This window comes from Lentzea sp. NPDC004782, assembly GCF_040609115.1.
Lineage (GTDB): Bacteria > Actinomycetota > Actinomycetes > Mycobacteriales > Pseudonocardiaceae > Lentzea.
On sequence record NZ_JBEXJN010000005.1, the window covers coordinates 1 to 101,507 of the forward strand.

The 101,507-nt window shown below is 67.6% G+C and carries 98 protein-coding genes, 1 tRNA gene and 3 pseudogenes; 37 read left to right on the forward strand and 65 right to left on the reverse strand.

The genetic code is table 11. The features are described 5' to 3' along the window. Window positions 1–158 precede the first annotated feature (158 nt). On the reverse strand, window positions 159–1,085 hold the full coding sequence (locus ABZV40_RS06145; protein ID WP_355436612.1) for a helix-turn-helix domain-containing protein: 927 nt from the start codon (window positions 1,083–1,085) through the stop codon (window positions 159–161). 109 nt (window positions 1,086–1,194) lie between these two features. On the opposite strand from ABZV40_RS06145, the gene ABZV40_RS06150 reads away from it, so the two are divergent. Both ABZV40_RS06150 and ABZV40_RS06155 read left to right on the forward strand, forming a co-directional pair. Further along, a complete protein-coding gene (locus tag ABZV40_RS06150; RefSeq protein WP_355436614.1) occupies window positions 1,195–1,770 on the forward strand; it encodes a DJ-1/PfpI family protein in 576 nt (191 codons plus the stop codon). Continuing rightward, window positions 1,767–2,174: a hypothetical protein gene (locus ABZV40_RS06155; RefSeq protein ID WP_355436617.1), complete on the forward strand. Its 408-nt coding sequence runs from the start codon at window positions 1,767–1,769 to the stop codon at window positions 2,172–2,174. The genes ABZV40_RS06150 and ABZV40_RS06155 overlap by 4 nt, the downstream gene beginning before the upstream one ends. On the opposite strand, the gene ABZV40_RS06160 is transcribed toward ABZV40_RS06155, so the two are convergent. Beyond that, a complete protein-coding gene (locus ABZV40_RS06160; RefSeq protein WP_355436619.1) occupies window positions 2,171–2,869 on the reverse strand; it encodes an SDR family oxidoreductase in 699 nt (232 codons plus the stop codon). The genes ABZV40_RS06155 and ABZV40_RS06160 overlap by 4 nt on opposite strands. Window positions 2,870–2,959: 90 nt before the next feature. Between ABZV40_RS06160 and ABZV40_RS06165 the strand changes: the two genes are divergently transcribed. Further along, window positions 2,960–3,826: a helix-turn-helix transcriptional regulator gene (locus ABZV40_RS06165; protein ID WP_355437135.1), complete on the forward strand. Its 867-nt coding sequence runs from the start codon at window positions 2,960–2,962 to the stop codon at window positions 3,824–3,826. Here the strand turns inward: ABZV40_RS06165 and ABZV40_RS06170 are convergent. Both ABZV40_RS06170 and ABZV40_RS06175 read right to left on the reverse strand, forming a co-directional pair. Next, window positions 3,741–4,499: an enoyl-CoA hydratase-related protein gene (locus ABZV40_RS06170; protein ID WP_355436623.1), complete on the reverse strand. Its 759-nt coding sequence runs from the start codon at window positions 4,497–4,499 to the stop codon at window positions 3,741–3,743. The two genes, ABZV40_RS06165 and ABZV40_RS06170, sit on opposite strands and share 86 nt — an antisense overlap. An 18-nt stretch (window positions 4,500–4,517) precedes the next feature. Then, window positions 4,518–6,512, reverse strand: a complete 1,995-nt coding sequence (locus tag ABZV40_RS06175) for a protein meaA (protein ID WP_355436626.1) — start codon at window positions 6,510–6,512, stop codon at window positions 4,518–4,520. Between the two features lie 103 nt (window positions 6,513–6,615). Between ABZV40_RS06175 and ABZV40_RS06180 the strand changes: the two genes are divergently transcribed. After that, window positions 6,616–6,903, forward strand: a complete 288-nt coding sequence (locus tag ABZV40_RS06180; RefSeq protein ID WP_355436629.1) for a hypothetical protein — start codon at window positions 6,616–6,618, stop codon at window positions 6,901–6,903. Here the strand turns inward: ABZV40_RS06180 and murA are convergent. Continuing rightward, on the reverse strand, window positions 6,900–8,162 hold the full coding sequence (murA, locus tag ABZV40_RS06185; RefSeq protein WP_355436631.1) for a UDP-N-acetylglucosamine 1-carboxyvinyltransferase: 1,263 nt from the start codon (window positions 8,160–8,162) through the stop codon (window positions 6,900–6,902). The genes ABZV40_RS06180 and murA overlap by 4 nt on opposite strands. Window positions 8,163–8,197: 35 nt before the next feature. On the opposite strand from murA, the gene ABZV40_RS06190 reads away from it, so the two are divergent. After that, window positions 8,198–8,770, forward strand: coding sequence for a cob(I)yrinic acid a,c-diamide adenosyltransferase (locus ABZV40_RS06190; protein WP_355436634.1), 573 nt, complete (start codon window positions 8,198–8,200; stop codon window positions 8,768–8,770). A gap of 57 nt (window positions 8,771–8,827) precedes the next feature. Here the strand turns inward: ABZV40_RS06190 and ABZV40_RS06195 are convergent, their stop codons facing one another. From ABZV40_RS06195 to ABZV40_RS06205, 3 genes are read right to left on the reverse strand one after another with little or no spacing between them, the layout of a single operon-like run. Then, complete coding sequence (locus ABZV40_RS06195) at window positions 8,828–9,259, reverse strand: DUF2550 domain-containing protein (protein ID WP_355436637.1); 432 nt, start codon at window positions 9,257–9,259, stop codon at window positions 8,828–8,830. A 22-nt stretch (window positions 9,260–9,281) separates the two neighbouring features. After that, the gene (locus ABZV40_RS06200) at window positions 9,282–9,647 is read right to left on the reverse strand and encodes a F0F1 ATP synthase subunit epsilon (RefSeq protein ID WP_189256391.1); all 366 of its coding nucleotides are present in this window, start codon (window positions 9,645–9,647) and stop codon (window positions 9,282–9,284) included. Window positions 9,648–9,682: 35 nt separating this feature from the next. Further along, on the reverse strand, window positions 9,683–11,215 hold the full coding sequence (locus tag ABZV40_RS06205; protein WP_355436640.1) for an FAD-dependent monooxygenase: 1,533 nt from the start codon (window positions 11,213–11,215) through the stop codon (window positions 9,683–9,685). Window positions 11,216–11,263: 48 nt separating this feature from the next. On the opposite strand from ABZV40_RS06205, the gene ABZV40_RS06210 reads away from it, so the two are divergent. Further along, window positions 11,264–11,866: a TetR/AcrR family transcriptional regulator gene (locus tag ABZV40_RS06210; RefSeq protein WP_355436643.1), complete on the forward strand. Its 603-nt coding sequence runs from the start codon at window positions 11,264–11,266 to the stop codon at window positions 11,864–11,866. 140 nt (window positions 11,867–12,006) lie between these two features. On the opposite strand, the gene ABZV40_RS06215 is transcribed toward ABZV40_RS06210, so the two are convergent. From ABZV40_RS06215 to ABZV40_RS06270, 12 genes are all read right to left on the reverse strand, one after another. Further along, window positions 12,007–13,737 (reverse strand): ABC transporter ATP-binding protein, encoded by a 1,731-nt coding sequence (locus ABZV40_RS06215; protein ID WP_355436646.1) that lies wholly within the window; start codon window positions 13,735–13,737, stop codon window positions 12,007–12,009. Continuing rightward, the gene (locus tag ABZV40_RS06220) at window positions 13,734–15,260 is read right to left on the reverse strand and encodes an ABC transporter ATP-binding protein (RefSeq protein WP_355436649.1); all 1,527 of its coding nucleotides are present in this window, start codon (window positions 15,258–15,260) and stop codon (window positions 13,734–13,736) included. Before ABZV40_RS06220 ends, ABZV40_RS06215 begins: the two co-directional genes overlap by 4 nt. 101 nt (window positions 15,261–15,361) lie before the next feature. Beyond that, window positions 15,362–16,798: a F0F1 ATP synthase subunit beta gene (gene atpD / locus ABZV40_RS06225; protein WP_204763927.1), complete on the reverse strand. Its 1,437-nt coding sequence runs from the start codon at window positions 16,796–16,798 to the stop codon at window positions 15,362–15,364. Then, window positions 16,791–17,705, reverse strand: coding sequence for a F0F1 ATP synthase subunit gamma (locus ABZV40_RS06230; protein ID WP_355436653.1), 915 nt, complete (start codon window positions 17,703–17,705; stop codon window positions 16,791–16,793). Before ABZV40_RS06230 ends, atpD begins: the two co-directional genes overlap by 8 nt. An 8-nt stretch (window positions 17,706–17,713) precedes the next feature. Continuing rightward, entirely contained in the window at window positions 17,714–19,360 is a 1,647-nt protein-coding gene (gene atpA, locus ABZV40_RS06235) for a F0F1 ATP synthase subunit alpha (protein WP_355436656.1), read from the reverse strand. A gap of 45 nt (window positions 19,361–19,405) precedes the next feature. Next, window positions 19,406–20,239 carry a F0F1 ATP synthase subunit delta gene (locus ABZV40_RS06240; protein WP_355437137.1) on the reverse strand — a complete coding sequence of 278 codons (834 nt, stop codon included), beginning with the start codon at window positions 20,237–20,239 and terminating at the stop codon, window positions 19,406–19,408. Between the two features lie 3 nt (window positions 20,240–20,242). Beyond that, complete coding sequence (locus ABZV40_RS06245; protein ID WP_355436659.1) at window positions 20,243–20,791, reverse strand: F0F1 ATP synthase subunit B; 549 nt, start codon at window positions 20,789–20,791, stop codon at window positions 20,243–20,245. Between the two features lie 29 nt (window positions 20,792–20,820). Beyond that, a complete protein-coding gene (locus ABZV40_RS06250; RefSeq protein ID WP_355436661.1) occupies window positions 20,821–21,072 on the reverse strand; it encodes an ATP F0F1 synthase subunit C in 252 nt (83 codons plus the stop codon). Between the two features lie 64 nt (window positions 21,073–21,136). Further along, complete coding sequence (gene atpB, locus ABZV40_RS06255; RefSeq protein ID WP_355436664.1) at window positions 21,137–21,916, reverse strand: F0F1 ATP synthase subunit A; 780 nt, start codon at window positions 21,914–21,916, stop codon at window positions 21,137–21,139. A gap of 150 nt (window positions 21,917–22,066) precedes the next feature. Next, window positions 22,067–22,513, reverse strand: a complete 447-nt coding sequence (locus ABZV40_RS06260) for a hypothetical protein (protein WP_355436667.1) — start codon at window positions 22,511–22,513, stop codon at window positions 22,067–22,069. A gap of 88 nt (window positions 22,514–22,601) precedes the next feature. After that, entirely contained in the window at window positions 22,602–23,741 is a 1,140-nt protein-coding gene (locus ABZV40_RS06265; RefSeq protein ID WP_355436670.1) for an MraY family glycosyltransferase, read from the reverse strand. Between the two features lie 80 nt (window positions 23,742–23,821). Continuing rightward, a complete protein-coding gene (locus ABZV40_RS06270; protein WP_355436673.1) occupies window positions 23,822–24,472 on the reverse strand; it encodes an L-threonylcarbamoyladenylate synthase in 651 nt (216 codons plus the stop codon). Between the two features lie 372 nt (window positions 24,473–24,844). Here ABZV40_RS06270 and ABZV40_RS06275 point away from each other — a divergent pair, with 372 nt between their 5' ends. The 9 genes from ABZV40_RS06275 (at window position 24,845) to ABZV40_RS06315 (ending at window position 30,754) form a co-directional block, all read left to right on the forward strand. Then, entirely contained in the window at window positions 24,845–26,116 is a 1,272-nt protein-coding gene (locus ABZV40_RS06275) for a hypothetical protein (RefSeq protein ID WP_355436675.1), read from the forward strand. Between the two features lie 99 nt (window positions 26,117–26,215). Next, window positions 26,216–26,362, forward strand: a complete 147-nt coding sequence (locus ABZV40_RS06280) for a hypothetical protein (RefSeq protein WP_355436677.1) — start codon at window positions 26,216–26,218, stop codon at window positions 26,360–26,362. A gap of 22 nt (window positions 26,363–26,384) precedes the next feature. After that, window positions 26,385–26,525 (forward strand): hypothetical protein, encoded by a 141-nt coding sequence (locus ABZV40_RS06285; protein WP_355436680.1) that lies wholly within the window; start codon window positions 26,385–26,387, stop codon window positions 26,523–26,525. A 134-nt stretch (window positions 26,526–26,659) separates the two neighbouring features. Next, window positions 26,660–27,508 carry a helix-turn-helix transcriptional regulator gene (locus ABZV40_RS06290; RefSeq protein WP_355436683.1) on the forward strand — a complete coding sequence of 283 codons (849 nt, stop codon included), beginning with the start codon at window positions 26,660–26,662 and terminating at the stop codon, window positions 27,506–27,508. Then, the gene (locus ABZV40_RS06295) at window positions 27,495–27,659 is read left to right on the forward strand and encodes a DUF397 domain-containing protein (protein ID WP_355436685.1); all 165 of its coding nucleotides are present in this window, start codon (window positions 27,495–27,497) and stop codon (window positions 27,657–27,659) included. Before ABZV40_RS06290 ends, ABZV40_RS06295 begins: the two co-directional genes overlap by 14 nt. A 100-nt stretch (window positions 27,660–27,759) precedes the next feature. Beyond that, window positions 27,760–28,197 carry a hypothetical protein gene (locus ABZV40_RS06300; RefSeq protein WP_355436688.1) on the forward strand — a complete coding sequence of 146 codons (438 nt, stop codon included), beginning with the start codon at window positions 27,760–27,762 and terminating at the stop codon, window positions 28,195–28,197. After that, entirely contained in the window at window positions 28,194–28,727 is a 534-nt protein-coding gene (locus ABZV40_RS06305; RefSeq protein ID WP_355436691.1) for a DUF3558 family protein, read from the forward strand. The genes ABZV40_RS06300 and ABZV40_RS06305 overlap by 4 nt, the downstream gene beginning before the upstream one ends. Window positions 28,728–28,748: 21 nt before the next feature. Continuing rightward, window positions 28,749–30,005, forward strand: a complete 1,257-nt coding sequence (locus ABZV40_RS06310) for a hypothetical protein (protein WP_355436694.1) — start codon at window positions 28,749–28,751, stop codon at window positions 30,003–30,005. Continuing rightward, entirely contained in the window at window positions 30,002–30,754 is a 753-nt protein-coding gene (locus ABZV40_RS06315; RefSeq protein ID WP_355436696.1) for an ESX secretion-associated protein EspG, read from the forward strand. The genes ABZV40_RS06310 and ABZV40_RS06315 overlap by 4 nt, the downstream gene beginning before the upstream one ends. Window positions 30,755–30,835: 81 nt before the next feature. Here ABZV40_RS06315 and ABZV40_RS06320 read toward each other — a convergent pair whose 3' ends face one another. Together ABZV40_RS06320 and ABZV40_RS06325 are read right to left on the reverse strand one after the other, a co-directional pair. Further along, entirely contained in the window at window positions 30,836–31,207 is a 372-nt protein-coding gene (locus ABZV40_RS06320; RefSeq protein ID WP_355436699.1) for a hypothetical protein, read from the reverse strand. A 67-nt stretch (window positions 31,208–31,274) separates the two neighbouring features. Beyond that, the gene (locus ABZV40_RS06325) at window positions 31,275–32,237 is read right to left on the reverse strand and encodes a toll/interleukin-1 receptor domain-containing protein (RefSeq protein WP_355436702.1); all 963 of its coding nucleotides are present in this window, start codon (window positions 32,235–32,237) and stop codon (window positions 31,275–31,277) included. A gap of 191 nt (window positions 32,238–32,428) precedes the next feature. Here ABZV40_RS06325 and ABZV40_RS06330 point away from each other — a divergent pair, with 191 nt between their 5' ends. Both ABZV40_RS06330 and ABZV40_RS06335 read left to right on the forward strand, forming a co-directional pair. Beyond that, window positions 32,429–34,138, forward strand: coding sequence for a hypothetical protein (locus tag ABZV40_RS06330; RefSeq protein WP_355436705.1), 1,710 nt, complete (start codon window positions 32,429–32,431; stop codon window positions 34,136–34,138). Beyond that, on the forward strand, window positions 34,135–34,458 hold the full coding sequence (locus tag ABZV40_RS06335; protein ID WP_355436708.1) for a hypothetical protein: 324 nt from the start codon (window positions 34,135–34,137) through the stop codon (window positions 34,456–34,458). The genes ABZV40_RS06330 and ABZV40_RS06335 overlap by 4 nt, the downstream gene beginning before the upstream one ends. A gap of 160 nt (window positions 34,459–34,618) precedes the next feature. Here the strand turns inward: ABZV40_RS06335 and prmC are convergent, their stop codons facing one another. The 5 genes from prmC to rpmE all read right to left on the reverse strand — a co-directional run bounded on the left by prmC (window position 34,619) and on the right by rpmE (window position 39,495). Further along, on the reverse strand, window positions 34,619–35,485 hold the full coding sequence (prmC, locus tag ABZV40_RS06340; RefSeq protein ID WP_355437139.1) for a peptide chain release factor N(5)-glutamine methyltransferase: 867 nt from the start codon (window positions 35,483–35,485) through the stop codon (window positions 34,619–34,621). A gap of 18 nt (window positions 35,486–35,503) precedes the next feature. Further along, the gene (gene lpdA, locus ABZV40_RS06345; protein WP_355436710.1) at window positions 35,504–36,889 is read right to left on the reverse strand and encodes a dihydrolipoyl dehydrogenase; all 1,386 of its coding nucleotides are present in this window, start codon (window positions 36,887–36,889) and stop codon (window positions 35,504–35,506) included. An 11-nt stretch (window positions 36,890–36,900) separates the two neighbouring features. Further along, window positions 36,901–38,109: an acyl-CoA thioesterase/bile acid-CoA:amino acid N-acyltransferase family protein gene (locus ABZV40_RS06350; protein ID WP_355436713.1), complete on the reverse strand. Its 1,209-nt coding sequence runs from the start codon at window positions 38,107–38,109 to the stop codon at window positions 36,901–36,903. 22 nt (window positions 38,110–38,131) lie between these two features. After that, window positions 38,132–39,196, reverse strand: a complete 1,065-nt coding sequence (gene prfA, locus ABZV40_RS06355) for a peptide chain release factor 1 (RefSeq protein ID WP_355436716.1) — start codon at window positions 39,194–39,196, stop codon at window positions 38,132–38,134. An 86-nt stretch (window positions 39,197–39,282) separates the two neighbouring features. Further along, window positions 39,283–39,495, reverse strand: coding sequence for a 50S ribosomal protein L31 (rpmE, locus tag ABZV40_RS06360; protein ID WP_355436719.1), 213 nt, complete (start codon window positions 39,493–39,495; stop codon window positions 39,283–39,285). 254 nt (window positions 39,496–39,749) lie between these two features. On the opposite strand from rpmE, the gene ABZV40_RS06365 reads away from it, so the two are divergent. Continuing rightward, window positions 39,750–40,136 (forward strand): hypothetical protein, encoded by a 387-nt coding sequence (locus tag ABZV40_RS06365; RefSeq protein WP_355436721.1) that lies wholly within the window; start codon window positions 39,750–39,752, stop codon window positions 40,134–40,136. Between the two features lie 171 nt (window positions 40,137–40,307). Here ABZV40_RS06365 and rho read toward each other — a convergent pair whose 3' ends face one another. From rho to argS, 6 genes are all read right to left on the reverse strand, one after another. Beyond that, window positions 40,308–42,230 (reverse strand): transcription termination factor Rho, encoded by a 1,923-nt coding sequence (rho, locus tag ABZV40_RS06370; protein WP_355436724.1) that lies wholly within the window; start codon window positions 42,228–42,230, stop codon window positions 40,308–40,310. Window positions 42,231–42,552: 322 nt separating this feature from the next. Continuing rightward, a complete protein-coding gene (gene thrB / locus ABZV40_RS06375) occupies window positions 42,553–43,398 on the reverse strand; it encodes a homoserine kinase (protein WP_355436727.1) in 846 nt (281 codons plus the stop codon). Then, a complete protein-coding gene (thrC, locus tag ABZV40_RS06380; RefSeq protein ID WP_355436729.1) occupies window positions 43,395–44,450 on the reverse strand; it encodes a threonine synthase in 1,056 nt (351 codons plus the stop codon). Before thrC ends, thrB begins: the two co-directional genes overlap by 4 nt. Next, window positions 44,447–45,748 carry a homoserine dehydrogenase gene (locus tag ABZV40_RS06385; protein ID WP_355436732.1) on the reverse strand — a complete coding sequence of 434 codons (1,302 nt, stop codon included), beginning with the start codon at window positions 45,746–45,748 and terminating at the stop codon, window positions 44,447–44,449. The genes thrC and ABZV40_RS06385 overlap by 4 nt, the downstream gene beginning before the upstream one ends. Beyond that, window positions 45,745–47,163: a diaminopimelate decarboxylase gene (gene lysA / locus ABZV40_RS06390; RefSeq protein WP_355436734.1), complete on the reverse strand. Its 1,419-nt coding sequence runs from the start codon at window positions 47,161–47,163 to the stop codon at window positions 45,745–45,747. The genes ABZV40_RS06385 and lysA overlap by 4 nt, the downstream gene beginning before the upstream one ends. Next, on the reverse strand, window positions 47,163–48,791 hold the full coding sequence (argS, locus tag ABZV40_RS06395) for an arginine--tRNA ligase (RefSeq protein ID WP_355436737.1): 1,629 nt from the start codon (window positions 48,789–48,791) through the stop codon (window positions 47,163–47,165). Before argS ends, lysA begins: the two co-directional genes overlap by 1 nt. 170 nt (window positions 48,792–48,961) lie before the next feature. On the opposite strand from argS, the gene ABZV40_RS06400 reads away from it, so the two are divergent. The 3 genes from ABZV40_RS06400 (at window position 48,962) to ABZV40_RS06410 (ending at window position 52,491) form a co-directional block, all read left to right on the forward strand. Then, entirely contained in the window at window positions 48,962–49,786 is an 825-nt protein-coding gene (locus ABZV40_RS06400; protein WP_355436740.1) for a DUF3105 domain-containing protein, read from the forward strand. Then, complete coding sequence (locus ABZV40_RS06405; RefSeq protein ID WP_355436743.1) at window positions 49,786–50,478, forward strand: DUF305 domain-containing protein; 693 nt, start codon at window positions 49,786–49,788, stop codon at window positions 50,476–50,478. The genes ABZV40_RS06400 and ABZV40_RS06405 overlap by 1 nt, the downstream gene beginning before the upstream one ends. Window positions 50,479–50,616: 138 nt before the next feature. Then, a complete protein-coding gene (locus tag ABZV40_RS06410; protein WP_355436746.1) occupies window positions 50,617–52,491 on the forward strand; it encodes an acyl-CoA dehydrogenase family protein in 1,875 nt (624 codons plus the stop codon). Between the two features lie 220 nt (window positions 52,492–52,711). Here the strand turns inward: ABZV40_RS06410 and ABZV40_RS06415 are convergent, their stop codons facing one another. Then, on the reverse strand, window positions 52,712–53,881 hold the full coding sequence (locus ABZV40_RS06415) for an ROK family transcriptional regulator (RefSeq protein ID WP_355436748.1): 1,170 nt from the start codon (window positions 53,879–53,881) through the stop codon (window positions 52,712–52,714). 151 nt (window positions 53,882–54,032) lie between these two features. Between ABZV40_RS06415 and ABZV40_RS06420 the strand changes: the two genes are divergently transcribed. Continuing rightward, window positions 54,033–58,262 carry a GH92 family glycosyl hydrolase gene (locus tag ABZV40_RS06420; protein WP_355436751.1) on the forward strand — a complete coding sequence of 1,410 codons (4,230 nt, stop codon included), beginning with the start codon at window positions 54,033–54,035 and terminating at the stop codon, window positions 58,260–58,262. A gap of 259 nt (window positions 58,263–58,521) precedes the next feature. On the opposite strand, the gene ABZV40_RS06425 is transcribed toward ABZV40_RS06420, so the two are convergent. Next, a complete protein-coding gene (locus tag ABZV40_RS06425) occupies window positions 58,522–59,430 on the reverse strand; it encodes a cation diffusion facilitator family transporter (RefSeq protein ID WP_355436754.1) in 909 nt (302 codons plus the stop codon). Window positions 59,431–59,580: 150 nt separating this feature from the next. On the opposite strand from ABZV40_RS06425, the gene ABZV40_RS06430 reads away from it, so the two are divergent. Next, a tRNA-Arg gene (locus ABZV40_RS06430) sits at window positions 59,581–59,652 on the forward strand. Window positions 59,653–59,844: 192 nt separating this feature from the next. Continuing rightward, window positions 59,845–60,273 carry a hypothetical protein gene (locus ABZV40_RS06435; RefSeq protein WP_355436757.1) on the forward strand — a complete coding sequence of 143 codons (429 nt, stop codon included), beginning with the start codon at window positions 59,845–59,847 and terminating at the stop codon, window positions 60,271–60,273. A gap of 267 nt (window positions 60,274–60,540) precedes the next feature. Here ABZV40_RS06435 and ABZV40_RS06440 read toward each other — a convergent pair. From ABZV40_RS06440 to ABZV40_RS06450, 3 genes and pseudogenes are all read right to left on the reverse strand, one after another. Next, window positions 60,541–61,629, reverse strand: a pseudogene (locus ABZV40_RS06440) (recombinase family protein); the annotation flags it as partial. Then, the gene (locus ABZV40_RS06445) at window positions 61,578–61,778 is read right to left on the reverse strand and encodes a hypothetical protein (RefSeq protein WP_355436760.1); all 201 of its coding nucleotides are present in this window, start codon (window positions 61,776–61,778) and stop codon (window positions 61,578–61,580) included. The gene ABZV40_RS06445 and the pseudogene ABZV40_RS06440, both read right to left, overlap by 52 nt. Continuing rightward, window positions 61,760–62,245: a hypothetical protein gene (locus ABZV40_RS06450; protein WP_355436763.1), complete on the reverse strand. Its 486-nt coding sequence runs from the start codon at window positions 62,243–62,245 to the stop codon at window positions 61,760–61,762. Before ABZV40_RS06450 ends, ABZV40_RS06445 begins: the two co-directional genes overlap by 19 nt. A 294-nt stretch (window positions 62,246–62,539) precedes the next feature. Here ABZV40_RS06450 and ABZV40_RS06455 point away from each other — a divergent pair, with 294 nt between their 5' ends. Then, a complete protein-coding gene (locus ABZV40_RS06455) occupies window positions 62,540–62,827 on the forward strand; it encodes a helix-turn-helix transcriptional regulator (RefSeq protein ID WP_355436765.1) in 288 nt (95 codons plus the stop codon). A 28-nt stretch (window positions 62,828–62,855) separates the two neighbouring features. Here the strand turns inward: ABZV40_RS06455 and dcm are convergent, their stop codons facing one another. From dcm to ABZV40_RS06475, 4 genes are read right to left on the reverse strand one after another with little or no spacing between them, the layout of a single operon-like run. Then, on the reverse strand, window positions 62,856–64,175 hold the full coding sequence (gene dcm, locus ABZV40_RS06460) for a DNA (cytosine-5-)-methyltransferase (protein WP_355436768.1): 1,320 nt from the start codon (window positions 64,173–64,175) through the stop codon (window positions 62,856–62,858). Beyond that, window positions 64,159–64,917, reverse strand: coding sequence for a recombinase family protein (locus ABZV40_RS06465; protein ID WP_355436771.1), 759 nt, complete (start codon window positions 64,915–64,917; stop codon window positions 64,159–64,161). The genes dcm and ABZV40_RS06465 overlap by 17 nt, the downstream gene beginning before the upstream one ends. Beyond that, on the reverse strand, window positions 64,914–65,852 hold the full coding sequence (locus ABZV40_RS06470) for a DNA methyltransferase (RefSeq protein WP_355436774.1): 939 nt from the start codon (window positions 65,850–65,852) through the stop codon (window positions 64,914–64,916). Before ABZV40_RS06470 ends, ABZV40_RS06465 begins: the two co-directional genes overlap by 4 nt. Continuing rightward, complete coding sequence (locus tag ABZV40_RS06475; protein WP_355436777.1) at window positions 65,845–66,825, reverse strand: hypothetical protein; 981 nt, start codon at window positions 66,823–66,825, stop codon at window positions 65,845–65,847. The genes ABZV40_RS06470 and ABZV40_RS06475 overlap by 8 nt, the downstream gene beginning before the upstream one ends. A 631-nt stretch (window positions 66,826–67,456) precedes the next feature. Between ABZV40_RS06475 and ABZV40_RS06480 the strand changes: the two genes are divergently transcribed. The 10 genes and pseudogenes from ABZV40_RS06480 (at window position 67,457) to ABZV40_RS06525 (ending at window position 80,306) form a co-directional block, all read left to right on the forward strand. Beyond that, entirely contained in the window at window positions 67,457–68,347 is an 891-nt protein-coding gene (locus tag ABZV40_RS06480) for a hypothetical protein (protein ID WP_355436780.1), read from the forward strand. Window positions 68,348–68,547: 200 nt separating this feature from the next. Beyond that, window positions 68,548–68,847 carry a pilin gene (locus ABZV40_RS06485; RefSeq protein WP_156094317.1) on the forward strand — a complete coding sequence of 100 codons (300 nt, stop codon included), beginning with the start codon at window positions 68,548–68,550 and terminating at the stop codon, window positions 68,845–68,847. A 2-nt stretch (window positions 68,848–68,849) separates the two neighbouring features. Continuing rightward, complete coding sequence (locus ABZV40_RS06490; protein ID WP_355436782.1) at window positions 68,850–70,760, forward strand: hypothetical protein; 1,911 nt, start codon at window positions 68,850–68,852, stop codon at window positions 70,758–70,760. Then, window positions 70,757–71,992, forward strand: a complete 1,236-nt coding sequence (locus tag ABZV40_RS06495) for a PrgI family protein (protein ID WP_355436785.1) — start codon at window positions 70,757–70,759, stop codon at window positions 71,990–71,992. Before ABZV40_RS06490 ends, ABZV40_RS06495 begins: the two co-directional genes overlap by 4 nt. Next, window positions 71,989–73,893 carry a DUF87 domain-containing protein gene (locus tag ABZV40_RS06500; protein WP_355436788.1) on the forward strand — a complete coding sequence of 635 codons (1,905 nt, stop codon included), beginning with the start codon at window positions 71,989–71,991 and terminating at the stop codon, window positions 73,891–73,893. The genes ABZV40_RS06495 and ABZV40_RS06500 overlap by 4 nt, the downstream gene beginning before the upstream one ends. Before the next feature lie 56 nt (window positions 73,894–73,949). Continuing rightward, window positions 73,950–74,795, forward strand: a complete 846-nt coding sequence (locus tag ABZV40_RS06505; protein ID WP_355436791.1) for a hypothetical protein — start codon at window positions 73,950–73,952, stop codon at window positions 74,793–74,795. Between the two features lie 49 nt (window positions 74,796–74,844). Next, window positions 74,845–77,388 carry a DUF87 domain-containing protein gene (locus tag ABZV40_RS06510; protein ID WP_355436795.1) on the forward strand — a complete coding sequence of 848 codons (2,544 nt, stop codon included), beginning with the start codon at window positions 74,845–74,847 and terminating at the stop codon, window positions 77,386–77,388. 129 nt (window positions 77,389–77,517) lie between these two features. Next, complete coding sequence (locus tag ABZV40_RS06515) at window positions 77,518–78,561, forward strand: replication-relaxation family protein (RefSeq protein WP_355436798.1); 1,044 nt, start codon at window positions 77,518–77,520, stop codon at window positions 78,559–78,561. A 4-nt stretch (window positions 78,562–78,565) separates the two neighbouring features. Further along, window positions 78,566–78,850, forward strand: a pseudogene (locus ABZV40_RS06520) (hydrolase Nlp/P60); the annotation flags it as partial. Window positions 78,851–79,367: 517 nt separating this feature from the next. Then, window positions 79,368–80,306 (forward strand): M23 family metallopeptidase, encoded by a 939-nt coding sequence (locus ABZV40_RS06525; RefSeq protein WP_355436800.1) that lies wholly within the window; start codon window positions 79,368–79,370, stop codon window positions 80,304–80,306. Between the two features lie 193 nt (window positions 80,307–80,499). Here ABZV40_RS06525 and ABZV40_RS06530 read toward each other — a convergent pair whose 3' ends face one another. Both ABZV40_RS06530 and ABZV40_RS06535 read right to left on the reverse strand, forming a co-directional pair. Then, on the reverse strand, window positions 80,500–81,006 hold the full coding sequence (locus ABZV40_RS06530) for a hypothetical protein (RefSeq protein WP_355436802.1): 507 nt from the start codon (window positions 81,004–81,006) through the stop codon (window positions 80,500–80,502). Between the two features lie 9 nt (window positions 81,007–81,015). Beyond that, entirely contained in the window at window positions 81,016–82,242 is a 1,227-nt protein-coding gene (locus ABZV40_RS06535; protein ID WP_355436805.1) for a NucA/NucB deoxyribonuclease domain-containing protein, read from the reverse strand. 974 nt (window positions 82,243–83,216) lie between these two features. Between ABZV40_RS06535 and ABZV40_RS06540 the strand changes: the two are divergent. Together ABZV40_RS06540 and ABZV40_RS06545 are read left to right on the forward strand one after the other, a co-directional pair. Then, window positions 83,217–83,873 (forward strand): annotated as a pseudogene (locus tag ABZV40_RS06540) (C40 family peptidase); the annotation flags it as partial. Window positions 83,874–84,252: 379 nt separating this feature from the next. After that, window positions 84,253–86,901 carry a helix-turn-helix domain-containing protein gene (locus ABZV40_RS06545; RefSeq protein ID WP_355436808.1) on the forward strand — a complete coding sequence of 883 codons (2,649 nt, stop codon included), beginning with the start codon at window positions 84,253–84,255 and terminating at the stop codon, window positions 86,899–86,901. 33 nt (window positions 86,902–86,934) lie between these two features. Here the strand turns inward: ABZV40_RS06545 and ABZV40_RS06550 are convergent, their stop codons facing one another. The 21 genes from ABZV40_RS06550 to ABZV40_RS06650 form a co-directional block, all read right to left on the reverse strand. Further along, window positions 86,935–87,213 carry a hypothetical protein gene (locus tag ABZV40_RS06550; protein ID WP_030472504.1) on the reverse strand — a complete coding sequence of 93 codons (279 nt, stop codon included), beginning with the start codon at window positions 87,211–87,213 and terminating at the stop codon, window positions 86,935–86,937. 196 nt (window positions 87,214–87,409) lie between these two features. Continuing rightward, window positions 87,410–88,195, reverse strand: coding sequence for a YgjP-like metallopeptidase domain-containing protein (locus tag ABZV40_RS06555; RefSeq protein ID WP_355436811.1), 786 nt, complete (start codon window positions 88,193–88,195; stop codon window positions 87,410–87,412). Continuing rightward, complete coding sequence (gene dprA, locus ABZV40_RS06560; RefSeq protein ID WP_355436814.1) at window positions 88,192–89,070, reverse strand: DNA-processing protein DprA; 879 nt, start codon at window positions 89,068–89,070, stop codon at window positions 88,192–88,194. Before dprA ends, ABZV40_RS06555 begins: the two co-directional genes overlap by 4 nt. Window positions 89,071–89,135: 65 nt before the next feature. Further along, a complete protein-coding gene (locus ABZV40_RS06565; RefSeq protein WP_355436817.1) occupies window positions 89,136–89,936 on the reverse strand; it encodes a hypothetical protein in 801 nt (266 codons plus the stop codon). Window positions 89,937–89,979: 43 nt separating this feature from the next. Beyond that, a complete protein-coding gene (locus ABZV40_RS06570; RefSeq protein WP_355436820.1) occupies window positions 89,980–91,299 on the reverse strand; it encodes a hypothetical protein in 1,320 nt (439 codons plus the stop codon). 48 nt (window positions 91,300–91,347) lie between these two features. Next, entirely contained in the window at window positions 91,348–91,875 is a 528-nt protein-coding gene (locus tag ABZV40_RS06575) for a hypothetical protein (RefSeq protein WP_355436822.1), read from the reverse strand. A 124-nt stretch (window positions 91,876–91,999) separates the two neighbouring features. Continuing rightward, a complete protein-coding gene (locus ABZV40_RS06580; protein WP_355436826.1) occupies window positions 92,000–92,191 on the reverse strand; it encodes a hypothetical protein in 192 nt (63 codons plus the stop codon). Window positions 92,192–92,319: 128 nt separating this feature from the next. Beyond that, window positions 92,320–93,120 (reverse strand): DUF2399 domain-containing protein, encoded by an 801-nt coding sequence (locus tag ABZV40_RS06585; protein WP_355437142.1) that lies wholly within the window; start codon window positions 93,118–93,120, stop codon window positions 92,320–92,322. Beyond that, on the reverse strand, window positions 93,096–93,347 hold the full coding sequence (locus ABZV40_RS06590) for a DUF4365 domain-containing protein (RefSeq protein ID WP_355436829.1): 252 nt from the start codon (window positions 93,345–93,347) through the stop codon (window positions 93,096–93,098). Before ABZV40_RS06590 ends, ABZV40_RS06585 begins: the two co-directional genes overlap by 25 nt. 240 nt (window positions 93,348–93,587) lie before the next feature. Beyond that, a complete protein-coding gene (locus tag ABZV40_RS06595; RefSeq protein ID WP_030472512.1) occupies window positions 93,588–94,019 on the reverse strand; it encodes a hypothetical protein in 432 nt (143 codons plus the stop codon). Between the two features lie 116 nt (window positions 94,020–94,135). Next, entirely contained in the window at window positions 94,136–94,519 is a 384-nt protein-coding gene (locus ABZV40_RS06600; RefSeq protein ID WP_030472513.1) for a hypothetical protein, read from the reverse strand. Between the two features lie 77 nt (window positions 94,520–94,596). Beyond that, window positions 94,597–95,397, reverse strand: a complete 801-nt coding sequence (locus ABZV40_RS06605; RefSeq protein WP_355436832.1) for a hypothetical protein — start codon at window positions 95,395–95,397, stop codon at window positions 94,597–94,599. 5 nt (window positions 95,398–95,402) lie between these two features. Beyond that, on the reverse strand, window positions 95,403–95,960 hold the full coding sequence (locus tag ABZV40_RS06610; protein ID WP_355436836.1) for a hypothetical protein: 558 nt from the start codon (window positions 95,958–95,960) through the stop codon (window positions 95,403–95,405). Between the two features lie 31 nt (window positions 95,961–95,991). Next, window positions 95,992–96,579 carry a hypothetical protein gene (locus tag ABZV40_RS06615; RefSeq protein ID WP_355436839.1) on the reverse strand — a complete coding sequence of 196 codons (588 nt, stop codon included), beginning with the start codon at window positions 96,577–96,579 and terminating at the stop codon, window positions 95,992–95,994. 158 nt (window positions 96,580–96,737) lie between these two features. Beyond that, complete coding sequence (locus tag ABZV40_RS06620; protein WP_355436842.1) at window positions 96,738–97,613, reverse strand: hypothetical protein; 876 nt, start codon at window positions 97,611–97,613, stop codon at window positions 96,738–96,740. Window positions 97,614–97,670: 57 nt separating this feature from the next. Then, window positions 97,671–98,240 carry a hypothetical protein gene (locus tag ABZV40_RS06625; RefSeq protein WP_355436845.1) on the reverse strand — a complete coding sequence of 190 codons (570 nt, stop codon included), beginning with the start codon at window positions 98,238–98,240 and terminating at the stop codon, window positions 97,671–97,673. A gap of 195 nt (window positions 98,241–98,435) precedes the next feature. Further along, window positions 98,436–98,744: a hypothetical protein gene (locus tag ABZV40_RS06630; protein ID WP_355436848.1), complete on the reverse strand. Its 309-nt coding sequence runs from the start codon at window positions 98,742–98,744 to the stop codon at window positions 98,436–98,438. A gap of 47 nt (window positions 98,745–98,791) precedes the next feature. After that, window positions 98,792–99,091: a hypothetical protein gene (locus ABZV40_RS06635; protein ID WP_355436851.1), complete on the reverse strand. Its 300-nt coding sequence runs from the start codon at window positions 99,089–99,091 to the stop codon at window positions 98,792–98,794. 23 nt (window positions 99,092–99,114) lie between these two features. Beyond that, a complete protein-coding gene (locus ABZV40_RS06640; protein WP_355436854.1) occupies window positions 99,115–99,930 on the reverse strand; it encodes a hypothetical protein in 816 nt (271 codons plus the stop codon). 15 nt (window positions 99,931–99,945) lie between these two features. Continuing rightward, window positions 99,946–100,233, reverse strand: coding sequence for a hypothetical protein (locus tag ABZV40_RS06645; RefSeq protein WP_355436857.1), 288 nt, complete (start codon window positions 100,231–100,233; stop codon window positions 99,946–99,948). Between the two features lie 16 nt (window positions 100,234–100,249). Next, the gene (locus ABZV40_RS06650; RefSeq protein WP_156094312.1) at window positions 100,250–100,639 is read right to left on the reverse strand and encodes a hypothetical protein; all 390 of its coding nucleotides are present in this window, start codon (window positions 100,637–100,639) and stop codon (window positions 100,250–100,252) included. Between the last annotated feature and the right edge of the window lie 868 nt (window positions 100,640–101,507).

The window sequence follows — 101,507 nt, forward strand, 5'->3', positions numbered from 1 at the left end:
CGTTCCTGCTGCGCTGAACGGGCAGCCGGACGTCGCGTTCGCAACTCGCCGTCCGGTGAGGTGGATGAAGGGCGCCTTCCTCCACCTGGCGTGGAGGAAGGCGCCCTTCATCCACCTCACCAGCCGGCGAGTTGCGGACACGGCTTCCGGCTACCTGCTCAGTTGTGACAGCCCCGAAAGGCCGCGCGGTAGCTCTGCGGCGAGGTGCCGGCGATCCGCTTGAACCGGTCGCGGAACGCCGTGGCCGACCCGAACCCGACCTTGCTCGCGATCAGCTCCACCGGCTGGTTCGTGGTCTCCAGCAGGTGCTGCGCCTGACGCACCCGCGCCCGGTGCAGCCACTGCAACGGCGTCGTGCCGGTCTGCTCGCGGAACCGCCGGTTCAACGTCCGCGTGCTCATCCCCGCCCGACTGGCCACGTCCTGCAGCGTCAGGTCGTCCGCCGCGTTGGCCTCCATCCACCGCAGCACCGGTTCGAGCTCCGCACCCTGCGGCGCCACCGGTGGCGTGACGATGAACTGCGCCTGCCCGCCTTCTCTCTCAAGGGGCATCACAGCCAACCGTGCCGCATCGGCCGCCACGGCGGACCCGTGATCGCGCCGGATCATGTGCAGGCACAGGTCCAGCCCCGCCGCCGCGCCGGCCGAGGTCAGGAACTGCCCGTTGTCGACATAGAGCACGTCCGGGTCGACCCGGATCGCCGGATGCCGCGCCTGCAGCTCCGCGGCCGCGAGCCAGTGCGTGGTCACCCGCAGCCCGTCCAGCAGTCCGGTCGCCGCGAACACGAACGCCCCCGAGCAGATCGACGCGATCCGCACGCCCCTCGCGGCGGCCTGCCGCAGCGCCTCGATCACCCGCTTCGGGATCACCAGGCCGGGGGCGTGCCCCGGCAGCAGAATCGTGTCCACTTCGGACAACGACTCCAAGCCGTGCGGCACTTTCAGCTCGAACAGCTCGGACTTGACGGTCCTCTTCGGACCGCAGAGCCGGACCCGGTACCGCCCGGTCCAGTTGAACGCGTCGACCCCGACAGCGAAGTCGAACGGGACCACGCTGTCCATCACCACCACCGCGACCTCGTGCACGTCCACCACGGTAGCTGGCGAGAATCCGTTGGAACATGGCATTCCAGCCAGTTCCCGGCACGGCCTCGCACTCCTACCGTCGTGATCACCGACAAGCGAGGAGGAGCGGATGCTCGCGCAGGTGGTGTTGTTCGACGGGTTCGACCCGCTGGACGTGATCGGCCCGTACGAAACGCTGGCGGCGGGCGGGATCAGGGCCGAGCTGGTGACGGTGGAAGGGCCGCGGGAGGTCCCGGCGGGCCTGAACCTGCTGTCGCTCAAGGCGACCGGCCGGCTCGACCCGGACGCGGACCTCGTCGTTCTCCCCGGCGCGGCCGCTCTCGCGGAGGAGGAAACGTTTGCGCTGCTCAGCAAGGCCGCGGCTGCTCTCGCTCCCGCGCTGATCCACAAGAACACCATCGCCACGGTGTGCGGCGGATCGTTGCTGCTGGCCATGACCGGCCTGATCAAGGGCAGGAACGCGACCACCAACCACCTCGGCCTGCCCGCGCTGGAGTCCCTGGGCGTCAACGCCGTCCGTGCCAGGATCGTCGACGACGGCGACCTGGTCACCGCCGCCGGCGTCAGCTCGGGCATCGACCTCGGCCTCTACCTGGTGGAACGCGAGATCGGCGCCCAGAAGGCGGTGGAAGTGGAAACCCTCTTCGCCCACGAACGCCGCGGCACCGCCTGGAGGGCCGCGTGAGCAAGCTGTTCCTCTCGCTGCACGTCCTGGCGGCGATCATCGCCATCGGCCCGGTCACCGTGGCCGCCAGCATGTTCCCCAGAGCCGTCCGCGACAACAGCAACCCCGAACTGCTGCACCGCATCTGCCGCGTCTACGCCCTCATCGGCATCTCGGTGCCGGTCTTCGGGTTCGCGACGGCCGGCGTGATGGGCGTGACCGGCCACCCGTGGGTGATCGTGTCGATCGCGCTCACCACCGCCGCCGCGTTCGTGCTGGCGTTGAAGATCCTCCCCGGTCAGGAGAAGGCCCTCGAGACCAGGGACCTCAAGAACCTGGCCGTGTACACGGGGATCTTCAACGTGCTCTGGGCCGCGGTCACCGTCCTGATGATCATCCGGCCCGGCTCGACCACGGGCGCCTAGCGCTGGGCCACCGGGCGCACCACGATCTCGTTCACGTCAACCGAATCAGGCTGCGAGATCGCGTAGGCGATCGCCTCTCCGATGGCGGAGGCGGGCAGCGCGATCTTGCGGAAGTCCTCCATCATCGAGGCCGCGAAGTCCTCGGTGATGGTGTCCGCCAGCTCGGATTCCGTGACGCCGGGCGAAATGACGGTGACGCGCAGGTCGTCGCGCTCCTGCCGCAAGCCCTCGGACAGCGCCCACACCGCGTACTTCGTCGCGCAGTACACGGCCGCGGTGGGCATGACCATGTGCGCGGCGATCGAGGCGACGTTCACGACGTGCCCGCCGCCGGTGAACCTCGGCAGCACAGCGGCGATGCCGTTCAGCACGCCGCGGATGTTCACGTCCACCATGCGGTCCCACTCGTCCACCTTCAACGAGTCCAGCAACGACAACGGCATCACGCCCGCGTTGTTCACCAGCACGTCGACGCGGCCGTAACGCGTCACGGCCGCGTCCACAAAGGACTGGAACGACTCGCGCGAGGTCACGTCCAGCCGTGCGAAACCACCACCGATCTCCTCGGCCAACGCCTCCAGCCGGTCCTCCCGGCGCGCCCCGAGGAACACCTGGTGCCCGGCCTTGGCCAGGACACGGGCCGTCGCCTCGCCGATACCGCTGGAAGCTCCACTGATCACCACAACTTTGCTCATGGCCACAACGATCGGCGCGAAACCGACGCCCAACCAGGACACCTTCTCCCTAGGTGTGACACACCCAGTCAAACGCGGCCGACGATGAATATCCTCAAAGGCGTGCTCGGAGAGTTCCTGAAAGCCCACCGCGCCCGCGTCAACCCGGAGGACGCCGGTCTGCCGAGCCACACCCAGCGCAAGGTCAAGGGCCTGCGACGGGAAGAGGTCGCGGTGCTGGCCGGCGTCAGCGCCGACTACTACGCCCGGCTGGAGCAGGGTCGCGAGACCAACCCGTCCGCGCAGGTGCTCGACGCGCTGAGCCGGGCGCTGCGGCTCGACACCGACGCGCGCGCCCACCTGCACCGCCTCGCCGGGGTCGTCGCCGACGAAGGCCATGCGCCGGACGTCGTCAGTCCCGAGCTGCGGCGGCTCATGGACGGCCTGCACGACATGCCGGCGTTCGTGATGAACTCGCTGCTCGACATCCTCGCCACGAACGCGCTGGCGGACGCCCTGTACGAGCCGTTCAGCCCTGCCGACAACGCCGCCAGGATGACGTTCCTCGACCCCGCCGCGACCAGCTTCTACCCGCGCTGGCAGTGGGTCGCCCAGAGCACCGTCGCCCACCTGCGGCGGACGGCGGACCCGAAGTCCCAGCGGCTGGAGCGGATGGTGGCCGAGCTCAACCATCATCCGACGTTCGCGGAACTCTGGCAGCAGCACGACGTGCGCGGGAAGACCCAGGACATCAAGGATTTCATGCATCCGGCGGTCGGCCCGCTCACCCTGAACTTCCACTCGTTCGACGTCCGCGAGGCGCCCGGCCAGTTCCTGGTGATCTACCAGGCCGAGCCCGGCCCGAACACCGATGCGCTGAAGCTGCTCGCGACTAGTCGGGCCACACGGGCGGCCGCTTCTCCAGGAACGACGCCCGTCCCTCTTTGGCTGACGGGGTCTGCGAAGTCTCGGCCATGACAGCCAGCGCGATCTCGTAGCCGTCGATCTCCGGCCGGTCCAGCTGCGCGTACAGCGCGACCTTGCCGGCGGCCTTCGACGCCCGGCTGCCGCGCGTCGCCCGTGCGAGCAGGTCGTCGACCTCGGCGTCCAGCTCCTCGGCGGGTACGGCCTTGTTGATCAGGCCCCACTCCACCGCCGTCGCCGCGTCCACGACGTCGCCGGTGAGCGCCATCTCCATCAACCGCTTGCGCCCGATCGAGCGCGCCACGGGCACCGCGGGCGTGTGGCAGAACCACCCGCCTTTCCCACCGGGCAAAGCGAAACCGGCGTCCAGCGACGCCACGGCGAGATCGCAGGAGGCCACCAGCTGGCACCCGGCCGCCGTGGCCAGCCCCTGGACGCGTGCGATCACCACCTGCGGCACGGACTGGATGGTCTTCATCAGCATCGTGCACAGCTCCAGCAGCAGCCGCACGCCCTCCTTGTCACGGGCGTGCACGTCCGCGAAGTCGTGCCCCGCGGAGAAAACCGGACCTTCGGCGGCGAGCACGATGCCCGCCGCGTCGGAGGTGCCGGCCTCCCGGAACGCCTCCAGCAGCTCGGTCAGGTGCTCGGCGGACAGCGCATTGCGCTTGGCCGCGCGGGTCATCGTGATGCGAACGACCGAGCCTTCACGCGCAACATCGACCATCCCAGAGACCCTAGAGCCCTACGACAGCGAGTGCACCTCCCGGATCACGGTGACGATCTCGTCCATGATCTCGGTCAGCTCGTAGTCCTTCGGCGTGAACACCCGCGCCACGCCACGTTCGCGCAGCTTGGCCGCGTCGTCCGGCGGGATGATGCCGCCGACGATCACCGGGATGTCCCCGGCACCGGCCGCGCGCAGCCCGTCGACCACCGCGGGCACCACCTCGAGGTGTGAACCGGACAGGATCGAGAGGCCGACGACGTGCACGTCCTCCTGCACGGCCGCGGACACGATCTGCGACGGCGTGAGGCGAATTCCCTGGTAGACGACCTCGAAACCGACGTCGCGCGCCCGCACGGCGACCTGCTCGGCACCGTTGGAGTGCCCGTCCAGGCCCGGCTTGCCGACCAGCATGCGCAACCGCTCGCCGATCTCCTCACCGGTTCCGCGCACCCGGTCGCGCACGCGTGCGATCTCCGAACCCGCCTCGCCCGAAGCCGAAGCACCGGAAACACCAGTGGGCGCACGGTATTCGCCGAACGTCTCCCGCAGCGCCTGCGACCACTCCCCGGTCGTCACCCCGGCCTTCGCGCAGGCGATGGTGACCTCGACGAGGTTCTGGTCGGTCTTCGCGGCCTCGCGCAACGCGTCCAAAGCCTCTGCCACAGCGGCGTTGTCGCGGTTGGCACGCCACTGCCGGATCGCCTCGACCGCCTGCATCTCGACGATCGGGTCGATGGTCTCGATCGCGTTCGCGCCCTCGGCCTGCAGCGGCGACGGTTCGGTGGTGTCGAACTTGTTGACGCCGACGACGATCTCCTCGCCCGACTCGACGCGGCGACGCCGGTCCGCGAGCGAGGACACGAGCTGCGACTTCATGTAGCCGGACTCGACGGCCGCGACGGCACCACCCATCGCCTGCACGCGGTCGATCTCCTCGCGCGCACCGGCCAGGATGTCGTTGACCTTGGCCTCGATCACCGGCGAGCCGTCGAAGATGTCCTCGTACTCCAGCAGATCCGTCTCGTACGCGAGCACCTGCTGCATGCGCAACGCCCACTGCTGGTCCCACGGACGCGGCAGGCCCAAGGCCTCGTTCCACGCCGGCAACTGGATCGCGCGCGCACGGGCGTTGCGGGACAGGGAAACCGCGAGCATCTCCAGCACGATGCGCTGGACGTTGTTCTCCGGCTGCGCTTCCGTGAGCCCCAGCGAGTTGACCTGCACGCCGTAGCGGAACCGGCGGTGCTTCGGGTTCTGGACGCCGTAGCGCTCCAGCGTGATCTCGTCCCACAGCTGGGCGAACGCGCGCATCTTGCACATCTCCTCGATGAACCGCACACCGGCGTTCACGAAGAAGGAGATGCGGGCGACGACCTCACCGAACTTCTCCTGCGGAACCTGACCGGAGTCGCGCACCGAGTCGAGGACGGCGATCGCCGTGCACATCGCGTACGCGACCTCCTGCGCCGGCGTCGCGCCGACCTCCTGGAGGTGGTAGCTGCAGATGTTGATCGGGTTCCACTTCGGCACGTTCGACACGGTCCACGCGACCATGTCGGTGATCAGCCGCAGCGACGGTCCCGGCGGGAACACGTAGGTGCCGCGGGACAGGTACTCCTTGATGATGTCGTTCTGCGTGGTGCCCGCGAGCGAAGCGACGTCCGCGCCCTGCTCCTCCGCCACGGAGACGTACAGCGCGAGCAGCCACATGGCCGTCGCGTTGATCGTCATCGACGTGTTGGCCTCGCCGAGCGGGATCTGGTCGAAGAGCTGGCGCATGTCGCCGATGTGGCTGATCGGCACACCGACCTTGCCGACCTCGCCCTTCGCGAGCTCGTCGTCGGGGTCGTAACCGGTCTGCGTCGGCAGGTCGAACGCCACGGACAGGCCGGTCTGGCCCTTGGCGAGGTTCCGGCGGTAGAGCGCGTTGGAAGCCGCGGCCGAGGAGTGACCCGCGTACGTGCGCATCACCCAGGGGCGGTCGCGTTCGCGGTCAGCTGGATACGGCACAGCAACCTCCCACATCGTCGTTCATCGGAGCGTACTGGCCAGTAACCACTGCTGCGCGTGCGATTGCTCACTGAATCGAGACCACTGAGAGCATGATGAGGGGGTGACGGGCTTCTACCAGACCCTGGTCGTCTTCGGCGTGATCGGCCTGCTGGTGCTGGTGTTGCGGTACTTCGCGGGCAACGACAAGCGGCCCGTGCCGGATCTGGACGGCACGGACTTCGGGTTGCTGAGCGAGGTCGCGCTCGTGCCCACGGAGGAGGCCGCGAACGTCCTCGTGCGGAAGCTGAAGGCGAACGGGGTGCGTGCCACGCGTTCGCGGAACGCGCCGTACCGGGTGATGGTGTTCCCGGCGGACGTCGCGAACGCGCGGCTGGTGCTGAAGAGCTAGGAAACGCGCTCGACGTCGGCACCGAGTTTGCGGAGGTTTTCCACGAACCCAGGGTAACCGCGCTCGATGTGGAAGATCTCGTAGACCTCGGTGGCGCCGTCCGCGCACAGACCGGCCAGAACCAGCCCCGCACCAGCGCGGATGTCCGAAGCCCACACCGGCGCGCTGGACAGCTGCTCGACGCCGCGGATCACCGCGTGGTGACCGTCCGTGCGCGCGTCGGCCCCGAGCCTGATCATCTCGTCGATGAACCGGAACCGCGCTTCGAACAGGTTCTCGGTGATCATCGAGGTGCCCTCGGACACCGCGGACAGCGCGATCGCGAACGGCTGGTTGTCCGTGGCGAAACCGGGATACGGCAGCGTCACGAAGTCGACCGCCTTCGGCCGGCCCTCCATGACCACCCGGAAGCCCTCGTCCTCGCCCTCGTAGACGGTCACCTCGGCGCCCGCCATCCGCAGCTTCTCCAGCACCAGGTCGAGGTGGTGCGGGTTCACCCCGCGCACCCGCACGTCGCCGCGCGTCATGGCGGCGGCGAAGCCCCACGTGGCACCGACGATCCGGTCGCCGATCACGCGGTGCTCGGTCGGCGTGAGCTCCTTGACGCCGTGCACCGTGAGCGTGGACGTGCCGGCACCCTCGATCTTCGCGCCCATCTGCGTGAGCATCAGGCAGAGGTCGACGATCTCCGGCTCGCGCGCCGCGTTGTCGATGACCGTCGTGCCGTTCGCGAGCACCGCCGCCATCAGGATGTTCTCGGTGGCGCCCATGCTGGGGAAGTCGAGCCAGATCTGCGCGCCGTGCAGCCCCTCGGCCTCGGCGACGATGCAGCCGTGCTCGATCCACGTCTTGGCGCCGAGCTTCTCCAGGCCGCTCTGGTGCATGTCGAGCGGCCGCGACCCGATCGCGTCCCCGCCCGGCAACGCCACGACCGCGCGCTTGCACCGCCCGACCAACGGTCCCAGCACGCAGATCGACGCCCGCAGCTTGCCCATCGCCTCGGAGTCGGCGTGGTAGCTCAGCTCCTGCGGCGTCGTGATCCTCGCCACGTCACCTTCGAGCTCGACCTCGCACCCGAGGCTGCGCAGGGCGTCCGCCATCAGCGGGACGTCGAGGATGTCCGGGCAGTTGGTGAGGGTCGTTGTGCCCTCGGCGAGCAGAGCTGCGGCCATCAGCTTGAGGACGCTGTTCTTGGCGCCGACGACATCGACCTCGCCGACCAGACGTGCGCCACCGTGTACCCGGAAATGCTCGCTCACGCGGCAATCCTACGTATGGCCATAGAGTGCCGTTTATGGCGGTGCATCTCACCAAGATCTACACGCGGGTCGGCGACGACGGCACGACCGGGCTCGGCGACTTCTCCCGCGTCCCGAAGACCTCGCCTCGCATCGAGGCGTACGCGGACGTCGACGAGACCAACGCGGCCCTGGGCGTGGCCCTGGCGTTGGGCTCGTTGGCTCCGGACGTGCACGACGTCGTGCGCAAGGTGCAGAACGACCTCTTCGACGTCGGAGCGGACCTCTGCACGCCGATCGTGCCGGACCCGAAGTACCCGCCGTTGCGCATCACCGAGGCGTACGTGGACCGCCTGGAGGGCTACTGCGACACGTTCAACGAACGGCTGGGCAAGCTCGACTCGTTCATCCTCAACGGCGGCACTCCCGGCGCGGCGTTGCTGCACCAGGCCCGCACGATCGCCCGCCGCGCGGAACGGCGGGCGTGGGCGTTGATCGAGGACGACGCCGAGCACACGAACGTGCTCACGGCGAAGTACCTGAACCGGCTGTCGGACTTGCTGTTCATCCTGGCCCGCGTGGCGAACCCGGACGGCGACGTCCTGTGGCAGCCCGGAGGCAACGCCTAACAAACGATGAACGGCGCTTTTGTCCACCTGAGATGGACAAAAGCGCCGTTCATCGTGTCAAGAAGCCCAGGGAATTGAGCGGCCGGGTGGGGCCGACTCCAGCCAGGACAGGAAGCCGGTCAGCGCGTCCGGGCCCATCGCGATCTCGACCTCACCACCGGGGACGCGGCACCGCAGCACCGTGGCGCCGACCGGCATGGCGTACGCCTCCGGCCCGGTCGGTTCGCGGCGCGCATCGATCTCCAGCCCGTCGCGGGAGATCAGCTGGTTCGGGCCGGACCCGAGCGAGAGCACCCGGAACCAGGCGAACGAGTCGCCCCGGTAGTGCCCCACGCCCAGGTGCCAGCCACGTCCACGATCATCGAACTGACTGCGCAGCGCGACGTGCACGCCACCCTCACGCAGCAGCCGGATGCGACGCCAGGCGAAGTAGGCGATGACGACCGCCACCCCAAGAAGGATCAGTCCGGCAATCTCGGTGATCCCCACGGCTGCGCCCTCGCGCCCGGTCTCAGGCCGACTGTTCCACGGCCCGCACGCGCGCTGCCGCACGTGCGCGCTCGGCGTCGTCCGCGTCCTGCAGCGCCGACCGCGCCGCGTCCACGTCGATCTCGCCCGCGAGCTCGGCGTCCTCGGCGAGAATGGAAACGCCGGTGCCGGTCACCGAAAGGAAGCCACCGTGCACGGCGGCGGTGACGAGGCCACCGTCCGTCGTGCGGATGCGCACCACACCACCCTCGACGAGCTGACCGAGAACGGGCTCGTGACCGGGCAGGATGCCGATCTCGCCCTCGGTCGTCTGCGCCGATACAGAGGTGGCCTTGCCGGACCACAGGCGGCGTTCAACGGCGACCAGTTCAACGGTCATCTCGGCCACGCGCATCTCCCTCGTCGTCTGGAGTCGATCTGAGTCTAAACGGTCGCCCGGCCACCTCGCCGCCCGCCCGGTCCTGAGCCACCGCCGAACCACGTCCTGATCGCCTCGTCGAGCCCGTCCCCACCGGCCCACGCCACGACACCGTCCGGCCGGACGAGCAGTCCGGGCAGTTCAGGCTCGTCCTGGCAACGACTGCTGACCGTGCGCACGCGGTCCCGTGAGACGTCCGGCACGCCACCGAGGTCCAGCAGCAGGCCCCTGCCGTCGTGCAGGTGCTCGGCCAGGGTCGTGCCGTCGGCCAGCACGAGGTCCGGTGCGCTGCGGCCGATGAGCGGGTGGTCACCGGGCAGGTCGTAGCGGTGCCACACACCGGAGATCTTCTTGGCGAAGTAGGTCGTGACCGCCGTCGTCTCGATCAGCTCACCGACGATGTGGCGCAGGGCGCGAGCGTGCGAGTCGGGCCGCATCAGCGCGATCTGGGCGCGAGTCCACTCCAGCACCCAGGCACCGACGGGGTGGCGTTCGGCGGTGTAGGAGTCGAGCAGGTTCTCCTCCGCCCGGCCCAGCACCACCTCGGCGAGCTTCCAGCCGAGGTTCACCGCGTCGCCGATCCCGAGGTTCAGCCCCTGCCCGCCGAACGGCGAGTGGACGTGCGCGGCGTCTCCCGCCAGCAGCACGCGGCCGAGCCGGTACGTGCTCGCCTGCCGGGCGTTGTCGGTGAACCTGGTGGCGGAGAGGACCTTGGTGACCGTGACGTCGACCCCGGACACCGCGCGCAGGCTCTTCTCCAGCTCGTCGCGGGTGATCTCGGCGTCGCGGTCGGCCGGCGGTCCGTCGAACTCGACGGTGAGGATGCGGCCCGGCACGGGCCCGTGGGCGTAGATGCCGGTCGGCGTGGTCTGCCAGCCGCGGCCGAGCCGCTCGTGCCCCTCCATCTCCACGATCGCCTGATGCCCGGTGATCTCCGGTGCCGTGCCGGGGAACTCGAACCCGGCCAGCTTGCGCACCTGGCTGCGGCCGCCGTCGCAGCCGACCAGCCAGCCGGCCTGCCACGTCCGGTCGCCCGCGTGCACGGTCACGCCGGTGTCACCCGCCTCGGAGCCGGTCAGCTCGACGCCCCGCAGCACCTCCACGCCGAGCTCGGCGGCCCAGTCGCCCAGGATCGCCTCGATCTGCTGCTGCGAGACGAAACCGACCTCACCGGCCGGGCCGCGCCCCTGGAAGGCCGGGTCGCCGTCGTCGAAGTTCTCGGCGGACAGCCAGAGGCCGCCGAAGTGGCCGGCGAACTTCGGCGGTGCCACGTCTTGCGGAGCCTTCTGCCCGCCCGCCTTGGCGAGGAAGGAGCGGAAGTGCCCGAAGGACTCCTCCTGCGCGGCGACGAGCCGGGGCAGCAGGCCGCGCCGGTGGAACGCCTCCGCGGTCGGCACGTTGATCGAACCGGCCTTGATCGTCAGGTCGGGTTCGGTCAGGCGCTCCAGCACGGCCACGGAGACGCCGCGCAGCCGCAGTTCACAGGCGAGCATCAGGCCGGCCGGACCGGCGCCCGCGATGATCACGTCATGGGTCATGCGAAAAACTGTACTCGACTCAAAATTCAGTCGGGTATGGTTTTACGCATGACGTCGTTGCGCGAACGGAAGAAAGCCGAGACCCGGCAGCGGATCGCCGACGTGGCAACGCTGATGTTCGTGACGCGCGGCTTCGACAACGTGACCATCGCCGAGATCGCCGAGGCCGCGGACGTGTCGAAGGTGACGGTGTTCAACTACTTCGCGCGCAAGGAAGACATCTTCTTCGACCGCTACCCGCAGGCCGAAGAGCTGCTCACCGCAGCCGTGCGCGACCGCTCCGCGGACGAGTCACCGCTGCAGGCGTTGCGGCGGCTGTTCGTGGAGCTGGCCGAGCAGCAACACCCGCTGGGCGGGTTCCACGAGCGGTTCCCGCCTTTCTGGCGCACGGTCGTGGCGTCACCAGCCCTGCGCGCACGGGCGCGCGAGGCGGCCGACGAGCTGCAGGCCGTCCTGGCCCGGTTGATCGCCGAGACCAGCGACGACCCCACGCCCGCCATCACCGCCGCGGTGATCATGGGCGCCTATCGCGCCGTGTTCACCGACAGCGTCGCCCGCATGCTCGCGGGCGACCCGGCCGCCGAGGTGACCGCCGACCACATCGCCGCCGTCAACCGCGCCTTCGACCGGATCGCGGCCGGACTGTCCTGAGCACCTGGTCAGAAGTTCTGCCCCTTGCGCGCCCGACCGCTGCGTGCCAGGTGCTCGATGATGGGCTCCTTCATCCACGTCAGGTGGATGAAGGAGCCCATCATCGACAGCGAACGCGCGCAGGACTTGTGGCCAAACGCCTAGTCCCCGTGCCAAGACCGCCAGAGCGCCGCGTACGTGCCGCCCCTGGCGACCAGGTCGTCGTGAGACCCCAGCTCGACGATCCGGCCCGCGTCCACCACGGCGATCCGGTCGGCGTCACGCGCGGTCTGCAACCGGTGCGCGATCGCGATCACCGTGCGACTCTCCCGCACAGCCGCGATGGCGCGCTCCGCGTGTCTGGCCGTGGCCGGGTCCAACGACGACGTCGCCTCGTCCAGCACCAGCGTGTGCGGATCGGCGACCTCCACCCGTGCCAGCGAAAGTTGTTGTGCCTGCGCGGGGTCCAGCTCCACGCCGCCCGCCCCGAGCCTGGTGTCCAACCCTTCCGGCAGCTCGTCGAACCAGCGGGCGCCGACTGTCCGCAACGCCTCCAGGAGCCGTTCGTCCGGCGCGTCCGGAGCGGCCATCGCCAGGTTCTCCCTGAGCGTCCCGATGAACACGTGGTGCTCCTGCGTCACCAGCACGATCCGTTGCTCGCCCGCGGCCACGAGATCGGCGACGGGCACTCCGCCGACGAGCACCGAACCCGCCGCCGGCCGGTCGACGCCCGCGACCAACCTGCCCAGCGTCGACTTGCCCGCACCGGAGACGCCCACGACCGCGAGCCGTTCTCCCGGCCGCACCACGAGATCAACGCCGTGCAACACCTCATGTCCGTCCACATAGGAGTAACGGACGTCGCGCACCTCGATGCGGTCGTCCTCGGGTTGCCCGACCGGCGCCACGGGTTCGGCACTGGCCCCGATCCCCTCGATCCGCGCGAACGACGCGGCACCACGCTGCAGGAACTCGACCCACATCAGGATGCGGTCCATCGGCTCCACCAGCCGCCACGTCCACAACGCCCCCGTGACGACGACCTCGATGCCGGCACCGTCCGCCGCGTAAGCCAAACCGCCCACCAGCAGCACCAGCACGGTCGGCAAGGCGTTGACGAAGGAGCCGACCGGGAAGAGCACGTTCCGCAGCCGCAACGTCCGCAGCCGTGCCCGGTACAGGCGCGCGATGGTGTCCTCGGCGGCGGTCACCATCCGATCGCGCAGCCCGTAGGTCTCGATCGTCCGGCTGCCTTCGCCGACCGCCGCGGAGATCTCCGCCACGTCACCGTTGGCCACGCTCTCCGCGAGGTACGCGCCACGCGCACGTGCCAGGTACCAGCGAAGCACCCACACGACCAGGGGTGTCCCGGCGAACGCCACCAGTCCGAGCACCGGATCCAGCAGGAACATCGCCACGAACACCACGACGATGTGCACGACCCCGGTGAACACCTCGGGCACGCTGTCCCGCAACGCCTGCCCGACCGTGCCGACGTCGCTCGTCACGCGCGTGAGCAGATCGCCCGTGCTCAACCGGTCCACGACCCGTGCCGGCAGTGCCAGCGACCGCGTCACCGCCTCCTCGCGCAACGAGGCCAGGAACCGTTCGCCGAGACGTGCGGTCTGCAAGGCGCTGTACCGCACCAGCAACAGGTGCGCGACCGCCGCGCCGAGCACGCCCAGCGCCATCGGGTCCACAGTGGACACGGTCAGACCGCCGCGCTCCACGCCGCCCACGATCTTGCCGAGCAGGTACGGCCCGACGAGCCCGACCAGCGCCGTCAGCACCGTGAGCACGAGAACCGCGGCCGACGTCCGCCATTCGCCCCGCATCAGCCGCACGGCCGCCCGCCGCACCGCACGCCGGTCCGCGACCGGCAACCGGTTCATCGGCTCTCCTCCAGTTCTTCCTGCACACCGGAGGAGTCCAGGTGCACCACGCGGTCCGCCTGCCCCACCCACAACGGTGACGACGACACGACGACGGTGGTCCGCCCGAACCGCGCTTCCTTCACGCGCCTGGCCACCGCCGCCTCAGTCACCGCGTCCAGTGCCGACGTCGGCTCCACCAGCACCAGCACGTCCGGTTCGCTCAGCAACGCCCGCACGAGCCTGAGCCGTTGCCGCTGACCGCCGGAAACGTTGCGGCCCTTCGACTCCAGCTGCGAGTCGAGCCCGTCCGGCAGCGCCTCCACCACATCCACCGCGGCCGCCGCCCAGATCGCCTGCTCCAGCTCGATGTCGTCGTGCTCGCCCACCGACACCGCCTCGCGCACGGTCCCGCGGAACAGGTAGTCGTCGTTGTCCGCCACCACACCGGGCAACCGTTCGACGGCGTCGCGGGCCAACGCCGAGTTCGCCGACACGACAACGGTCAGCACGCCGCGCTGCACGTCCAACGGCTCGCGGGTGTCATCTGCGTTCCGCCGCAGGGTGAGCAGGTCGACCACCCGCCGCGCCGACACCAGGGCCCGCGGTATGGCGTCCGCGCCTTCCATGAAGAAGCTGACCGGCACGATCAACGTCGTTACGTACAGGTACACCGCCAGCATCTCGGGAACCGTGATCGTCCCGCTGACGGCCATCCGCGCCACGATCCACGTGACCACCGCGAGGAACAGCGCCGGCAACCCCCACGTCAGCGCCTGCACCCAGCTCAACCAGGCGGAGACCCGGTAACCGTCCTTCAGCACCTCCCGCGACATGGCCCGGAAGCGCTCCTCGAACGCCGGCTTGCCGCCGATCCCGGACAACACCCGGAGGCCGGCCACGATGTCCCCCGCCCGCGACGTCAGCTCTCCCTGACTGTGCCGATACCCGGCCTCCACCGCGTGCAGCCGGCGCATCACCGGCCCGGTCACCACCGCCAGCACCGGTACGCCCAGCAACACGACCACGGCGAGGAGCACCGAGATCCGCAGCAGCAGCACGGCCGTGACGGCGTACGCGATCACCGCACCCACCCCGGGGCCTGTGCTGGTGAGCGCGTGCGCGATCCGCATCGTGTCGCCGTTCTGCAGGTACGTCAGCTCACCAGTGGACAGCTTCCGCCGCACCACGCCGCCAAGACTCGTGACGTGCCGGACGACGACCTGCGCGGTCCTGAGCGCCGCATCGGTGCGCACCAACGTCATCGTGCGGTGCCTCGCCACCCCGACAAGGGCCAGCAACGCCGCCACCACGAGCAGCGCCGCACTCCACCACACCAACGCCGTGCGGTCGTTCGCCCTGAGCGCTTCGATCGCCTGCGAGATGAGGTACGGCGGCAAGATCAGCCCGCACATCCACAGCGACCCCCACCACGCCCCCGCGAGCACCCGCCGGCGCTGCATCCGCACCAGCCACCACAGGTACCGCCAGGCCGACCGGGTGTCAGGGGTGCCAGGATCGTCGTAGGGCGCGTGTCGGGACATGCCCCGACTGTGCCACCACCTCGCATCGCGACACGACCGCTTTAACGCCCGAAGGGCCGTCCCTCCACAAAGGAGGAACGGCCCTTCGGCAAAGCCCTGGCTCAGTTGCCGGCGAGCTTCTTCGCGTTGGCCTCGACGTCGTCCAACCCGCCGCAGGAGAAGAACGCCTGCTCCGGGTAGTGGTCGAACTCGCCCTTGCAGACGCGGTCGAACGCCTCGACGGTCTCCTTGATCGGCACGAAGGAGCCCTTCTGACCGGTGAACTTCTCCGCGACGAAGAAGTTCTGGCCGAGGAAGCGCTCGAGACGACGCGCACGACCGACGAGGACCTTGTCCTCCTCGGACAGCTCGTCCATGCCGAGGATGGCGATGATGTCCTGCAGCTCCTTGTACTTCTGCAGGATCCGCTTCACCTCCTGGGCCACCCGGTAGTGCTCGTCGCCCACGATCGACGGCTCGAGGATTCGAGACGACGACGACAGCGGGTCGACGGCCGGGTAGATGCCCTTCTGGGAGATCGGACGGGAGAGCTCCGTCGTCGCGTCCAGGTGGGCGAAGGTGGTCGCCGGGGCGGGGTCGGTGTAGTCGTCCGCGGGCACGTAAATGGCCTGCAGCGAGGTGATCGACTTACCGCGCGTCGAGGTGATGCGCTCCTGGAGCTCACCCATCTCGTCGGCCAGCGTCGGCTGGTAACCCACGGCGGAAGGCATGCGGCCCAGCAGGGTCGACACCTCGGAACCGGCCTGGGTGAAGCGGAAGATGTTGTCGATGAAGAGCAGCACGTCCTGGTTCTGCACGTCGCGGAAGTACTCCGCCATCGTGAGAGCGGACAGGGCAACGCGCATACGCGTGCCCGGCGGCTCGTCCATCTGACCGAACACCAGCGCGGTGTCCTGGAGGACCTCCATCTCCTCCATCTCCAGGAGGAGGTCGGTGCCCTCACGGGTGCGCTCACCGACGCCGGCGAAGACCGAGGTGCCGGAGAACTCACGCGCGATACGCGTGATCATCTCCTGGATGAGCACGGTCTTGCCGACACCCGCGCCGCCGAACAGGCCGATCTTGCCGCCCTTGACGTACGGGGTGAGGAGGTCGATGACCTTGATGCCGGTCTCGAGGATCTCGGTCTTGCCCTCGAGCTGGTCGAACGACGGGGCCTTGCGGTGGATGCCCCACTGCTCGCCGTCGCGGCCGAGGCCCGGCTGGTCGAGGCAGTCGCCGAGGGCGTTGAACACGTGGCCCTTGACGACGTCACCGACGGGAACCGAGATGGCAGCGCCGGTGTCGGTCACGGTGGCACCGCGGACCAGACCGTCGGTCGGCTGCATCGAGATGGTGCGGACGAGGTTGTCGCCGAGGTGCTGCGCGACCTCGAGGGTCAGCGTCTTGGCGACGGCCTCGAACGTGATCTCCACGTTCAGGGCGTTGAACAGCTCCGGCACGGCGTCGCGCGGGAACTCCACGTCGACGACCGCACCGATCACCCGGACCACACGGCCGGTGCGGGTGGTGGTGGCAGTAGCACTCATGTCACTCATCACTTCCTGCGCCACCGGTAAGCGCGGCAGCGCCACCGACGATCTCGCTGATCTCCTGGGTGATCTGGGCCTGACGGGCCGAGTTCGCCGCCCGGCTGAGGTTCCGGACCAGCTCCGTCGCGTTGTCCGTCGCGGCCTTCATGGCCGTACGACGAGCCGCCGACTCCGAAGCCGCGGCCTCCAGCATGGCGGAGAACAGGCGCGTCTTCACGTACTTGGGCAGCATCGCACCGAGCAGCGCCTCCGCGCTGGGCTCGAAGTCGTACACCGCGCGCGGGCCCGTGGGGGCCTCGCCCGTGTACTCGACCTCCATCGGCGCGATCCGCCTGGCGGCCGGCGTCTGGCTGAGCATGGACTTGAACTCGGTGTACACGACGTGGATCTCGTCCACGCCCTGCGCGCCGTTCTCCGTGCCCTCCAGGAACGCCGACACCAGCGCGTCACCGGCCTCGACGGCGTTGACGTAGTGCGGGGTCTGCGAGAACCCGCTCCACGCGGCCGTGACCTCGCGGCGGCGGAACTGGTAGTAGCCCTGGCCCTTGCGGCCGGTCACGTACAGCACCGGCTCCTTGCCCTCGGACCGGAGCAGCTGCAGCAGCTGCTCGGCGGCCTTGAGGACGTTGGCGTTGTAACCGCCGCACATGCCCTTGTCACTCGTGATCACCAGCACCGCGGCGCGCTTCGGGTTCTGGCGCTCCGTCAGCAGCGGGTGGTCGAGGTTCGCCGAGGCCTCGGCCAACGCGGAGAGCACGTTCGTGATCTCGTCCGCGTACGGCCGGGAGGCCGCGACCCTGGTCTGCGCCTTCGCGAGGCGAGACGTCGCGATGAGCTCGTAGGCCTTCGTGATCTTCTTGGTCGAGTTGACCGTTCGGATCCGCTGGCGGAGCTCCCGAATCTGTGCGCCCATGGCTCAGATCACTTCTTGGCCGGCTCGGGCTTGTGCAGCTTCACCGACTCCTGCGCGACCTTGTCGGCGTCCATCGCCTTCTCCGGCGCCTCGTTCACGATCGTCGTGCCGTCCGAAGCGGTGAACTGCTTCTTGAACTCGGCGATGGCGGCGACCACGCGGGCCTGGGCGTCGTCGGAGAAGACCTTGGTCTCGACGATGCCGCCGAGCACGTCCGCGTGGTTGCGGCGCAGCGAGTCCTTGAACTCGGCGACGAACCGGCGGATGTCGCCGACGGGGACGTCGTCCAGGTGGCCCTTGGTCGCGGCGAAGATCTCGACGACCTGCTCCTCGACGGGCACCGGGGAGTACTGGCCCTGCTTGAGCAGCTCGACCAGACGGGCACCGCGGTCCAGCTGGGCGCGCGAGGCGGCGTCGAGGTCGGACGCGAACGCGGAGAAGGCCTCCAGCTCGCGGAACTGCGACAGGTCGAGACGCAGCGAACCCGCGACCGCCTTCATCGCCTTGATCTGCGCGGCACCACCGACGCGGGAGACGGAGATACCCACGTTGACGGCCGGGCGGACACCGGCGTTGAACAGGTCGGACTCGAGGAAGCACTGACCGTCGGTGATCGAGATGACGTTGGTCGGGATGTACGCCGACACGTCGTTCGCCTTGGTCTCGATGATCGGGAGACCCGTCATCGAGCCGCCGCCCATCTCGTCCGACAGCTTCGCGCAACGCTCGAGCAGACGCGAGTGCAAGTAGAAGACGTCGCCGGGGTACGCCTCACGGCCCGGCGGACGGCGCAGCAGCAGCGAGATCGCGCGGTACGCCTCGGCCTGCTTGGTCAGGTCGTCGAAGATGATCAGGACGTGCTTGCCCTGGTACATCCAGTGCTGGCCGATGGCGGAGCCGGTGTACGGCGCCAGCCACTTGAAGCCGGCGGAGTCGGAAGCCGGGGCGGCGACGATCGTCGTGTACTCGAGCGCGCCCGCCTCCTCCAGCGCGGCCTTGACGCCCGCGATGGTGGAGCCCTTCTGGCCGATGGCGACGTAGACGCAGCGGACCTGCTGCTTGGGGTCGCCCGACTCCCAGGCCTTCTTCTGGTTGATGATCGTGTCGATGCAGACCGCGGTCTTGCCGGTCTTGCGGTCACCGATGATCAGCTGACGCTGACCGCGACCGATCGGGGTCATCGCGTCGATGGCCTTGATGCCGGTCTGCATCGGCTCGGACACCGGCTGACGCTGCAGCACGGTGGCGGCCTGCAGCTCCAGGGCGCGGTTGTCGTCCGCGACGATGTCGCCGAGACCGTCGATCGGCTGGCCCAGCGGGTTGACGACGCGGCCGAGGAAGCCGTCGCCGACCGGCACGGACAGGACCTTGCCCGTCCGGCGGACCTCCTGGCCTTCTTCGATCTTGTCGAAGTCGCCGAGGATGACCGCACCGATCTCGCGGACCTCGAGGTTCAGGGCGACGCCGAGGACGCCACCGGGGAACTCGAGCAGCTCGTTGGTCATCGTGCCCGGAAGGCCCTCGACGATGGCGATGCCGTCGTAGGTCTCGGAGACGACACCAACCTCTTCCCGGCTGACCTCCGGGGAGTAGCTCGAGACGTACTTCTCGATCGCACTGCGGATCTCGTCCGACGAGATCGTCAGCTCCGCCATGTCGTTCCTGCTCTCACTTCTTCGTTCTGGGAAAGGGCTCGGGGGCTAGCTGGCGAGATTGCGGCGCAGTGCCGCCAACCGGCCGGCGATGCTTCCGTCGATGATCTCGTCGCCGATCTTGATCGTGAGGCCGCCGGCCAGGGCCGGGTCGACCTCGACGTGCAGCGCGATCGGGCGCGAGTAGATCGTGGTCAGCGTCGCGGTCAAGCGGTCGATCTGCTCCGCGGTCAGCTCCACCGCGGACCGGACGTGCGCGACAGAGCGCTGACGGCGCTTGGCCGCCAGGTCGGCGAGCTCGGAGAGCCCGTCCGCGACGCGCATCCCGCGCGGGTGGCGAACCAGCTGGTCCACCAGCGTCTTGGTGACCGGGCTGACCTTTCCCTCGATCAGGGAGTCGACCAGCGCGACCTTGCCGTCCACGGCCCCGGCCGGGTCGGCGAGCAGCAGCTCGAGCTCGTGCGAACCGGCGACGATGCGGCCGAGCCGGAACAGCTCGTCCTCCGTCGAGTCGAGCTGGCCGTCGCGCTCGGCACGCACCAGCAGCGCCGTGCGGGCGAGCGACTCGACACCGTCGACGAGCTCACGCGGGCTGGACCAGCGCGCGGTCACGACGGCGACCAGCACCTGCAGGGTCCCGTCACTCACCTTGCCCGCGAACAGGCCGCGGACGAGCTGCTCGCGACCGGCGGGCTCCGACGAGGCGTCCGCGAGCGCACGACGCAGCGCCGGCTGCTCGATGAGCAGGCCGAGCACGGCGAAGAGCTCCTCGCCCAGCTTGGCGAGGTCATCCGTGGACGTGGTGGCGTCGGCCAGCTCCAGCAGCCGCAGTTCCGCGGCTGCCAGAGCTTCACGACTTGCGGCATGCAACGTCATCGGCAGCCTCTACTTGTTGGCCGGCGCCGCGACGGCGTCCAGCTCGTTGAGGAAGCGGTCGACGGTGCCGCGGCGACGGGCCTCGTCCTCGAGGGACTCGCCCACGACCTTGCTCGCCAGCTCGACGGCGGTGCGGCCGAGGTCGGCGCGCAGCTCGGCGACGATCTGGGCGCGCTGCGCGTCCAGCTGGTGCTGGCCCTGCGCGACGATGCGCGCGGACTCGGCCTGCGCCTGCTCACGCAGCTCCTCGATGATCTGCAGGCCCTCGGCCCGCGCGTCGTCGCGGATGCGGGCGGCCTCGGCGCGAGCCTCGGCCAGCTGCTCCTTGTACTGCTCGAGCGTGCGCTGAGCCTCGGCCTGGGCCTGCTCCGCCTTCTCGATGCCACCCTCGATCTTGGCCGTCCGCTCCGCGTACAGCGCTTCGAACCTCGGCGACACGAACTTCTTGATGACGAAGAAGAGAAGCAGGAACGCGACCAGACCGAGAATGACCTCGGCGAGCTGCGGAACGACGGGGTTGTGTCCCCCCTCCGCGGCCACGATCAGGGTGCGGTGCACGACGTCTCCTAACGCGTTGAAGGGTTAGGTCAGGCGGTCGCGATGAAGTACACGACGAAGCCGATCAGCGCGAGGACCTCGACGATGGCGAAGGTGGTCCACGCAAGACCGAGCAGGACGCCGCGGGCCTCGGGCTGACGGGCGGTGCCGCTGATGACCGAGGAGAAGATCAGACCCACGCCGATGCCGGGGCCGATGGCCGCGAGGCCGTAACCAATGGCCGCGAGGCCCTGGTTGATGTTCCCGTTGGCGGCTTCCTGGGCGATCATGAGAGCGCTCACTGTTGCTGTTCCCTTTCCAACTCGGTCCGCGAGTGTTCGCGGATCGGAGGCTTTGTGCTGTTACTCAGTGCTCTTCTGCCAACGCCATGCCGATGTAGCTGGCAGACAGCAGCGCGAAGATGTAGGCCTGCAGGCACATGATCAGTGCCTCCAGGAAGGTCAGCGCGAGGGCGAAGGCGAAGGACACCGGCGCCACGATGACGGTCAGACCGCCGTTGAGCAGCAGGAACTCACCGGCCAGGGTGAACACCAGCAGCAACAGGTGACCCGCGAACATGGCGGCGAAAACTCGGATCGCCAACGTGATCGGGTTCAGGACGAACTTCTGGAAGAACTCGATCGGGATCAGCAGCGGGAGCACGAACCACGGCGCGCCCGGCGGAACCGTCTGGTGCTTCAAGTAGCCCACGAAGCCGTGCCGCTTGAACCCGACGAAGTGGTACACCGGGTAAACGACGAGCAACGAAACGGCGAGCGGGAAACCGATGTGCGACATCGTCGGGAACTGGACGAGCGGGATGAGCCCGAACAGGTTGTTCACCAGGACGAAGCAGAAGATCGTGAGGATCAGCGGGATGAACGGCTTGAAGTCCTTCGCGCCGATCTGCTCCCTGGCGATGTTGTTGCGCCCGAAGTCGTAAAGCGACTCGGCGGCGAACTGGAACTTGCCGGGGATGAGCTTCAGGTTGCGGCTCGCCGCGATGAAGAAGGCGCCGATGATCAAGATCGACAGCACCAGCAGGACCATCGGCTTGGTGACCGAGCCGAAGATCGGCGGGAGGAAGAAGTCCGCAACTCCGGGGGCGACGAACTTGTCACCCTCAGCCAGCACCATCGTGGTCACTGTGTTCCTTCCGGTTCTCCCGGCCGGCGTTCACTCCGCCGGGGGAATCGTCACGATCTGGACTTAACGTACCTTACGGTTCGCAAGCGACTACCAGAGGCACCCCTGCTATCGGGTGTCCCTGGTCTGCGCGGACCATATCAGCAGGTCTCAGGCGCCTTCCGAGGCGGGCACCACCATCTGACTACGGCTGCGCCTGGAAGCTCTCGCTTCCAGGAACGACGTCACCAGCACGGTCGCCACCAGGGTGATTCCCAGTGCCTTGGGCTCAAGCCACGGCTGGTTGCGCAACAAGATCACCGCAGCCAGCAGCACGATCAGCTTGCCCATGAATCCGCCGAGTGCGGCGACCATCACGAACATGGGATCGAGCGCCGCGGTCTTGCGCATCAACAACAGCGTCACGAGGCTCGAAGCGATGGCGATCGCACCACCGATCAATGATCCGTTGAGACCAGCGGTCCCCCAGATCACGGTTGACACGACGACGCCGAGGACAAACGTGCCGAGCGCGGCCCAGGCGGCCGCGCGGAACATTTCCCCGGCGAGCCGCTGGATCGTCAGCTCGTGCGTGACGGCCTTGTCCGCGTCGCTCATGTCCCGAAGTGTAGGAACTCCCATTTGGCGTGCCGCAAGCAGCCCCGGTTAACGGCGGTTAAGCGGGGCCAAACAAGATGAACGCCGTTTACGGCTTGCGGGTGTCCCTGAGCCTGGGGATCACCGAAACCACGAACGTCACGATCAGCCCGATCACGAAGCACGTGGCCACGATGACCGGGTCGAACAGCGTGAGCGCCACCGCGCCGAACGCCAGCACACCCGCCCACAGGTAGATGAGCAGCACCGCGCGCCGCTGCGAGTGCCCGATCTCCAGCAACCGGTGGTGCAGGTGCATCTTGTCCGGCGAGAACGGGCTTTCGCCGCGGCGGGTGCGGCGGATGATCGCCATCAGCAGGTCGAGCACCGGCACGAACAGCACGGCGGCGACGACGATCAGCGGCGACAGCAGACCGAGCAGGTCCACGGCGCTGCCGGTGGCCTGGTTGAACTTGCCGGACGCGCTCGTGGTGGCGGCGGCGAGCATGAGGCCGATGAGCATCGAGCCCGAGTCGCCCATGAAGATGCGCGCGGGGTTGAAGTTGTGCGGCAGGAACCCCAGGCACGCGCCGGCGAGCGCGGCGGCGATCAGCGCGGGCGGGTAGGCCTCGACCGCGCCCTGCCGCTCGATGAGCAGACCGATCGAGAACGCACACGTCGCCGCGGCGGCGATGAGCCCGATGCCGGCGGCCAGGCCGTCGAGTCCGTCGACGAAGTTCATCGCGTTGATCATGGTGACCGCGAGCAGCACCGTCAGCAGCGCGCCCTGGTTCTGGTCGAGGCTGATGGTCGCGCCGCCGTCCCACGGCACCCACGCGATCATCCACTGCAGACCGAACAACACCAGGATGCCCGCCGCCGTCACCTGCCCGGCGAGCTTGGTGAGCGAGTCGAGCTCGAACCTGTCGTCGATCGCACCCACGAGCACGATGACACCGCCCGCGACGATGACTCCCCACGGGTCGTTGGAGAAGTCGAACGCCGCCCGCAGCACCGGCAACTGGTGCGCCACGAACATGCCGCACAGCACGCCGCCATAGATGGCAACACCACCCATGCGCGGCATCGGTTGCACGTGCACGTCACGCTGCCGCGGGTAAGCGACCGCCCCGACCCGGAACGCCAGCGCGCGCACCAGGCCGACGAGCAGAAACGTCACGACAGCAGCGATCAACGCGACGAGCAGGTACTCGCGCACGGGAAGGACGAACGAGGATGCGGGCCCCACGGGCCTACCAATCAATCGGGAGTGTTCGGGGTGCTCGCCACGGTACCCGCGGCGACATGATCAATTCTGGCAGCAGCGCCTCAGCGCGCCACTTCGACCTCGACACCGAGCACCTCGTTGACCGCTTCCCTGCTCACCGCACCCTCACGGAGGATCAGCGCGTCCGGCCCGGTGAGGTCGACGATGGTGGAGGCGATGTTCTCCCCGCTCAACCCACCGTCGAGGTACACGGGCACCGCGTCCCCGAGCTGGTCACGCGCCTCCTGCGCACTGGCGGCCGGCGCGTGCCCGGTCTTGTTGGCGCTGGAGACCGCCATCGGCCCGACATCGCGCAACAGCTCCAGCGCCACCGGGTGCAACGGCATGCGCAGCATCACCGTGCCGCGCGTCTGCCCCAGATCCCAGGCAAGGCTCGGCGCGTGCGGCAACACGATGCTGAGCCCGCCGGGCCAGAACGCCTCGATGAGCGCCCGCGCCTGCCGCGGCACGCTGAGGACCAACCCGTCGATCGTCGTCCAGGACCCGACCAGCACCGGCACGGGCATGTCAGGCCCACGCCCCTTGGCGTCGAGAAGACCCCGGACCGCTTCAGCGTCGAACGCGTCGCAGCCGATCCCGTAAACGGTGTCGGTGGGCAGGACGACAAGTCGCCCGCTCCGCACCGCACCGGCCGCGGCGGCGAGACCCGCCGCGCGGTTGCTCGGTTCGCTGCAGTCGTAGACCGTGCTCACCTCGGTGAGCCTAGCCAGCCCTGCCGGTCGTCCCGCATTCGGCCTGGTGCTACCGACTCATCCGATCGGTTTTGCCCGCGGAGCAACCCCTTCCAGCCCGTGTTCGACGCTGGCTTCCTGGACGCGTGCTCTGCCCTCACCCGTCCGAATGATGACGAGGCCACCTGAGCCGAATTCCGCACGGCATTCAGTCACCAGACCGGCGAACCCGCCACACCGGATGGCCACAGTTCACTTAGATTCACTTCGTCTCATCTATTCGGGGGAGTCATGCAGCAGCACCCACCACGGCATCCGGGTCAGCCTTACCCGCAGCCCTTCCCAGGGCAGCAGCCGTTCCCACAACCTGCGTATCCGCAACACGGCCCACCTATGCCGCCACCACCCAAGTCCCGCACAGGCCTGTTCGCCGGGCTCGCCGTGGTCCTGGTACTGCTTCTGGCGGGCGGAGGCACCGGCGCGTTCCTCTTGCTGAAGCGCGCCGACAACACTGCCGGCTCCACGTCGGAGGCGTCGCCGTCCTCATCGGATCCTTCGACCAGCTCTTCCGGGCTCTTGCAGCAGCAGCCCGGCGAGGGCCCACCGCGCAGGTACGGCAACACAGCCGTCTACGACGCCTGCTCGCTGCTCACCATGGCGGACCTGGCAAATCTCGGCATAACGCTGACCGACCAGAGCCCGGTCGGTCATGACTACGTGGACATCGACGTCCCGGCGGACAAGGCGATCCCCCAAAGCATGCTGGACTCGCTCACCCACTGCTCCTACACGATGAAGAGCCTTGAGTGGGTACAGGTCTTCGTGTATCAGCCACCATTCACCGCTGAGAAGGACATGGACTCCCGGAAGGGGAGACCAGAGCGCAGCGGTGCGACGGTCCGCCAAGCGGATGGCTTCTCCGTTGCCAACTACCAGGACCGCAAGAACGAAACCTGGGACATCTCCCTCTGGCAGCAGGACCTGATCGTCGAAGTCGCCTTCCAGACCGGGAAGAGGCAGCCGTACGGCTCGTTGGACGCCAAGGCGTTCGCAGACAAGCTGGAGTCGCTGGTGAAGGCCGCGATCCAGAAGGGCCCGACGGCACCGATGCGTCACATCTACCCCGAGCCGTTCGCCAACAAGTTCAAGGACCCGTGCGACGTCGCAAGCGCCGAGGCGTACCGGAAGTCCTACCCGAACGCGGGTCTGCCTGCGTTGGTAAAGACGCAGTTCCACGTCATGGCAGCCGACACCCCCATGGAACGCCACCCCGAGTCTGCATTGCAGGGCGGCGCACTGTGCCAGCGGCACAACATCGCTCCCGAAGCCAGCTCGGACAAGGAGAACTACCGCATGCTCGAAGCATCACTGAAGATGTGGGACAAGCCGCAGGCGGCGATCGACCGTAACGCTTACCAATGCGACCCGGCGGACAAGCACCCGTTCGGCCCGCCGGTGGCGATCACCCCGTCCGTGGGCACGGGGCAGTCCTGCATGAGCAACATCCGGATCGACTGGGTACTCGACTTCCAACTGGGCGACGTGAACGTCAGTGTGCAGAGCTACCACGGAGGGGTCTCGTCCACCCAGCCTCCCGTGGAAGGGCTGCGCGACGAGCTGCTGCCGGCGGCGAAGCACATCGCCGAGCAGGGCGTGAAGAAGTAGCCGTCGTCCGATCGGCTTTGCCGGTGGGGCAACACGTTTCCTTGCAGACGTGCTGCTGGCTTCCTTGAACTCATGCTCTGCCCACATCCCGTGACCGCCGTGTTCGGCACATTCGAGCCACCTGATCGGTTGGACGCCATCTGCCGGTTGTGCCTCAACGCGTGGTCCACCGACACCATGCCGATCGAGCTGTTGGAACGGCTGGTCGTGCACATCAGTGCCGGGAACTTCCACCGCGTGGGCTGAGCCTTCGACCACAGGAGGCCTCATGCCGGAGAAAGACCTCGTCAAACTCGGTGAAGAGATCATCGAACTCTCGACCGCCTGGCCAGGTACCGGCCTGGAGAAGGTCGGCGAGTTCGCCCGTGACCTCGGCAACGTTCTTCCAGGGTCCGATGAGGACTGCTGATGCGGTGATCTCACACACCTTGCGTTGGCCGTCTGCACAGGAGGGCTGTTCCTGTTGGTGTCGACTGACCCGATCGGGTTTGCCGGTGTGGCAAACCACCTTTTGTGTCGGTACGACCCGGCACCATGCGGTGCATGAACCTCACCGTCCGCGCCGAGGAACTGGGAGACGAACTACGCCGCCTCCGCGAGGCCGCGGGCTTCTCACTGGAACGCGCCGGGGAACTCATCGACGCCTCCGCCACCAAGATGAGCCGCATCGAGAACGGCCTCCGCGAAGGCTCCACAGAGGACATCGCCGCCCTCCTCGCCATCTATGGCTGCGTCGGCCCACGCCGAACCGAGTTGTTGAGGCTCGCCCACGAGGTTGACCGCCGCGGCTGGTGGCAACGCACCAAGCCCACGTTCGACGAACGCGTCCGCACCCTCCTCAACCTGGAGAAGAAGGCGGATCTCATCGTGAACTACGAGTGCATGAACGTCCCCGGCCTGATTCAGTTCCCCGACTACACCCGCGCCCTGATGATCGAATGCGAGATGGTCCCCGCTGACGAGGTCGAGGCACGCATGACAACCCGCATGCAGAGCCACTCCGTCCTGGACCGACCGAAACCACCCCGGCTGCTCGCGCTGATCGACGAGTGGGTGCTCTGTCGGCTGATCGGCAGCCCAGCGATCATGGCCGCACAACTCCGCCACCTCGCCCAGTCCGCAGAACGCTCGAACATCAGCGTCCGCGTGATCCCCAACCAAGGAGCACACGCAGGGCTGAACGGAGCGTTCTGGCTGCTCAAGCGGGATAACGGCCACAAGGTGGTGTACCTGGAGAACTTGACCTCCAGCCTGTTCCTCGAAGAGCCCGAAGAGATCGAGATCTACGAAACCGCCATTCGGCATCTGGTCCGGCGTGCGTTGCCTGCGGAAGAATCGGTGCGGATGATCACCGAACTGGCGCGCAGGTGGGAAACAGGTGGAGTGGCGTAAGAGCAGCTACAGCGGCAGCCAGGAGGGTTGCGTCGAGGTGGCGTTGACCACCACCCACGCAGGTGTACGCGACTCCAAGTACCCCTCTGGACCTGCGCTTACGTTCTCACTCAGCGCGTTCAAAGCGTTCCTGACCAGGGCCAAGTTTTAGCCCAAACAGGGCTAAGTAGTTCAACGCATCCCCCGAACGGGCGCACCACTGTAAGGTCATAGGTCGACCACAGAGCGCTATCGGGGAGGGTCGAGCTTCTGTGTCAGAGGAACTACAGACAAGCGGCAAGGTCGGGGCGCTGTCGAGCGGCTCGTGGAGTGGCATCTTCGGCGGCGGTCTCGCCGCCATCGTCAGCGCGGCCAAGGCTGTCTCGGTCGCCGCAGAGACCCAGCAGCTGTCCGTCGACCCGCACCTGGTCGACACCATGATCAAAAAGCTGGGTGAAATGCAGTCAGCGCTCCAAGAGGTCCAGTTTCGTTCTCTGGATCTCAGCGCCGACACAAAGCTAGGCGGCGGGTACGCCGAGAAGATCAGCCAGAACAACAGGACGTTCGGCCAAGACGCCCAGAACACGCTCAAGAGTGTCCACGACGCAATCGAAGCCCTGAAGACTCAGATCGAGAAGAGCCGCGCCTCCTACGAGGCCGTCGACCAGGCAGGCGCCGACTCGCTCAAGAAACTCAACGGGAAGTCATGAAGCGCATCGCAGTCGCCAGCATGCTCTGTATCGCTCTGCTGAGCGCTGGCTGCACCGGTACCACTGGTGAGGCCAAGCCGACGCCCACCACCGGTGGAGGTACGTCAACCAGCACGCCCGCCGCGTCTCCTCTCGACTCCATGAAGCCGTGCAACCTCCTCACCGCGGCCGAGGTGACGACCGCAGGCCTAAACAACCCTGGCAAGGAAGCTCAGGTGGCCACCTCCGCCGGCTGCGAGTGGCGCGCCGCCGACGGCGGCGGGGTGCGTGCAGGCATACGCACGAAGTCGGGGGTCAAGGACCTCAATCTGAGCGGTGACAAGGTCTCCGAGATCAAGGTCGGCGGGTTGAACGCAACTAAGGTCGAGGCACAGGACGGTGCCAAGAACGCCTGCACGATCGCACTCTCGGTGAGCGAGTCGTCATCGGTCTTGGTGATCGCAACCCTGAACCTCAGCTCAAGCGACACGGCGGCAGCATGCGACCGGGCGTCGAAGGCCGCCGACCTGATCGCACCGAAGCTGTCGTAGCAATGCCCGAGGGGGATTCTCATGGCGCCCGTCAAGCCCGTCGTTCCGCACCCGGACGCGAACTACCCAGGCCAGCCGCATGAGGAGATGAAGAAGCTCGTCACCGAGAAGTACGACCCTGGTGCCGCAACCAACGTTGCAGGGGCATGGAGTGAACTCGGCGGCAAGTTCAAGGAGTTGGCCGAGGATTTCAGGATTCTGGTCAACGGTTCTCAAGACGCGTGGAAAGGTCGCGCGGCGGAAGGGGTTCGCGCGGCTCTGACCAAGGTGGGGACCTTCGCGGACCAAACCGGCGACGGCTTCGTACGCACTTCCGGCGCCATCGCGCAGCAGCGGGACGCGGCGGTGCAGGCGAACAAGGCGATGCCCGAGCCAGTTGAGTTCAACCCGTTGAAGATCGCCGGCGACTGGCTGACGAACAAGGGTGGGTTCATCGCCCCAGCCATGATGGTGGGCGCTCCCATCGAGATGATCTCCACCTACAACAAGCAGCAGGGCGCCAAAGAAGAAGCCGTGCAGGTCATGCAGACGCGTGACAACACGATGATGTCGGCCGCGATGTCCATGCCTGCCATGGAGTCCACCCCGCAGGTCACGCAGGACCAGGGCGTCACGCAGCCCAGCAGCACCAACAACAGCTCCCACAACCTCGGCAACGTCAACGCCAACCAGCGGTTCAGCAACACCGGGATGCCGAACGCGCCCACGATGCCATCCGGGAGCAACAACAACGGCACGACCAACACGTCGTGGGTGGCACCGCAGGTGAACGACCCGTCGCTGCAGAACCCCGGCAACAACCCGAACAACCCGCCCGGCGGCCAGAACCGGCCCCCGGTCACGCCTCCCGGCATGCTGCCGCCCGGCATGAGGCCTCCCGGTGGCGGTCAGGCCATGCGTCCCGGCGGCGGACCGGGCATGCGGCCTGGAATGCGGCCAGGCGGGCCCGGCGGCGGCCTCGGCGGCGGTGCGGGCCGTGGCATGGGTGCGGGTGGCCTGGGCGGGCCCGGTGCGGCCGGGCGTGGCGCGGGCAGCTTCGGTCCGTCCAACCCCGGTGGTGGCGCCGGCGTCATGGGCACCGGCCCAGGGGGAACCGGTGCGGGTGCGGCGGGCCGTGGGGGTGCGGCCGGAGCGGCAGGTGCCGCGGGTGCCGGTGGTGCCGGCCACGGCGGCAAGGGTGGCGAGGAGGACAAGGAGCACAAGTCGAACTACCTCGTGCCCACGGACGAGTTCTTCGACGACGATCGCATGGTCGCGCCGCCGGTGATCGGCGGATGAGGCAGATCGCTCAGCTCTCCCTGCCCGCGTTCGAGGTTCTCTGGGAGGACCTGCGGGCGGGGAGTGTTCCCTATCCCTTCGACGTGAGCCAGCACGGGGACACGCTCGACGAGCGCGCCCGCATCAAGGCGGCCGTGCACCAGGACCTCGAACGCAAGGGGCTCGCCCGGCGCGGCAGGCCGGAGCCGGACCTCGAAGATGCGCTGAACCTGTTGGCACGCCCCGAACTCCGTGTCATCGCCATGTGCATTCCTGACATGAACCAGCAGAGGTTCATCCGCGCCAGCGTCGTAGCCCGCGGCGGTTACGCCGTGCTGGTGACCCAGGAGGACACCGGCATCACGCTGAACCTGGTGCAGCCCAACGAGATCGCGACCAGCCTGGCCAACGCCATGCCGCCGGGACGACCAGGTCCGGGCAAGCTCGTGACGGTGCCGGCCGAAGCCTTCGAGAACCAGCCGCAGCAACAAGAAGGTTTCCGGCAGGCCGTCCGCACGATGGAGAACGACGACGTCCGCCTCGCCAAGCAGATGCTCACCGGCCCGGCCATCGGCAACGGCCACTTCCTCGTCCAACACGGACAGGGCCGCGCCAAACGCGACTTCCCGCCCGTCACCTGGATCGACACCCACCAGGGCCGCTACTCGAACGTCCAGACCCGCGCTGGCTGGTTCACCATCAGCCCCGCCGACAACATGGGTCTGGCCCGCCACCTCGGACAGGTGCTGGCCATGACGAGCGCGCGATGAACCTGGAACAGATGATCGCGAAGAAGCGGCCGGACCTGTCCGAGCTTCAGGACGGATTCCTCTGAGCAGGCACCCACGCGGTCACGCGCGAGGCGGCGGATCCTCAAGCGCGTGACCGCGTGCCCTCCCCAACGTGAGAACATAGGTCCGTTTGGCCCTAACGTGACTGAACGTCGCCTTATTGGCCAGGAATTGTCCACTCAACGGCGGGCTCGGCGGGTGGTGACTGAGGCACATCGGCACCGTGGTGAGATGAAATCCAGTGGCATCGGTCGCCACGAAGAACTCACCTCTGCTCAACCTGGCGATGTCCGGCACGGCACTACCCCTGGCACGGGCCAGGTCCTCGGCCGCGCGGATCTGCGCCGGGCTGCCCAGCTTGCCGAAGATCTGCGTGGTCGTGTTGCCGGTGATCCGGTTGTCGAGTCCTTTGGGCGCCCCCGGCTCGGACACGCGTCCGAAACTAGGACCGGACGGCCAGGACACCCACCTGACGGCTGGTTATTTGACCAGGATTTGGCTACTCCTGCCACGCGCTGACCATGTTCACCGCGCTCCGCAGCGTGACGAGCCCTTCCCGGAATGCGATCATCGGGCGCCGCATCGGCACGCTCATCAGCTCCGCCCTCGCCGTGCTGGTGAGCAGCTCCTCGACCGCATCGAGGAGTTCCCGCAACGCAGCGGTACCGGGTCCGATCCGGACCGGGCTCATCCGCACCAGGCGATCGACCTCGGACACCCTGCGTTCGTACGCGCGGGCGGTGTCCCGCAGCCGCAACGCACCCGGCAGCAGCGCCGCAGCCCTCGACGCGTCGTCGGACGCCTGGCTGACGACGCGCTGGAACTCCTGCAGGACCTCGGAGGTCGTCTGCACGACGTGCGCGGTGTCGTATCCGAAGCGCTCGATGTCGGCGGTGACTTCGGCGGGGTCTGCCAAGTGCGGCTCGACGCCGGCGTCGAGGCGTCGCTCTGCCTCCTCGACCCGATCCACGAGTTCACCGGCGAGGGCGAGCACCGTGCGGCGCCAGGCAGGCGAGGAAGGTCCGTCGAGCCACGCCTCGCGAACGCTGCGGTGCTGGCGTTCCACGATGATCTGCACGGCCAGGTCGGGGTTGTCGTCGGTCAAGTAGCCGTGCCCCAGCAGGACCACGGGCAGCAGGAGGCTGCGCACACCCTCGACCGAGGCCTGGTTGTAGAAGACGTGGAGCTCCTCGCGACAGTACGGCCGGTCGAAGTAGAGGCGGGTCAGCACCGGCAGGAAGACGGTGGCACCCCGCACGGCGGCCCGGATGGTCGGCTGGGCGAGATCGCCCCAGCCGATGGCTTCGCGATCCAGGAAGATCTCCAGCTCGCGGCCCCGGTCGGCGTAGGCGTAGTGGCGCAGTGAGGACGCGAACGGGTCGACGAACTCCATGACGACGTCGTCCTGGTGGGCGTAGCTCAGGAAGCAGCGGATCGGCGGGGCGTCCGGGACGGGCGTCATTTGCCCTCGTTCGGCGCATTGACAATGTGCAATTCGTCCACCTTCGGCTCATTTCGACCTTGACCGACTATTGTGCCAGCAACAGCGGAAAATACGCGTTCCCGACCGTCCGATCATGCCCCTGACCAGCACAGACAACCGGTGCTTGAATTCAATGACAGAAAGTGGACAGGATAATGTCAACTCCTGCGGTGACGAAGGGAAGCGATTCTCCGGCGTTGCGCGACGACACGACCCGCTTCCTCTGCGGAGCCGCACACCGCGACGAGGAGTTCGCGGACGCGGCCATTCGCGAGTACCTCGTGGAGGCCACTCGGTCCGTGCCGCGGTCGCCGGGGGTCAACGCCGGCGCGGTGTTGCGGGAGGCGGTGGCGGCGCGGGCGCGGCGCAAGGTGCGCGACGGCGTGCTGGTGGTGCTGGCGGTCGTGGTGCTGTTCGCCGCGAGCGGGTGGCTGCTCGGGTCGTGGCTGCTGGTCGCCGTGTCCGCCGGGCTCGTGACCGAGGCGCGGATCGGGCTCGGGCGGCGCGTGCGGCAGGGCTTGCCGCACGAGCGCGGGCCGCTCGCGCTGGGCATGGCGGTGGGGATGCTCGCGCTGTTGTACGTGCTCTACAAGATCACCACGACGCTCTCCGAGGGCGGCGGCAGGTCCTTGGACGAGTACGAGCAGGAGAGCGGCGACGGCGGGCTCGCGATCACGATCATCGCGATCGTGCTGATCTTCGCGGTGCTGCTGGCGGACCGGGACATCACGTGGCGGCTCGTGACGAAGAGCTTCCGCCGCGCCCACTTCCGCACCAGCAGGCCGGCGGAGGAGCTGTGGCGCAACGAGTGGACGATCCGGCGGCTTGGGCAGTCGAACTACGCCGAAGCGCTCGCGCGGTATCCGGTCGACGACGACGTGACTGACGACCCCGACCAGGCGCAGGTGACCGTCTACCACGGCTATCGGCCGTTCGTCGGGTCCGGCACGATGTTCGAACCGTGGTCGATGGCGCTGCCGCTCAAACCCGCTCCTGAAAAGACGGCACCGGAGAAGAAGACGGCGCTGCCCGGGTTCACCCTGCCCGAGCTGTACCAGCACGTCACGGACGAACTGGTCAAGACCGGCCGGTCTCCGTCGCTGTCCCCCGGCCACCGGTTGCGCGACCTCAGGACGGGCGACCGCGTCGTCATCTCCTCGATCGAGCTGATCGACCACGTCGACGACGCGGAAGCGCGGATCGTCCTGCCGGACAAGGACCATTCGCCGCGCAGCAGCGTCGGCAGGTCCGTTGTGGACGAACTGATCGCCAGGCCGATGGAGTGGATGCGGTACTTCCGCTCGTTCGAGGTCGAGACGTGGGACCGCGACGTCGTCGTGTCCGCGTACCTGACGTTCGGCCTCGACGAGGAGATGCTCTACGTCGAGTGGACACCCTGCATCCTGCACCCGATCCAGGCGCGGTACCGCGAGATCGACGTGCTGCCCGAGCAGTCGATGCGCCCGTTCAGCGAGGCGCTGGTCGACCTGCTCAGGTTCCCCGCCACGCTGCCGAGGCGGGTCGCGACGGCGGTGGGCTGGATGAACCCGATCCGCCAAGCGGAGGGCACGTTCGTCGCGGCGAGGTACGGCGCGAGCGTCAGCCTGCGGGAGCTCGCCGGCGGGCAGCAGGTCGACAACTACTTCCAGCTCACCGACGTCGAGCGCTACGTCAAGGTCCTGGAGTCACGGTTGCTGCGCACGCTGGGCGAGTTCCTGCAGGGCAAGGGCATCTCGGTCACCGAGTTCATGGAACAGGCCATGCAGGTGACGAACAACAACGTGCACATCACCGGCCCGGTGATCTCCAGCAACATCGCCACGGCCGGCAAGGCCCGCACGGGCACCGCGAAGATCAGCACCACCGGGGAAAAATCATGAACGAGCGGAAGTTCGAGATCAAGGGGCCGGTGATCGGCAGCAACCTCGGCACCAGTGGACGTGCCAGAGCCGGAGACGTCCACATCGGACACATCAAGGACGTCGCGGCCGTGCTGCGGCTTCTCGACGAGCTGCGCGAGGACCTCAACGACGCCAAGGCACCGACGGCGACCATCGAAGCGCTCGACGACCTGCGCGTCGAGGCGCGCAAACCCAAGCCCAGCAAGGACGTCACCGAACACCTGATGGAGAGGCTGGCCGACCGCGGCCTCGGCGAGCAGATGAAGGAACTGGCGAAGGCCTTCGACGCCCTGTTCTAGGGAGTGCTGCGCCAAGCGCCTTGCCGGAGGTCTTGTCCGCAACCCGCCTACCGGGCAGTTACGTGGATGAAGGGCGCCTTCATCCACGTCAGGTGGAGGAAGGAGCCCTTCATCCACCGCACCGGACGGCGAGTTGCGAACACGACTTCCGGCTACCTGCTCAGGAGACCTTGCGGGCGGTCGCGAACCGTGGCCGTCCCGCCAGATCGGTGTGGTCCGCGACGTCCGTGAGCACCCGGCGGGCCGAGAGCAACGCCGGCACGGACTCGCCCTGCGTGTCGTCGTGCTCGATCCCGACCGCGCCACCCGGCTTCAGCCACCGCGCGGCCGCGGACACGACGTGCCGGATCACGTCCAGCCCGTCCGCGCCGGAGAACACGGCGTGGTGCGGGTCGTGCACGCCGACCTCGGGCTGCACGGGAGTTCCTTCTGGCACGTAAGGCGGATTGCACACCACGAGGTCCACCAGACCGTCCAGATCGGACAGCAGCGAAGGGTCCGTCGCGTCACCGGAGTGCAGCCGGATCGGCGTGTCCCCCAACGCCACCCGCGCGTCGGCGTTGCGGCGCGTCCACGCCAGCGCCTGCGGATCGATCTCGACCGCGTGCACCACCGCGTCGGGGCGAGCATGAGCGATCGACAACGCCAACGCTCCCGTTCCCGTGCACAGGTCCACGACCACGGGCGAGGAAACGCCGACCAGGGCCTTGAGGCCCCATTCCATCAGCAGCTCGGTCTCCGGCCGCGGCACGAACACCCCCGGCCCGACCTCGACCGTGATGGCACCCATCGGTGCCCAGCCGAGGATGTGCTGCAACGGGATGCGCGACGCCCGCGTGCGGACGAGCCGGTGCAGCTGGTCGATCACCGGCGGATCGACCAGCGGGATGAGCGGCAGCCGCCCGCGTTCGACCCCGAGCACGTGCGCGGCCAGGTACTCCGCGTCGACGCGAGGGCTGTCCACGCCCGCTTCGGCGAGGATCTTGGCCGCCTCGGAGATCGCGAGGCGCAGCGGCTGCCGGTTCATCATCAGCGAGAAGGTATCTCAGAAGTTGATCATGTGCCCGGCGAGGCCGTGCACGGCTTCCTTGACGGCCTCCGACAGCGTCGGGTGCGCGTGGACGTTCCGCGCGACCTCGTGGACGGTGAGGTCCCACTGCTGCGCCAAAGTCAGCTCGGGCAGCAGCTCGGTGGCCTCGGGGCCGATGATGTGGCCGCCGAGCAGCTCGCCGTGCTTGGCGTCGCTGATCAGCTTCACGAACCCGCCGGGCTCGGCGAGGCCGTGCGCCTTGCCGTTCGCGGTGAACGGGAACTTCGCGACCTGGACGTCGAAGCCCTTCTCGCGGGCCTGCTCCTCGGTGTAGCCGAACGACGCGATCTGCGGCTGGCAGAACGTCGCCCGCGGGATCATCACGTAGTCGAGCTCCATCGTCTCGGCACCCGCGATGGTCTCCGCGGCGATGATGCCCATCGACTCGGCGGTGTGCGCGAGCATCAGCTTCGCGGTCACGTCACCGATCGCGAAGATGTGCGGCACGGAGGTGCGGCCGCGGCCGTCGATGTCGATGGCACCGCGGTCGGTCAGCTTCACGCCGGTGTTCTCCAGGCCGTAGCCCTCGACGCGCGGCACGAAACCGATGGCCTGCATGACCTTGTCGGCTTCGAGGACCTCGGTCGCGCCGTTCTTCGTCACCGTGACGCGAACCTTGGGGCCGGACTCGTCGATCGACTCGACGCGGGTGCCGACGCGCACGTCGACGCCCATCTTCTTGTAGCGCTTGAGCAGCTCCGCGGACACCTCGGCGTCCTCGAGCGGCACCATCCGGTCGAGGAACTCGACGATGGTGACCTTCACGCCGTAGTTGTGCATCACGTACGCGAACTCGACACCGATCGCGCCCGCACCGGCGATGATGATCGACTCGGGCAGGTCCTCGGTCATGATCTGCTCTTCGTAGGTCACGACGCGGTCGGACTTCTGCGTGTTCGGCAGCATCCGGGTCGTGGCGCCCACGGCGATGATCGCGTGGCCGAAGGTGATCGTCTCGTCCCCGACGGTCAGCGTGTGGTCGTCGGTGAAGTTGGCCCACCCGTTGTACTCGGTGATGCCGTTCTTCTTCATGAGGAAGTGCACGCCCTTGACGCGCCCGTCCGCGACCTTGCGGCTGCGCTGCCACGCCGCGCTGTAGTCGAAGCTGACGGTGCCGTCGACCTTGATGCCGAACGTCTTCTGCTCGTGCGTGAAGATGTGCGCGAGCTCAGCGTTGCGCAGGAGAGCCTTCGACGGGATGCAGCCGACGTTCAGGCAGACGCCGCCCCAGTACTTCTCCTCGACGATGGCGGTCTTCAGCCCCAGCTGAGCCGCCCGGATCGCGGCCACGTACCCGCCGGGACCCGCACCCACGACGACGACATCAAAGTGTGCGCTCATAAGCACACACCCTAGGTCCCGAGCTGCTCCTGCAAGAACTCAACCGTCCGTTTCCAGGCGTTCGCCCGAGCGTGCGCTGTGGCCTGCGGAACACCACCACCCGAGAAGGTGACACCGGGCCCCGGATAGGTCACGTCGGTCGCCGGACGGTGCGGCGGGCCCGCTATCAGGTGTCCTGCCTCGGGATACACGACGTGTTCGAACGGGAACGGGTGCTCGTGGTCCTTCAGCCGGCGCAGCGCGACCTCGCTCAGCTCCGCGGAAGGCCACCCGTCGTCGTGCCCGGACGAGATGAGCAACACACCCCCGACGATGTTCTCGACCCGGATCTCGGCGTCCTCGGGAATGCCGTCGGAGGTGTCGAACGCGAGCCGCAACGGCACCGGTTCACCGTTGACGATCTTCGACCGCAGCTCGTCGCCCACGTGGTACGGCAGGTACGGCAGCGGCTCGCCCTTGAGCGTCCACGACGCCGCCTCGTACGACAGCTTCTGCAGCAGGTTCGCGCCAGGCCCGATGCCCTGCGTCACCACACCGCTGCCCACCACGCTGACCACAGCCCTGACCTGCGGATACGTCGCGCCGATCAGCAACGCCAGCTCACCGCCGCGAGACCCGCCGACCACACCGATCTCGCCGGAGCGTTCCGCCAGGTACTCGATCGCGGTGCCGAAGTACTCGAGTGGAACGTCCACGAGGTGCTCGGGCAAGCCCTTCAGCCCGAAGTAGCCGAGCGCGAACGTGACGAACCCGTGCGCGGCCAGCAGAGCCGCGTCCGTCTCGTGCAGACCGCCTTCGGACCCGCCGAGCACGATCACGCCCGGCAGCTCGCCTCCGTCGTCCCCAGGAGCGAACAGCGTGCCGACCAGACCGTTCTCCCGCACCTCGACGCGCTCGACGCCCTCGGGCACGGTGAGACGTTCGAGAAGACGGTCACCCACACCGTCGACGGACAGGCACATCGGGCTCGGCTTGCCACCGGTGCGTTCCAGCGACCAGAACAACCCCATCGGGTCAACGCCGCGGTAGCTGCCCTCCAGCGGGGCGTGCCTGGTCAGGTCTACGACCCCGCGGTCATCGGCCTCGAACGACGCGTGCGAGGCGCGATCGCCGGTGGACAGCTGGACCGTGAGGGGCTGGCCGGGCTTCAGGCCGACGACGATGATGTCGACCGGCCGGTCGAGAGGCGCGGACTGCGGATTCACCAGGATCTCGGCCACAACGCGCCCCTCTCACGTCGGATTACCCGCCTGCGAGCCGTTCTGCCCGGTCGGCGGCGGCCAGCGCGTCCACCACCGCGTCCAGGTCACCGTCGAGCACCTGGTCCAGGTTATGCGCTTTGTACCCAACCCGGTGATCAGAAATTCGTGATTCGGGGAAGTTGTAGGTCCTCACCCGTTCACTGCGGTCGACGGTCCGGATCTGCGTGCGCCGCGCGTCCGACTGCTCCTGCGCCTTCTGCTCCTCGGCCAGCGCCGCGAGCCGCGACTGCAGCACCTGCATCGCGCGCGCCTTGTTCTGCAGCTGGCTCCGCTCGTTCTGACACGAGACCACGATCCCGGTCGGCAGGTGCGTGATGCGCACCGCGGAGTCGGTGGTGTTGACCGACTGCCCGCCCTTGCCGGACGACCGGTAGACGTCGATGCGCAGGTCCTTCTCGTCGATCTCGACCTCCCCGACCTCCTCGGCCTCGGGGAACACGAGAACACCGGCCGCGGACGTGTGAATGCGCCCCTGCGACTCCGTGACGGGCACCCGCTGCACGCGGTGCACGCCGCCCTCCCACTTCAACCGGCTCCAGACACCCTCGGGCGTCGGGCTCTTGGCCTTGATGGCGACCGTGACGTCCTTGAACCCGCCGAGGTCGGAGTCGGTCCCGTCGAGCATCTCGACCTTCCACCCCTGCCGCTCGGCGTACCGCGTGTACATCCGCAGCAGATCCCCGGCGAACAGCGCGGACTCCTCGCCACCCTCACCGGACTTGATCTCCAGCAGCACGTCGTCACCGTCGTGCGGATCGCGCGGCAACAGCAGTTCGGTGAGCTTCTCCTCCAGCTTGGGAAGCTGCTCCTGGAGCTGGTCGACCTCTTCCTGGAACGCCCTGTCCTCGGCCGCGAGCTCCTTGGCCGCCTCGAGGTCGCTCCTGACCTGCTCGATCTCCCGCGCGGTCTTCACGATGGGCCCGAGCTCGGCGTACCTCTTGCCCAGCTTGCGCGCCCCGGCCTGGTCAGCGTGCACGCTGGGGTCGGCGAGCTTCTTCTCGAGCTCGTCGTACTCGGCGAGCAGGCTGTCCAGCGACTGCGACACGGTGAGGACTCCCTAGTGATGACCTGCAAGACGGCAAACGGCGCCTGCCCCGGCACGTTTGCCGAGGTCAGGCGCCGTTGAAGCAGCTACTTGTTGCGCTTGCCGTAACGCGCCTCGAAGCGCGCGACGCGACCGCCGGTGTCCAGGATGCGCTGCTTGCCCGTGTAGAACGGGTGGCAGTTCGAGCACATCTCGACGCGAACCTCGGACGCCGAGGTGGTGCTGCGGGTGGTGAAGCTGTTGCCGCAGCTGCACGTCACCTCGGTGGCGGTGTACTCCGGGTGGATTCCAGCCTTCAAGATCTTGTCCCTTTCAGACGATGGCCGCCGGGTCCCAGTGGTGACGGGTGAACCGGAGCCGGACTCGACCGTTTAGTTTGCCAGACCCTTCAACACGTGCAAAAACGCGGTTGTTCCCACCCCTCTCCACCGCCGTTCGAGGTGTTCGAAGTCACAACCGCTCAACGCCCCCAATACGCCGTTCGGCGCAAGGTTCAGCCGTTCGGCCACATACGGCTCCGTGTTGTTGGTGGCCGTCCATCAGACTGTGTGCCGTGTTCTGCACCGCCGAACGGCCCATGAACCAGCGCCTGTGGCTGGCCGTGCCGTTCCTGTTCTCCGCCGCCGTGTTCGGTCTGCTGGGCTCAGCAGGCCTGATCACCGCGTCCTGGACAACGGTCCCGCTGTACCCGGTGGTCACCGGTGCAGGCGTGGCGGTGGCCGCAGCCGTGTCGGGCGGAGTCCGCTGGCGCCGCCCGTGGCAACGCACCTGGCTGAGGTGGCCCTACCTCGCCGCCGTACTGGTGTTCGGCGTCCTGATGGGCGCCGTGGAGGTACCGGCCCTGGTCACGACCGTGGTCGGGCTTCCAGTCCTGCTCGGCTTGGTGTTCCAGTGCCTGGTGCAGAACGACGAGAGCCAACCAGCCTCGAACTGCCGCTAACTCCCTCGCTTTGCCGCACGCGGGGCCCTTTCGTGCACGAGGAGCGAACGAAAGCTCCCCGCGTGCACCCAGGAGCAGCGGGGGTGGGCGCTGGCGTTCGAGTGAACGAGTAGAAAAAGACCCCCGGTGACCTGCACCGGGGGTCTTTTCACGTGAAACTTGCGCGGGCGATCAGTCCTGCTCGGCGCCCGGCGTCGTCTTCGCGACCTGCATCAGGAACTCGATGTTGGTGCGCGACTTGCGGAGCCGGTCGAGCAGCAGGTCGATGGCCTGCTGGCCGTCCAACGCGTGCAGCACCCGACGCAGCTTGTGCGTGACCGCCATCTCATCCGGCGACAGCAGCAGCTCTTCCTTGCGGGTACCGGACGAGTCGACGTCCACAGCCGGGAACGTCCGCTTGTCCGCGATCTTCCGGTCCAGCTTGAGCTCGGCGTTGCCCGTGCCCTTGAACTCCTCGAAGATCACCGAGTCACCGGCGGAACCGGTCTCCACCAGCGCGGTGGCGATGACGGTCAGCGAGCCGCCGCCCTCGATGTTGCGAGCAGCACCCAGGAACCGCTTCGGCGGGTACAGCGCGGTCGAGTCGACACCACCGGACAGGATGCGGCCGGAAGCCGGCGCCGCCAGGTTGTACGCACGGCCCAGACGCGTGATCGAGTCGAGCAGCACGACCACGTCGTGGCCCATCTCGACCAGGCGCTTGGCCCGCTCGATCGCGAGCTCCGAGATGGTGGTGTGGTCCGACGGCGGCCGGTCGAAGGTCGAGGCGATGACCTCGCCCTTCACCGAACGCTGCATGTCGGTGACCTCTTCCGGACGCTCGTCGACCAGGACGACCATCAGGTGGCACTCGGGGTTGTTCTTGGTGATCGCGTTGGCGATCGCCTGCAGCACCGAGGTCTTGCCGGCCTTCGGCGGCGACACGATCAGGGCGCGCTGGCCCTTGCCGATCGGCATCACCAGGTCGATGACGCGGGTGGTGAGGATGTGCGGCTCGGTCTCCAGGCGCAGGCGCTCGTTCGGGTAGAGCGGCGTCAGCTTGGTGAAGTCCGGGCGGTTGCGCGCCTCTTCCGGGTCCAGGCCGTTGATCTTGTCGACGCGGACCAGCGGGTTGAACTTCTGGCGCTGCTGCTCGCCCTCGCGCGGCTGGCGGACGGCGCCGGTGATGGCGTCACCGCGGCGCAGGCCGTACTTGCGGACCAGCGACAACGAGACGTAGACGTCGTTCGAGCCGGCCAGGTAGCCCGACGTGCGGACGAACGCGTAGTTCTCCAGCACGTCGAGGATGCCCGCGACGGGGAGCAGGACGTCGTCCTCGCGCACCTCGGTCTCGCGGTCCTGACGCTCGCCGCCCTCGCCACGGCCACCGCGGCGGCGACGGTCGCGGAACCGGCCACGACGGCCGCCTTCCTCGTCGTCACCCTGCTGCTGGCCGCCCTGGCGGTCGCGGTCGCGGTTGCGGTCACGGCCGCCCCGGTCACCGCGGTCCTGGCGCTCGCCCCGGTCCTGACGGTCGCCACGCTCCTGGCGCTCGCCGCGGTCCGAACGCTCCTGGCGCTCGCCGGAACGCTCGGGACGCTCAGCGCGCTCCTGCCGCTCGGCGCGCTGCTCGGACTGCTGGCCCTCGCCGGCCTCGGCGTTCCCGCCACCACGGCCGGAACGACGACGGCGGTTGCCTCGGCGGCCGCCCTCCTCGGACGAGCCGGCCTCGGCGGGAGCTGCGACGACGGCGGGCTTCTCCGCCACGTCGAGCTGCTGCTGAACAGGCTTTTCGGCAGCTGCGGGCTTCTCGGCGGCCGGAGCCGAAGCCTTGGCGGCGACCTTCTCGGTCTTCGCCGGCTTCTCGGCTTTCGCGGGGGCGCCGGAGCCCTGCTTCTCCTTGATGGCCGCGATCAGGTCGCCCTTGCGCAGGCCTGCGGTTCCGGTGATGCCCAGTTGGCCGGCGAGCTCGCGCAACTCAGCGAGCACCATGCCGGACAGACCCGCGCGGCGGCGCGGCGTCGTGCCGTTCGAAGGGGTGGACAGAGCGTTCTCCTCGGCTCCAGAACCAGAAGCAGCTGCGACATCGCTGCTCAGCAAATCGGTGTTGCTCACACATGTCCTTCCTGACCAGGCCCCGCCTCCTACGCGGCCCAGCGGACCCGCCTTCCCGCGTCAACTGGGGAACGACGGTCAAGTCCGATGCAGACGGAAGCACACACCGCTTCCGGCAGGCACGGGACTTTTCTCAGGTCACACGGCGATCGGGTGCCTCTCTTGCGTCCGCCCCGCCCGCACGGCACAGGGCCGGAACACAAAAGGATTGCGACCCGGAACGAGTGTCCGGGCGCGACACCGGCGCCCGTGCGCGCGGTGACTGATCGCCCCCGAGGGTAGACGCCGGTCTCCCGCTGTGCAACAACCGGGGTCGGGCGTGTCAGTCCAATGGACGAACACGCACGCCGGCGGTGTCGACGTCGAGTCTCCGCACGTCGAAGCCGTGGACGTCGACCTCGTCCGGCAGGTCGCCGAACGCGATCACGGTGGGTCCCGCTCCGGACACGCACGCGGGAACACCGAGCTTGCGAAGATCGTTGATCACCCGAACGGTGTCGGGCCACGCGGGCTCGCGGTAGTTCTGGTGGAGGCGATCCTCAGTAGCGGCAAGGAGAACCGACGGATCCGACGTCAGCGCGTGCACCGCCAGGGCAGCCCGTCCCGCGGCGTGCGCGGCGTCCGCGTGCGGCACTTCGGCCGGAAGCAGACCGCGCGTGGTCTTGGTGGACGACTCCTGGGACGGGATCAGCACGACCGGGCGCACCCGTGCGTCGGGCTCCATCCGGACCGCCCGATACCGCTCTCCTTCGGACCACGCAACGACAACGCCGCCGAACAAAGACGCCGCCGCGTTGTCCGCGTGACCTTCGAATTCAGCAGCGATTTGCAACGCGTCCGTGTCCAACTCGCGACCCGTCAGGGTGAATCCGGCTGCGACACCCGCCACGATCGCGGCGGCCGACGAGCCCAGTCCACGTGCGTGCGGAATGACGTTGCGGCATTTCAGGGCGAGCCCACCGGTGTACCCGGCGGCGCGGACGGCCCGCACGACGAGATGGCTCTCGTCGAGCGGGACATCACCCGATCCGGCGCCGTCCACAGTGATCGAAAGACCGTCCGCAACGGCGACCTCGATCTCGTCGTACAGGCCGAGCGCCATGCCCAGCGCGTCGAACCCGGAACCGAGGTTCGCGGTCGACGCGGGAACGGAGACCAGGAACCTCACGCGAGCTCCAACGCGTGCGCGACCGCGCCGGGGTCGACCGGGACCGGCTCGACCTCGGTGACGCCGAGCAACGCGGTGTCGGGGTCCTTCAGACCGTGGCCCGTGACGGTGCACACAACCGTGGACCCGCGAGGCAGCCGCCCGTCCTCGGCGGTCATCAGCAGACCGGCGATGGACGCGGCCGACGCGGGCTCCACGAAGATGCCCTCGCTGCCCGCGAGCAACCGGTACGCCGCCAGGATCTGGTCGTCGGTGACCGCGTCGATCAGGCCACCGGACTCGTCGCGGGCGGTGATGGCACCGGTCCACGACGCCGGGCTGCCGACCCGGATCGCGGTCGCGATGGTCTCCGGGTTCGCCACCGGCACGCCGGACACCAGCGGCGCCGCGCCCGCGGCCTGGAAGCCGTACATCTTCGGCAGGCCCTGCTCGTACGCCTGGTAGCCCTGCCAGTACGCGGTGATGTTGCCAGCGTTGCCGACCGGCAGGCAGTGGAAGTCCGGCGCCTGGCCGAGCACGTCGCAGATCTCCCACGCCGCGGTCCGCTGGCCGATCAGCCGCACCGGGTTGACCGAGTTCACCAAGGTCACCGGGTACTCGGCGGCGGTCTTCGACGCCAGCTCCAGGCAGTCGTCGAAGTTGCCGTCGATCTGCAGGATCTTCGCGCCGTGCATGACGGCCTGCGCGAGCTTGCCCATGGCGATCTTGCCGCTGGGCACCAGCACGGCGGCGGTCAGACCGGCCTTGGCCGCGTAGGCCGCGGCGGACGCGGAGGTGTTGCCGGTGGAGGCGCAGATGACCGCCTTGATGCCGGACGCGAGCGCGTACGTCATGGCGACCGTCATGCCGCGGTCCTTGAACGAACCGGTCGGGTTCGCGCCCTCGACCTTCACGTACACGTCGGAACCGGTCATCGCGGAGATCCGCTTGGCGTGCACCAGGGGCGTGCCACCCTCGTGCAGCGTCACGATCTCCGCGCCCTCCGGGATCTCGATCCGGTCGCGGTACGCGCGGATGAGCCCGGGCCAGCCCGGCTTCACAGCGCCGCTCATTCTTCGCCCTCCACCCTCATCACGCTGACGACGTCCCGCACCACGGGGAGGCCACCGATTTTGTCCACAGTGGACCGCAGCGCGGCGTCCGTCGCCGCGTGCGTGACGATCACCAAGCTGGCGTCCTCGGTGCGGCCTTCCTGGCGCACCGCGGCGATGCTCACGTCGTGCTCGGCGAACACCGCGGCGACCTGCGAGAGGACACCGGCCTTGTCCGCCACGTCGAGGCTGATGTGGTAGCGCGTCGGCGTGTTCCCCATGGGCTGCACGGGAAGCGCGGCGTAGGCCGACTCGCGCGGACCACGTCCGCTCACGACCTTGTTGCGCGCCACGGCGACCAGGTCGCCGAGCACCGCGCTCGCCGTCGGCGCGCCACCGGCACCCTGCCCGTAGAACATCATCTCCCCCGCCGCGTCGGCCTCGACGAACACCGCGTTGAACGCGCCGTTGACCGAAGCCAGCGGATGCGTCCTGGGGATCATGGCCGGGTGCACTCGAACGGTGACTGACTCCTGGCCGGACGGCGAGACGACCCGCTCGCAGATCGCGAGCAGCTTCACCGTGCGGCCGAGGCCCTTGGCCGCCGCGATGTCCGCCGCGCTGACCTGGCGGATGCCCTCGCGGTACACGTCCGCGGCCGTCACCCGCGTGTGGAACGCGAGGGAGGCGAGGATCGCGGCCTTCGACGCGGCGTCGAACCCGTCGACGTCGGCGGTCGGGTCGGCCTCGGCGTAACCGAGCCGCGAGGCTTCCTCGAGCGTCTCGCCGTAGCCCGCGCCGGTGGCGTCCATCGCGGACAGGATGAAGTTCGTCGTGCCGTTGACGATGCCCATGACGCGCGTGATCCGGTCTCCCGCAAGGGATTCCCGCAACGGGCGCAGCAACGGGATCGCACCGGCGACGGCCGCCTCGAAGTAGAGGTCGGCGCCGGACGAGTCGGCGGCCTCGAACAGGTCGGAGCCGTGCTCGGCGAGCAGCGCCTTGTTCGCGGTGACGACGGACTTGCCGGCCTTCAGCCCGTCCAGCAGCAGCCCGCGCGTCGGCTCGATGCCGCCGATGACCTCGACGACCACGTCCACGTCGTCGGACGCGACGAGTGCGGCGGCGTCCGTGGTGAGCAGGTGTTCCGGCACCTCGCGATGTTTGTTCGGCCTGCGCACGGCGATGCCCGCGAGCTCAACCGGCGCGCCGATGCGCTGGGTGAGGTCCTCGGCCTGGTCCGTCAGCAGCCGGACTACCTCCGTGCCCACCGTGCCGCAACCCAGCAAGGCGACCCGAATCGGTTTCACGGCTCTCATACCTCCAGACGGAACAGATCGTCCTCGGTCTCCCGGCGCAGCAGCAGCCGCGCCTCTCCACCGGTCACCGCGGCGAGCGCGGGCCGTGGAAGTCGGTTGTACCCGCTCGCCATCGAGTAGCAGTAGGCCCCGGTCGCAGCGATCGCCACCAGGTCTCCCGGCGCGAGGTCGTCGGGCAGCCAGCAGTCGCGAACCACGATGTCACCGGCCTCGCAGTGCTTGCCCACCACGCGGCACAGCACGGCCCGCGACTCGGGCTCGGCGGCGCGTGAGACGAGCTTGCAGTCGTAGACCGCGTCGTAGAGCGCCGTGCGGATGTTGTCGCTCATGCCGCCGTCGACGCTGACGTACCGGCGGCGCGCACCACCGTCCAGCTCGACGTCCTTGATGGTGCCGACCTCGTACACCGTGACCGTGCCGGGGCCGACGATCGCCCGGCCCGGCTCGACCGCGATGCGAGGCATCTCCAGCCCGTTGTGCTCGCACTCCTTCTGCACGATGTTGTGCAGCTGCCGCGCCAGCTCGGCGGGCGGGGGCGGGTCGTCGTCCGGCGTGTACGCGATGCCGAGACCACCACCGAGGTCGACGACGGTCAGCGAGTCGATCTCGCCGTGCTCGGAGCGGATGTCCGCGAGCAGGCCGATGACGCGGCGCGCGGCGACCTCGAAGCCGGACGCGTCGAAGATCTGCGAACCGATGTGGCTGTGCAGGCCGACGAGCTTGAGCCCGGACGCCTTGAGCACGCGCCGCACGGCCTCGGCCGCGTCGCCGGAGGACAGCGAGAAGCCGAACTTCTGGTCCTCGTGGGCGGTCGCGATGAACTCGTGGGTGTGCGCCTCGACGCCGACCGTCACGCGGATCAGCACCGCCTGCACCACACCGCGTTCACGCGCGATCGCGTCCAGGCGCGCGATCTCGTGGAACGAGTCGACCACGATCCCGCCGACACCCGCCTCCACGGCCGCGATCAGTTCGGGCACGCTCTTGTTGTTGCCGTGCAACGCGATGCGCTCGGCGGGGAAGTCCGCCCGCAGCGCGATGGCGAGCTCGCCGCCGCTGCAGACGTCGATCGAGAGGCCCTCTTCGGCCACCCACTTCGCGATCTGGACGCTCAGGAACGCCTTGGAGGCGTAGTGCACGAGCGTCGGGTCGCCGAACGCCTCGGCGTGCTCACGGCAGCGCGCGCGGAAGTCCTGCTCGTCCATGACGAACAACGGGGTGCCGTACTGCTCGGCGAGCCCGCGCACGTCCACACCCGCGAACTCCACGACGCCGTCGGCGTTGCGCTTGGCGTTGCGGGGCCACACGTGCGCGTCCAGGTGGTCGAGCTGCTCGGCGCTCGAAGGGCGGTCACCGGCGGTGTTGCCGGGAACGAGAACGTCGGCGTGCCGGGGTCCGGCCGGGTGCGCGCGCATCACATGCGCTCCGGGGCGGCCACGCCGAGCAGGCCGAGACCTGCGGCGAAGACACGCCTCGTGGCGTTCACGAGCTGAAGCCTGACCTGGTGCAACGGAGTCGTCTCCTCGTCACCGCGTGGCAGCACGCGGCAGTCCTGCTGGAAGCGGTGGTACGTGCCCGCGAGCTCTTCCAGATAGCGAGCCACGCGGTGCGGTTCCCTCAGTTCGGCGGCGGTGGCCACCACGCGCGGGAACTCGCCGATGGTGCGGATGAGGTCGCCCTCGCGCTCGTGGGTGAGCAGCGCGAAGTCCTCTCCTGGGGTGATGCCGAGGTCGGCGGCGTTGCGCAGGATCGACGACGTGCGCGCGTGCGCGTACTGCACGTAGTAGACCGGGTTGTCGTTGCTGTGCTTGCGCAGCAGGTCGAGGTCGATGTCCAGGGACGAGTCGACGGACGAGCGGATCATGGCGTAACGCGCCGCGTCCACCCCGACCGCGTCGACCAGGTCCTCCATCGTGATGACGGCGCCGGCGCGCTTGCTCATCCGCACCGGCTGACCGCCGCTGACGAGGTTCACGAGCTGGCCGATCAGCACCTCGACGGTCGCCGGGTCGTCGCCCAGGGCCGCCGCGGCGGCCTTGAGCCGGCTGACGTAGCCGTGGTGGTCCGCGCCGAGCATGTAGATGCAGAGGTCGGCCCCGCGGGCCCGCTTGTCGAGGAAGTACGCGATGTCACCGGCGATGTAGGCCGGGGCGCCGTCGCTCTTGATGACGACTCGGTCCTTGTCGTCGCCGTAGTCGGTGGACCGCAGCCACCAGGCGCCGTCCTTCTCGTACAGCGCCCCGTTGGCCTTGATCCGCTCGACGGCCTCGGCGACGCGGCCGTCCTGGTGCAGCGAGTCCTCGTGGAAGTAGACGTCGAAGTCGGTGCCGAACTCGTGCAGGCTGCGCTTGATCTCGTCGAACATGAGCCCGACGCCGACCTTGCGCACCGTTTCGGGGTCGGAGAGCGCACCCGGCTCGCGGCGCAGCACCTCGGCCGCGATGTCGCTCACGTAGGTGCCCGCGTAGCCGTCCTCGGGAGCCGGTTCGCCCTTCGCGGCGGCGATCAGCGACCGGACGAACCTGTCGATCTGCGCGCCCGCGTCGTTGAAGTAGTACTCCCGCGTGACCTCGGCACCACGGGCTTCGAGGACTCGGCCGAGCGCGTCGCCGACGGCCGCCCAGCGCGCGCCGCCCAGGTGGATGGGGCCGGTCGGGTTCGCGGAGACGAACTCCAGGTTGATCTTCTTGCCGGCCAGCTCGGTGCCCGTGCCGTAGCCGTCCTCCAGCGCGTCCTCGACGATCGCGCCCCGCGCTTCGGTGGCGATGGTCAGGTTGATGAAGCCCGGTCCCGCGACGTCGGCCTTCGCGATGGCTTTCTGGCTCCGCAGGACCTCGGCGAGCCACGTGGCGAGGTCGCGCGGCGCGACGCCGGCCTTCTTGGCGAGCTGGAGCGCGATGTTCGTGGCGTAGTCGCCGTGCTCGGGGTTCCTGGGTCGCTCGACCGTCACCTGCGCGGGCAGCGAGGTGGCGTCCAGGCCCCGGTCGGCCAGCAACTGGGCAACCGCGGTCCGAACGAGATCGGCGAGCGCTTCGGGGGTCACGACGCATGAGTCTAGAGAAGCGTTGTCGCAGGTCTCGACCGGGTTACCGGGTCTCGGAGGGTGAGACGGCAAGTGTTAACGACCACGTGGTATCGCTACGCGCTGACAGCGACCAGACACGAAGTCCCTACACTGACGCCCGGTTGACCAGGACGACATCTGAGGCGGACATGGTAAGCGGCAAGAAGACGAAGGCCACACGCAGCAGCGTGGCGGCCGCCCGTTCCTCGGTGGTGGCGAGCAAGCCGAAGCCGTGGGGAACGATCATCGCGGTGATCGCCGTTCTCGGCCTGGCCGGCGGCGTGTTCGGATACGCGTACTCGCAGATCCACGCGAACAACGTCAAAGAGGCCGCCCTGGCCAAGTGGAAGCCCTCCGACACGAACAAGGACCCGTCGACGCAGCTCGCGGGCATCGTGATCAAGGAGTACAAGGGCTCCCGCCACGTCGAGCCGACCCAGCGCGTCGCCTACGACCAGAGCCCGCCCTTCGGCGGTCCGCACGACGGCCAGTGGGCCGACTGCACCGGCGTCGTCTACGACAAGGCCGTCCGCACCGAGAACATGGTCCACGGCCTCGAGCACGGCGCCATCTGGATCGCCTACAACCCCGACCAGGTCAAGGACGACGCGCTCGCGAAGCTCAAGACCAAGGTCGAGGGCGTCCCGTACACGATGATGTCGCCGTACCCCGGCCTCGACAAGCCGATCTCGCTGCAGTCCTGGGGCCACCAGCTGAAGGTCGAGAAGGCCGACGACGAGCGCATCGACCAGTTCATCTCGTCGCTGCTGCGCAACCCGAACACCTACCCCGAGGTCGGCGCGTCCTGCGAGAACCCGCAGTTCCAGTCGAACCCGGCGCCGTTCGTGGCCGAGAAGCCGGGCCCCGACGCCGTGCCGATGACCGGCGGCAAGGACGAGTCGAACACCGAGAACAAGCCGAACATGAGCACGCCTCCGTCGTCGGGCGCGCCCTCGACGCCGCCGTCGAGCTGATGACCGCTCCCGCCGAAGAGACCGAGGTGTCCGGGCGTCCCTCCGGGGTCGCCCGCGCCCTCGTGATCGGTGCCGCCGTGCTCGCCGTGCTCCTGCTGGGCGCGGCGGTGGGCCTGCTCGTGAAGCTGCCGGGTTCGTCGTCCTCCGCGGTGCCGGCGTCCGGTTCCGTGGACGTCGGCTTCTGCCAGGACATGGCCCAGCACCACCTGCAGGGCATCCAGATGGCCAACATCGCCCGCGATCGCTCCACCGATCCGGAGGTCAGGCAGCTGGCGTTCGACATCGCCTCCACCCAGCTCGAACAGGTCGGGCGGATGAAGGGGTGGCTGATGATGTGGAACGAGCACGAGCAGAACGTGTCGGGCGTCTACATGGCGTGGATGAACGACGCGGGCGTGCACGGCCACGGCGCCACCACGCCGGAGGCCGGCAAGCCGCTGATGCCCGGCATGGCCGTGACCGACGAGCTGGCCAAGCTGCGGACGCTGACCGGACGCGAGCTCGACGTCTACTTCCTGCAGCTGATGCTCCGCCACCACCTGGGCGGAGCGCCGATGGCCGAGTACGCGGCCACGCACGCCGGCCAGCCGTTCGTCCGGACGCTGGCGGACAACATGCTGAAGTCGCAGGCCGCCGAGACCGAGCTGATGAAGGACTACCTGGCCAAGCGCGGAGCCGCCCCGCTGCCGTAGCCCGGTACTTCCTCGATGAACGGCGCATTTGTCCACCTGAGGTGAACGAATGCGCCGTTCATCTGTTTCACCCCCCGAGCCGGTGGACATCCGCCTACCGCTGAGTAACGTGGGTCACACCCCTACTCGGAGGTAACCATGACCGTCGACGAGCGCGCGGCCAGGCAGGTCGCCGAACAAGCACGGGAAACCCGCTGGCAGCGACCGAGCTTCGGCAAGGAGCTCTTCCTCGGTCACTTCCGCATCGACCTCATCCACCCGCATCCGAGTGGCACGGCCGAGGACCGGGAGCGCGGCGAGGCCTTCCTCGCGAAGCTGCGCGAGTTCACCGAGTCCCACATCGACAACACCGTCATCGAACGGGACGCCCAGATCCCCGACGACGTGCTGAAGGGCCTGAAGGACCTCGGCGCGTTCGGCATGAAGATCAAGCCGGAGTACGGCGGCATCGGCCTGACGCAGGTCTACTACAACAAGGCGCTGATGCTGGTCGGCTCGGCCAGTCCCGCGATCGGCGCGATGCTGAGCGCGCACCAGTCGATCGGCGTGCCGCAGCCGATCGCGATGTTCGGCAGTCCCGAGCAGAAGCAGGAGTTCCTGCCCCGGTGCGCCAAGGGCGAGATCACCGCGTTCCTGCTCACCGAACCGGACGTCGGATCGGACCCGGCCCGCCTCGGCACCGTCGCCATCCCCGACGGCGACGACTACGTGCTCAACGGCGTGAAGTTGTGGACCACCAACGGTGTCGTGGCCGACCTTCTGGTCGTCATGGCGCAGGTGCCGAACAAGGGCATCACCGCGTTCGTGGTCGAAGCGGACGCCGAGGGCATCACCGTCGAGAACCGCAACGCGTTCATGGGCCTGCGGGGCCTCGAAAACGGCGTAACGAGGTTCCACAACGTCCGCGTGCCGAAGAAGAACGTGATCGGCAAGGAGGGCGCGGGGCTCAAGATCGCGCTGGCCACCCTGAACACCGGTCGGCTGAGCCTGCCCGCACTGTGCGCGGGCTCGGCCAAGTGGTGTTTGAAGATCGCCCGCGAGTGGTCGAACGAGCGCATCCAGTGGGGTCTTCCGGTCGGCAAGCACGAGGCCATCGCCGGCAAGATCGCCTACATCGCGGCGACGGCGTACGCGCTGGAAGCCGTGCTGGACCTCAGTTCCGAGCTCGCGGACGCCGGCAGCCACGACATCCGCATCGAGGCCGCGCTGGCCAAGCTCTACGCGTCCGAGAAGGCGTGGCTGGTGGCCGACGAGCTGGTCCAGATCCGCGGCGGCCGCGGCTACGAGACGGCAGAGTCGCAGGCGGCGCGCGGCGAACGCGGCATCGCGGCCGAGCAGATGCTGCGCGACCTGCGCATCAACCGCATCTTCGAGGGCTCCACCGAGATCATGCACCTGCTGATCGCCCGCGAGGCCGTCGACGCGCACCTCAGCGTCGCCGGCGACATCATCGACCCCGACGCCGACCGGCAGGCGAAGATGAAGGCGGCGGCCAAGGCGGGCGGGTTCTACGCGAAGTGGCTGCCCACGCTGGTGGTCGGCAAGGGCCAGAGCCCGGCCGGGTACACGGAGTTCGGGCCGCTCGCGAGGCACCTGCGGTTCGTCGAACGGTCGGCGCGCAAGCTCGCGCGGCAGACGTTCTACGCCATGTCGCGGTGGCAGGGGAAGATGGAGCGCAAGCAGCGGTTCCTCAGCCGGATCGTCGACATCGGCGCCGAGCTGTTCGCGATCAGCGCCGCGTGCGTGCGGGCCGCGCAGGACCCCAACCCCAACGCCGAGCTGCTCGCGGACGCGTTCGCCAAGCAGGCGCGGATCCGGGTCGACGAGCTGTTCGAGAAGCTGTGGAAGAACACCGACGACAGCGACGTGCTGCTGGCCAAGCAGGTGCTGGACGGCAACTACACGTGGCTGGAGGAGGGCGTGCTGGACGCGTCCATCCCCGGTCGGTGGATCGCGGACTCGACGCATCGGGAGTCGACGGCGACGAACGTGCACCGGCCGACGCCGCGGTAAGAGCCGTTACTGCACTGGGCAGGCTGATGGTGCGGGCGCGGCACCTGCCCAGTGCACGGCCGGTAGGGGGCTACGTCCCCCGCATCCCCCTACCGACTCCCCTTGCAACGGAAGGACACAACACCCTCCAGGTGGAGGTTCCGGTAACGCTAAGCCACAGAACGCCGTTAACAGCTACGACAATTGAGTGAATTACCAGGTGAGGGCCACTCGACTACTCTCAGAGAGTAACTTCAAAGACCAATTCACGCGCGGCTTCGAGGCCCATCGCGATGGCCCCGGAGAGCACCGCACCGTCACCGAGCGACCCCGCCACGATCCGGGGCGCCAGCGGCGTCATCGTGCGCAGCGCGGCTTCCACCGGCGCGAGCAGCAAGTCGACGTTCGAGCCGACGCCACCGCCCAGCACGACCAGCTCGGGGTCGATCACCGCGGCCACGGACGCGACGAGGAACGCCAGCCGTTCGGCCTCCAGCCCGACGACCTCGACGGCCTGCGCGTCACCGGACCGCGCGGCGCTGAACACCTCGCGGGCCGTGCGCGCCGCCAGCCCGCGTTCACGAGCCAGCGCCACCACGGACTCCGCGGCCGCGGCCTGTTCGAACTGTCCACGTTGGACGTCCGAAGAGGACTTCCCGAACGGCAGGAACCCGACCTCGCCCGCCGCCCCGTGCGCACCGCGGAACAGCACGCCGTCCACGCAGATCCCCATGCCGACACCGGTTCCGACGGTCACGCACACGAACACCCGCGCGTCCTTCGCCGCCCCGTAGACGTGTTCGCCGAACGCGGCCAGGTTGGCGTCGTTCTCCACGACCACCACGGGACCGAGCGACGACTCCAGCCCGTCGAGCACACCGGCGGACTCCCAGCCCGGCAGGTTGGGCGCGTGCCGCACGACCCGCGAGCGCTGGTCGATCACCCCGGGACTGCCGATCACCTTCACCACGACGTCGGTCAACGCGATCCCGGCGTCGGCAACGGTGCGCGACGCCAGCTCCGTCACGGTGCGGACCAGGGAAGACACCGACCGGCTGCGGTTGCGCTCGTCCACCCGAGCCACCACGGACCCGCCCAGATCGGCCACCGCGGCCCGGATCCGTTCCCGCCCGATGTCGACACCCAGCACGTACCCCGCGAGCGGATTCGGTTCGTAGACCACGGCCGAGCGGCCGGGCCCGGCGGTCGTGCGGCCGATCGGGCGCACCAGGCCGTGCCGTTCGAGATCGACGAGCGCCTGCCCGACCGTCGGCTTGGACAGCCCGGTGTCCTTCGCGATCTGCGGCCGGGTGGCGGCACCCAGACGGCGCAACCGACCCAACACAGCGCGTTGGTTGAGCACGCGCATGCCCGCTGGTGTACCCACCTCTGGCGGCTTGCGGTCGGTCACCGACCGAGTCTAGATCTTGAACTGCGGTCTCTGCGCGCAACTGTTGAGAGGACAGGTTCGCAGACAAGTTCTGCCCGGTCCCTTGACAACGATGTCACGTGCAGAAACGCTCCCTCGCGAACGGGGCAGGCAAGGCGGCGGAAGGGTTGCAATGAGGCAACTGGGGAAGAGACGAACCACGACTCTGTTGAGCGTTGCGATCACTGCGACACTGGTGTGCGGCGTTACCGGCGGCAACGCGGCCGCGGCACCGGAGGAGTCAGGCGTGGGCTTTTCGTCGTCCTTTGAGGACGGTCAACCGCAACCGTCGTGGGTGAGCACGGTCGAGACCGACGCGACCGGCAAGCCGAAGTCGGCCGGCGTGATCGGGTCGAGCGGTCCTGGCCTTCCGGGCAACGTCGCCGACAAGGCGGTGGTCGCGGCCAACGGGGACAACGACGCCTCCGGCGAGGGCGTCGACAAGATCAACGACGGCAACGTCAACACCAAGTGGCTGGTCTTCGCCTCCACCGGCTGGATCACGTTCGACTTCCAGAGCAGCCCTCAGACGATCAAGAAGTACTCGCTCTCGTCGGCGAACGACGAGCCGGAGCGCGACCCGAAGGACTGGACGCTGCAGGGCTCGAACGACGGCACGAACTGGACCGTCGTCGACACCCGCACGGGCGAGAGCTTCGCCGAGCGGTTCCAGACCAAGGTCTACGACGTCGCCTCGCCGGCGTCGTACCGGTACTACAAGCTCGACGTCACGGCGAACCACGGCACGGACATCGTGCAGATCTCCGAGGTCGAGCTCTCCGACGGCTCTGCGAACCAGCCGACGCCGAACATGCGCAGCCTCGTCGGCAGCGGACCTTCCGGCGGCTACACCGCCAAGTCGAAGGTCGGCTGGACCGGCGTGAAGTCGTTCCGCGCCCAGGGCAAGCACACGACCGAGGGCCGGGCGTACAGCTACAACAAGGTTTTCGACGTCGACGTCAAGGTCGAACCGCAGACCGAGCTGTCGTACATGATCTTCCCGGACTGGGTCAACGACAACCTCGACTACCCGAGCACGTACTCCGCGGTGGACCTCGCGTTCTCCGACGGCACCTACCTGAGCGACCTCAACGCGGTCGACCAGCACGGCGCGGTGCTGTCCCCGCAGGGCCAGGGCGCGGGCAAGTTCCTGTACGCCAACCAGTGGAACAAGGTGGCGTCCACGATCGGCGCGGTCGCGGCCGGCAAGACGATCAAGCGGATCCTGGTCGCGTACGACGGTCCCAAGGGCCCCACGGAGTTCGGTGCCTGGTACGACGACATCCGCATCGGTGACGTCGTGAAGAAGCAGTACTCGAAGCCTTCCGACTACGTGCTGACCACGCGCGGCACGAACTCGAACGGCTCGTTCTCGCGCGGCAACAACTTCCCGGCGACCGCGGTGCCGCACGGCTTCAACTTCTGGACCCCGATGACCAACGCGGGTTCGCAGAGCTGGCTGTACGAGTACCAGCAGCGCAACAACGCGCAGAACCTGCCGGCGCTGCAGGCGTTCACCGCCTCCCACGAGCCCAGCCCGTGGATGGGTGACCGCCAGACCTTCCAGGTCATGCCGTCGGACAAGGCACCGACGCAGGACCGCGCCGCGCGTGCGCTCGCGTTCAAGCACGACAACGAGATCGCGAAGGCGCACTACTACGGCGTGACCTTCGAGAACGGCATGAAGACCGAGATCGCGCCGACCGACCACGCGGCGGTGTTCCGGTTCACGTTCACCGACCAGGGGCAGAAGAACCTGGTGTTCGACAACGTGAACAACTCCGGCGGTCTCACGCTGGACGCCGCGAACGGTGTCGTCACCGGCTTCTCGGACGTGCGGCTCGGGTCGGCGGGCACGACCCGGTTGTTCGTCTACGGCAAGGTCGACAAGCCGGTGACGGCGAGCGGCAAGCTCACCGGGGCGGGCCGGGACAACGTCGGCGGTTACTTCTCGTTCGGCGACAAGACCGTCGAGCTGCGGATCGCCACCTCGTTGATCTCGGTCGACCAGGCGAAGTCGAACCTCGACCAGGAGATCAAGCCGGCGGACTCCTTCGACGCGGTGCGCGACCGCGCGCAGGCCGCCTGGGACAAGATCTTCGGCATCATCACCGTCGAGGGCGCGTCCGAAGAGCAGCTGATCACGTTGTACTCCAACATGTACCGGCTCTACCTGTACCCGAACTCGGGCTTCGAGAAGGTAGGCGACAAGACGAAGTACGCGTCCCCGGTGTCGCCGCCGGCCGGTCAGAACACGCCGACGCAGACCGGTGCGAAGGTCGTGGACGGCAAGATCTACGTCAACAACGGCTTCTGGGACACCTACCGGACCACCTGGCCCGCGTACTCGCTGTTCACGCCGTCGCAGGCGGGCGAGATGGCTGACGGCTTCGTCGAGCAGTACCGGCAGGGCGGCTGGGTGTCGCGGTGGTCCTCCCCCGGCTACGCCGACCTGATGACCGGCACGAGCTCCGACGTGGCGTTCGCGGACGCGTACCTCAAGGGCGTCAGCAACTTCGACATCAAGTCCGCCTACGACGCCGCCGTGAAGAACGCCTCCGTGGTGCCGCCGAACAGCGCGGTCGGCCGCAAGGGCATGGAACGGTCGGTGTTCCTCGGCTACACCGGGCACGACCAGATGGACTCCGAGGCCTGGTCGTGGGCGATCGAGGGCTACCTCAACGACTTCGGCATCGCGTCGATGGCGAAGGCGCTGCACGAGAGGACGGGCGAGCAGCGCTACGCCGAGGAGTACGAGTACTTCCTCAACCGCGCCCAGAACTACGTGCTGACGTTCGACCAGCGGATCGGCTTCTTCCAGGGCCGCAACACCGATGGTTCGTGGCGCGTCGCCGACCCCGCGAAGTACAACCCGCAGGAATGGCGTTACGACTACACCGAGACGAACGGCTGGAACATGGCGTTCACGGTGCCGCACGACGGACAGGGTCTCGCGAACCTGTACGGCGGGCGGGACAAGCTCGCCCAGAAGCTCGACCAGTTCTTCTCGTTGCCGGAGACCACCAAGTTCCCCGGCGGCTACGGCGGCGTGATCCACGAGATGGTCGAGGCGCGGGACGTGCGGATGGGCCAGTACGGCCACTCCAACCAGCCGTCGCACCACATCGCCTACATGTACAACTACGCGGGCAAGCCGTCCGGCACCGCGGAGAAGGTGCGGGAGATCCTGTCGCGCCTGTACATCGGTTCCGAGCAGGGCCAGGGCTACGCCGGTGACGAGGACAACGGCGAGATGTCGGCGTGGTACCTGTTCTCGTCGCTGGGCTTCTACCCGCTGCAGATGGGCAAGCCGGCCTACGCGATCGGTTCGCCGCTGTTCAAGAAGGCGACCGTGGCGCTGGAGAACGGCAAGAAGCTGGTGATCAACGCGCCGAAGAACAGCGCGAAGAACATCTACGTGCAGGGCGTGAAGGTCAACGGCAAGGCGTGGAACAAGACGTCGCTGCCGCACGACGTGCTCGCGGCCGGCGCGACGATCGACTTCGACATGGGCCCTACGCCTTCCGCGTGGGGCACGGGCGCTTCGGACGTGCCGGACTCGATCACCACCGGTGACGCGGTTCCGACGCCGCTGCGGGACGTTTCGGCTGGTGTGGGCACGGCTGCTTTGGTGGACAACAACTCCGCGACCTCCGCGGTGGTCCGTTCGTTCGACTTCAAGGCGGCCGACGCGAAGGAGAAGGCGGAGTTCTACACGCTGACCAACGCGAAGACCGGCAAGTCGCCCTCGTCGTGGGAGCTGAAGGCCTCCTACGACGGCAAGACCTGGGCGACGGTCGACAAGCGTTCCGGCGAGAACTTCCAGTGGCAGCAGTACACCCGGTCGTTCAAGATCGCTTCGCCGGGCCGCTACAACTTCTACCGCCTGGAGTTCTCCGAGGACGTCGCGCTGGCGGAGTTCGAGCTGCTGTCGAAGCCGCTGCCGGTCCCCACCACCACGGTGACCGGTACCGTCAACGGCCCGCTGCAGGTCAAGGGCGTGACTTATGTGGACGGTGCCACGATCAACGGCCCGGTCACGGTCACCCGAGGTGCCACGCTGTACGTCTTCGGCGGCGAGATCAAGGGCCCGCTGTCGGCCTCCGACGCGGCTTCCGTGGTGCTCGTGGGCACCACCGTGGGCGGCCCGGTGACGGTCAACGGTTCGGCCACCGAGGTCGCCGTCGAGAACACCTCTGTCGGTGGCCCTGTGTCACTGACGTCGAACAAGACCAGGTCGGTGGTGGCGTTCTCGACCGTCGGCGGCCCGCTCTCCTGCACCGGCAACACCCCGGAGCCGTCGAACAACGGCTTCCCGAACGAAGTGAAGGGTCCGAAGGCAGGACAGTGCACTGGTCTGTAGCGACCAACTGATCTCGTTTGACCCGGAAAGGCCGCGTTCCGTCACGGAGCGCGGCCTTTCCCGTTCACCTGAAAGGATCTTTCCCTTTCAGACATACTCCGATGAGATCTTGGCAATTCATGCGGTGCAGACTGGGGAGGCCGTTGTGGTGCCGTTCGAACGAGGCCGCGTCCGGGTCATCGTGCCACAACCCCGCGATCCCCTTCCGTCACGAACAGGCGCCCCGTCCACCAAGGACGGCTTCCGCGACCTGCCCGCCTCACCACGACAGCTCCCGGCACCGCTGCGCTGACGAGCCGCCCTCGACCTGCAGCGTGGCGTGCTCGATGTGGTACCTGGTCGCCAGCAACGACTGCGCCGCCTTGAGCACGGCTTCGTGATCGGCGTCCTTCGAGGTCGCGAGGTGGGCCGAAGCCACCTCCATCCCGCTGGTCAACGTCCACACGTGCAGGTCGTGCGCCTCGGTCACCCCGGGCAGCTCCGTCAAAGCCTTCTGCATCTCGGTGACGTCCAACCGCTCCGGCGCGTGCTGGAACAGGATGTGCAACGCGTTCCTGGCGAGCCCGTACGTCCGCGGCAACACCCACACGCCGATCAGCACACCCATGATCGGGTCCGCGTACTTCCAGCCCGTCGTGAGCGTGATCAGGGCCGAGATGAGCACCCCGACCGACCCGACGAGGTCCGCCAGCACCTCCAGGTACGCACCCTTGACGTTGATGCTGTCCTTCGCGCCCTCCCTGAGCACGGCGAAGCTCACGAGGTTGGCCACCAGCCCCAGCCCGGCCGCGATCAACACCGGCCACCCCGGCACCGCGGGCGGATCCTGGAACCGGCCAACCGCCTCGTAGATCACGTAACCGGCAACCCCGAACAGCAACACCGCGTTGGCGAGCGCCGCCAGCACCTCGGCCCGGTAGAACCCGAACGTCCGGTTCCGCCCGGCCCTGGCCCGCCTGGCAACCATGATCGCCGCCAACGCCATGCCCACACCCAGCACGTCCGTGAGCATGTGCGCGGCATCCGAGATCAGCGCGAGCGAGGACGTCGCGAACCCCACGACGAACTCGACCACCATGAAGACCGCGCCGATGCCGAACGCGACCCACAGCTTGCCGGCATGCCGCCCGCCCGCTGACGCCGATCCGTGCCCGTGCCCGTGACCCATGCTCGGAACATATAGCGATATGCGCATGAGTGCAATTCGGGCTATTCCCGGCGCCCGCGTGGAGGTGACGGAGACCACGCTTCACCGGTTCGAGGGGGTGGGTGTGAAACCAGCTCGCCAGAGTGCGCTAGGATCTTCCGTGTTGGTAGCGCCCCCGTAGCTCAGGGGATAGAGCACCGCCCTCCGGAGGCGGGTGCGCAGGTTCGAATCCTGCCGGGGGCACACAGCAGATGGGAACAGTGAGGACGAGCCGTTTGACGGCTCGTCCTTTTTGTTTGAGCTGGTCTTGGCTTCGCGCGTCGGCTTCTTGAACGGGATCACTACCCCGCTCGCCTGCACAGCCTGCTGGACCGCCGGGAGGGTCTCGCCGCTCAGCGTGATCCTGCAAACAGCAGTGTTGTCGATCTTGTTGTAGTGCACCTCCAGCCGGAGCGCCTCGAACAACTTGCGAGCGAGTGCCTCCGGCAGTTCTTCGAGATCGCTCCTGCCGACCGGCAGGAGACGAAGCAGATCGGGGTTCTGCTGGTCGTTGGCCTGCTCCTCAAGCGTCGTCAACTCGGCGGCGAGTTCGGCACGTTCGGCCTTGATCTCGGCACGCCGGTTCTTGATGTCCTGGATGAGTTCCTGGTCGGGCTCACCGTCGTCGTCACCGGTGACCTCAAGGGTGCGGACCAGTCGCTTCTTCCTCGCATCCAGATCCGCGATGGATTTCTTGATGGCCGCGATTCGATCGTTTCGTTCTTGCTCCGATCGCGCGTCAAGGTCTCGCATGGCGGACGCCAGCAACTCTTGCCTGTACAGCCCGAACACGTGGTGGCTGAGGAAGTCATTCAGGCCGCATAGCAGCGCGTCTTCACGAACCCAGAGACTGTTCGGATGCCCCTCGGGGACGTAGCCCCTTTTCGCCGCGCAGGCGTAGTAGGCGGTCTCGTGCCGACTCTTGCCGAACATCCGGCGGTGGCACAGTTCACAGAACAGGTAGGACCGCAGCCGGTACGTGCGCTTCGTCTGCGGATGGGGGTTCGCGCCCGCCTGAGTGCGGGACCGCTCGCGTCGCTGGACGACCTGCTGGGCCGCGATGAAGTCCTCCAGTTCGATGATCTTTTCGTGGGTGGGCGCCTCGGACCAGACCCACTTCTCCATCGGGTTGGGGCTGCCGTTGCGCGTCTTCATCGCCCGCCGGTTCCAGACCATGTAGCCGGTGTACTTGGGCTGGTTCAGGAGCTCCCGGACGCTGCTCCCCGTCCATCGACCTACCGCTCGTTCGGGATCCGGCGGCGTGGGCGGCGGGTTGGTCGAGAGGTCGAGGTTGAGCCGGTCCGCAATCGCCTCGTAGCCGAGCCGTTCAGTGATCCGCCAGTCGTAGATCCTGCGGACGACAGCAGCCTCGATCGGCTCGACGACCAGCTTGCTCTTCGTCCGCGGGCCGTTTCGCCCTTTACCCCGGTTGCCCTGACGGTTCCGAACCGCATGGTCGACGGCCCCGTTGCCGGGGTCCGGCTTGTCGAGGCGCACCTGGACGTTGCGGTAGCCGTAGCACGCTTTGCCGACGTTGTAGCCCTGGTCGGTGTGGGTCTCGAACCCGTCGCGAGCGCGCTTGATCATGTCCAGCGCGTACCACTCAGCGATGCCCTGCTTCACCCGCCGGGTGAGAACCGTGGTCGGGTCGATGAGCATGTCGGTGTCGAGCCGGATGGGTTCGTCGGCTGCCCACAGTCCGACGTTGGCTGACTGGAGTTGGTGCTCGATCTGTGTGCCGTAGTACGTCCGGCGGGCGATGCGGTCGATCTGTTCGCAGATGACTGCTTGGAAGCGCCGGTCAGGACTGGCCGCCTCAGTGAGCAGATCGTGGATGCCGCCGTCGCGCGGAATGGGGATGGCGAGCCGTTCATGACGGTCGCCCCGGCCCCGTGCGTTGAGATCCTTGCGACCTGACTCGACGTCGTAGAAGTGCGCGACGATGACGCAGCCCTCAGGCAGCGCTTCCTGCGAGATGCGCAGCTGGCGTAGCAATGATCCGACGGGGTCCTGCTGGTCGTCGGTGGAGGTGCGTCCGAGAAACGCTACGGGGATCAGGGCGGGCGCGGCTGTGACCAAAGCCGACTCGAAGCCGCGCCAGCCGGGGCGGTACGGGCCCGCGTGGGCACTCAGGCTGCCCTGTTGGTTGAGCCAGTCTCGGATCGCCTCCGGGCCAGCCATTGCGTCACCTCCATCAGTACCTGGGCCTGTTCGAGCCGGAGCCGTTCGGCTTCGGCGCCTTCGGCAATGCGAATGTCCAGCCGCATCTCCGGGTCAGCAACTGGTTCGGGAAAGCGGTCGTTCGTGGGGGTCATCGAAGCGCCGGCCATTCGGGACAGCTGAGCCCGAGTCGATAGAAGACCAGGGCGTTGGACGCAAGTTGCCGAGCCAGAGACAGATCGTCGTCAGCGAACACGAAGGGCACGTTGGTCATGCTCGCCGCGCGCAGAAGTGGATCCCGCATGCGCGGCTGCCGTGGAAGTCGATCGGGCGCAGCACAGACGACCGCGTCGAACTCGCGCTCCGGATCGGCAACGCTGACAGCGAGCGCCCGGCAGTCGCCGCGTGCTGCGCCGAGCCGGGACTCGACGTCGCGGACGCTGAGACAGAAGCTGCCGTCGAGGGCATGTGGGGCGTCGTAGAACCACTGGGTCATCGCGCCGAGCTCGGCCGCTATTGCATTGCAGGCGAGGTACTGGCGGGACATGTCCGCCCCGGCTTTCTCACCGGTGTGGTTGGTACGTCCGTAGAAGGCGAGCCGCACACGTGTCGGCCCAGAACTGACGGTTCGGCTCATGGCTTTGCTCCCTTCGGCGACGCAGGCCACGGCGGCTCCGGGCCGTACCGAGGACTGCACGGCTGCGAGTGTCGACCGCGCCGGCTCGGAGTGGCGGCAATCGTCTGCCATCAAACTAAGGTAATGCCTAATTTTCACACATGCAACTTAAGAAGATGAGGCGCTTCCCGTGTTGACTAGTCGCAGTGGCCGGAACACTCCGCGAGGTCCGTCGGATTCCTGGCACCCATACGGGAGACTGAGCGGCGACCAGGCGCTCAGACAGGCGCCGGTGACGGGCGAGCGCGGGAAGGCATGGCGGTGCAGCTTCGGTGGCGGCTTAGGCAGGTAATGGCCTCCCGCGACGTGTGGAAAGGCACGGAGCTGCAGGAACTTCTCGCCCGACACGCCAACTTCGCCCTGTCCCTGCCGTCGATCTCCGCGCTGATGAACAACCAGCCGGTCCAGATGAAGACCGAGACCCTGCAAGCGCTATGTACCGCGCTGAAGTGCACGCCGGACGAGCTGTACGGGGTCGTACCTCCGCGTGAGATCTCGCTCACCGACGAGCCGGGGGCGAGCGATTCTCCGGCGAGCCGGTGACGTCCGAATTCAGGGTTTGGTGGACGTCTCATGCAGCTTGAGCCTCGTCATCGTGCATGTCGAGACGCAGGAGGTCGGACAGCATGAGTCGGACGGCGAACTCGGCCTGTTGAGGAACGACGCCGTTGCCTAGTGCTCTCAGCTGTGCGGCCCGAGGTATTTCGACGGCGGTCACCCAGCCTGGGTCGAGGCCCATGATCCATTCGACGAATCGCGGTGACAGGCGGGGACGGCCCCTGGTGCCAGGTTCCGTCGGATGCGGGACCGCTATGCCACGGGCGAGTTCCCACCGCCGGATCGCTGGCGCATACGGGCCCCAGTTGACGTGCTCAGTCTCGGACTTGGCCTGATGAGCGTCTACGGTTCGAGCGGCGTGGGGAACAACGGGAGAACCTCCTGGGACAAGGGCGGACGGAAACCTGCTCCGGCTCTCCTGCCGGATGTGCCCGTGTCGCTCGCTCGTGGCGTCGGCAGCAGCCTTACTGCGATCGACAGGGGCATGCCCATTCCGTTGCCGTTGATGCCCCGCGCACGGTGGCGAGCCTGCCGCTGCAACCAACCGGAGGGGTCCTCGCCGTCGTTGGGGTTGCTGCTCGCCGGTGTCGGCAGGAAGGTCGTCACGGTGTCGGTGAGGTTCACCTGGTGTCCGCCTGCCAGACGGGACTCCGGCGAGGATCCGCCGCGTGTGTCGTCCCGTGCTTGCGGTGTCGGGAGCAGCCTGACGGACTCGCACAGATTCCGGCTCGGCCGGGCTGCCGTCGGGGTTGCCTTCTTCCGTGACCGGTTGCGTGGAGAAGACGGTCCCGGCTGGGTAGGCGAGCAGAAACACCCGCTCGCGTCGGTGGGGAGCGCCGATGTCGGACGCTCGAACGCTTGACCACCGCGCGTCATACCCGACTTCGGCCAAGTCGCCGAGAACGATGTCGAGGCCGCCGCGGCGCCAGCGGAGGGCAGCGACGTTCTCCACGACGAGGAGCCTCGGTCGTAGACGGCGAACGGCTGTGACGACCTGGTGCCAGATTCCACTTCGGGTTCCTTTCCTGATGCCGACTCGACGGCCGGCGGCGCTGATGTCCTGGCATGGGAATCCGGCGGTGAGAACATCAACGGGCTCAACCTGTTCCCAGTCGATGGTGGTGATGTCGCCGAGGTTGGGAACGTCCGGCATACGAGTGGAAAGGACCTTGCTCACGTGTGGGTCCGGATCTGCCACCCACAGCAGTCGACCGCCGCCAAGCGCGGCCGCCACGCCGAGGTCCAGGCCGCCGTATCCCGTGCAGAGCGAGCCAAATGTGAGGTCGGCCTTCTCTCCGAGATGTGAGGGGAAGCAGTCACACACCACTGTCATGGCCACCTCCCCCGGCCACGCGCTTGGGCTGCGCTTGGTGGAAGGTGCGTTCGTCGACCAGTGGCTCGTGCGCCTTCGGCGCCGAGGTGACCCATTGCTCCACCGGTGCTGGGCGGCCGGCGATGGTGCGCGCCCAGACCTGGCGCCCGGTGTACTTGACGTTGGCGACGATCCGCCGGACGGCCTGGGCGGTCCACCGCGTGTTGGGCACGGGAGCCGGGTATTGCCCAGGGTCGCTGTTGAGTCGCGCGGCGATGACGGCGAACTTCAGGCCGTGGTCGGCGCGCCAGATGAAGATCTGCTTGACGACCGCGGCGGTATGCCAGTCCGGGACGAGGACCGCCCGCAGCTTGCTATGGCCGGTCGGGTCGGTGACCCGGATGCGCAGGGCGCGGTAGCCGTAGGGCGGCGGCCCGATCTGGTAGCCGGCTCGGACGATGTCGACCATCGCGGCGCGGGCGCGGCGAGTGGTCTCGGCGTGATGCGCGGCGAGCGCAGCCCACTGGATCCGGTTGCCGCAAGCGTCGACCAGTTCGCCGTCACCGGTCCGGTCGCCCACGCCGACTTCGGTGTCGCCAGCGGAGTCGCCCGACCGCGTTGTCCACAGACTTGTCCACATGCGGGACCACCACGGTGGACGGATCTCGGCCACCGGTGCGCCGAGGCATTGATGGCGGGAGGCGCGCTTGCGGCGGAACTCGGGGTGCCAGCCGCACTCGCGGCAGTGCAGGCGGGTGGTCATGCCGCTCGCCTCCAGCCGGGGTAGGTGACGCCGTTGACGGCGGGCCGGATGACGTCGTCCTCGTTCGGCCACGGGATGCCGGCTGCCGTCGCGGCGGCAAGTTCGGCGTCGTGGGCGAGTTGGAAAACGAGCACCTCGTGATGCGCGGTGAGCGCGGTCGGCGCACCGGCTGCGCGTGCTTGGGCGGCGGCGCGGCGTTCGGCGAGTGAGGCTCGGGTGACCAGTCGGCTGCCGCGCAGGCCGGCGGTCAGTGCGATGCACCGTTCGACCGGCGCCAGCCCTGCAGCGGTGGCGGCGGCGATGAGCGGGGTGGTCAGATCAGCCAGCGAGCCGTCCGGGTGCCGGAGAGGTCGCGCGATGACGGCGACGTGACCGCCGGAGCGCAGCAGCGGCTCGCAGTAGAGCAGGGTCGTGGCGAGGTCGGTGAGGGCGGACTCGACCGGGTCGCGGTCCGGACTGCTCGCGCGGTCCGCGGTGCGCGGGGTGGTCAGGACGAGTCCGACTCGTCCGATCAGTCCGGCCGCCCGGACGGTCGCGAGTACTTTCGGCCGGGCGTCGAGGACCGAGCCGTCGCGCCAGGCGCCCGCGGTCTTGGCGGCGGTGACGTTGGCGCGAGCGAGCGTCCACCACCGGTTGCGCACGGTCAGTCCGAGCGCATGGCGGCCGGCGCGCAGCGCCTCGACGAGGGCGGTGCCCGCGCCGCAGTCGGGGTCGAGGACGAGGTCGCCGGGACGGGTGTAGAGGGCGATCGCGTGGGCGGCGACGGCGGGCGGAATCCGCTCGGTGTCGGTCTCGGTGCCGGGCACGCAGCCGGCGTCGCGCAGTTGCGCGAGCGGGTCACGCTGGCCGGTCGGCCAGACCGACAGCGGCGGCATCGGCGGCTCCTCCCCCGGCGGCTGGGGCAGCGGCCAGGGCGACGTGGGACGGTCAGTCATCGGAGGTCTCCTCACCGTCGGCGGCGTCGGTCAGGGCCGGCTGGCGGGCGAACACCAGGAGGTCGTCATGCACCTGGGTGTGCCGAGCGGGCGTCGCGAACGGTCGCGCGGGTCCCTGCGGTCGGGGGTGTGGGGCCGGGGTCGCGGCAGCGAGCGCTCCGTCGCGAACGGGGACGCGCAGCAGTGCGATGCGATCGAGGTAGCGCAGTCCGGTGCGGTGCGCGGCGCGCACCAGCGAGCCGGCGGGGTCGGTGAGCCGGTCACAGGAACGGTCACCGTGAGTGATGACTGCGAGGGTGCCGGTCGGGGTCAGCAGGCCGGCCCAGTCGGCGGGGCGGAACCAGTCGAGGGTGCGCGGGTCGGCCGCGGTGACGACGAGGTCGTAGCGGTCCGGACCGACGCCGGTTGCAGTCGGACCGGATCCGGTCCGGCAGTGCGTCGACGGCCCGGCGGGCTGGTCGGCGGTCGGACTGTCGGCGTTCGGTCGGGGTCCAGACTCGGACTCGGCTGCCGCGGTGCCGACGGGTTCGTCGAGCGGGTCGGGGTGTGCGACAGCGGTCTGGGTGTGGACGCCGCGGCCGAGTCGGACCACGGTCCAGCCCGCTTCGTGCAGTCCGGCATACGGCCCGGGCCGGAACTGGTTGCGGCTCTCTGTTGGTGACCACGACGCGGGCGGCGCGAGGTAGGGCGCGGGGTCGAGCAGGAGCACCCGTTGGCCGGGCTGGGTATAGGTGGTGACGATCTTGATGATCGCCGTCAGCAGCCAGTTGGCGAGCAGTCCGGTGCCTTCACGGAGGTCGTCCTGAGCGCACGGCCAGACGGTGCTCGGCCGGGCCGGACGCGGATGGCGCAGCGTGAGGCGCAGGGCGCGCAGACGTGATGTTCGCCGCCTCTGGTGGAGCGGGATCGGGACGGTTGGGCCGTGCTCCTGGGAGCTGTCTCCCGGTGAGCCGTTGCCGTATGTCGGGGTCATCGCGGGTCTCCTCTGACGAGGTGGGTGCCGTACGTTCTGACGCCTCTTAACTCCGTATTTCGACCCCGCTTTGGACACGCCTCGTCAAATTTCTTTGCATCACGACAGCCCGCGTTGCTCCCACCTCGAAAGAGCTCAGAGAGTTCACCAAACCTGCGACCCGCAGTAGCTGGTTCGGCGACTCCTGGCCGCGCCCAGAACCGCCCACTGGACCGGCCTTGGTAAGATTTTTCAAGATTTTTTCGCCGTAGCCCATGTTGATCTTTACAGGCGACCGTGTTGACGCACGGACTGGCTACTAGCGTCGTACTAGCGAGCAACCATTGCCGCAGCCAATCGGCTACTAGTGTCGATCAATTCACGCAGTCCGCAGGGCCGATTAGTTGATCTTTTTGAAGCTCGCCTGTGGGGCGAAATAGTAGTTCGCTAGTAGCCTCAGCGCGGGTTGCTAGTTGGCGCCTAGTAGTTCCGTGGTATTTCCGTGGTATCGGTTGTGGCTTCCTAACGTCGTTGTTGTTCGCATCGACGCCGTGGGAGTCACGACATGGCAGCACAATCCGTCTTTCGTCGCGGTGGCGGCGAGGCTGTTCCGAACTCATTGGATATCGCGCGGGACACGTTTACCTGGCTGGTGACCGGGCCGCATCCGGTGTCGCTGAACGGCCGGCTCTTCCCCGGTCTGCCGGACCGGCACATCCCGTTGGACGAGGTCCGCGACCGTCTGCTGGCGCGCCGGTGCCCGCAGACGACACGGGACGCGGTGTGGGCGCATCTGGTGCTGCGCTCCCGAACTGAAGGAGCGACCTGGACGGTCGCCGCGGTCGGTGTCGCACTGCCCGCGCTGACCTCCGTCGCGGCCACCCTGTCCGATCGGTTCGCCGGTGATCCGGCCGATGTCCACGCCGAGGTCTTGCGCGGCTTCCTAGCCGCGTTGTCGACCATCGACCTGCGTGCACCGCGGATCATGCTGCGGCTGCGATGGGCCGCCTACCGGTCCGGATACGACGCGCTCGCCGAGGCGCTGGCTGGTCCGACTCCGGTCGCGCCGGGCTTTCGATCCACCCCACCGCACACACCGTGGGGACACCCAGATCTGGTCCTCGCCCGCGCAGTCGCGGACGGAGTCCTGACCCAAACTGAGGCAGCGCTGATCGGTGCGACTCGGTTGGAAGATGTGCCCGTCGCGGACTGGGCCGCGGCGCACCAGACCGGCGAGTGGGCGGTCTACAAGACGCGCAAACGCGCCGAGCTCCGGCTCGCCGCGTATCTGCGCGACGGTGCTGCCGAGACCGATCCGACCGACCCGTTGACCGACCAGGTGGCCACTGCGGTGGCCCTAACGCGCCCAGTCACGCCGGTCGGCGACCTACCCAGGTCGTCACTTTCCGTGTCGGTCTCCGAGGGCGAATCGAGGCAGAAAGTTCGGGGTCACGTGTCCAAAACGGACGCGAAATCCGGAGTTCAGGGCTGCGGGACAAACCCGCGCTCGGCCCGACCTTCGGAGGTGCCCCAATGTGCCTGATCGATCCTTTCGTCCCCGCCGCGAGCGGGACAAGTTGCACCCGCATCGACAGCAATCCGCAGCCGACGGCCGACCCCGCGACGTCGAGCAAGCCCGACGGATTCATCGACCGCCAGCAGTTCAGTGCTCCGATCACTGTGCAGGCTTCCTGGGCGCAGGTCCGCCACAGTCGCTTGTCACGCGTGACAGTGACAGCCGGGCTGGTGGTCCTGGTGCTGCTGGCCTCAGTTCTCCCGGCGCACGCAGATACAGCGGTCCTGGCTCTTGCCGGCTCAGTCACCGATGTTCTGAACAACATCCGTAACTGGATCATGGGCATCCTCGCGGGGCTCGCGACCGTGTTCCTGACCATCGGCGGCGTCCGACGAGTGATGGCCGGCGGTGATCCCGGCGAGCACGAGAAGGCCAAGGAGTGCTTCAAGTCCGCCGGGTGGGGCTATGGCCTGGCCGCGCTCGCACCGTTGGTCGTGGAGATCCTCAAAGGGATCGTGGGGGCCTGATCATGGCGGTCAGCGTCCTGCCCACGGTTCACCCGTACCGCGGTGGTGGCGGTCCGGTTGCCTCCACCGCGGACGACCGGGCGTTGCTGTCCCCGGTTCTCGCCACCACGACCGGTCGGCGGTCTGGTGGTCGGCCACGCCGTGTGGGCTGGCTGCTGGTGCTCGGCATCGTCGTCGTACTGGTGGGCATCCTCGGTGCGACTGCCGTTGCGCAACCCAGCGCGCCAGCTCCCGTCTCCCCCTGTTCCGGGCCTGAACCGCGGCCGATTCCGTGCGCCCCGGCACCGCCCTCCACCACGTCAGCGGCACCAGCGACGTCACTTCCGACTACTCCGCCGCCGAGCATCAGTGCGCCGCGGCCCGGCACCGGTGGCTCGGAATGCGGCATCACGGATCTGACCGCCTGTGTCAGTGAAGGGTTCGGCTCCTTCATCAACCTGTTGGTTGGCGAGTCGCTGAACTGGTTGCTCCGGATGCTCGGCAGCACCCTCCTCTCCACGCCAACGCTGGACCAGCTGCCGCGCGTTGGTGAGATCTGGGAGCAGTCTCGGCTGTTGGTCGTCGCGGTGTACTCGCTGCTGGTGCTGTTCGCCGGGATCCTGGTGATGAGCCACCAGAGCGTGCAGACCCGCTACTCAATCCGCGAGATCGCACCCCGCCTCGTGGTCGGATTCCTCGCCGCGAACCTCAGCCTGTTGTTCGGTGACCAGGCCATCCGGCTCGCCAACGCGGCGTCGCTGGCCGTCCTCGGTGACGGCCTGGATCCGCAGTCCGCCGGCCAGGCGATCTCCGAGTTGTTCGTGGCGTTGGTGAGCAGGTCGATGCTCGACGGCGGTCTGTCCGCCGGATTGTTGTCACTCGCGCTGACCATTCTGTTGATCGGGTTACTGATTGGCTATGTCGTGCGGGTCGCGCTCACCGTCATCTGGCTGGGCGGTGCGCCACTGGCGCTGATGTGTCACGGCCTGCCGCAGACCGAGGGCGTGGCGCAGTGGTACTGGCGCGTCGGAGGGGGTGTGCTCGGCATCCAGGTCGGGCAGAGCCTGGCGCTGATCTGTGCGCTGAAAGTGTTCCTGCAGCCAGGTGGTTTCAGCTTCTTCGGTACGCCAACGCCGGACGGGATCGTCAACCTCATCGTTCTGATCGCGTTGGTGTGGATTCTGGTGAAGATCCCGACGTGGGTGCTGCACCAGGTCCGGATCGGCGGTGGCCGTCGCTCGTTTCTCGGCAGCCTGGCCTACGCCTTCGCCTTCGGCAAAGCCATGGCTCTGGTATCCGGAGGCCGTCTCGGCTTCGCGGGTGCTCGGGCAGCACATGCGCCCGGTGGAGCACGCCGCACACCGCCCGGCGCGGGCGAACCACCGTGGCCCGCACAGCCACGTTTGGCTCCTACACCGGAGATGGTCAGCAGGCGGCTCAAAGAGGCGTACGACGCGGAACGCACTCGTGCCGCGCGTCGGCCACGAGTGCCCTCCCAGGCACCCCGGTTCCTCCAGCCCCAGCCACAACAGACCATCCACGATCCCGCCGTCGTGCCCGCGACCCTCGGACCGGCTCAGCCCGAGTTCAGCTCCGCGTCGGCACCCGACACGCCGATGACTCGGCCTCGACGTGGACCACGTCCCGGCACCTCGCCCCAGTTCCAAGCCGCCGGAGGTCCTCGTCGACGCGGCACCCCACCACCGGCCCGTGCGATCCGCACCGCCTCGGTGCCTCCGCAGTTGCAGTTCCAGCCCGCCAGGCCACCAGTGCCGCAGCCGACGCCGCCGACGCCGAAGTCAGCTCCTGCGGCACCGGTGTTCCGGCAGGCGCAGCCCGAGCCGCGCATCGGTGACGCCTACCGGCGCACCCACTCTGTTCCGCCGCCGGTGTTCCGCGCACCGAAACCCGCTTCAGGAGGTGAAGGGAAATGAGTCAGCCAGTAAGGATTCCCGCCGACGTCGATCGCGAGGACCGGGTGATCGGTCCGCTGACCGCTCGGCAGCTGCTCATCCTCGCCGTCGCAGGAATCGTGTTGTACGGGTCGTACACGCTCACTCGCGAGTTCGTACCGCTGGTGGCGTTCCTCGTCGTCGCCATCCCGATCGGGGTGATCGCCGCGTTCCTCGCGCTCGGTCAGCGCGACGGCATTCCCCTTGACCAGTTGGTGCTGGCGGCACTGCGGCAGCGGATGAGCCCGCAGCATCGGGTGGCCGCGCCGGAAGGCATCCGGCCCGTCCCCGAGTGGCTGGAAAGCCAAGTCGCTAACACCAGTGGCGACGGCCGCGCCAAGCGCAAGGACAGCGCGGGCAGCACGGATGCCGCGGCATCGACGGTCTCGCCGGCGGCGTTACGGCTGCCTGCCGAGGCGGTCTCCGACACCGGTGTCATCGATCTCGGGAAGGACGGCGTCGCGGTGGTCGCGGTCTGTTCCACGATCAACTTCGGGCTGCGCACCCCGGCCGAGCAGGAGTCCCTCGTCACCTCCTTCGGCAGGTATCTGCACAGCTTGACGGCGCCGGTGCAGGTGTTGGTGCGGGCGGAACGGCTGGACCTGTCCGGGCAGATCGCCGAGCTTCGCGAACAAGCCGGTGGTCTGCCGCACCCGGCGCTGGAACGAGCGGCGCGCGAGCATGCCGAGTATCTCGACCAGCTCGGCCGCGCCACCGATCTGCTGCGCCGCCAGGTGCTGCTGGTCCTGCGCGAACCGCTGCTGGCCACGGGGCCGGTCGACGGACTGGGCGGCGCCTCGCCGCTGGCCGCGCTGACCGTGAAACGCCGGACCGCCAAGCAGGCCAGCCTTGTCGACGACGCCATCCGGCGGGCCGCCGAAGCGCGGCTGGTGCGCCGGCTCGGTGAGGCGGTCGAGCTGCTGTCCCCGTCGGGGATCGTGGTGACCCCGCTGGACGCCGGACAGGCCACCGCGGTGCTCGCCGCGGCCTGCAACCCCGACAGCGTGATCCCGCCGAACTCCGGTCTCGCAGGCTCCGACGAGGTCATCACCACCGCCCCAGACGAAAGCTGGGACGCGGGCGCGTTCGGCCGCGCCGCGTTCTCCGCCGACGACGGGTTCGGCGAGGCCGAGGACGCCTGGGACGACGGCTTCGACGACACCGCCGAGGACCCCGACGACTACGCCAACTCCGCGAGGAGGTACCGCCGATGAAGACCAAGGCCAAGCGCCGCGGTCGAAAGACCCAGGCCGTGCAGCCGCCGCTCGGGCGGGCCAGCGCGTTCACCCCCGACGCCATCTCAGTGCGTCCCCGCGCGCTGGAAGTCGGCGGCGAATGGGTCGCCTCCTTCGCCGTCGTCGGCTACCCGCGCGAGGTCCACCCCGGTTGGTTGCAGCCGCTGCTGACCTACCCCGGACGGGTCGACGTCTCGCTGCACATCGAGCCGATCGACCCCGTCACCGCGGCCAACCGGCTCAAGAAACAGCTGGCGAAGCTCGAAAGCGGTCGCCGGCATACCAGCGAGAAAGGACGGCTGATCGACCCGCACGTCGAGGCCGCCACCGAGGACGCCTACGACCTGTCCGCACGGGTCGCTCGCGGTGAGGGCAAGCTCTACCGGCTCGGGCTGTATCTGACCGTGCACGCCCCCACCGAGGAAGCCCTCGGTGACGAGGTCTCGGCCATCCGGTCGCTGGCGGCGTCGCTGCTGCTGGACTGCAAACCGACCACCTACCGCAGCCTGCAGGGCTGGATCACCAGCCTGCCCATGGGCCTCGATCTGGTAGGCATGCGCCGAACCTTCGACACCTCGGCGCTGTCCGCGGCGTTCCCGTTCACCTCACCCGACCTGCCACCGCCGGACCCGACCTCGGTCGGCGCGCCGAGCGGCGTGCTCTACGGCTTCAACGTCGGCAGCCAGGGCCTTGTGCACCACGACCGGTTCGCCCTGGACAACCACAACAGCGTCATCCTCGGCCGCTCCGGCGCGGGCAAGAGCTACCTGGTGAAGCTGGAGTTGCTGCGGTCGCTGTACCGCGGGATCGAGATCCACGTGATCGACCCCGAGGACGAGTACGCCCGGCTGGCCGCCGCGGTCGGCGGGACGTATGTGCACCTCGGCGCCGAGCAGGTTCGCCTCAACCCGATGGACCTGCCGATCCACACTCGCCCGGATGGGCGCCGCACCGCGCCGCGCGACGCGCTGATCCGCCGGTCACTGTTCCTCCACACCGTGATCTCCGTGCTGTTGGGCGGCGAGCTCGAAGCGGCCGAACGGGCGGCGCTCGACCGGGCGATCACCTCCACCTACCAGCGCGCAGGGATCACCTCCGATCCGCGGACCTGGACCCGCCCGGCGCCACTGCTGGCTGACCTCGCCGAGGTCCTCGCCGACACCGGAGATCACGCCGGGGTCGAGCTCGCGGCCCGGCTGCACCCGTACGTCACCGGCGCGTTCTCCGGGCTGTTCTCCGGTCCGACCTCGACCCGCCCGGAGGGACACCTGGTGGTGTTCTCGCTGCGCGATCTCGCCGACGAGCTCAAGCCGATCGGCACGCTCCTGACGCTCGACGCGGTCTGGCGCCAGGTCTCCAACCCGGCCATCCGCAAGCCGAGGCTGGTCGTGGTCGACGAGGCATGGCTGCTGATGAAGGAGCCCGCCGGTGCCGAATTCCTGTTCCGCATGGCCAAGGCGAGCCGCAAACGGTGGGCGGGCCTCACGGTTGCCACCCAGGACACCGCGGACGTGCTGGGTTCCGACCTCGGCAAAGCCGTCGTGGCCAACGCAGCAACGCAGATCCTGCTACGGCAAGCCTCCCAGGCGATCGACGAGATCACCCGCACCTTCGACCTGTCCATGGGTGAGCGCCAGTTCCTGCTCTCCGCCGACCGCGGCCAGGGACTCCTGTCGACCGGAACGCAGCGCGTGGCGTTCCAGTCCATCGCCTCGCCAGTCGAGCACGAACTGGTCACGACTTCCCCGGAGTTCCTCGCAACTCTTCAGGATTCCGAAACGAACTCAGGCTTCGTCGAACTCGGCGCAGACGACACCGCAGGAATCCCGGACTCGTTCGACGACGGCGACGCGTCACACATCGAACTCGACGCCGCCTAACCACCCTAATCGCAAGAACTAATCCGTTCACACCGAATCACTCCCAGGGGATACCCATGTCTACGTCACTGCCCATTTCCGCCACAGTCAGCCGACCCGCTCGGCTCCTGACGCAAAACAGCGAGATGCGCCAGATCGGCGTGTGGAACTGGTCGCTGCCCGCCTGGGCCGGCCGCTTGGCCGACGGCCGCACCTACAACACCTGTCCCAGCGCCGGAATCTGCGCCCAAGCGTGCTATGCCCGGCACGGCACCTACACCTGGCCGGTCGTCCGCGCCAAGCACCAGGCGAACCTGGCGTACGTCCTCGACGACCTGCCCGGCTGGAAGTCAGCGATGCTCGCGGAACTCGGCGCACTCAAGTTCCACGGCAGCTGGATCCGGATCCACGACTCCGGCGACTTCTTCTCCGACGCATACCTGCAAGCATGGCTGGATATCTGCCGGGCACGCCCCGACACGAACTTCTATGCCTACACCAAAGAGGTGTCCCGATTCCGGACATTCGTCGAGCCTGACCCGCCGCCGAATTTTCTGTGGGTCTACTCCTACGGCGGGGCACAGGATGCCGCACTGAATCCCGCCGTCGATCGGGTCGCGGATGTGTTTCCCGACGAGGCCGCCATCACCGAGGCGGGCTGGGCCTCGCAGGAAGCCAGCGACCTGCTCGCGGTCCTGGGCCCGCGGCTGGTCGGGGTACCGGCCAACCGCATTCCCGCCTACCTCAAGCGGCTGGCCGGACGCCGGTTCTCCGAGTGGCAAGCCGAGGTCGACGCCGAACGCGCCGCCCGCCGAGGCCGCCGGCACCTGCGGCTCGTCGTCGACAACACCCACCCCGACCACAGCCAACCGCCCACGGTCGAGCCCCGCCATGTGTGGAGCGACCAGCCACGAGCGGCCTGACCACAGCTCGCACCCGTCCTATCGACCGCTTTTGCATGGGAGGTACCCGATGTCCTGGCCAATCACCACCACACCGCTGTCCACCGCTCCGTCCCCGCACGTCGAGCGAACCGCGGAGGTCCTCGCCTCACCGATCAGCGACTACCTGCGTGACCCGCTCGGCGCATTCCACAACGTCCTGGCGCACCTGCGCGACCTCGCCCTCACGTGGGGCCCGATCGTCGGGCCGGTGCTCGCGGTCGCCGTCACCGCCGCAGCCATCGCGCGGCGCCGGTGGCGCAGCCGCTACCACCAGCGCCTGATGACCAACGCCCGCCTGATCACCGTCCTCGCGCCACCCACGGTCGACCCCTCCGGCGCGATCACCATGTGGTCCAACCTCGTCGGCCTGCTGCGGCCCGGCTGGCTGCGCCACTTCGGCGGGCAGCCACACCTGGCCTTCGAGCTGACCTTCACCGACGACGGCGTGCAGATCCGCCTATGGGTACCCGGCCTGGTGCCACCCGGCATGGTCGAACGCGCCGTCGAGGCCGCCTGGCCTGGCGCGCACACCCGCACCACCCCCGCCAAGCCCCCGATCCCGACCAAGGCAACAGCGGGCCGGCGCGTCGAAGCGGTCGGCGGCGAGCTGCGCCTGGCGCGCTCGGAGGCCCTGCCGATCCGCACCGACCACCCAGCAGACCCGATCCGGGCGATGCTCGGCGCACCGGTCGGCCTCGGTCCCCACGAGCGCGCCTGCGTGCAGATCCTCGCCCGCCCCGTCGCCGGCCACCGCGTGACCAAGGCGCGCCGCGCCGCACGGCGAGTGCACGCGGGCGGCTCGGTCCACCTGGTTGGCCGGCTGCTCGACGCCATCACACCGGGCAAGACCCCGAAGCCGTCAACCAGTACGCGAACACCAGGCCTGGATCGGCAAACCAGCCTGGAGTACGCCGCCCAGGACCGCGCGGTCGTGGAGAAGCTGCGAGCGAACCAGTTCGAGACCCGCATCCGCTACACCGTGGCCACCACGGTCCCCGAGGACGCCACCTCGGGCGAGGTCCAGGCGGTGCGGGAGGTGCTGCGGGGCCGCGGGCACGCGATCGCCTCGGCGTTCGCCGCCTACTCCGAGCACAACTACTACCGCCGGGTCCGGCTGCGCCGCGATCCGGTCGCCGTGCTGGCCGAACGCCGACTCGGCAAGGGCGACCTGCTCTCAATCCCCGAGCTGGCCGCGATCGCGCACCTGCCGATCGACGAATCCACCCCTGGCCTGCAGCGGGCCGGCGCGAAAGCCGTGCCGCCCCCGCCAGGCATCGCCACGACCGGCGAGCAGATCAAACCGCTCGGGCTGTCGGACTCCGGGCACTCCCGCCCGGTCGGCCTGCACGTCGCCGACGCCCGCCACCACCTGCACATCCTCGGCGCCACCGGCTCCGGCAAGTCCGAGCTGATGGCCCGGATGATCCTGGCCGACACCGAGGCTGGCCGCGGCGTCGTCGTGGTCGACCCCAAGGGAGACCTCGTCTCCGACATCCTCATGCGCCTGCCCGAGGAGCTCGGCGAGAAAGTGGTGCTCTTCGACGCAGACTCCCGAGCCCGACCGCCAGTGCTCAACCCTCTGGAAGGTGCTGACAAGGCCCGCGCGGTCGACAACCTCGTGAGCATCTTCTCCCGGATCTACGCCTCCTCCTGGGGGCCGCGCACTGACGACATCCTCCGCGCAGGGCTGCTCACGCTGACCGCGATGCCCGGCACGCCGACCCTGGTCGACCTGCCCAAGCTGCTCACCGTGCCGGCGTTCCGGCAACGAGCCTGCGACCAGATCGACGACGAGGTCCTCAAGGGCTTCTGGTCCTGGTACGACGACCTGTCCGAAGCCAGCCGGGCGCAAGTAATCGCGCCGCTGATGAACAAGGTCCGTGGATTCCTCTTGCGTCCCTTCGTCCGCGCCGCCATCGCCGGTGGCCAGTCCACAGTGGACATGGACGAGGTGCTCAACACCGGTGGCATCTGCCTGGTGCGCATCGCTCGCGACGCACTGGGGATGGAAACCGCGCGGCTGGTCGGCTCCATCGTCGTGGCTCGCACTTGGCAGGCGGCCACTCGCCGCGCCCGCATTCCTCAGCGCCAGCGCCGCGATTGCGGCTTGTACATCGACGAGTGCCACAACTTCTTGAACTTGGCCTATCCATTGGAAGACATGCTCGCCGAGGCTCGTGGTTATCGGCTCTCGATGGCGTTGGCGCACCAGTACCTCGGGCAGCTCCCGAAGGAGCTCGAAGAGGGCATCAGCACCAACGCCCGGTCGAAGATCTTTTTCAACGCCAGCCCCGAGGACGCCAAACGCCTGGCACGGCACACCATGCCACGGCTTTCTGATCACGACCTGTCCAACCTTGGCGTCTACCACGTCGCCGCCCGGCTCGTCCTGGGCGGCGAGGAAGCGCCACCCTTCACTGCGGTGACCGAGAAGCTTCCGCCCGCGATTCCCGGACGCGCCAAGGCAATCCGCAAAGCGGCCAGGTTCAACACACGCCCACCCGTCGCCGATGCTGACACCGCAACACGCCGCGCGGATCAGCCCACTGTGGACCCGCGCCGCGCCGCCTGACCGACGTTATCTCGTTCTCCCGCAACGCATGCGGACTCACCCATTGCGCACACGTCCGCTCCGGTGATCCCCGCATGCGTTGCCCTTCACCTTCCCCCATTCCGGCCAACGCCTGGGAGGTGCCTACCCATGATCTCGAATCCCACGCCTCAAAGGGCATTGCGCGGGCACATGCCCCAGCGCCCCACACCGCGGGCGGCCACCACCGGGGAGCACCACACCCAGCTCGCCGGGCGGCTCACCCTTCGGGACCGGTGGCTGGCCCGGATGCTGCACGAGCACAAGGTCTTCACCACCCAGCAGATCGTCGAGCTCTGCTACCCGACCATGCGCGCGGCCAACCACCGCCTGCTCGACCTGTTCAAGTGGCGCGTCGTCGACCGCTTTCAGCCGTTCGTCAGCTCCGGCACTGCGCCGATGCACTACGTGCTCGATATCGCCGGCTCCGTGGCGCTCGCCTACGAGGACGGTCTCGACCCGAAACAACTCGGCTATCGCCACGAAGACGCCATCGGCATCGCCCACTCCCTGCGCCTCGCGCACACCGTAGGCGTCAACGGCTTCTTCACCAGCCTCGTCGCACTGAGCCGGAAGCCCAGTGCCCGCGGCCGACTGACCGCGTGGTGGTCCGAGCTACGCTGCGGCCGGCTCTTCGGCGACATGGTCCGCCCCGACGCCTACGGCCGCTGGCGCGAAGACGGCCACCAGATCGAGTTCTTCCTCGAATTCGACTTCGGCACCGAGGACCTCGGCAAGCTCGGCCGCAAGCTGCACAGCTACGAAAAGCTCGCCACCGCAACAGGAATCACCACACCCGTCCTGATGTGGCTGCCCACCAGCCGCCGCGAAACCACAGCACGTCGAGCACTCGCCGACGCCCTGTCCCAGTTGGACCGCCCAGCGCTCGTACCTGTGGCCACCAGCGCTGCGGACGTCACGGGCGTGGACGGCGAGAACAACCCCGCCGTCGCGCGGTGGCTGCCGATCTCCGGTCCAGCATCGCAACGGCCCGGCCGACTGCGCCTCGTCGAGCTCGCGCAGCTGTGGCCCCACGCCGACCCACTCACCGCGACGCCATCCTCGACCTCCGCCCAGGCCCAGCAGACGCCTGCGGAACTGGCCGCGCCGGACCCGCTTCCACCACCGCTTCCCACCAGCCGCTTCCGGAGGTGACCCCATGAAGATCGCCGTTGCCGCTGTCGCGGCCATCATCGCCGTCCCCGTCCTCATCGGCGGTGTCGGCCAAGCCGTCGTCAAGGCCCTCTTCGGCAGCAGCACCCAACCCAGCCAGGCAGCACTCGCCGACATCCCCGCTGACTATCTCAGCCTCTACCGGCAAGCCACGAGCGTGTGCCCCGGCCTGGACTGGTCGATCCTCGCCGCCATAGGCAAGGTCGAAACCAACCACGGCCGGTCACCGCTGCCGGGGGTCTCCAGCGGAGAAAACTACGCCGGTGCCGGTGTTATCTCAGGGTCGGTTTCGCTGTGAGGCACGTAAGGATTCTTGGCGACACGCCACGTTCCGGTGACGTATCAGCTGGGTGTGAGGCACGTCGGCCTAGCGTGCCCGGTTCATGGCGGTGTACCGCGCTGAACGTGCCGAGTCCCCGGGGCAGTGTCCTGGGTGGTCGTCGATGGCGACTACGAGTTACACCTCGAACTGACCGCGGCACGCACCAGCCTGCGCCGCATGATCCGCGCCGAGAACCGGGCAGCGACCGACCCCTCGTGAGCACATAGCCGCGCTGGCACAACCGAAGCCGCACGAGTCGGCCGGCTTCTCTGCCAACGCTCGTGGCGCGCTCGAACATCGTCAGAACCAACGGCTGTGTCGTTGGCGATCACTTTGCAGGCCCACGTGGCGCGCATCAGAAGACCGCCACTCACCCGCCGCACTACATCTATCGCGCCCTGCGCCCCGCTCTGCTCACGCCGGTGAGCAATCCCTCGCTGTCGTCCACAGAAGAGGTCGATCACGCATGTCCACCATGAAGATCACCGCCATCGCCGCAGGCGCGCTTCTTCTGCCTGTCGTGCTCATCGCCGCCGTGGTCGGCGGCATCGCCGCGCTGTTCAACGACAACAACCGCGTGAACTGCGCCGCGACCGGCACCACAGCAACCGGTGTTACCGGGTACGACCCCGACCAGATGGCCAACGCCGGCACGATCGTCGCAGTCGGCAAGCAAATGAACGTCCCCACCCGAGGCTGGGTGATCGCCATCGCCACCGCACTGCAGGAATCCGGGCTGCGCAACCTCGACCACGGCGACCGCGACAGCCTCGGACTCTTCCAGCAACGCCCCTCCCAAGGCTGGGGCACACCCGCGCAGATCATGAACCCCACCTACAGCGCCACCCAGTTCTATCAACACCTGCTCACGGTGCCAGGATGGCAGACGATGAGCCTGACGGTCGCCGCGCAAGCCGTCCAACGCTCCGGCTTCCCCGAGGCCTACGCCCGGCACGAGCCCGCCGCACAGACCCTCGTCGCCGCCGTCCACGGCGCCACTTGCACCACCGGCACCGGAACATGGACCGTTCCCGCACCAGGCCGTTGCAGCTCCGGCTTCGGGCCACGAGACGGAGGCTTCCACCACGGCCAAGACATCGCCGCACCCACCGGCACCACCATCGTCGCAGCCGCCAACGGCCTGGTGATCGACGCCGGACCCGCCAGCGGCTACGGCCTCTGGATCCGCATCCAACACCCCGACGCAACCATCACCACCTACGGACACAACAACCGCAACCTCGTCCACACAGGACAAACAGTCCACGCTGGCCAACCCGTCGCCGAAATCGGCAACCGAGGCCAATCCACTGGTCCCCACCTGCACTTCCAAATAGAAGTCCGCAGCCAAGCCATCGATCCCATTACCTTCTACCACCAGCACGGCGTCGAGCTCTGCGGCTGAACTGGTCCCCCAGCTCCGCATCCGCCTGTGCTTCGGTGGTCGTGCTGACTCTTCTCGACGAACTCACCGTTAGCGCAGCATAGCTTGCGGAGGTGTCTCACGCTCGTCTCTCGGACAAAAACGCCGCGGGCCTGGACACTGCTGAACCAGGCCCCCGCAGACGTCACTCCAGCAAACCAGTTGTCAAGAATGGTCATTTAGCGCGCTTGGACGCACCGTATCCGTCGGTGTGCTTATATGCGTTCTCTGGTTGCTCCTCCGCGGTGGGCCATACCTGAATCAGATAATCTTCCACCGGCTGCGGTGGAGACAGGTCCACGGCGGTGTCTCGCCCGCGAGCGTGAATTCTCAGCCGGTACCACCCCTCCCCGTCCGGAGTGAGTACCGGAAGATTGTCGGGTGCGTCAGCGTGCATACCGGTAACAACGATGCGACCCTCAGTGGACTCAATGCTGACTTCAACAACTTCATCCCAGTCCGCAGTATTTAGCAGGGGTGCATCGTCAAACACTTCGACACGAACATTGACTCCGCCGGTATGGATGCCTGTAAAGACCAAAGCAATGCCAGGCTGAGCAACAATGAGCCCATTGGTGTCATCGTAGGGCAGTGTCGGACCAGGCACTGCGGTGTCTGCGAGCCAGAAGGTGTGGTACGAAACCGGTACCACACCCTCCTCAGCCTCGATAGGAGCGGTCATGCGTTCAGTCTAGGGCACAATCCCAACGTAGAACGCGTCCCAGTCGAGCAGGCGCATGTTGCGGTAGAAGGTATTCATGGCGTTGCCGCCGTTGCTGTTCTGGGCCTCGTCGATCATTCTCCAGCTGTAGTTGTTGACACCGGTGGCCGCTCCTTCCCAGGTTGATGCCATGGGGTACTCGTCGCAGGACTTCCCGGGAGGGCGCGGGAGGCTATCCGGGCAGGCCACATCACGGTTGCGCTGCTGGAGCGTGGGATCGATCAATCGGTGCAGGGGGCTACCGCCGAAGGGCGAGCCGGGGATGCCCGTGGCCTGCGCGTCGCGGATGTGTGCCGCGAGCTCCGGGTACGGGGTCGTGAGCGAGTAGGTCATGACCGGCGCGATGCCGTACACGATGCAGCCCGCAACGGTGTTGTTGCCAGGTAGTTTGTGGTCACATCGCACGTCAGGGGTCGGCACGTCGTGTGGGGTTGAGGGAGTAGCGCCCGGCTTGGTGAAGTAGTAGGTCAACGTGGTGCTCGCTCGCCCCTCGGAGCCTCGCGTCGTGGCGGTGCTGGTGAAGAAAGCCTCACCGCCAGGAAACGCGCCGGGTACCACCGGCTGACTCGGGAAGTCCGCACCACCGTTGATGCACGCACCGGTACAGGAGCTCGCCCCGCTGACCTGGATGCCAGCGATGTCGCCCCACGGGTTGTACATGCCGATTTCTGTCTGGGACGCCCACGTGGACATGTCGGCGGAAGTGTAGGAATAGTTGTAGCCGTTGTAGTCGAACCCGCCGATAGGGGTGACAACGCCGTTGACGGTTCTGGTGACGGTGACAGTCCAGGCGTCGATCATGCACATCTGAGTGCGAGTTGCCCACCAGTCATCGAAGGCGTGGTCGTAACACCAGTCCGGCAGCGGCTGGATCGTTTGCTGCGAGACTTCCGCTTTTGTCGGCCGCGCACCAGACTGAAGAGGAGTTACGCATATGACCGTCTCACTACCATGCGCCTGGCTCAGCGGGTCGCATTTGCCGGCGGCACGCATTGAGGATCCGCCGATCCGTTGGGGCGACTGATCAGTGGACCGAGCCGCAGCTTCCAGGGCCGCTCTCGCATTTGCATCGGGCTTCACGGCCACTCTGTCCGGCATATCACTGGCTCGCGGTCCGGCCTGCGCAATACCCGGCGTGCCCAGAGCGGACAGTATCGCCGCAGCAAGAGCCGCCGCGCGTAAGTACCTTTTGCTCATTCCAGTCTCCACATTCAGGCAGGCGATGCAACAACAAAAACATCGCCTTCATCGGTCAACAAGACCCGACAGGAAGTCGGGCAGGATACAGGTCCCGATTCACCTGGGAGAGATCACAGATCAGGGCGCGTGATAGCCAAGCATCCAGACGGTTTCAGTGGAAATTCTGACACTCCACTTCACGCCACCTGGCAGCTCAACACGCATATCCCATGAGTCACGCGTGAGCAGCGAAGTGCCCACTGAATCCCCCTCTGCGAGACGACGCGCACCTTCGAAAAGGTCCCCCCACGGCTTTCCGTCACCCAACCCGACCCTGGCATGGTCCTAGAAGTTCGTCAAGCACTACAACCTCCATAAGGCCAAGCATGTGATTGGCTCCGCAAAGGTTTCCAAGCAATGCGGAATGTCTACGCCAATCAGCTCTTGAAGTGAGAGCAAATGGAGTATGCGGGCGGCGTGCAGCTGAACGGTCATGGTCAGGCAGCCGTACCTGGGGCATCCAAGCACGGTGTCGACCTGCTCGACTCGGGCGGGGCGGGTGCACGGTATCGGGAAGCGGTCGCAGGACCGACGTGATCCACCTCGCCAACATGGTGGGTCGCACGCCTCGCCATCACAAACCCAGCCCGAAGGTGAGCACCTGCCAACGGAAGAACCGTTGCAGGAGTGGGCATGGCGACCGACAGTTCGTGTCGAGGTCGAGATAGCGAACGCACCGGTAGAGAGACGTCTTATCGTTGCGCGTGTCAGCACCGCCTGAGCGGTCATCCACCTCGACGTGAACCGTGCTGAACACAACCGTGTCGTCAGCCGAGATCGGCCTTACGACAGTCCGAGGTGGACAGATCACAAGTCAGCGGCACAAGCCGCACCTTCGCCAGGTGCGCTATCAAGGCCCACGTTCCTAACGTTCCTCGGCCCGTCATGCGGTCTCGACCAGCAACAGCTACTTCGAGCACTAGATAACTCGCGGGCCTATGCAGTTCTTGCAGTCCACATTCGACGGCGTCGTCGCCCGCCACCCATTGCCCGCAGGCGGCGCCACACCACCATCCCGGTACAACCCGCATGACGCGATCTACGCAGCGGCCTACTACCTCTGCGACTCGGGAGCACCCAAGGACCTGCGCAAGGCGATCTTCGCCTACAACCACGCCGACTGGTACGTCGACGAAGTTCTTGCACAAGCCAAGAAATACAGCGACACCCTAGTCGGCACCGGCGACTGCAACAACATCCAGGCGCCCAGTACCGCCACAGCCATCGCTATCAAGTTCGCCTGTGAGCAACTCGGCGAACCCTACGTGTGGGGCGGTAACGGGGAAGTTGGTTGGGACTGCTCCGGTCTCACCAAGGCCGCTTACGCCGCCGCAGGAATCCATATTCACCGGCACACCCAGGACCTCTACAACGCCGGACCGCTGGTCCCCAGCGGGCAGCCACTCATGCCTGGAGATCTGGTCCTCTACGGCACACCGCCCAACGTCCACCACGTCGGCCTGTACATCGGTGCCGGCAAGATGGTGCACGCGCCGACGTTCGGCCAGCCGGTCCAGGTCAGCAACTACCGTTGGAGCGGAGACGACTATCTCGCAGCCAGTCGCCCGGCCATCGAATCTCGTGTCTAAAGTGGACATTACTAGCGTGACTCTTCGTCCCTGGGAAGTTCAGGAGCGACGGCCCGGCGGTTGCGAACTGAGGTCACGAGGTTGGTTACGGCCGTGGCCAGCGCGAGCAGGTTGCCCGCCGCTTGAACAAGATCGAGCCACTGCCTCATCACGTTCTCCCACATGTCGAGTGAGCCCCCGTAGGGCTCGGCTTCAACTCGGGACGAGTCCAACAGCCGGCACAGCCGTCCGGCCATGCCGACGGAGGGAACTCGGAGGAAGTCCCGCTCGTCGTCCCGCCGATGACCTACGGCTGCTCGTGCGAAGGCGCCAGCTTCTACTCTGGTCGTCGGAGGCAGGTTGGCGGGCGTCGGAGGGCGGCGCGATGGTCGGGGGCAGCATGGCGGAGCGGGAGACGCCGATAGTCGGCGATCCGGTACTCGTCAACACGGCCGCGGAACTGTCCGCCTGCCTCGACGGACTGCGCCGCAGACGAGGACTGTCGTATGAGGCCATGGAGCAGGCCGCGAGAACGCTACGTCCTCGACCGGGTGAGCCTCGGTATGAGCACCTAGGCAAGTCCACCGTCGGCGAGATCGTGACAGGCCGACGGCTGCCGACTGAGGGCAAGCTCCGAACCTTCTTGACGATCTGCCAAATACCACGCGTGGACCAGGTGCAGTGGCGTGCCGCATGGGAACGCGCCCGTGCTGCCGATCTGACAAAGCCAGATCGAGCAGTGCGGGTGCAAGACGCGCAGCCACGGCATATCGGCGTGCACGCGGCCATCCAGGTCCCCGGAACCAGTGATGACCTGCCGACCTACATTCCCCGCGAGATCGACGACGCTCTCCGAGCCGAGTTGACCACCGCAATGGTCAGCGGCTGCTTTCTGTTGTTGGTCGGCGGATCGTCGGTCGGCAAGACGCGGACGCTGTATGAAGCTGTGCTCAGCGTGATGCCTGACTGGTGGCTGGTCCAGCCAGCGGACGCTGAGGAGATCTCAGCCGCTGCTGCCGCGCCGACCGCCCGTACCGTGCTGTGGCTGGACGAGTTGCAGCGCTACCTCGGTGGCGAGAACGGCTTGACAGCAGCCTGCCTACGGACCCTCGTCCGGGCCGGAGTGGTCGTGGTCGGCACGCTCTGGCCTGACGAATATGCGACCAGGACTGCGCTGCGTTCGGAGGGCACGGAAGATCCGCATGCCCGCGATCGGGAACTGCTGGACATGGCGCGCGTGATCGACGTCGCCGACACCTTCACCGCGGTGGAGAACCGGAACGCCCGAACCGCGGCAAAGTCTGATCTGCGTATCCGGGCTGCGCTGGATAGCAGCGATGGCGGCCTCACCCAGGTGTTGGCCGCCGGCCCGGAGATGGTCAGGCGCTGGGAGCAGGCCCCTGATCCATACGGCCGTGCGGTGCTCACCGTGGCGATAGACGCCCGACGTGTGGGAGTGACCTCTCCACTCACCGAAGATGTCGTGGCCGCGGCCGTACCGGGCTACCTGACCCCGGCCCAACGTGCCACGGCCCCAGCCGATTGGCTGCAACGCGCGCTCACCTACGCGACGACACACCTCCATGGCGCGGCGGCTGCCCTCAGCCCTGTGCCCGGAGACACCATGGGTCAGACGGCGGGATACATGGCGTCCGACTTCCTATTCCAGCACGCGCGACGGGTTCGTCGAACCTCCCCGATCCCCACGACGGCGTGGCAAAGCCTCGTCGGCTACGTCACCGACTTCGACGACATGTATCGCCTGGCGGATAGCGCCTACAAGCGCGGGCTTTACCGCTATGCCGAACCGGTCTACCGACGGATAGTCGATGGTCGTCCGTGGTTTGCGATTGCGGCCCACCGTCTGACCAAGATGTTGGACCGGCAGGGCCGTGTGGACGAGGCAGCCACGCTCTTGCGTGCACTCGGCGGCTACGATGCCGCGCAGGCGCTGGCACACGTCCTCAGCGCACACGGCCGGACTGATGACGCCATCAAGGTCCTCAGTCCCTGGGTCGATGCTGAGGAGGAAGGCCGCTACGCGGCGTGGGTCCTCGCGGAGCTGTATGCCGAACAGGGTCGTGACGTAGAAGCTATTGAGCTCCTTCTACCGGTCGGCTACTTCGACAGCGACGAGGATCCCGACCGACTCTCCGATACCCTGCGCGCCCGCCTGCTGGCCAAATTGGGTCGGCTCGACGAACTCCGTGAATGCGCCGAAGAGGACAGCATCGCCGCAGAGCAGCTCATTCAAACGCTTGTCAGGCAGGGAGATCTCGAAGGTGCGCTCAGCTTCCTGCGTGACGTCATACGATCACCTCTGAGTGACGGCTGGGTCATCGACAGGCATGCACAGTTGCTGGCTGAACACGGCCGTGCCGACGAGGTCCTCGACTCGGACGACTGGGAGTTCTGGCCGTCTCTGGAGGTGCAAGTCGAGCTCTATGCCGAGCAGGGCAGGTTCGATCAAGTCGACCGTCTGGTCGACATCGTCAGGGAACATGCAGATTCCCCACTCAGCGATCTACCTGGTTTGCTGGCCTCCCTCGGCAGATTCGACGAGTTGTACGCCAGAGCCCAGGCGGGAGAGGACAGGGCGGCGACGAAGTTGGCTGAAGTCCTTCAGGACAAGGAACACACAGCCAGCGCTGCCGTCTTCCTTCGTACTCACGGCACCGATGTACTGCGCGATCTCGCGGAACTGCTAGGGCGCAGCGACTACGTCGCCGAAGGCATCGACCTCTTACAACACCAAGCCACTGCAGCCGGAATGCTCGGCACTGATGAGCATGCGCAGACTTTGGTTGGCTTCGCCGAGCGCTACGCCGAGCTCAACAAACTTCGTGCGGAGGCTGACGCCGGTGACCATCAAGCAGCTGCCGAGCTCACCAGAATCCTGCTGGCATTGCGTGATGTCGACGGTTTGCGTGCCGAGTCGCGCGCAGGAACGGAATGGTCATTCCTGCGTTTGATCGAAGCTCTGGTGGCCCTGGGACGACACGAGGAAGCTGACCAGGTGCGTAGATTCGGCTTCCCCACTGACGAATGACCGCGCTAAGGCCACCAGCCTTCGCTGCGGCGCTTAGGATTCGTCGCTGTCGTCGCCTTCGAGCAGTTTGTACACGTTGCTGCGCTGCATGCCGACTTCCTTGGAAATCCGCAAACGGGGCACCCCGGCAGCATCCGCGGCGAGCACAGCCTTGCGGCGCTTCTTGCGGGCCTCTCGCTGCTTTGCGAGCAGCCCGTTGATCTTCTCTTCAAGCTCGGCCTGCTGAGTGCGGGCGGCTTCCAGTTCCTTCTTGATCCCCTCGACCTCGGCCCGGCTGGCCCGAAGCTGAAGGACTTCCTCGGGGTCGCTCATCAGGGAGCCTCTCTCGCGTGGCGTCGTTGTGTCGTACGCGACGACACGGCGTGGTCCGGGTATGTCTATCACACATGTCTATCATTCCGTTTGTGAGGACATCGCGAGGACATCGCGAGGACATCGCGAGGGCGACGTCGGGTGACGTCGCCCTCGCCGAGGTTTGAGCCTGGGCTGGAAGGTAGGGAGCGATCGGCTAGCAGCCGGCGCGCTCCTGGTGGTCCCCGAGCCAGGCGTGCCTGCCGACCTCCGCAAGCTCGGCCTTGCGGTGCTGCCAGTCGGGCATCCACAGGTACATCTGCCGCTTCCAGGCGCGGCCATGAGCTGCTCCGTTGGGCTGGGTGGCGTGGGCCTGTTCGTGGACGAGCACGTACTCGATGAGCCGCATTGGCAGGCCGAACACGGCCCAGTGCAGCGTGGTCGTGTGCTTAGGCGGTATCTCGTAGATGCCCCAGCGGCGTCGTCCGAGGTCGCGCACGGCGTAGCTCAGGCCGGTGATGTGGCCGTCCAGTTCGTACTGGCGTCCTTCGCGGCGCAACCAGGCGAGCCCGACCTGCTGGTACAGCCCGATCACTGCCCGGCGGACCAGCTCTGGCCGCTGGCTTCGCGCGGACAGGACGCCGTCGGACGTGATCAGAGGCAGCTGTGCGGTACCCGCCGGCGAGGCATCGACGAGCTGGAGCCGGTAGCGCCGGCCGAGCAGGTCGAACTCCTCGCCGTCGACGAACTGCTTGACCGCGTGATCCGGGGCCAACCGCGTGGCGCTCTCGACCTTCTCGGCGATCCATCGACGATGGCTGCCGACAAACCACGCAACCTGCTCCGGGGCGACCGTCGGCGGGATCAGCACGGCGACACCGCCTCCCGGATTGACTTGAATGCCGGTCTTGCGCCGTCGTGGACGGATGGCCACCTCGACCTGCCACTCGGGCGGCAGATCGAGGGCGGCCAGGGCGGCCCGGAAGGCGTCAGGGCCGGTCATCGCACTCCCTCCTGGTAGTTGATGTGCTCGACCGAGCTGGCCACCGTCGCCGCGCCGGTGCGCAGCAACTCGTTCACGCCCTTCGACGTCACGGAGTGGATCGAGCCCGGCACGCCGTAGACCCGGCGGCCGAGTTCTCCAGCGGCACGGGCGACGGCGAGGGCCCCGCTGCGGTGTCCTGCTTCGACGATGACGGTCGCCGCGGTGAGAGCAGCCAGTAGCCGGCACCGCGCGTGGAACCGGATGCGGGCGGGTGGTGTGCCGATCGGGTACTCGCTGACCAGCAGTCCGCCCTGCTCGATGACGGTCTGGTAGAGCCGTGCGTGCTGGTGCGGATGGGTGAGGTCGACGCCGTTGGCGAGTACGACGATCGTCCGGCCGTCAGCAGCCAGTGCGCTGCGGTGCGCCTCCTCGTCCACGCCGAGGCCGCCGCCGCTGACGACGGTCACTCCGGCGCGGGCGAGCTCGTAGCCGAGGTCCGCGGCGATCGTGTTTCCGTACGCCGAGGAGGCACGTGCGCCGGTGACCGTGACGGCGAGGCTGGTGAGCTCGGCCAATGAGCCGCTACCGCGCACCCACAGCGCGAGCGGGACGCCGAGGCTGGCCAGGCCGGTCAGCCGCCCGAGCGGCCAGTCGCCGTCTTCGGGCGTGAGCAAGCGCGCCGTGCCGTCGTCGAGGGCGCGCAGGTCGTCGTCGATCTGGGCTTCGGGCCGGGTGATCTCGCTGAGCACGGCGGTGGGGGCGGTGCGGTGCCGGATGTGCGCGAGGGCGTCGACCGGCCCGTGGACGGCGGCGTACTGGTGGATGGCGGGTGCTGGTGGTTCGGCTGCGCGCAGCAGGAACAGCCTGGCGTGCAGTTCATCGCGTGAAGGCATGGTCACACTCCCGGATGGGTTTGGTGGGTCGGTGGGGTTCCGCGCCGTGGCCGGTGCTGGTCCGGTTAGGGCTCGGTGCGGTCGTGCAGTGGGATGGGCAGGAGGTGGCCGATCAGCTCGCGCCAGCGGGAATCGCCGGTGTGGATGTGAGCTCCGGAGGCCATGAACCACTTGCCGGGCGGGGCATCGGCCGGGCGCGCGACGTAGCGGCCGTACTGGAACAGCAGGTAGACGCCCGGCGCGTCGTCCGAGGGTTCGAAGATCCGGGCGAAGGCGGGCAGCGTCCGGTCTTCTCCGACGCCGAGGATGGTCACGTAGCGGACGCGGGAGGACAGGCCGTTGTTCGGGCAGTGGATCGGGCCGGTCAGGATCTCCGCGCGCAGTCCCTTCCGGACGACCGGGACCTCGATGACGCCGTCCCCGAGTTCGGGGATCTGGTCGAGTTCCGTGATGCCCCAGGGTGTCTCGGTGTAGGCATCCAGGAGCCGGTAGGCCGGGAGGTAGTCGGCGCCATGGCGCACAGTGGCTTTGGCCTCGGCGGGCAGCCGGGTCAGTACCGTCTCGCGCAGGCGTTGTATCCAGGCGTGCGCTTCGCTGGTGTGCCAGCCGATCGTGCCGCTGGTCTGGTACTCGTAGCACTCCAGGAGGCACAGCGCCGCGATCGGATGCAGCGGCCGGTCGGTCACCGTCGCGGCGTAGTCCGGCGGCTTACCGTCGTCCTGCTCGATGTCGCGGTGGGGTTGGTGCTGCTGGAGCAGCATCTGGCCGACCGGAGTGCGGTCGTCGAAGACGCCGATCAGGCCGAATTGCAGGCCGGCGTTGACGAGTCCGTCGATGTGCGCAGGGTGCAGGTCGAACCGAGACATGGCGGTATCCCTTCGAGAAGAGCGGAAATTTCCGGTGAGTGGTTCAGGCCGCGTTGCTACGGCCCTGGCCCTCGACGAGGGCTTGCTGCACGACGGCGACGGCCGTGTCGACGCGGCGTTCCAGCCGGGCCAGCGGCTCGTCGGTGTGGTCGGTCCAGGCGTCGGCGAAGCTGTCGAGCTCCTTGTCCTGCGCTTGGGCGGGAGCGACCGTGTAGAACTCCTCCTGGGTCGGATAGGTCTCGTCGCCGCGCCTGCGGAGCCACAGCCGGGGGTGGGTATCTCGATCGCCATTGCGGGCCGGTGCTCCGGCGATCTCCTCGTTCTTCGTCAGCGGGATGTCGACGAGCCGGCTGACTTCGGTCAGCGCGGTGTGGACGGTGCGGTGTCCACCGAGCAGGACGCTGTCCACGGATCGGGCAGCGTTGGCCGGCGCGTAGTAGAGCCGGCGTACGCGGTAGATGGCCCACGGCATCGTCTTCATGCGGCTGACGGCGAGGGTGATGGGCTCGGTCACCTCGTCACGGCGCAGTCGGGTGATCAGTGACTTGCCGGGCCCGAACAGGCCGGATCGGGGGTTGAGGGCCAGACAGACGTACTCGTCGATGATGTGCTGTGCCGCTTCGGTTGGGAGCGCGGCGAACCGTGCGAGTTGCTCGGGCCAGCCGGATTTGTTGCCAGCGTAGGGACAGTGTCGGCAGCAACTTTTCGGCCACGCTACGCCGAGTTTGCGGTACAGGTAGCCGAGGCAGTCCTTTCGGCTCCATCCCCATTCGTAGATCGGGTATGTCGGGATGCGTTGTCCGCCCATGGAATACGCAAAGTCGCGCGTGATCCTGGTTCCCTCGTGAACGTTGAACCCGATCGCATGGATGTAGGGCCGGTCGCCGAACTCGTTGGCACGCCACGCATCCTGCGGTGCACCCTTCGCCTTTTGGCTGCACTTCCGGACTCCGCCGAGCTGCGGCATGGTGCCGGTGACGCGGTTCTCGCGGGAAAGCTTGTACACTCCGTCGAGGTGCAGCCGATACGGCTGCCGGGTGTCCTGAAGTACAGCGACACCATCCTTTTTGGTCGGACCTTTGCGGGCGACTTCGACCAGGCGAATGTTGTGCTTGCGGAGCAACGGAAGGACGTACTGCTGCACAAGTCTTCCGGTCGTGCTCCACTCGTCTCCGGTCTGGGCGATGACGACGACCAGATTGGAGAAGTCCGTCGCGATCGTGTCAGGTCGAGCGGACGGGTCGGTGAGCATGCGGAGGATTCCGGCTGTTGATTCCGCGCCCATCCCGTACGACCAGACATAGGGCATCAGATCGAGGGGCCTGATGGTTGTTCGTGTCCTCCTTTGCATGTTGCCCTCCATGGTGATGTCGTTGCCCGGCAGGCGATCCGCGTGGGTCGCCTGCGGGAACTAGAAGATGTTCGACAGACGCCAGGTGATGGGCCGGATACGCAGGGCCCGTGTGCCGGCGTAGGAAGCGGCGACGTTGCAGTGGTCGGTGATGACTCGATAGCCGGCGAGCCACACGGCGAACCACGGTTCGGCAGCAGCGCCTTGGCGGCCCGACGCGTCGGGCGCCGGCAGCATGTTCGTATCCAGGCGCGGCGGGGACGAGCGGTAGTGATCCAGTCGTCCGCCGATCATCGGGCAGGACTCGCTGGTGTACGCGGCGCACCACGGGTGTAGTGCTGGCTCGCTCGTGCACTGCCGTGGTAGGTCGGACAGGCGCATCATCAGCACGGCGCGGTGCTCCAGTGGCCGACCGCATACTCCGCACCACCGGTTGAGCAAGGCGCGGCCCATCCGAACGCGGTCGACCGAGCCGAACAGGTATCGACCGTTGGCCGTGCGGAGTGTGATCCAGGGCACGACCAGTCCGCCCACGGTCGGGAGGTGCTGTAGCGACAACGGGATCGGGGGCACGATGACGTCGTTCATGATCCTTTCTCCTGTCTCCATGGGTTCATGGCGTCGCGCACGCACGCGAAGGCCCGTGCGCGACGCTGAAGGTGGGTGAATGACGGCCAGGCGACTTGCCCGCGTCGAGTTCGGCTGCCGGCTGTCAGGCGGCGCGTGACGTGGTGTCGCGTGCGCACCCGTTGGTGTGGCTGCCGATGCTGACTTCGAGCCGCACGGTTTGGTTGTGGCAGCGGTACAAGGCGCGCGGGTCGAGCCAGTCGGTGTCCCGGTTGTCGTCCGGCGCGAGGCCGACGGCGGTAGGTACACCGAGATCAGCATCGGTGTCGGTGAACAACGTGCCGGCGCCGAGCGTGGATCTCCTCGCCGACCGAGGGCGTGGAGGGTGCGAGGGACCGCACGATGTCGCCACAGTTGGCAGCTTCGTCCTTCTCGCGCTATAGCACGATGTTTCCCGCCGGAGCGTCAGTCGGCGAGTTCACCGAGCATCTGCGGGAGGCAGTCTTCCTCAAACCTCGCGTTGCCAACCAATCCGTGCGGGCACCACTGTTCGAAGCGAACGCTGCGCATGAACAAGGAGTCCGCGATGCGATGTCCGGTCGAGTCGTGATCGACGTGGACCCGCAGCCGTGCGCCACAGGCACCGAGGCCGATCAAAAGGTACTCGACAGCAAGGGTAGGAAACCCGTTCAGCAACACGATCGGTTGGCAGTTGGCGCCAAGCTGAGCAACGGCTGTGTCGAGCACCATGCCGTTTTCGCAGACATAAACGGTCGTGTCGGCTGGCACGCTCCAAATGCCTCGGAGCTTGTCCATGTCAAGAGTGACAGCGCTCTCTGGGCTCTCGTTGACCGACGCGACCGCAGGCGCATCACCGGTCAACGGCAGTCGATACGTTCGGACGGCCGAAGCTCCACTGCGTGACGGGTTCGCCGCTTCGCCCATGAACAGTTGCCAGAGTTGTTCCGTGGGCAGCACCGGCACGCCCGCGACACCGCACATCGCTATGGTCTGCAGCGCACGGGATCGTTGGCTGCCGCGGTGCGGTACCCAACGATCGGTGATGGCGCGGATCGTCTCGGCTGCCGAGGCGTCCAGGCGTTGGCCGTCAGGGATGTCGATCTTGAATCCGCGTGGCGTCCACACAGCGGTCTTGTCGTTGACGTGCTGCCAGTGCGCAGTCTTTCGCGTGCGGTCGTAGAGCACGATCAGGACGGGGATGGAGTATTCAAGCCAGCGGGCTAGGTGGTGCTTGTGGCCGTACAGAGTCCAGTACCCAGCTCGACGAAGGTCAGCTGTACGCGCGTGCCGGCCTTGATTTGCAGAGCGATCAGGCGCCCCGTTGGCTGGTCGTTGTCGGCAATCTCGATGATCGCGTCGACTCCCCAGTCCGACTCGTGGTGCTCACGAAACTTCCATCCCAGCCCGTCCAGGACGATGGACGCGACTCCATGAACGCCTGACCGTCCGACCCTGTCCGACGCTGGCCCCATGAACAAACGGTACCGCGCGGGGAGCCGTGGGAGGTGTACGTGGTCAAGGGCGACTCGGCGACCCGCGGCACCGACCCGACTCACCGCCACCATGCGCTGCATCGACGATGCCGACCAGGCAGCAGCCAAGACGTCTGCTCCGGCGGGCTGCTATAGCTGATCATTGGTGCTCGAACGCAGCCGCTGGCTTGTGGAATGGTCCCGGTCGTGTGGCCGGAGGCAACCCGCGGGTTCCTCGTCCTAGCGATCGGCGTCTGGGTTGCACTGTGCCGTGGTGATGTCGCGGTGGTCCGTGCTGCGGTAGTTGGTGTCGCGGTCGGTCGTGGGCGTCCAGCCCAGTGCGGCCAGCAGCGGCCGGATACCGGCCCACCAGCCACCAGGAAGCCGCCGGAAGAGCCATTCCTCGGCGGTGTAACGGTCTAGGTCGGCATTGGGCCGCGGGATCACGATCGAGGTGGGACGTAAGGTGAACAGGTCGATCGTGATCACGAGAGCGCGGAAGGTGGCGCCGGGCGCGGTACCGATCATGCTGGCGCTGGGTGCTGCGTTGATCAGCGTGGCGTGGTACCGGGTGGCGTCACCGGGGGCCCACCAAGCCCAGCGCGGGCGTTCCGTGGGGACGTCGATCTCGGCGATGAGTTGCCGGGCATCGTGAATGTCGTTGGTAGTCATGGCGGTTAGAGCTCCTTCGGATGTGTATCAGCCCATGCAGCGCGATGCCCTCCCCGTGGCGAGTTGGTGCTTGGGAGGGCATCGCGCCGATGTTGCGTTACTGGTTGAGGGAGTGGTCAGGAGTGGCGGTGTCGCCGGCGGGCGTGCTCGACGGCGTTGGTGATCGTGTCGCCGTTGGTCTGCGCGCTCGTGTGCTGGTAGAGCGGCCAGGACCAGACGCAGTCGCGGCCGTCGCAGTAGATGCGGACGTGCCCGTCGTCGTTTTCCTGAAGTACCAAGGGAAGTCGGTGTCGCTCGGGCTCGGGCCGCTGGGGCGTGCAGCCCGATACGGTGAGGCGTGAGCCGTCCTGAAATCCCACGTCGACTCCGCGCTCGGCGAGGTGTTGCACGACGTGGCTGACCAGGTCTTGCGCGTTGACCTTGCCGACGGCCGAGCCGGGCCGAGCGGGATTTTCGAGGTAGTTGTGCACCAGGTCTTCCAGCGTTTCGACCAGAATCATCGGTTGGACCCTTTCGTGGGAAGCGGATGGGTGCGCGGGAAGGGGACGTGGCCGGACGCAGGCGGCAGGTGGCGGCGCTACTTGTATTCGCGCTTCCACCTGGCTTCGACCTTGGGCGCCAGTTCGGCGCGCAGGTCGTCCTCGGTCCGGTCATGCTTTGCAGCCAGGGCGGCCAGGATGAGCCGTGCGTCCTCTTGGTACGCGGCGATGGTGTCCCGATGGTGGGCGATGCTTGCCCTGGTCAGGTACCGGGCGTAGGCCAAGGCGTCCGCGTAGGAGCGGCGGGCCGTGAACTCGGTGTCGATCTGCCCGTATCCCTTGGTGCGCAAGGGGGTTCCGCCGGGTGCGGTGATCGCTTTCGCGGCTTTGGCTTTCGCGCGTTCGGCTTTCTCCGCTTCCCGTGCGAGTTGCTCGGGGGTCTTGATCCGGCTGGGCCGGTTGCGGACGTCGACCGGCGCGCTGGGATAGCACTCGGTGCACGCGGCCTTGCCTGCCTGCTCGACGATCTCGGTCTCGTCGTGCCCGGAGAGTTGGGTGAGCCAGGCGAACTGGGTGGACGGGAAGCAGGTGCGGCACGCCATGGTGCGGTGAACGTGGCCGCCGGTGTTGAGGACCAGCCAGGCGCGGGTCCAGCCGCCCCGGCGTTCGAACTCAGCATCGAGGGGGCGCGCTGCTGCCTCGTACTGTGCGATGGTCTGACGGGCCTGCTCGATCCGGGGCTGCAACTCGATCGCGTACTCGGCCATGCCGTCGCTCACCAAGCTCTGGACGGTGAGCTTGTTGAGGGCGTCCTGGGCCTTGGCGTGCTCGATACCCAACCGGGCGAGCTCTTCGTCGATCTCGGACGGGGTTGCGGTCGTGGGGTCGTTGATGGGCATGGTGTTCACCTCGGAACGGGTTCGGGCCAGGCCGTGTCGGCCAGGCGAGGGCGTGGGAAGGCGTCGCCGGTGCGCCAGGCGCGGACGGCGGGGGCGAGTTCGCTGGTGACGGCGCGGTCGAGGTCGCGGATGTCGATCGCGGTCCGGCCGTTGCGGCGGGCGTCGGCCCACAGGTCGATGACCTTGGTGAGGCTGTCGGCCAGCAGCGCGGTCAGCGCGGCGGGTGGGTAGTCCTCGGCGACCGCGGCCAGCAGCCCGGCCATCTCGGTCAACGGCATGCCGGCGGTGGTGTAGTGGTCGAGCTGGCGAACCGGCAGCGTGACCACGTGCTCGGCTCCGGGCTCGGCACCGGCCAGGGTGACCGTGCCGAGCTGGACGTCGGCGCCGAGTTGGAAGACGTAGACCCAGAAGCCCATGCGGGTGGTCGCGCGGGTGAGCGATCGGCGCGGCAGGTGACGTTCCCGTGCCACGTCGAGCGCCTTGGCGCGGTTGGCGGGCACGGTGAGCACGTCGTCCAGGCAGGCCCGTGACAGGTCGAGGCGGTCGTAGAACTTCATGAACACGCAGGGCTCCTTTCTTTGTGGTGGCGCGGTTTCACGCGCGGGTCTGGGCGAGTGCGCGGGGTGGCAGGGCGGTGGTGGTCCAGCCGTAGAGGTCGAAGACCTGGCGGGCGTGGGTGCGGCAATAGAGGTCGAAGGCGCCGCCCTGGCCGGCGTGGGTGGCGCGGCGATGGCAGTAGCGCGGCGCGCGGCCGTCGCCGAACTCGGTTTGCCAGGTGCACACACGCAGCCGGTGGACGCGGATGACGAGGCCAGGGCCGCCGTTGACGCCGGCCCAGCGGCCTCCGTCGACGTCGGTGGCGTGCCAGACGTAGCGGGTCCACCGTCCGCCGGACGGGGTGTAGGTGCGCCGGCCGACCTGGTGGGCGTCGGCGGGGTCGATCGTGGCCAGGTGCCCGCCGGGCCAGGTGGTCAGCGCATCGCCGACCGAGGACACGTAGGCGACGAAGGTGTTCGCGCGGGTCATCGCGTGGCGTTCGCGGTCGTTCGAGCACGGGTAGCAGCTCGTGGCACCGGTGGTCGGGTCGATCGCGCGGCCGGTGCCGATCCCGGTGGGGTCCGGGGTGGGTGGGTGGCCGCAGTCGAGGACGTCCGCCACGGTGGCGGTGGAGGAGGTGGTCATGGCGGTATCGGTCCCTTCAGGCCGGTAATGGGCGGAATCGGGAAGGCGTAGGTCGGCCGTTCGGCCACCGGAGGCGGCTCGAACGGCCGGAGGTGATCAACGGGGCGCCGGTCGACCGTCGACGGGGACGGCCGACCGGTGGGAAGGAGAGACGGAGGTCAGCGGCAGTGGCCGGTGATCTGGACCAGGTGGGCCATGTCGACCACGGGACCGGCCCAGTAGCGGACGTGGGCCGGTTCGTTGCCGATTCCCCAGATGTAGAGCCGGAAATCGGGGTCGCTCGGGCAGGCCCACACGGAGCGCTGACCGGGCCCGTCGGGCACGGGGGCGCCGTGTTCGTCGCACCGATCATCGACGATCAGGCCCCAGCCCCAGGACGACCGCAGGTGCGCGAACACCCGGACGTACGGGGCGTCGAACGGCACCGTGTGCGCCTTCTGCTGGGCCGCGCCCCATTCGGCCAGTGCGTCCGCGGACAACGGTCGGCGGGAGGTGATCACGGCGCGCACGGTGTCGATGTCGGTGAGTCGGCCGTGGTCGCTGCTGTCCGAGTAGGCCAGCGCGCACGGGCCGGTGAACCACAACGTGATCCACTGCGGGCCGCGATGCCAGCCGCGCGCATAGCCGCGCCGGTCGCCCAGTTCGGTGATCGGGATCGGTGGCAGCACGCCGTCCAGGCCCCGGTCCGGTCGGGGCGTCCACCCGTGTGCGCGGAGATCGTCGTCAATGGTCGGGTAGATCATGTCCGTGGTCCGGGCGCCGGAGTAGCCGCGTGCCGCGCGGCTCAAGGTGTCGGCCAAGCCGTTCATGCGGCCGGTGACGTTGCGCAGGCCCTGCACCGGCATCGGTCGCGAGCTCAGCGCATCGTCGTGCAGGTCGGCCACCTGGCAGCGGAGTTCCTCCGCGAGCCTGGCCAGGCCGGAGAGGCTCGCGGCCTGCACGCGGTTCACCGTCTCCAGGGAGTCGGCCCGTGCGCGTTCCCGGTCGAGTTCCGCGCGCAGTGCGTCCAGCGTGGTCGGGTGGTCGATGGTCATCGTGGATGCTCTCTTTCGCCGGTCGAATTGCGTGAATGTGCGTGATGAGAAAGGGGGTCACTGTTCGGCGAGCACGCGGTCGAGCTGATCAAGGAAGTAGTCGACGTCGGTGTTCGGGCGCATCGCGTCGCCGGAAGGCATCCAGTCGAAGTCGTCGACGTAGTCGGCGCGGTCGGTGTGGTCGAAGGTGTTGACGTAGTCGGTGTGGTCGCATTCGCAGCAGTCCGGCGCGGTGACCGGGTACAACTGGCTTCCGACGTTCCGGGACGCGGTGGCCAGCGCGCGGTCACGGAACGTGGGCGCGGTATAGGTGGCAATCGCGATGACCACGCGAGCGGCCGGGAATCGGGCGAACAACTCGGCCAACACGTCGTAATGGGCGTGCCAGCACGCGGAAATCGTGCGGCGCCTGCCGTTCGGGCCGGTGCCCTTGCCGAACGCGGATGCGCTCCCCTTGGCACCACAACCGGCCGTGTCGGTGGCGCGGAGAGTGAATGTCGCGCGTAGGCCGGCGCGGTTGCTGCGATCCTCGCCCGTGCGCACCGCGATGTTTCCGTCGTAGAGCGCGCTGGACACGTCGCGTACGACGCTGTGAATATCGTTGATGGACACGCCGTACACGAACATGGTTGAACTCCTTTACTGATTCGGGAAACAGTGGTGATGACGTGCGCGCGGACGAGTCGAACAATCCGCAACGGAAAGCCGAGCCGTTGCAACCGTTGCGCGCGGGTGAGAGCTGCGCGGCGCCCGTCCTGAACGGGCGCCGAGACACGCGGCTGTTTATCAGTGAAATTTTCGGGAATGCGCTGGACGATTGCGCTAGATCCAGGAATCGACTCGGCGGACCGTGGCGCCGCACTTATTGGCGACGTACTCCGCAGCGTCCGCCAGGTCCGAAAATCGGTACCGGTAGGCGGACAGCGGCACCGGACCGGCCGCGCCGTCGGTGGACTCGATACGCCAACGTCCGCGCGGTGCGCGCTCGCAGGCGACAAACGCACACCCATCGCGCGTGAATGCGACCGCGCTATCGGCGTCCTGTTCGCCGTACGTATCGTCTGTCATGACGTAGCCGTTTTGGGCGTACTGAAAGTGAAGCTCTACGACGTTGTCCGCGTCGGTGAACATGTGATCTCCCTTGACGTTGGCCGATCGGTCGGTTACGTGCGCGGGTTTCAGGCCCAGCGCGGTTGAAATTCGTCGCGCAGTCCGTCAAAGGTCCACGCGCGGAAAATGCGGAACTGTCCGCAACGCACGCGGACGTGTGCGCGCGGGACAGAGCCACTCGGGGTGAATGTGGCGTGTTCGCCACGGCGGTAGGCGCCGCGCGTGGCGGTGACCAACACGGCGATTTCGCCGCGCGGGGTGTACCCGGTCACCTTGGCCGGCACGAGTCCGGAAAAACTGTCAAGGAAGATAAGATCACCGATCCGAATAACGGTCATCCGAATCGAATGGCGTTGCGTGTTAGTCATCGTGAGACCTCACTCGGGATGCGTTAGGCGGCGGACTGGTAACCCGTGCCGGGGCAATTGGCGAGATGGGGCAGGTAGACGGTTCGGAAGTCGTTCCACGCGCGTTCGGAATTCGCGCGGGCCCGGTTGCGTCCACGGTCCAGCCGGTTGGGGCCGCGCCGTTGTTCGGCTTCCTGGTTGAGCCGTTGACGGGCGAGCCAGGTCATGGCCTGCACCTGGTGTGCCGAGACCCGTTCTCCCGTGCGCGCGGAGATCAGCTCCACGGCACGGCGGTACAGGCTCACCACGTGGTCGTACTGCCGACGGGAAACCGTTCCGTCCTTGCGACGGAACCCGTTCACCGGCGCGGAGTCGTACTCCTCGGAGGTGAGCGCGCGACCGTGCGCCACCGACAGCGCGTGCCGGTCGATCACCACGCGCGGGTCATCCGGGTCCTGATCTCCGCCGAACTCGATCAGGTGGGCAAAGTCGCGGATCTTGGGACCGTTCAGGATGTCCTCATACCGCTCACCGGCGAGCAACCGGTCAGCCGCGCGTTTCTGGCCCGTTGTGGCGAACATCCCGGAACCGGGCCCGCCGATTCCCTTACCCTCGCGCAGTACGCGAGCGGCATTAAGGACGTTGCCGATCCATCCTTGCTGGGGCGAGTAGATCGCGAGCATTCCGGCGCCGAGATGGGCGTCACCATTCGCGATGACGGTAGCCACGTGGTGCGCGTCGGCATACCAACGCATTCCTTGCTCGATTTCGTCGGGTGCGGCCTGTTCCCAGTGCCACACGATGTTTTCGTGACTCACGGGGTGTGCCCGGAACCATGGGTGATCGCTGGGGGCAGGCATGACAAGTCAATCCTTTTAGGTGTGATTCACGGTCACCGGCGAGTCGTCCCACAAGCGGGCCCATCCCGATTGCGCGGGACGCGCGCCGGCCGTTCGTACGTATTTGTCCAGCGCGAGCAATTCGCGTCGCACTTCTCCGACGTCCAATTTCCACAGTTCACGGGAGATCTCATCCCGCGCACGGTCAAGGTCAATCGCGCCCGATGAGGCGAGGGAATACAGGGCGGACGACACGCCGCCGTGCCAATCGGACGCGATACGCCGCGCCTGTCCGTCGCTGATCATGACGATGACTGCACTCATGGTTTGCCTCTTTGATTCACGCCGCTACTGTGACCGGAATTGATTCCATGGCGGAAAAATCGAAAATGGCGAGCTGTGCGGTTTCCCGCGCGAGTGTCATTGCCTCGGACAGGTCTGCGGTCACGACGGAAACGTCCAGGTAGACGCGACCGGTTGCAGGGTCGCGCCATCCGCCGAGAACGCGACCGGGCAGCGAGAGCGCGTCTTTCGCTTGCCCGATGTATTCGTGAAGATCGTTACTGGTCACGGGGCCGTCGAAAACGCGTTCGTGTTCCGGGTGTACGGCAACCGCATAGCCCGTGCCGATGTCGGAACCGTCGTTCGGGTTGACGGAAAAACCGCCGTCAGGAACGGACAGAGCGTCCGCCATGGCGCTAATCCGGGCGGACCAATCGATCAGAGTCATAGTCATGGCGGTACTCCATTTCGTGCGAGAAAAGTGATTGACCAGCAGTGATTCAGGCCAGTTGTGAACTGGCACCGAAACGCGCAACCCTCACCGTTGTGAGATCTCCGCAAAGGGGACACATCCTGTATCCGTGCAATACGGCACTACTCGCATGATGAGGGTTGCGCGTTCCGATGGCACATTCCCTGAATCTCTAAACTGTTGGGATAAGCCGTTATGTCTAGCGCGCAACGCAAGGAACCATGCCCGTAAGGGTTTGGCGTGCTATGGGCAGGCGAGAGCGACGCTCTCAAGCCAGAGAAACCCAATGTCGGCAACCGCCTAAGACAAACCCGAACGCCTACGCATTGCGACGTCTTTCGGTGCTAGACCACCATTGACTTATCTTGGGGACACACCTGTGGCAGGCATGCCATTTATGCGCGCTACTCCGCTCTATAGCAAGAGCTATACAAATGGTGCTGCAAGCGCAGTTACTACACATTCCCTCTCGGAAATGAGCGTTTGGCTACGCGTCGTTCACCATTCCGCTCTGCACGGATTCGCTGCTGACCGCACGGCCCAAGCCGTTGCCCGCGCTATACGGGACTTAAGGTTGTTGTCGTTAGGAAAGTTGCCGTGGTGATCGACTCGCAGGGACGCCGTGCCCTGGTCCTCGTCGCCTCCTTGGTAGCTGTCCTGCTGACATGTCTATTAGACACCTAAGTAGGACACTGCGCAAGAGGAGGGGTCTCTGCCGTGACCTTGCCGTGACCTGATCTTGTAAATGTCCTGGTCAGCCCCCACGTACACGTGGCATCAACACTCGCGCCAACCCGCGCCCTTTGGTTCAGGGACTGCATAGGAAGGGAACAGCCGGCACGAC

Bases quoted from the DNA above. Each gene is read 5' to 3' on its own strand.
- ABZV40_RS06600 (WP_030472513.1), bottom strand. From the start codon at position 94,519: ATGATTCTGGTCGAAACGCTGGAAGACCTGGTGCACAACTACCTCGAA.
- ABZV40_RS06615 (WP_355436839.1), bottom strand. From the start codon at position 96,579: ATGACCACCTCCTCCACCGCCACCGTGGCGGACGTCCTCGACTGCGGC.
- ABZV40_RS06625 (WP_355436845.1), bottom strand. From the start codon at position 98,240: ATGTTCGTGTACGGCGTGTCCATCAACGATATTCACAGCGTCGTACGC.
- ABZV40_RS06470 (WP_355436774.1), bottom strand. From the start codon at position 65,852: ATGACTGACCGTCCCACGTCGCCCTGGCCGCTGCCCCAGCCGCCGGGG.
- ABZV40_RS06510 (WP_355436795.1), top strand. From the start codon at position 74,845: ATGTCCTGGCCAATCACCACCACACCGCTGTCCACCGCTCCGTCCCCG.
- ABZV40_RS06605 (WP_355436832.1), bottom strand. From the start codon at position 95,397: ATGCCCATCAACGACCCCACGACCGCAACCCCGTCCGAGATCGACGAA.
- ABZV40_RS06490 (WP_355436782.1), top strand. From the start codon at position 68,850: ATGGCGGTCAGCGTCCTGCCCACGGTTCACCCGTACCGCGGTGGTGGC.
- ABZV40_RS06465 (WP_355436771.1), bottom strand. From the start codon at position 64,917: ATGACCACCCGCCTGCACTGCCGCGAGTGCGGCTGGCACCCCGAGTTC.
- ABZV40_RS06475 (WP_355436777.1), bottom strand. From the start codon at position 66,825: ATGACCCCGACATACGGCAACGGCTCACCGGGAGACAGCTCCCAGGAG.
- ABZV40_RS06575 (WP_355436822.1), bottom strand. From the start codon at position 91,875: ATGAACGACGTCATCGTGCCCCCGATCCCGTTGTCGCTACAGCACCTC.
- ABZV40_RS06210 (WP_355436643.1), top strand. From the start codon at position 11,264: ATGACGTCGTTGCGCGAACGGAAGAAAGCCGAGACCCGGCAGCGGATC.
- ABZV40_RS06215 (WP_355436646.1), bottom strand. From the start codon at position 13,737: ATGAACCGGTTGCCGGTCGCGGACCGGCGTGCGGTGCGGCGGGCGGCC.
- ABZV40_RS06555 (WP_355436811.1), bottom strand. From the start codon at position 88,195: ATGACCGGCCCTGACGCCTTCCGGGCCGCCCTGGCCGCCCTCGATCTG.
- ABZV40_RS06205 (WP_355436640.1), bottom strand. From the start codon at position 11,215: ATGACCCATGACGTGATCATCGCGGGCGCCGGTCCGGCCGGCCTGATG.
- lpdA (WP_355436710.1), bottom strand. From the start codon at position 36,889: ATGAGCGCACACTTTGATGTCGTCGTCGTGGGTGCGGGTCCCGGCGGG.
- ABZV40_RS06410 (WP_355436746.1), top strand. From the start codon at position 50,617: ATGACCGTCGACGAGCGCGCGGCCAGGCAGGTCGCCGAACAAGCACGG.
- ABZV40_RS06595 (WP_030472512.1), bottom strand. From the start codon at position 94,019: ATGACTACCAACGACATTCACGATGCCCGGCAACTCATCGCCGAGATC.
- ABZV40_RS06425 (WP_355436754.1), bottom strand. From the start codon at position 59,430: ATGGGTCACGGGCACGGGCACGGATCGGCGTCAGCGGGCGGGCGGCAT.
- ABZV40_RS06500 (WP_355436788.1), top strand. From the start codon at position 71,989: ATGAAGACCAAGGCCAAGCGCCGCGGTCGAAAGACCCAGGCCGTGCAG.
- prmC (WP_355437139.1), bottom strand. From the start codon at position 35,485: ATGAACCGGCAGCCGCTGCGCCTCGCGATCTCCGAGGCGGCCAAGATC.
- ABZV40_RS06385 (WP_355436732.1), bottom strand. From the start codon at position 45,748: ATGAGAGCCGTGAAACCGATTCGGGTCGCCTTGCTGGGTTGCGGCACG.
- ABZV40_RS06505 (WP_355436791.1), top strand. From the start codon at position 73,950: ATGTCTACGTCACTGCCCATTTCCGCCACAGTCAGCCGACCCGCTCGG.
- ABZV40_RS06450 (WP_355436763.1), bottom strand. From the start codon at position 62,245: ATGAGCCGAACCGTCAGTTCTGGGCCGACACGTGTGCGGCTCGCCTTC.
- ABZV40_RS06455 (WP_355436765.1), top strand. From the start codon at position 62,540: ATGGCGGTGCAGCTTCGGTGGCGGCTTAGGCAGGTAATGGCCTCCCGC.
- ABZV40_RS06260 (WP_355436667.1), bottom strand. From the start codon at position 22,513: ATGAGCGACGCGGACAAGGCCGTCACGCACGAGCTGACGATCCAGCGG.
- ABZV40_RS06285 (WP_355436680.1), top strand. From the start codon at position 26,385: ATGCCGGAGAAAGACCTCGTCAAACTCGGTGAAGAGATCATCGAACTC.
- ABZV40_RS06515 (WP_355436798.1), top strand. From the start codon at position 77,518: ATGATCTCGAATCCCACGCCTCAAAGGGCATTGCGCGGGCACATGCCC.
- ABZV40_RS06635 (WP_355436851.1), bottom strand. From the start codon at position 99,091: ATGACTAACACGCAACGCCATTCGATTCGGATGACCGTTATTCGGATC.
- ABZV40_RS06190 (WP_355436634.1), top strand. From the start codon at position 8,198: ATGGCGGTGCATCTCACCAAGATCTACACGCGGGTCGGCGACGACGGC.
- ABZV40_RS06325 (WP_355436702.1), bottom strand. From the start codon at position 32,237: ATGACGCCCGTCCCGGACGCCCCGCCGATCCGCTGCTTCCTGAGCTAC.
- ABZV40_RS06290 (WP_355436683.1), top strand. From the start codon at position 26,660: ATGAACCTCACCGTCCGCGCCGAGGAACTGGGAGACGAACTACGCCGC.
- ABZV40_RS06495 (WP_355436785.1), top strand. From the start codon at position 70,757: ATGAGTCAGCCAGTAAGGATTCCCGCCGACGTCGATCGCGAGGACCGG.
- atpA (WP_355436656.1), bottom strand. From the start codon at position 19,360: ATGGCGGAGCTGACGATCTCGTCGGACGAGATCCGCAGTGCGATCGAG.
- ABZV40_RS06230 (WP_355436653.1), bottom strand. From the start codon at position 17,705: ATGGGCGCACAGATTCGGGAGCTCCGCCAGCGGATCCGAACGGTCAAC.
- lysA (WP_355436734.1), bottom strand. From the start codon at position 47,163: ATGCGCGCGCACCCGGCCGGACCCCGGCACGCCGACGTTCTCGTTCCC.
- ABZV40_RS06550 (WP_030472504.1), bottom strand. From the start codon at position 87,213: ATGAGCGACCCCGAGGAAGTCCTTCAGCTTCGGGCCAGCCGGGCCGAG.
- ABZV40_RS06405 (WP_355436743.1), top strand. From the start codon at position 49,786: ATGACCGCTCCCGCCGAAGAGACCGAGGTGTCCGGGCGTCCCTCCGGG.
- atpD (WP_204763927.1), bottom strand. From the start codon at position 16,798: ATGAGTGACATGAGTGCTACTGCCACCACCACCCGCACCGGCCGTGTG.
- ABZV40_RS06630 (WP_355436848.1), bottom strand. From the start codon at position 98,744: ATGTTCACCGACGCGGACAACGTCGTAGAGCTTCACTTTCAGTACGCC.
- ABZV40_RS06275 (WP_355436675.1), top strand. From the start codon at position 24,845: ATGCCGCCACCACCCAAGTCCCGCACAGGCCTGTTCGCCGGGCTCGCC.
- ABZV40_RS06545 (WP_355436808.1), top strand. From the start codon at position 84,253: ATGGCGGAGCGGGAGACGCCGATAGTCGGCGATCCGGTACTCGTCAAC.
- ABZV40_RS06310 (WP_355436694.1), top strand. From the start codon at position 28,749: ATGGCGCCCGTCAAGCCCGTCGTTCCGCACCCGGACGCGAACTACCCA.
- ABZV40_RS06160 (WP_355436619.1), bottom strand. From the start codon at position 2,869: ATGAGCAAAGTTGTGGTGATCAGTGGAGCTTCCAGCGGTATCGGCGAG.
- ABZV40_RS06650 (WP_156094312.1), bottom strand. From the start codon at position 100,639: ATGACTCTGATCGATTGGTCCGCCCGGATTAGCGCCATGGCGGACGCT.
- ABZV40_RS06420 (WP_355436751.1), top strand. From the start codon at position 54,033: ATGAGGCAACTGGGGAAGAGACGAACCACGACTCTGTTGAGCGTTGCG.
- ABZV40_RS06315 (WP_355436696.1), top strand. From the start codon at position 30,002: ATGAGGCAGATCGCTCAGCTCTCCCTGCCCGCGTTCGAGGTTCTCTGG.
- ABZV40_RS06530 (WP_355436802.1), bottom strand. From the start codon at position 81,006: ATGACCGCTCCTATCGAGGCTGAGGAGGGTGTGGTACCGGTTTCGTAC.
- ABZV40_RS06150 (WP_355436614.1), top strand. From the start codon at position 1,195: ATGCTCGCGCAGGTGGTGTTGTTCGACGGGTTCGACCCGCTGGACGTG.
- ABZV40_RS06645 (WP_355436857.1), bottom strand. From the start codon at position 100,233: ATGAGTGCAGTCATCGTCATGATCAGCGACGGACAGGCGCGGCGTATC.
- ABZV40_RS06400 (WP_355436740.1), top strand. From the start codon at position 48,962: ATGGTAAGCGGCAAGAAGACGAAGGCCACACGCAGCAGCGTGGCGGCC.
- ABZV40_RS06535 (WP_355436805.1), bottom strand. From the start codon at position 82,242: ATGAGCAAAAGGTACTTACGCGCGGCGGCTCTTGCTGCGGCGATACTG.
- ABZV40_RS06565 (WP_355436817.1), bottom strand. From the start codon at position 89,936: ATGTCTCGGTTCGACCTGCACCCTGCGCACATCGACGGACTCGTCAAC.
- dprA (WP_355436814.1), bottom strand. From the start codon at position 89,070: ATGCCTTCACGCGATGAACTGCACGCCAGGCTGTTCCTGCTGCGCGCA.
- ABZV40_RS06590 (WP_355436829.1), bottom strand. From the start codon at position 93,347: ATGGGGCCAGCGTCGGACAGGGTCGGACGGTCAGGCGTTCATGGAGTC.
- ABZV40_RS06220 (WP_355436649.1), bottom strand. From the start codon at position 15,260: ATGTCCCGACACGCGCCCTACGACGATCCTGGCACCCCTGACACCCGG.
- ABZV40_RS06170 (WP_355436623.1), bottom strand. From the start codon at position 4,499: ATGGTCGATGTTGCGCGTGAAGGCTCGGTCGTTCGCATCACGATGACC.
- ABZV40_RS06640 (WP_355436854.1), bottom strand. From the start codon at position 99,930: ATGCCTGCCCCCAGCGATCACCCATGGTTCCGGGCACACCCCGTGAGT.
- ABZV40_RS06335 (WP_355436708.1), top strand. From the start codon at position 34,135: ATGAACGAGCGGAAGTTCGAGATCAAGGGGCCGGTGATCGGCAGCAAC.
- ABZV40_RS06620 (WP_355436842.1), bottom strand. From the start codon at position 97,613: ATGACCATCGACCACCCGACCACGCTGGACGCACTGCGCGCGGAACTC.
- dcm (WP_355436768.1), bottom strand. From the start codon at position 64,175: ATGACAGTGGTGTGTGACTGCTTCCCCTCACATCTCGGAGAGAAGGCC.
- ABZV40_RS06445 (WP_355436760.1), bottom strand. From the start codon at position 61,778: ATGGCCGGCGCTTCGATGACCCCCACGAACGACCGCTTTCCCGAACCA.
- ABZV40_RS06305 (WP_355436691.1), top strand. From the start codon at position 28,194: ATGAAGCGCATCGCAGTCGCCAGCATGCTCTGTATCGCTCTGCTGAGC.
- thrC (WP_355436729.1), bottom strand. From the start codon at position 44,450: ATGAGCGGCGCTGTGAAGCCGGGCTGGCCCGGGCTCATCCGCGCGTAC.
- ABZV40_RS06570 (WP_355436820.1), bottom strand. From the start codon at position 91,299: ATGGAGGGCAACATGCAAAGGAGGACACGAACAACCATCAGGCCCCTC.
- ABZV40_RS06525 (WP_355436800.1), top strand. From the start codon at position 79,368: ATGTCCACCATGAAGATCACCGCCATCGCCGCAGGCGCGCTTCTTCTG.